Origin of the sequence: Streptoverticillium reticulum, from assembly GCF_047456005.1 — a bacterium.
GTDB classification, from domain to species: domain Bacteria; phylum Actinomycetota; class Actinomycetes; order Streptomycetales; family Streptomycetaceae; genus Streptomyces; species Streptomyces reticulum.
In genome coordinates this window covers 8,037,969-8,153,311 of the sequence record NZ_CP179755.1, presented here as the reverse complement: position 1 = coordinate 8,153,311, position 115,343 = coordinate 8,037,969, and the positions used below count along the sequence as shown (strand labels likewise).

The 115,343-nt window shown below is 73.0% G+C and carries 59 protein-coding genes and 2 pseudogenes (2 of these 61 cut by a window edge); 32 read left to right on the top strand and 29 right to left on the bottom strand.

Features of this window, described 5'->3' with window-relative positions; all coding sequences use genetic code 11:
* The 5 genes from ACMATS_RS36945 to ACMATS_RS36925 all read right to left on the bottom strand — a co-directional run.
* Window positions 1–5,070, bottom strand: the 5' portion of a protein-coding gene (locus ACMATS_RS36945) for a type I polyketide synthase (RefSeq protein WP_414170862.1). Its footprint begins 1,290 nt before the window's first position; 5,070 of the gene's 6,360 nt are visible here — the first part of the coding sequence; the start codon lies at window positions 5,068–5,070; the stop codon falls past the left edge of the window.
* Between the two features lie 44 nt (window positions 5,071–5,114).
* Entirely contained in the window at window positions 5,115–33,572 is a 28,458-nt protein-coding gene (locus tag ACMATS_RS36940; RefSeq protein WP_414170517.1) for a type I polyketide synthase, read from the bottom strand.
* 244 nt (window positions 33,573–33,816) lie between these two features.
* Window positions 33,817–34,860, bottom strand: a complete 1,044-nt coding sequence (locus ACMATS_RS36935; protein ID WP_390779370.1) for a GDP-mannose 4,6-dehydratase — start codon at window positions 34,858–34,860, stop codon at window positions 33,817–33,819.
* 129 nt (window positions 34,861–34,989) lie between these two features.
* Window positions 34,990–37,032, bottom strand: a complete 2,043-nt coding sequence (locus tag ACMATS_RS36930; RefSeq protein WP_414170516.1) for an alpha/beta hydrolase — start codon at window positions 37,030–37,032, stop codon at window positions 34,990–34,992.
* Window positions 37,033–37,238: 206 nt separating this feature from the next.
* Window positions 37,239–38,645, bottom strand: coding sequence for a cytochrome P450 (locus ACMATS_RS36925; RefSeq protein WP_414170515.1), 1,407 nt, complete (start codon window positions 38,643–38,645; stop codon window positions 37,239–37,241).
* Between the two features lie 328 nt (window positions 38,646–38,973).
* Here ACMATS_RS36925 and ACMATS_RS36920 point away from each other — a divergent pair, with 328 nt between their 5' ends.
* The 10 genes from ACMATS_RS36920 to ACMATS_RS36875 all read left to right on the top strand — a co-directional run bounded on the left by ACMATS_RS36920 (window position 38,974) and on the right by ACMATS_RS36875 (window position 51,737).
* Window positions 38,974–41,754, top strand: coding sequence for a phosphoenolpyruvate synthase (locus tag ACMATS_RS36920; protein WP_391153653.1), 2,781 nt, complete (start codon window positions 38,974–38,976; stop codon window positions 41,752–41,754).
* The gene (locus tag ACMATS_RS36915) at window positions 41,751–43,403 is read left to right on the top strand and encodes a hypothetical protein (RefSeq protein WP_414170514.1); all 1,653 of its coding nucleotides are present in this window, start codon (window positions 41,751–41,753) and stop codon (window positions 43,401–43,403) included. The genes ACMATS_RS36920 and ACMATS_RS36915 overlap by 4 nt, the downstream gene beginning before the upstream one ends.
* 96 nt (window positions 43,404–43,499) lie before the next feature.
* Window positions 43,500–44,636, top strand: coding sequence for an SDR family oxidoreductase (locus ACMATS_RS36910; RefSeq protein ID WP_414170513.1), 1,137 nt, complete (start codon window positions 43,500–43,502; stop codon window positions 44,634–44,636).
* On the top strand, window positions 44,633–45,628 hold the full coding sequence (locus tag ACMATS_RS36905; protein WP_414170512.1) for a nucleoside-diphosphate kinase: 996 nt from the start codon (window positions 44,633–44,635) through the stop codon (window positions 45,626–45,628). The genes ACMATS_RS36910 and ACMATS_RS36905 overlap by 4 nt, the downstream gene beginning before the upstream one ends.
* A 16-nt stretch (window positions 45,629–45,644) precedes the next feature.
* A complete protein-coding gene (locus tag ACMATS_RS36900; RefSeq protein WP_414170511.1) occupies window positions 45,645–46,628 on the top strand; it encodes a ScbA/BarX family gamma-butyrolactone biosynthesis protein in 984 nt (327 codons plus the stop codon).
* Window positions 46,625–47,263, top strand: a complete 639-nt coding sequence (locus tag ACMATS_RS36895) for a nitroreductase family protein (RefSeq protein ID WP_414170510.1) — start codon at window positions 46,625–46,627, stop codon at window positions 47,261–47,263. The genes ACMATS_RS36900 and ACMATS_RS36895 overlap by 4 nt, the downstream gene beginning before the upstream one ends.
* The gene (locus tag ACMATS_RS36890; protein WP_391153641.1) at window positions 47,260–48,168 is read left to right on the top strand and encodes a UbiA family prenyltransferase; all 909 of its coding nucleotides are present in this window, start codon (window positions 47,260–47,262) and stop codon (window positions 48,166–48,168) included. The genes ACMATS_RS36895 and ACMATS_RS36890 overlap by 4 nt, the downstream gene beginning before the upstream one ends.
* Window positions 48,162–49,475, top strand: coding sequence for an amidohydrolase family protein (locus ACMATS_RS36885; protein ID WP_414170509.1), 1,314 nt, complete (start codon window positions 48,162–48,164; stop codon window positions 49,473–49,475). Before ACMATS_RS36890 ends, ACMATS_RS36885 begins: the two co-directional genes overlap by 7 nt.
* On the top strand, window positions 49,472–50,335 hold the full coding sequence (locus ACMATS_RS36880) for an SAM-dependent methyltransferase (protein ID WP_414170508.1): 864 nt from the start codon (window positions 49,472–49,474) through the stop codon (window positions 50,333–50,335). The genes ACMATS_RS36885 and ACMATS_RS36880 overlap by 4 nt, the downstream gene beginning before the upstream one ends.
* A gap of 265 nt (window positions 50,336–50,600) precedes the next feature.
* Complete coding sequence (locus ACMATS_RS36875) at window positions 50,601–51,737, top strand: ABC transporter substrate-binding protein (protein WP_414170507.1); 1,137 nt, start codon at window positions 50,601–50,603, stop codon at window positions 51,735–51,737.
* A gap of 9 nt (window positions 51,738–51,746) precedes the next feature.
* On the opposite strand, the gene ACMATS_RS36870 is transcribed toward ACMATS_RS36875, so the two are convergent.
* A protein-coding gene (locus tag ACMATS_RS36870) for an IS5 family transposase (RefSeq protein ID WP_414170861.1) occupies window positions 51,747–52,543 on the bottom strand; the annotation gives its coding sequence in 2 pieces (ribosomal slippage) (window positions 51,747–52,201 and window positions 52,201–52,543; 798 coding nt in all).
* A gap of 355 nt (window positions 52,544–52,898) precedes the next feature.
* On the opposite strand from ACMATS_RS36870, the gene ACMATS_RS36865 reads away from it, so the two are divergent.
* Together ACMATS_RS36865 and ACMATS_RS36860 are read left to right on the top strand one after the other, a co-directional pair.
* Entirely contained in the window at window positions 52,899–53,963 is a 1,065-nt protein-coding gene (locus ACMATS_RS36865; RefSeq protein ID WP_414170506.1) for a VOC family protein, read from the top strand.
* Window positions 53,964–54,021: 58 nt separating this feature from the next.
* Complete coding sequence (locus ACMATS_RS36860) at window positions 54,022–54,813, top strand: SDR family oxidoreductase (RefSeq protein WP_414170505.1); 792 nt, start codon at window positions 54,022–54,024, stop codon at window positions 54,811–54,813.
* 87 nt (window positions 54,814–54,900) lie between these two features.
* Here the strand turns inward: ACMATS_RS36860 and mdlC are convergent, their stop codons facing one another.
* From mdlC to ACMATS_RS36825, 7 genes are read right to left on the bottom strand one after another with little or no spacing between them, the layout of a single operon-like run.
* Window positions 54,901–56,484, bottom strand: a complete 1,584-nt coding sequence (gene mdlC, locus ACMATS_RS36855) for a benzoylformate decarboxylase (RefSeq protein WP_414170504.1) — start codon at window positions 56,482–56,484, stop codon at window positions 54,901–54,903.
* Window positions 56,481–58,865, bottom strand: a complete 2,385-nt coding sequence (locus ACMATS_RS36850; RefSeq protein ID WP_414170502.1) for a xanthine dehydrogenase family protein molybdopterin-binding subunit — start codon at window positions 58,863–58,865, stop codon at window positions 56,481–56,483. Before ACMATS_RS36850 ends, mdlC begins: the two co-directional genes overlap by 4 nt.
* Window positions 58,862–59,323, bottom strand: a complete 462-nt coding sequence (locus ACMATS_RS36845) for a (2Fe-2S)-binding protein (RefSeq protein ID WP_390779387.1) — start codon at window positions 59,321–59,323, stop codon at window positions 58,862–58,864. Before ACMATS_RS36845 ends, ACMATS_RS36850 begins: the two co-directional genes overlap by 4 nt.
* A complete protein-coding gene (locus ACMATS_RS36840; RefSeq protein ID WP_414170501.1) occupies window positions 59,320–60,180 on the bottom strand; it encodes an FAD binding domain-containing protein in 861 nt (286 codons plus the stop codon). The genes ACMATS_RS36845 and ACMATS_RS36840 overlap by 4 nt, the downstream gene beginning before the upstream one ends.
* A complete protein-coding gene (locus tag ACMATS_RS36835) occupies window positions 60,177–60,431 on the bottom strand; it encodes a hypothetical protein (protein ID WP_390779389.1) in 255 nt (84 codons plus the stop codon). Before ACMATS_RS36835 ends, ACMATS_RS36840 begins: the two co-directional genes overlap by 4 nt.
* The gene (locus ACMATS_RS36830; protein WP_391153625.1) at window positions 60,406–60,993 is read right to left on the bottom strand and encodes an aromatic-ring-hydroxylating dioxygenase subunit beta; all 588 of its coding nucleotides are present in this window, start codon (window positions 60,991–60,993) and stop codon (window positions 60,406–60,408) included. Before ACMATS_RS36830 ends, ACMATS_RS36835 begins: the two co-directional genes overlap by 26 nt.
* The gene (locus tag ACMATS_RS36825) at window positions 60,990–62,333 is read right to left on the bottom strand and encodes an aromatic ring-hydroxylating oxygenase subunit alpha (RefSeq protein ID WP_390779391.1); all 1,344 of its coding nucleotides are present in this window, start codon (window positions 62,331–62,333) and stop codon (window positions 60,990–60,992) included. The genes ACMATS_RS36830 and ACMATS_RS36825 overlap by 4 nt, the downstream gene beginning before the upstream one ends.
* A 793-nt stretch (window positions 62,334–63,126) precedes the next feature.
* On the opposite strand from ACMATS_RS36825, the gene ACMATS_RS36820 reads away from it, so the two are divergent.
* The 3 genes from ACMATS_RS36820 (at window position 63,127) to ACMATS_RS36810 (ending at window position 67,361) form a co-directional block, all read left to right on the top strand.
* Window positions 63,127–64,377: a cytochrome P450 gene (locus ACMATS_RS36820; RefSeq protein ID WP_414170500.1), complete on the top strand. Its 1,251-nt coding sequence runs from the start codon at window positions 63,127–63,129 to the stop codon at window positions 64,375–64,377.
* Window positions 64,378–64,454: 77 nt separating this feature from the next.
* A complete protein-coding gene (locus tag ACMATS_RS36815) occupies window positions 64,455–65,876 on the top strand; it encodes an aldehyde dehydrogenase family protein (protein ID WP_414170498.1) in 1,422 nt (473 codons plus the stop codon).
* 108 nt (window positions 65,877–65,984) lie between these two features.
* Window positions 65,985–67,361, top strand: a complete 1,377-nt coding sequence (locus ACMATS_RS36810) for an MFS transporter (RefSeq protein ID WP_391153622.1) — start codon at window positions 65,985–65,987, stop codon at window positions 67,359–67,361.
* 43 nt (window positions 67,362–67,404) lie between these two features.
* Here the strand turns inward: ACMATS_RS36810 and ACMATS_RS36805 are convergent, their stop codons facing one another.
* Window positions 67,405–67,632, bottom strand: coding sequence for an ATP-binding cassette domain-containing protein (locus tag ACMATS_RS36805; RefSeq protein ID WP_414170497.1), 228 nt, complete (start codon window positions 67,630–67,632; stop codon window positions 67,405–67,407).
* Between the two features lie 55 nt (window positions 67,633–67,687).
* On the opposite strand from ACMATS_RS36805, the gene ACMATS_RS36800 reads away from it, so the two are divergent.
* Window positions 67,688–68,470, top strand: a complete 783-nt coding sequence (locus tag ACMATS_RS36800) for an SDR family NAD(P)-dependent oxidoreductase (protein ID WP_414170496.1) — start codon at window positions 67,688–67,690, stop codon at window positions 68,468–68,470.
* Window positions 68,471–68,508: 38 nt separating this feature from the next.
* Here the strand turns inward: ACMATS_RS36800 and ACMATS_RS36795 are convergent, their stop codons facing one another.
* The gene (locus ACMATS_RS36795) at window positions 68,509–69,702 is read right to left on the bottom strand and encodes an NAD(P)/FAD-dependent oxidoreductase (RefSeq protein WP_414170495.1); all 1,194 of its coding nucleotides are present in this window, start codon (window positions 69,700–69,702) and stop codon (window positions 68,509–68,511) included.
* A 286-nt stretch (window positions 69,703–69,988) separates the two neighbouring features.
* On the opposite strand from ACMATS_RS36795, the gene ACMATS_RS36790 reads away from it, so the two are divergent.
* The 5 genes from ACMATS_RS36790 to ACMATS_RS36770 all read left to right on the top strand — a co-directional run bounded on the left by ACMATS_RS36790 (window position 69,989) and on the right by ACMATS_RS36770 (window position 80,468).
* Window positions 69,989–70,849 (top strand): SCO6745 family protein, encoded by an 861-nt coding sequence (locus ACMATS_RS36790; RefSeq protein ID WP_390779398.1) that lies wholly within the window; start codon window positions 69,989–69,991, stop codon window positions 70,847–70,849.
* Between the two features lie 450 nt (window positions 70,850–71,299).
* Window positions 71,300–71,917 (top strand): cysteine dioxygenase, encoded by a 618-nt coding sequence (locus ACMATS_RS36785; RefSeq protein ID WP_390779399.1) that lies wholly within the window; start codon window positions 71,300–71,302, stop codon window positions 71,915–71,917.
* 6 nt (window positions 71,918–71,923) lie between these two features.
* Window positions 71,924–73,630, top strand: a complete 1,707-nt coding sequence (locus ACMATS_RS36780) for a non-ribosomal peptide synthetase (protein WP_414170494.1) — start codon at window positions 71,924–71,926, stop codon at window positions 73,628–73,630.
* Entirely contained in the window at window positions 73,627–79,734 is a 6,108-nt protein-coding gene (locus ACMATS_RS36775) for a condensation domain-containing protein (RefSeq protein WP_414170493.1), read from the top strand. The genes ACMATS_RS36780 and ACMATS_RS36775 overlap by 4 nt, the downstream gene beginning before the upstream one ends.
* A complete protein-coding gene (locus ACMATS_RS36770; protein ID WP_390779402.1) occupies window positions 79,731–80,468 on the top strand; it encodes a thioesterase II family protein in 738 nt (245 codons plus the stop codon). The genes ACMATS_RS36775 and ACMATS_RS36770 overlap by 4 nt, the downstream gene beginning before the upstream one ends.
* Window positions 80,469–80,490: 22 nt before the next feature.
* Here ACMATS_RS36770 and ACMATS_RS36765 read toward each other — a convergent pair whose 3' ends face one another.
* From ACMATS_RS36765 to ACMATS_RS36755, 3 genes and pseudogenes are all read right to left on the bottom strand, one after another.
* Complete coding sequence (locus tag ACMATS_RS36765; protein WP_414170492.1) at window positions 80,491–81,033, bottom strand: class I SAM-dependent DNA methyltransferase; 543 nt, start codon at window positions 81,031–81,033, stop codon at window positions 80,491–80,493.
* Between the two features lie 60 nt (window positions 81,034–81,093).
* A pseudogene (locus tag ACMATS_RS36760) lies at window positions 81,094–81,496 on the bottom strand (hypothetical protein).
* 211 nt (window positions 81,497–81,707) lie between these two features.
* Window positions 81,708–82,271, bottom strand: a pseudogene (locus tag ACMATS_RS36755) (phosphotransferase family protein); the annotation flags it as partial.
* 120 nt (window positions 82,272–82,391) lie between these two features.
* On the opposite strand from ACMATS_RS36755, the gene ACMATS_RS36750 reads away from it, so the two are divergent.
* From ACMATS_RS36750 to ACMATS_RS36740, 3 genes are read left to right on the top strand one after another with little or no spacing between them, the layout of a single operon-like run.
* The gene (locus ACMATS_RS36750; protein ID WP_414170491.1) at window positions 82,392–84,332 is read left to right on the top strand and encodes a hypothetical protein; all 1,941 of its coding nucleotides are present in this window, start codon (window positions 82,392–82,394) and stop codon (window positions 84,330–84,332) included.
* A complete protein-coding gene (locus ACMATS_RS36745; RefSeq protein WP_414170490.1) occupies window positions 84,329–86,329 on the top strand; it encodes a TOMM precursor leader peptide-binding protein in 2,001 nt (666 codons plus the stop codon). Before ACMATS_RS36750 ends, ACMATS_RS36745 begins: the two co-directional genes overlap by 4 nt.
* Before the next feature lie 46 nt (window positions 86,330–86,375).
* Window positions 86,376–87,941: a SagB/ThcOx family dehydrogenase gene (locus ACMATS_RS36740; protein WP_390779406.1), complete on the top strand. Its 1,566-nt coding sequence runs from the start codon at window positions 86,376–86,378 to the stop codon at window positions 87,939–87,941.
* A 62-nt stretch (window positions 87,942–88,003) separates the two neighbouring features.
* Here the strand turns inward: ACMATS_RS36740 and ACMATS_RS36735 are convergent, their stop codons facing one another.
* Complete coding sequence (locus ACMATS_RS36735) at window positions 88,004–88,132, bottom strand: hypothetical protein (RefSeq protein ID WP_390779407.1); 129 nt, start codon at window positions 88,130–88,132, stop codon at window positions 88,004–88,006.
* 211 nt (window positions 88,133–88,343) lie between these two features.
* Here ACMATS_RS36735 and ACMATS_RS36730 point away from each other — a divergent pair, with 211 nt between their 5' ends.
* The 4 genes from ACMATS_RS36730 to ACMATS_RS36715 all read left to right on the top strand — a co-directional run bounded on the left by ACMATS_RS36730 (window position 88,344) and on the right by ACMATS_RS36715 (window position 95,137).
* On the top strand, window positions 88,344–89,591 hold the full coding sequence (locus ACMATS_RS36730; RefSeq protein WP_414170489.1) for a hypothetical protein: 1,248 nt from the start codon (window positions 88,344–88,346) through the stop codon (window positions 89,589–89,591).
* 92 nt (window positions 89,592–89,683) lie between these two features.
* Window positions 89,684–90,223 (top strand): hypothetical protein, encoded by a 540-nt coding sequence (locus ACMATS_RS36725; RefSeq protein WP_414170488.1) that lies wholly within the window; start codon window positions 89,684–89,686, stop codon window positions 90,221–90,223.
* Between the two features lie 675 nt (window positions 90,224–90,898).
* Window positions 90,899–91,429, top strand: a complete 531-nt coding sequence (locus ACMATS_RS36720; protein ID WP_390779411.1) for a secondary thiamine-phosphate synthase enzyme YjbQ — start codon at window positions 90,899–90,901, stop codon at window positions 91,427–91,429.
* Window positions 91,430–91,615: 186 nt separating this feature from the next.
* Window positions 91,616–95,137, top strand: coding sequence for a S8 family serine peptidase (locus ACMATS_RS36715; RefSeq protein WP_414170487.1), 3,522 nt, complete (start codon window positions 91,616–91,618; stop codon window positions 95,135–95,137).
* A 181-nt stretch (window positions 95,138–95,318) separates the two neighbouring features.
* Here ACMATS_RS36715 and ACMATS_RS36710 read toward each other — a convergent pair whose 3' ends face one another.
* The 3 genes from ACMATS_RS36710 to ACMATS_RS36700 form a co-directional block, all read right to left on the bottom strand.
* Window positions 95,319–95,834 carry a MarR family winged helix-turn-helix transcriptional regulator gene (locus tag ACMATS_RS36710; RefSeq protein WP_414170486.1) on the bottom strand — a complete coding sequence of 172 codons (516 nt, stop codon included), beginning with the start codon at window positions 95,832–95,834 and terminating at the stop codon, window positions 95,319–95,321.
* A gap of 64 nt (window positions 95,835–95,898) precedes the next feature.
* Complete coding sequence (locus tag ACMATS_RS36705) at window positions 95,899–96,285, bottom strand: phenolic acid decarboxylase (protein WP_414170485.1); 387 nt, start codon at window positions 96,283–96,285, stop codon at window positions 95,899–95,901.
* 203 nt (window positions 96,286–96,488) lie between these two features.
* On the bottom strand, window positions 96,489–96,830 hold the full coding sequence (locus ACMATS_RS36700; protein WP_414170484.1) for a hypothetical protein: 342 nt from the start codon (window positions 96,828–96,830) through the stop codon (window positions 96,489–96,491).
* A gap of 162 nt (window positions 96,831–96,992) precedes the next feature.
* On the opposite strand from ACMATS_RS36700, the gene ACMATS_RS36695 reads away from it, so the two are divergent.
* Window positions 96,993–97,586: a DinB family protein gene (locus tag ACMATS_RS36695; RefSeq protein ID WP_390779415.1), complete on the top strand. Its 594-nt coding sequence runs from the start codon at window positions 96,993–96,995 to the stop codon at window positions 97,584–97,586.
* An 18-nt stretch (window positions 97,587–97,604) separates the two neighbouring features.
* Here ACMATS_RS36695 and ACMATS_RS36690 read toward each other — a convergent pair whose 3' ends face one another.
* From ACMATS_RS36690 to ACMATS_RS36660, 7 genes are all read right to left on the bottom strand, one after another.
* Window positions 97,605–98,156: a GNAT family N-acetyltransferase gene (locus ACMATS_RS36690; RefSeq protein ID WP_414170483.1), complete on the bottom strand. Its 552-nt coding sequence runs from the start codon at window positions 98,154–98,156 to the stop codon at window positions 97,605–97,607.
* 53 nt (window positions 98,157–98,209) lie between these two features.
* A complete protein-coding gene (locus ACMATS_RS36685) occupies window positions 98,210–100,165 on the bottom strand; it encodes a fructose-specific PTS transporter subunit EIIC (RefSeq protein ID WP_414170482.1) in 1,956 nt (651 codons plus the stop codon).
* Window positions 100,166–100,281: 116 nt separating this feature from the next.
* Window positions 100,282–101,229, bottom strand: a complete 948-nt coding sequence (gene pfkB, locus ACMATS_RS36680; RefSeq protein ID WP_390779418.1) for a 1-phosphofructokinase — start codon at window positions 101,227–101,229, stop codon at window positions 100,282–100,284.
* Complete coding sequence (locus tag ACMATS_RS36675) at window positions 101,226–101,990, bottom strand: DeoR/GlpR family DNA-binding transcription regulator (protein ID WP_390779419.1); 765 nt, start codon at window positions 101,988–101,990, stop codon at window positions 101,226–101,228. Before ACMATS_RS36675 ends, pfkB begins: the two co-directional genes overlap by 4 nt.
* A gap of 134 nt (window positions 101,991–102,124) precedes the next feature.
* Window positions 102,125–103,003, bottom strand: a complete 879-nt coding sequence (locus ACMATS_RS36670; protein ID WP_414170481.1) for an SGNH/GDSL hydrolase family protein — start codon at window positions 103,001–103,003, stop codon at window positions 102,125–102,127.
* 62 nt (window positions 103,004–103,065) lie between these two features.
* Complete coding sequence (locus ACMATS_RS36665) at window positions 103,066–104,718, bottom strand: CocE/NonD family hydrolase (protein ID WP_391153596.1); 1,653 nt, start codon at window positions 104,716–104,718, stop codon at window positions 103,066–103,068.
* Between the two features lie 66 nt (window positions 104,719–104,784).
* On the bottom strand, window positions 104,785–112,119 hold the full coding sequence (locus ACMATS_RS36660; RefSeq protein ID WP_414170480.1) for an SDR family NAD(P)-dependent oxidoreductase: 7,335 nt from the start codon (window positions 112,117–112,119) through the stop codon (window positions 104,785–104,787).
* A 295-nt stretch (window positions 112,120–112,414) separates the two neighbouring features.
* Between ACMATS_RS36660 and ACMATS_RS36655 the strand changes: the two genes are divergently transcribed.
* The 3 genes in view from ACMATS_RS36655 to ACMATS_RS36645 are tightly spaced (each overlapping or abutting the next) and all read left to right on the top strand, a layout consistent with a single transcriptional unit that may run on beyond the window.
* Window positions 112,415–114,559: an MMPL family transporter gene (locus ACMATS_RS36655; RefSeq protein WP_414170479.1), complete on the top strand. Its 2,145-nt coding sequence runs from the start codon at window positions 112,415–112,417 to the stop codon at window positions 114,557–114,559.
* Window positions 114,556–115,131: a hypothetical protein gene (locus ACMATS_RS36650; protein WP_414170478.1), complete on the top strand. Its 576-nt coding sequence runs from the start codon at window positions 114,556–114,558 to the stop codon at window positions 115,129–115,131. Before ACMATS_RS36655 ends, ACMATS_RS36650 begins: the two co-directional genes overlap by 4 nt.
* A protein-coding gene (locus tag ACMATS_RS36645; protein ID WP_414170477.1) for a 3-oxoacyl-ACP synthase III family protein crosses the window boundary here: on the top strand, window positions 115,128–115,343 show its start. It continues 924 nt past the right edge of the window; 216 of the gene's 1,140 nt are visible here — the first part of the coding sequence; the start codon lies at window positions 115,128–115,130; its stop codon lies off the right edge, out of view. Before ACMATS_RS36650 ends, ACMATS_RS36645 begins: the two co-directional genes overlap by 4 nt.

The window sequence follows — 115,343 nt, the reverse complement described above, 5'->3', positions numbered from 1 at the left end:
ACCGCCGGTACCACCGGTGATCAGAACGGTGCCCTCCGGGTCCCAGGCGCGCGGCAGGGTCAGCACGATCTTGCCGATGTGCTGGGCCCGGCTCATGTACCGGAACGCCTCCGGCGCCCGGCGCACGTCCCAGGTCGCCACCGGCAGCGTGTTCAACGCCCCTGCAGCGAAGAGGTCCAGGAGTTCGGTGAGCATCTCCTGCACCCGGTCCGGGCCCGCGTCGGCGAGGTCGAACGCGTGGTAGTGCACCGGGGCCGTGGACTCGGGGTCCCGGATGTCGGTCTTGCCCATCTCCAGGAAACGGCCGCCGGGGGCGGTCAGCCGCAGCGAGGCGTCGACGAACTCGCCGGCGAGGGCGTTGAGGACGACGTCCACGCCGCGGCCGTCCGTGACGGCGAGGAAGCGCTGCTCGAACTCGGTGGTGCGGGACGAGGCGATGTGATCGTCGGCGACGCCCAGTTCGCGCAGGGTGTCCCACTTGCCCTCACTGGCTGTGGCGAACACTTCGGCGCCCAGGTGCTTCGCCAGCTGGATCGCCGCCATGCCGACGCCACCGGCCCCGGCGTGGACGAGGATCGACTGGCCAGGGCGCAGGCCGGCGAGGTCCTTCAGTGCGTAGAGCGCGGTCAGGAAGACCAGCGGCACGGACGCCGCGCGGGCGGCCGACCAGTCCTCGGGCATACGGGCCAGGAGCCGCTGGTCGGTCACGGCCACCGGGCCGTAGCCGCCGAAGACCATGCCCATCACCCGGTCGCCCGGGCGGAGCCCGCTCACCCCGGGCCCGGTCCCGGTCACCACACCGGCCGCTTCGGCGCCCAGCAATCCGGCCTCGCCCGGGTACATGCCCAGGGCGTTGAGCACGTCGCGGAAGTTCACACCGGCGGCCTCGACCTGGATACGGACCTGCCCCGGCGTGAGGGGCTCCAGGATCTCCGGGCAGGGCGCGAGTTCCAGGTTGTCCAGGCTGCCCTTGGCGGAGCTGTCCAGGCGCCACGGCACGTCGGCGGGCGGGAGCAGGCCTGCGCTGCTGCCCAGTTGGGCGAGTCGCGCCATGCGCACCTCGCCGTCGCGTACGACGAACTGGGCGTCCCCGGTCGCCAGCAGACCCGGCAGGACCCCCAGCACCTCCGCGAAGTCAGCGGCCTCGTCCTGCAGGTCGACCAGTGCGAACCGGCCCGGGTTCTCCGTCTGCGCGGACCGCACCAGGCCCCACACCGTACCCGCAGCAACGTCCGCCACCGGCTCACCCTCGCGAGCCGACACGGCACCACGCGTCACGAACACCAGACGCGACCCGTCGGACTCCTCCCGACCGGTCCACTCCTGGACCAGGCCGAGTACCCGAGCCGTCAACTCATGGGCATCAGCGGGAACATCACCACCGACGCCGCCGGATACGGCGACCACCACCAGATCCTCGTCACCCGAGAGATCCGCCAGCGACCCGACCGACGCACCCACACCCAGCTCGTCGGCGCCCAACGCCACACACCGTGACCCGGTGGACGCCACCTCGGCAGCCGCCACCCAGTCCAGCGACAGCAACGCACCGTTCTCCGCGGCACGCTGCGCCGCCGACTGCCCGGCTGCGGGGGCCTGGTAGGCCCGCATCACCATGGCCTCGGCGGAGAGCACGGGGGCGCCTTCGACGTCGACGGCCGCGATGGACACCGAGTCGTCACCGGTCCTCATCACCCGGGCCCGCACCACCGCTGCGCCTCCGGCGTGCAGCGACACGCCTCGCCAGGCGAACGGCAGGAACTGGTCGCCCTCGGTGCCGACGCCGGCCATCCGGTGGGACTGGAGCACCGCATCGAGCAGCGCCGGGTGGATCCCGAAGGACTCGGCGTCCTCCGCGACCGGCTCCGGCAGCGCGACCTCGATGCAGGCACCGCCCTCGCACTGCCAGACCGAGCGCAGGCCCTGGAAGGCCGGGCCGTAACCGGTCCCGTCGTAGAAGCCCTCCAGGTCGACGGCCACCGCGTCCTGCGGCGGCCAGACCTGGGAGCCGAAGTCCCCGATCCGCTCCCCCGTGGACAGCGTGCCGTGGGCGTTCTGCACCCACGGCTGGTCGACGGCCCCGTCGGGGCGCGAGTACACCGAGAGGGAACGGGCGCCCGTCTCGTCGGCGGGCGCGATCAGCACCTGGACCTGGGCGGCGCCCTCCTCCGTGAGCACCAGCGGGGTGAGCAGGAGGAATTCCTCGACCCGGTCGCAGCCGACCTGGTCGCCGGCGCGCAGGGCCAGCTCCAGGAAACCGGTCGCCGGGAAGAGGATGCTGCCGCCCATGACGTGGTCGGCGAGCCACGGATGCGTCTGCAACGACAGCCTGCCCGTGAACACCACCTCGCCGGAGTCCGCGAGCGCGAGCGTCGCACCCAGCAACGGGTGCTCGGCGGGCCGGAGGCCCGCACCGGTGACGTCGCCCGACAGTGCGGCAGGCCGGGGCCAGTAACGCTCGTGCTGGAAGGGGTAGGTGGGCAGGTCGACGCGACGGGCACCGGTGCCGGCGAACCAGGCCTCCCAGTCCACGCCGACGCCGGCCACGTACAGCCGCGCGAGGGCGGTGAGCAGGGCCGTCTCCTCGGAGCGGTCCTTGCGCAGAGCGGACACGGCCATCGCGGCGTCGTCCAGGCTGTGCTGGGCCATCGCCGTCAGCACCCCGTCGGGTCCCAACTCCAGGAACACCGAGGCGCCTTCGGCCTCCAGAGCGCGGACCCCATCGGCGAACCGCACGGTCTCGCGCACGTGCCTCACCCAGTACTCCGCCGAGCACAGCAGCTCTGCGGGAGCGAGCTCACCCGTCACATTCGACACGACCGGAATCTGCGGAGCACCGAAGGACAGACCCTCGACGACCCGGCGGAAGTCCGCCAGCATCGGCTCCATCAGCGACGAATGGAACGCGTGACTCACCGAAAGGCGCTGCGTCTTACGCCCCTCGCCGGCCAGCTCCTCCGCAACGCGCAGCACTGCCGCCTCGTCACCGGCAATCACCACGGCCTGCGGGCCGTTGACCGCCGCGATCGACACACCGTCGACCAGCCGGCCGGACACCTCGTCCTCGGCAGCCTGGACCGCCACCATCGCACCACCCACGGGCAGGGCATTCATCAGCCGCGCACGCGCCGCCACCAGAGCACACGCATCCTCCAGCGAGAACACCCCGGCCACATGCGCCGCAGCAATCTCACCGATCGAATGCCCCGCCACGAAGTCCGGGCGAATCCCCCAGGATTCGGCCAGGCGGTACAGCGCCACCTCGACCGCGAACAGCGCAGGCTGGGTGAACCCGGTCTCGTTCAACCGCACTTCATCGGTGTCGGTGAACAGCACCTCACGCAGCTCACCGTCGAAGTGCTCCAGCACCGCATCCAGCGCCTCCGCGAACACCGGGAACCGGCCGTACAACTCACGGCCCATCCCCACCCGCTGCGCACCCTGACCCGAGAACAGCACCGCCAGTTGGCGGCCCGTCTCCGCACGGCCCCGGGCCGGCTCGGACAGTTCGCCGTCGGGGCCCTGCGCCAGCAGCACCGCCCGGTGTTCGAACGCCGAACGGCCCGCGGCGAGCGAGTACCCCACGTCCACCGGTGACGACGTGCCCCGCAGTGCGGAGATCTGCTCGATCTGTGCCGCCAGCGCCTCCTCGGACCTGGCCGAGACCGGCCACGGCACCAGGCCGGGCGCCCGCTCCGGGCCGGTCACCGGCTCCTCGGCCGGGTCCGCCTGTTCCAGGATCACGTGGGCGTTGGTGCCGCTGATGCCGAACGACGACACGCCCGCCCGCCACGGCCGGTCGGCCTTCGGCCATTCCCGGGGCTCCGTCAGCAGTTCCACCGCGCCGGCCGACCAGTCCACATGGGACGACGGCGCGTCGACGTGCAGGGTCTGCGGCAGGACGCCGTGCTGCATCGCCATGACGGTCTTGATGATCCCCGCCACGCCGGCCGCGGCCTGCGTGTGGCCGAGGTTGGACTTCACCGACCCGAGCAGCAGCGGCTGTTCACGGTCCTGGCCGTAGGTGGCCAGCAGGGCCTGGGCCTCGATCGGGTCGCCGAGCGGCGTTCCGGTGCCGTGGGCCTCGACGGCGTCCACGTCCGAGGCCGTCAGCCCGGCACTGGCCAGGGCCTGTTGGATCACCCGCCGCTGGGACGGGCCGTTGGGGGCGGTGAAGCCGTTGGACGCGCCGTCCTGGTTGACGGCCGAGCCGCGGACGACGGCCAGGACGGGGTGTCCGTTGCGGCGGGCGTCGCTCAGGCGCTCGACGAGGAGGACGCCCACGCCCTCGGACCATCCGGTGCCGTCGGCGTCGTCGGAGAACGCCTTGCACCGGCCGTTCGCCGCCAGTCCGCCCTGCCGGCTGAACTCCATCAGGGAGCCGGGGGACGACATGACGTTGACTCCGCCGACCAGGGCCAGCGAGCACTCGCCGGACCGGAGGGCCTGGGCCGCCGTGTGCAGGGCCACGAGCGAGGCCGAGCACGCGGTGTCGACGGTCACCGCCGGGCCTTCCAGGCCCAGGGTGTAGGACAGCCGTCCGGAGGTGGCGCTGGCGGCGATGCCGGTGCCGATGTCACCGGTGGCGTCCGCCAGGGACCGCACGAGCAGGTAGGCGTAGTCCTGTCCGTTCGTGCCGACGTACACGCCGGTGCGGCTGCCGCGCAGCGACACCGGGTCGATGCCGGCCCGCTCGATCGCCTCCCAGGAGGTCTCCAGCAGCAGGCGCTGCTGGGGGTCCATGGTGAGGGACTCGCGCGGGGAGATCCCGAAGAAGTCCGCGTCGAAGTCCGCCACGCCGTCGAGGAAGCCTCCTTCCTGGCTGACGGCGTTGCCGCGCTTGTCGACCCCGGCGTCCCGCAGGGCGTCCAGGTCCCAGCCGCGGTCCGTGGGGAACGGGCCGATCGCGTCCTTGCCGACGGCCAGGAGCTCCCACAGGTCCTCGGGCGAGTGCACGCCGCCGGGGTACCGGCAGCTCATCGCCACGATCGCGATCGGCTCCGTGGCCGCGGCGACGAGCTTGCGGTTCTGCCGGCGCAGGTGCTCGGTTTCCTTGAGCGAGGCTCGCAGGGCTGCGACGACGGTTTCGCTGGATGTGGTCATGGTCCGTTCTTTCAGCGCTCTTGGTGGGAATTGCCGTCGAGTGCCGCCTGCACCAGGCCGGCGACGTCCATCGCGTCGATCGACTCGTCGTAGGCGTCGGCCTCCGTCGTGGTGGTGGCTTCGGCGTCGGACTCCGCGGTCCGGGCGGCCGCGAGCTTGAGCAGGGGGTCCAGTACGCCGATCTCGCGCAGCTGGGCCATGGAGACGGAGGCGAGCAGGGCCCTGATGCGGGACTGGTCGAGGCCTTCGGCGTCCGTCTCCTCCGGTCCGGTCTCCGGGACGAGGAGGCCGAGGACGTGGCCTGCCAGGTCGGCGGGGCTGGGGTGGTCGAAGACGAGCGTGGCCGTGAGGTTCAGTCCCGTCGCGGCGTTGAGCTGGTTGCGCAGCTCGACCGCGCTGAGGGAGTCGAAGCCCAGGTCCCGGAACGCCCGGTCGGAGCCGACGGCGTCGGCCGTGGGGTGTCCCAGGACGGCGGCGGCCCGGGTGCGGACCAGGTCCAGTACGGCCGCGGAGCGCTGCGTGGGCGACAGGCCCGTCAGCCGCTCGCGCAGGGCGGTGCCGGAGGTCTCCTCGTCCGGCTGTCCGGACGGGCGGGATCCGGTGCCGCCGGCCTGCTCCGCGAGGAGCGCGCTGGGGCGCACCGCGGTGAAGTGCCGGGCGAACGCCTCGTGTTCGACGTCGACGACGACCTCGGTGGGCCGGCCGTCCATGACGGCCCGGCGCAGTGCGGTGACGGCGAGGTCGGGGTCGAGCGGCCGGAGTCCGGTGCGCCGGGCCGCCTCGGCGGCCCGTCCGCCGGCGGCCATGCCGCCGCCGTTCCAGGGGCCCCAGGCGATCGAGGTCGCCGCGAGGCCGTCGGCCCGGCGCTGTTCGGCGAGGGCGTCCAGGACGGCGTTGGCCGCGGCGTAGCCGGCCTGGCCGGGGTTGCCGACGGCGCCGGAGGTGGAGGAGAACAGGGCGAAGACGGCCAGGTCCAGCTCGCGGGTGAGGTCGTGCAGGGCCAGGGCCGAGGCGGCCTTGGCGTGGAAGACGGCCTGGAAGCGGTCCGGGGTGAGGCTGTCGAGCACGCCGTCGTCGAGCACGCCCGCGGTGTGGACGACACCGGTGAGGGGAGCCTCGGCCGGGATGTCCGCGAGGACTGCGGCGAGTGCTTCCCGGTCGGCCGCGTCGCACGCGGTGAGCGTGACCTGCGCGCCCAGCGCGGTGAGTTCGGCCTGCAGCCCGTCCGCTCCGGGCGCGTCCGCGCCGCGGCGGCTGAGGAGCAGCAGGTGCTGCGCGCCCGCGCGGGCCAGCTCGCGTGCCACGTGGGCGCCGAGTGCCCCGGTGCCGCCGGTGATCAGGACGGTGCCGGTGGGGTTCCACTCCTGTCCGCTCCGCCCGGCCGGTACGGGCACCAGCCTGCGGCCGAGGACGGACGAGGGCCGGATCGCGATCTGGTCCTCGCCGCCGGGGGCCGCGAGGAAGGCGGCGAGGCGGGCGGCGGTCCGCTCGTCGAGCGTGCCGGGCAGGTCGATCAGACCGCCCCAGCGCTGCGGGTGTTCCAGGGCGGCGACGCGCCCGAGTCCCCATACGGCGGCCTGGACGAGTCCGGGCAGCGGCTCGGCCGGTGTGGCCGCGACCGCGCCGCGGGTGACGCACCACAGGGGTGCGGCGATGTCCGCGTCGCCGAGGGCCTGGACCAGGGTGGCGGTGAGGGCCGGCCCGGCGGGGGCGGGTGCCTCCGCGAGGGCGAGCAGGGAGACCACCCCGGTGAACTCGTTTCCGTCGGCTGCCAGTTGACGCAGGAGTTCCGCCAACACGGCCCGGTCGGGGCCGGCCGTTTCCAGGCGCACGGTGTCCGGGCCCAGGGCGGCGACGGCGTCGGCGACCCAGGGGTCGTCGGCGTGTGCCGCGGGGATCACGGCGAGCCAGGTGCCCGCCGGGACCTTGGCGGACCCGAGGGTGAGCGGCTTCCAGGTGATCTGCTGCCGCCAACTGTCGACGGCGCCCGAGACGTTGCGGCGGCGGCGCCAGTCCGCGAGGGCGGGCAGGACCTTGGACAGTGCTTCGCCGTCGACGTTCAGCGTCGACTCCAGCGAGGCGAAGTCCTCGCCCTCCACCGCGGACCAGAAGCCGTCGTCCTGGCCGTCGGCCGTACCGGGGACGGCGGTCGGCTGCGACTCCGGCCAGAACCTCTGGCGCCGGAACGGGTAGGTGGGCAGGTCGGTGTGGCGGGAGGTGGTCCCGTCCGTGCCCAGCACGTTGTGCCAGTGCGGGGTCAGTCCGCCGACGTGCAGGCGGGCGAGCGCGGTGACCACGGAGGCCTCCTCGCCGCGGTCCTTGCGCAGGGCCGGTACGGTCACCGCCTGTGCGGACAGGGCGTCGAGGGTGTCCTGGGCCATGGCGCACAGCGAGCCGTCGGGGCCGAGTTCGAGGAAGACGGACACGCCGCGTTCGGCGAGGGTGCGGATGCCGTCGCCGAAGCGGACGGCTTCGCGGACGTGGCGCGCCCAGTAGTCCGGGGAGCACACCTGCTGCTCGGTGGCCGTCTCGCCGGTCAGGTTGGAGACGAGCGGGATCACCGGGGCGTCGTAGGCGATGCTCCGGGCGACCCGTCGGAAGTCCTCGAGCATGGCGTCCATGTGCAGAGAGTGAAATGCATGGCTGACCCGCAAACGCCTAGTCTTGCGTCCGTCGGCCGTGAACTTCTCCGCGAGGGCGAGGACGGCGGTCTCGTCACCGGAGAGGACCACCGACTCCGGGCCGTTGACCGCGGCGATCGACACGCCGTCGGTCAGGTGCGCCAGGGCCTCCTCCTCGGTGGCCCGGACGGCGACCATGGCGCCGCCTGCGGGCAGGGCGTTCATCAGCCGCGCCCGTGCGGCCACCAGTCGGCACGCGTCCTCCAGCGAGAACACTCCGGCCACGTGGGCCGCCGCGATCTCGCCGACGGAGTGTCCGGCGACGAAGTCCGGGCGGACGCCCCAGGATTCGGCGAGCCGGAACAGTGCCACCTCGAGGGCGAACAGGGCGGGCTGGGTGAAGCCGGTTTCGTTCAGCTGGTCCGCATCGCCGAACATGACGTCCCGCAGGGGGCGTTCCAGCTCGGTGTCCAGTTGTGCGGTCACGGCGTCGAGGGCCTCGGCGAACGCCGGGAAGCGTGCGGCGAGTTCCTGTCCCATCCCGACGCGCTGCGAGCCCTGGCCGGAGAACAGCACCGCCAGCTTGCCGCGGCGCGTCTCCGTGCTGCCCCGCACGACCTGCGGTGTGTCGAGGCCGTCGGCCAGTGCGGCCAGGCCTTCGAGCAGGTCGTCGCTGCCCTCGGCGAGAACCGCGGCCCGGTGGGTGAAGGCCGACCGGGTCGTGGCCGTGGAGAGTGCGAGTTCGGCGACGGTGAGGCCGGGGTGCCCGGCCACGTAGGCGTGCAGCTGCCGGGCCTGGTCCTGCAGCGCGTCCGGCGCGGCGGCCGAGACGGGCACGGGCAGCAGGCCGCGGGGCTCGTCCGCGGTACCGGTCGCCGCGTCCGCGGTGCCGGCCGGTGCGGGCTGCTCGATGATGACGTGGGAGTTGGTGCCGCTGGCGCCGAAGGCGGAGATGCCTGCGCGGCGCGGGCGGCCGGTCTCCGGCCATGCGGTCGCGTCGGCGAGGAGCTCGACCGCGCCCGCGGTCCAGTCGACGTGCGTGGAGGGCTCGTCGAGGTGCAGGGTCCTGGGCAGGACGCCGTGGCGCATCGCCATCACCATCTTGATCACACCGGCGACACCGGCGGCCGCCTGGGTGTGGCCGAGGTTGGACTTCAACGAGCCCAGCAGCAGCGGCGTTTCGCGGTCCTGGCCGTAGGTGGCCAGCAGCGCCTGGGCCTCGATGGGGTCGCCCAGGGTGGTGCCCGTGCCGTGGGCCTCCACGGCGTCCACGTCGGCCGGCGCCAGGCCGGCGTCGGCCAGGGCCTTCCGGATGACGCGGCGCTGCGAGGGGCCGTTGGGGGCGGTGATGCCGTTGCTGGCACCGTCCTGGTTGATCGCCGAGCCGCGCAGGACGGCGAGGACCTCGTGCCCGTTGCGGCGGGCGTCGGAAAGGCGTTCCAGGACGAGGACGCCCACGCCCTCGGACCAGCCGGTGCCGCCGGCCGAGGCCGAGAAGGCCCGGCAGCGGCCGTCGGGTGAGAGGGCTCCCATCTCCCCGAACTCGACGAAGTTCACCGGGGTGGACATCACCGTCACACCGCCGGTGAGCGCGACCGCGCACTCGCCGTTGCGCAGGGCCTGGGCGGCCAGGTGCAGTGCCACCAGCGAGGACGAGCAGGCCGTGTCGACGCTGACGGAGGGGCCTTCCAGGCCGAGGGAGTAGGACACGCGGCCGGAGAGCAGGCTTGCGGACTGTGCGGTCTGGGCGTGGCCGAACTGGCCCGCGTCGGGCCGGTAGTCGCCCGAGCCGCCGCCGATGAACACGCCGGTGTCACCGCCGCGCAGCCCGGCCGGGTCGATGCCGGTGCGCTCCAGGGCCTCCCAGGCGGCCTGCAGCAGGATGCGCTGCTGCGGGTCCATCACGGTCGCCTCGCGCGGCGAGATCCCGAAGAAGCCGGGGTCGAAGTCCGCCACGTCGTAGAGGAATCCGCCTTCGCGGGCGATGGTGCGGCCGCGGCCGTCCCGGTCGCCGTGGAGCAGCCGGTCCAGGTCCCAGCCGCGGTCGGTGGGGAAGCCTCCGATGGCGTCCCCGCCCGTGGCCACCAGCTCCCACAGGTCCTCGGGCGAGCGGACCCCGCCCGGGTAGCGGCAGCTCATGCCGACGATCACGATGGGGTCGTCGTCCGCGGCGGCGCCCCGCATCCGGGGAGCGCCCGTGCGGGACTGCTCGTCGCCGTCCTCGCCCAGGAGTTCGGCCTGGAGGTGGCCGGCCAGCGTCTCGGCCGTCGGGTAGTCGAAGACGAGGGTGGCGGGCAGGGACAGGCCCGTCGCGGTGGCGAGCTGGTTGCGGAGGTCGACGGCGGTGAGCGAGTCGAAGCCGAGGTCCCTGAAGGCCTGTCCGGTCGGGACGGCGTCGGCGTCGGCGAAGCCGAGCACCGAGGCCACCTCGCGGCGGACCATGGCCAGCAGCATCTCGGTCCGCTCCGCGGCCGGGCGGGCCGCGAGCCCGGCCCGGAGTGCGGACGCGGAGCCCGCCGTCTCCTGACCGGCGCCGCCGGAGCCCGCGAGGGTCTCGCGGACCTCGGGCAGGTCCGCGAAGAGGGCACTGCGGCGGGTGCGGGTGAAGGCGGGGGCGAACCGGTCCCACTGCACGTCGGCGACCGTCACCGAGGCGACGTCGTCACCGACGCAGCGGGCGAGCGCGGCCAGGGCCTGCCGGGAGTCCATCGCGGGCAGGCCGTTGGCCCGCAGGTGCGCGGCCAGCGAGTCGTCCGTGCCGCCCGTCCAGGCACCCCACGCGACCGTCAGGGCGCGCAGTCCGCGTGCACGGTACTGCAGGGCCAGGGCGTCCAGCAGGGCTCCGGCCGCGGCGTCCGCTCCCCTGCCGCTCGCACCCCAGGTGCCGGCGATCGAGGAGAAGAGGACGAACGCGTCCAGGGGCCGGTCGCCGGCTGCCGCTTCGGCCACGGCCGCCAGGCTCTCGGCGCCCGCGTGCAGCGCGGCCAGGGCCACGCCCGGCTCGTCGGAGTCGGATGCACCGTCCGCGCCGGCGTACACCACCGCGGTCAGCGGGTGCTGCGCCGGGATCGAGGCGAGCGCGCCCAGCAGCGCCTCACCGTCGGTCGGGGCGCAGGTGACGACGGTCAACCCGGCGCCCAGCGCGTCGAGTTCGGCGCCCAGTTCCGCCGCGTCCGGTGCGGCTGCACCGGCCAGCAGGACGTGCCCGGCGCCGTTCTCGGCGAGCCAGCGGGCGATGTGCCCGCCGGAGCCGGGTGCTCCGCCGGCGACCAGGACGGTGCCGGAGGGCTGCCACGACGCCGACCGGGCGTCCGCCGTGGCGTGCACCAGCCTGCGTCCGAAGGCGCCGGAGGGCCGCAGCGCCACCTGGTCCTCGTCCGTGCCGGACAGCACGGCGCGGAACCGGTCGGCCGAGCGCCGGTCGAGCACGTGCGCCACGTCGACGAGGCCGCCCCAGCGCCCCGGGTGCTCCAGGGCCGCCACCCGGCCGAGCCCCCAGACCGTGGCCTGGGCGGTGTCGACCTCGGTTTCCGAGCGGCCCACGGACACGGCGCCGCGGGTGACGCACCACAGCGGGGCGTCGACACCGGCATCCGCCAGCGCCTGCACCGTCTCGTCCAGCCGTGCCGGGCCTGCGACTGCGAGCAGCGAGACGACCCCGGCGAACCCGGTTCCCCCGGCGGCGAGTTCGGCAAGGCGTCCGGTCAGTGCGGCCCGGTCGGTGGCGGACACCTCGACGCGGACGGCGTCGTCGCCGAGAGCGGCGACCACGGCGGCCGTCCACTCGTCGTCGGCGGTTCCTGCCGGGACGAGCGCCAGCCACGGTCCGGTGAGGGTGCCCGACGCGGTCCCGGTGAGCGGCTTCCACGTCACGTGGTAGCGCCAGCCGTCGACGGTCGAGCGCTCGGCGCGCTTGCGGCGCCAGGTGGACAGGGCGGGCACGAGGGCCGACAACGCGGCGTCGTCCAGGTCGAGATCGGCCGACAGCGACTCGAGGTCCTCGCGCTCCACCGCGGCCCAGAACTCGGCGTCCACGGTGTCGTCCGAACCGGCCTGGCCGTGCCCTGCGGGCGCGGCCTCGGGCCAGAACCACTCCTGCTGGAAGGGGTAGGTGGGCAGGTCGGTACGGCGGGCGCCGGTGCCGGTGAAGAATCCGGCCCAGTCCACCTCGACTCCCGCGACGTGGAGCCGCGCGAGGGCGGTGAGCAGGGCGGTTTCCTCGGAACGGTCCTTGCGCAGGGCGGACACGGCCACGGCGGTGCCGTCCAGGCTGTGCTGGGCCATTGCCGTCAGCACACCATCCGGGCCCAACTCCAGGAAGACGGAGGCGCCTTCGGCCTCCAGGGCGCGGACCCCGTCGGCGAACCGCACGGTCTCCCGCACATGCCTCACCCAGTACTCCGCCGAGCACAGCAGCTCAGCGGGAGCGAGCTCACCCGTCACATTCGACACGACCGGGATCTGCGGAGCACCGAAGGACAGACCCTCGACGACCCGGCGGAAGTCCGCCAGCATCGGCTCCATCAGCGACGAATGGAACGCGTGACTCACCGACAGGCGCTGCGTCTTACACCCCCCGGCCGCCAGCTCCTCCGCAACGCGCAGCACTGCCGCCTCGTCACCGGCAATCACCACGGCCTGCGGGCCGTTGACCGCCGCGATCGACACACCGTCGACCAGCCGGCCGGACACCTCGTCCTCGGCAGCCTGGACCGCCACCATCGCACCACCCGCGGGCAGGGCGTTCATCAGCCGCGCACGCGCCGCCACCAGAGCACACGCATCCTCCAGCGAGAACACCCCGGCCACATGCGCCGCAGCAATCTCACCGATCGAATGCCCCGCAACGAAGTCCGGGCGAATCCCCCACGACTCCACCAGCCGGAACAGCGCCACCTCGACCGCGAACAGGGCGGGCTGGGTGAAGCCCGTCTCGTCCAGGCCGTCCGCGTCGCCGGACATCACGGCGTGCAGCGGGCGTTCCAGTTCGGCGTCGAAGTGGGCCGCCACCGCGTCGAGGGCCTCGGCGAACACCGGGAAGCGGCCGTACAGTTCCCGGCCCATCCCCACGCGCTGCGAACCCTGGCCCGAGAAGAGCACGGCGAGCTTGCCGGCGACCTCCGGGGCGGTGCCGCGGGCGAGTTCGGTCATCTGCTCGCCGTCGGCCAGCAGTACCGCACGGTGGGCGAACGCGGCCCTGCCGGTGGCCAGGGAGTACCCCACGTCGGCCGACGAGCGGCCGGACAGTGCGGAGAGCTGCTCCAGCTGTGCCGTCAGCGCGGCCTCGGACTTGCCCGACACCGGCCAGGGCGCCAGGCCCGGCACCGTGGCGGGCTCGTCCGCGACGGGCTCGGCCGCCGGTGCCTGCTCGAGGATGACGTGGGCGTTGGTGCCGCTGACGCCGAAGGCGGAGACGCCGGCCCGGCGGGCGTGCCCGGTCTCCGGCCACGCCTGCTGCTCCGTGATGAGCGAGACGGCGCCGTCCGACCAGTCGACGTGTGCGGTCGGGGCGTCCACGTGGAGGGTCTTGGGCAGTGCGCCGTGGCGCATCGCCAGGACCATCTTGATGATGCCGGCGACACCGGCGGCGGCCTGGGTGTGGCCCAGGTTCGACTTGACCGCTCCGAGGAGCAGCGGGAGTTGCCGCTCCTTGCCGTAGGCGGCGATGAGGGCCTGGGCCTCGATGGGGTCGCCGAGCCGGGTGCCGGTGCCGTGCGCCTCGACGACGTCGACGTCGGCGGGGCCGAGGTCGGCGTCGGTGAGGGCCCGGCGGATGACCCGCTGCTGCGCCCGCCCGTTGGGGGCGGTCAGGCCGTTCGAGGCGCCGTCCTGGTTGACGGCGGTGCCGCGGACGATGCCCCAGACGTCGTGGCCGTTGCGGCGGGCGTCGGAGAGGCGCTCCAGGACGAGCACGCCCACGCCCTCGGACCAGCTCGTGCCGTCGGCCGCGTCGGCGAAGGCCTTGCAGCGGCCGTCGGGGGCCAGCCCGCCCTGGACCGTGAACTCGGTGAAGGCGTCGGGGCTGGACATGACCGAGACGCCGCCGGCCAGGGCGAGGGTGCACTCGCCGCTGCGCAGGGACTGTGCGGCCATGTGCAGGGCGACGAGCGAGGACGAGCAGGCGGTGTCGACGGTGACGGCCGGGCCCTCGAAGCCGAAGGCGTAGGAGAGCCGGCCGGACATGACGCTGGCGGAGATTCCGGTGGCGACGTGGCCGCGGACGTCGGCGGTGCCCTGGCGCAGGAGGGTGACGTAGTCCTGGCCGTTGGTGCCGACGAAGACGCCGGTGCGGCTGCCGCGCAGGGTGGTCGCGTCGATTCCGGCGCGCTCGAAGACCTCCCAGGAGGTCTCCAGCAGCAGGCGCTGCTGGGGGTCCATGGCGAGGGCCTCGCGCGGCGAGATGCCGAAGAAGCCGGCGTCGAACAGGCCGACGCCTTCGAGGAATCCGCCCTCGACGGTGGCGGAGGCTCCTCGGGCGAGCCCGTCGAGGTCCCAGCCGCGGTCGGCGGGGAATCCGGAGATCGCGTCCTCGCCGCGGACCAGCAGCTGCCAGAGGTCCTCGGGCGACCGGATGCCGCCGGGGAAGCGGCAGTTCATGCCGACGATGGCGATCGGGTCGTCGTCCGCCGCCCGGCCGGCCGGGGCCGGGGCGGCCCGGTCGGCGTCGTCGGGCAGGGTGTCGAGGAGTTCGGCCAGCAGGAAGTCGGCGAGGGCGTGCGGGGTCGGGTAGTCGTAGACGAGCGTCGGGGGCAGCTTGAGCCCGGTCGTGGCCGTCAGGGCGTTGCGCAGTTCGACGATGGTCAGCGAGTCGAAGCCGAGGTTGCTGAAGGCCTGGTCGGCACCGATGGTCTCGGCGCCGGAGTGCCCGAGGACCGCGGCCACGTGTCCGCGCAGGAGGTCCAGGACGAACCGGGGGCGTGCGGAGGCGTTCAGCCCGGCGAGCTGCCGGCGCAGCGCCGGTTCCCGCAGGCCCGCGTCCGGTGCCCCGGCCTGCTCCGTGGAGCCGGTGCGGCGCAGTTCGGGCAGGTCGCCGACGGCGGGGTTGGGGCGCAGTGCGGTGAAGGCCTCCGCGTAGCGTGCCCAGTCGATGTCGGCGAGGGTCAGGACCGTGGCGTCGTGCTCGATGGCCCGTCCCATCGCGGCGAGGGCCCTGTCGGGCGCCATGGGGGCGAAGCCCCCGCGGCGGACGCGGCTTTCGACACCGGTGGCGTCGACGGCCATGCCGCTCTCGGCCCAGGGGCCCCAGGCGAGGGAGGTCGCGGGCAGGCCCGCCGCGCGGCGGTGCTCGGCGAAGGCGTCGAGGAATGCGTTGGCGGCGGCGTAGTTGCCCTGGCCGGGGGCGCCGAGGGTGCCCGCGACGGAGGAGAAGAGCACGAAGGCGGTCAGGTCGTGGCCGCGGGTCGCCTCGTGCAGGGCGCGCGTGGCGGTGACCTTGGCGTGCAGGACGGCGGTGAACTTCTCGGGGGTGAGGGTGTCGACGACGCCGTCGTCGACGGTGCCCGCGGTGTGGAACACCGCGGTGAGCGGGTGCTCCTCGGGGACCGCGGCCAGGACGGCGGCGAGCGCGTCGCGGTCGGCGGTGTCGCAGGCGGCGAGGGTCACGCGGGTGCCCGACTCCTCCAGTTCTGCGCGCAGTTCCGCGGCTCCCGGTGCGTCGGCGCCGCGCCGGCTGACCAGCAGCAGGTGCTCGGCGCCGCGTGCGGCGAGCCAGCGGGCGACGTGGCCGCCCAGGGCCCCGGTGCCGCCGGTGACGAGCACCGTGCCGGCGGGCCGGAACCCGTCGGGCGCGGGGGCCTCCCCGAGGGGGTGGTGCGCCAGGCGGCGGGCGAACGTCGCGGTGGCGCGCACGGCGAGCTGGTCCTCGCCGTCGCGTCCGGCGAGCGCGGTGGCCAGTCGGCGCAGGGTGGTGTCGGCGAGCTCGTCGGGGAGGTCGACGAGACCGCCCCAGCGCTCCGGGTGTTCCAGTGCGACGACCCTGCCCAGGCCCCAGACGGCGGCCTGGGCCGGCCGGGCGAGCTGCTCGGAGCGGCCGACGGCCACCGCGGTGCGGGTCACGCACCACAGGGGCGCCTCGATGCCGGCGTCGCCCAGGGCCTGCACGGCCGTTGCCGTCAGCAGCAGGCCGGCGGGGACGCCGGGCGTGCCGTCCCCGTCCTCGTCGTCCAGTGCGAGCAGGGACAGGACGCCGGTGAACCGGTGTCCTTCCTCGGCGAGTTCGCGCAGGCGGCCGGTGAGGGCCTCGCGCTCCGCGGCGGCGACCTCGATGCGGACGGTGTCGGTGGCGAGGGCGTCGGTGACGGTGTCGGACCATGCCCGGTCGGCGGCGCCGGCCGGTGCGAGCACCAGCCAGGTGCCGGTCGGGGTGGCCGGGCCGGAGGCGGCCGTGCCGGTCAGGGGCTTCCAGGCGACCCGGTAGCGCCAGCCGTCGACGGTGGAGTGTTCCCGGCGCTTGCGGCGCCAGGAGGCCAGGGCCGGCACGACGGTGGTGAGGGTGTCGTCGTCCAGCTCCAGGGAGTTGCCCAGGGTGGAGAGGTCCGCGCGCTCGACGGCCGACCAGAACTCGGCGTCCGCCTCGTCCGCGGGGCCCGCCACGGCAGGGGCCGCCTCGACGGCCTCCGGCCAGTAGCGCTCGCGCTGGAAGGGGTAGGTCGGCAGCTCGGTGCGGCGGGCGCCGGTACCGGCGAACACGGCGGTCCAGTCGACCCGTACGCCGTGCACGTGGAGCCGGGCGAGGGCGGTGGTGAGGGCCGGGTCCTCGGGGTGGTTGCGGCGCAGGGCCGGGATCGCGGCGGCGCCTCCGTCCTCGTCGACGGTCGCGCGGACGGCGCCGGAGAGCACGGCGTCCGGGCCGAGTTCGAAGAAGGTGCTCACGCCGGACTCGGTGAGCCGGCGCACGGCGTCGGCGAAGCGGACGGTGGCGCGGACCTGCCCGGTCCAGTACTCCGGCGAGCAGAGCACGTCGGCCGGGGCGAGTTCGCCGGTGACGGTGGACACCAGCGGCAGCGTGGGCGCGTGGTAGGTGACGCCGGCGGCGACGCGGGCGAAGTCCTCCAGCATCGCGTCCATGTGGGGCGAGTGGAAGGCGTGGCTGACGCGCAGTCGCCGGGTGCGCCGGCCCTGCTCCTCGAAGCGGGCCGCGACGGCGAGCACCGCGTCCTCGTCGCCCGCGACGACCAGGGACGTCGGGGTGTTGAGGGCGGCGACGGAGACGCGTCCGTCGTACTCGGCGAGCAGGGGCAGCACTTCGTCCTCGGCCGCCTCGACGGCGGCCATGGCGCCGCCTGCGGGCAGGGCGGCCATCAGGCGGCCGCGTGCCGCGACGAGGGTGCAGGCGTCGTCGAGGGAGAGGACTCCGGCCGCGTGCGCGGCGGCGAACTCGCCGATGGAGTGTCCGGCGACGTAGTCGGGGCGCAGGCCCCAGGACTCGGCGAGCCGGAACAGGGCCACTTCGAGGGCGAAGAGGGCCGGCTGGGTGTAGCCGGTGTCGTCGAGCAGTGCGGCCTCGGGGGTGTCCGGTGCGGCGAAGAGGATGTCGCGCAGCGGGCGGTCGAGTTCGCGGTCGAAGCGGGCGAGTACGGCGTCCAGTGCCTCGGCGTAGACGGGGTGGCGTTCGTAGAGTTCGCGTCCCATCCCGGGGCGCTGGCTGCCCTGGCCGGTGAAGAGGAAGGCCAGGCGGCCGCGGCCGCGGCGGCCGGTGAGCAGGCTGCCGTCGGGGGTTCCGTCGCGCAGGGCGGTCAGGGCGCGGGTGAGCGCTTCCTGATCGTCGGTGCCCTCGGTGACGACGGCCGCGCGGTGCTCCAGGGCCGCCCGGGAGGTGGCGAGGGAGAACGCGAGGTCGGTGAGCGGCAGTTCGGGGTGGCCGGCGAGGTGGGTCAGGAGCCGGCCGGCCTGGGCGCGCAGGCCTGCTTCGGTGTGGCCGGACAGGGTCAGGGCCACGGCTCCGGCCGGGCGGGCCGGGGCCTCGGCCGGGTCCGTCCCGTCCGTCACGGCCCGCTGTTCCGGGGCCTGTTCGAGGACGGTGTGGACGTTGGTGCCGCTGAGTCCGAAGGAGGAGACGGCCGCGCGGCGCGGGTGTCCGGTCTCCGGCCAGGCCGTCGGCTCGGTGAGCAGGCGGATGGCGCCGGAGCTCCAGTCGACGTGCGTGGAGGGCTGGTCGATGTGCAGACTCTGCGGGACGGCCTCGTGGCGCAGGGCCATGACCATCTTGATGATGCTGGCGACGCCGGACGCCATCTGGGTGTGGCCGATGTTGGACTTCACCGAGCCGAGCAGCAGCGGGTGTTCGGGGTCGCGGCCCTGGCCGTAGGTGGCCAGCAGGGCCTGCGCCTCGATCGGGTCGCCGAGGGCGGTGCCGGTGCCGTGTCCGTCGACGACGTCGACCTCGGCGCCGGTCACGCCGGCGTTGGCGAGGGCCTGGCGGATGACGCGCTGCTGGGACGGGCCGTTGGGGGCGGTCAGGCCGTTGGAGGCGCCGTCCTGGTTGACGGCGGAGCCGCGGATCACGGCCAGGACCTCGTGCCCGTTGCGCAGGGCGTCGGAGAGCCGCTCGACGAGGACGAGGCCGACGCCCTCGGCCAGGCTCATGCCGTCGGCGGCTTCGGAGTAGGCCTTGCAGCGGCCGTCGGCCGCCATCGCCCGCTGCTGGCTGAAGCCGATGAACGGGAACGGCGTGGACATGATGCTGACGCCGCCGGCGAGGGCGAGGGAGCTCTCGCCGTTGCGCAGGGACTGGCAGGCCAGGTGCAGGGCGACGAGGGAGGAGGAGCAGGCGGTGTCGAGCGAGACGGCCGGGCCCTCGAAGCCGTAGGTGTAGGACAGGCGGCCGGACAGGACGCTGGAGATGGTGCCGGTGATGGCGTGTCCCTCGCTGCCCGCCGGGGTCGCGGCGTTGGCGGCGTAGTCCTGGTAGCTGGCGCCGATGAAGGTGCCGGTGCTGCTGCCGCGCAGGGCGGCGGGGTCGATGCCGGCGCGCTCCATCGCCTCCCAGGAGGTCTCCAGCAGCAGGCGCTGCTGGGGGTCCATGGCCAGCGCCTCGCGGGGCGAGATGCCGAAGAAGGAGGCGTCGAAGTCGGCGGCGTCGTGGAGGAAGCCGCCCCGGGTCGAGTAGGTGCGGCCCGGCCGGTCGGGGTCGGGGTCGTAGAGGCCCTCGGTGTCCCAGCCGCGGTCGGTGGGCCACTCGCCGGTGACGTCGCCGCCCTCGGCGACGATCCGCCACAGGTCCTCCGGGGAGGCGATGCCGCCCGGGTAGCGGCAGCTCATGCCGATGATGGCGATGGGCTCGTCGTCGGCGGGGGCCGTGGCGGCGTGCACCGCGACGGCTGCCCCGGTGCCGGTGCCGGCGAGCGCGTCGCGCAGGTGGGCGACGAGCGCGAGCGGGTTGGGGTAGTCGAAGACCATGGTGCTCGGCAGGGCGAGCCCGGTGACGGCGGCGATCCGGTTGCGCAGGTCGACGGCGGTCAGCGAGTCGAAGCCCACGTCGCGGAAGGCCCGTTCCTCGGACAGCACGTCCGGGGAGGCGTGGCCGAGCGCGGTGGCCGCCTCGGTGCGCACCAGGTCCAGCAGGAGACGGTCCTGCTCGGCCGGGGCCAGTCCGAGGAGCCGGGAGGCGAACTCGCTTCCGGAGGTGTGGACTTCGGCGGTCTCCTCCTCCAGCTGCCGGACCTCGGGCAGGTCCGCGAAGAGGGGGGCGGGCCGTGCGGAGGTGAAGACCGGGTGGTAACGCTCCCAGTCCACGTCGGCGATGGCGAGCACCGTCTCGTCGGCGTCGAGGGCCTGCCGCAGCCCGGTGAGGGCCAGTTGGGGGTCCATGAAGACGAGTCCGCTGCGGCGGATCTGGCCGGGGTCGACGCGGCCGAGCTTCAGGTCGTCGGCCCAGATGCCCCAGGAGACGGCCGTGGCGCGGGCGCCCCGGGCACGGCGGTGCTCGGCGAGGGCGTTGAGGTAGGCGTTGCCGGCGACGTAGGCGGCGTGCGCCCCGCTGCCCCACATGCCCGCGGCGGAGGAGTACAGGACGAAGGCGTCGAGCTCGTCGTCGTCGAGGAGTTCGTCGAGGTGCCGGGCGCCGGTGACCTTGGCGTCGACGACGTTGGCGAAGCCGTCGAGGGTCGTCTCGGCGAGCGGGGCGAGCTCGATGGTGACGGCGGTGTGCACGACCGTACGGACGGTGCGGCCGTCGTCCTTGAGGGCCTGGAGCATGTCCGCGACCGCGTCGCGGTCGGTCAGGTCGCAGGCGACGTAGGTGGCTTCGCAGCCCAGCTCGGCGAGTTCCTGGACGAGTTCCGCCGCGCCCGGTGCCGCCGGGCCGCGGCGGCTGGTCAGCACGATGTGCTCGGCGCCCTGGCCGGCGAGCCAGCGGGCCAGGTGCGGGGCCAGGGTGCCGGTGCCGCCGGTGACGAGGGTGGTGCCGCGGGGCGACCAGGGGCGGGCCGGGGCGGCGTCCGCGGAGGCGGCGCGCACGATGCGGCGGATGTGGACGCCCGAGGCGCGGACGGCGATCTGGTCCTCGCCGGTGCGGCCGGTGAGGACGGCGGCCAGGCGCTCGGCGGCGCGCCGGTCGAGCGTTTCGGGCAGGTCGACGACGCCGCCCCAGCGCTGCGGGTGTTCGAGGGCTGCCGTCCAGCCGAGGCCGTGGATCTGGGCCTGGGCGGGCCGGGTCAGCTTGTCCGCGCGGCCGGTGGAGACCGCGCCGCGGGTCAGGCACCACAGGGGTGCGTCGATGCCGGTGTCGCCCAGTGCCTGGACGAGCGAGACGGTCAGGGCGAGCCCGGTGGTGAGCGCCGGGTGCTCCGCGTTCTGCTCCTCGGCCGCGGCCAGCAGGGACACCACTCCCGTGAGGTCCTCCAGGCCGTCGAGCGCGGTCAGCCGCGCGGCCAGTTCCGTGCGGTCCGTGCAGGCGTCGTCCAGGACGAGCGTGTGCGGGACGGCGCCGTGGGCGGCGAGGGCGTCCGTGACGTCGTCGGCGGCGATGCCCTCGGCGGTGACGACGAGCCAGGTGCCCGTCAGGGCCGCGGCGGGCAGGCCGGTCAGCGGCTTCCATGTGGCGTGGTAGCGCCAGGAGTCCACGGTCGACAGGTCGCGGCGGCGCTTGCGCCAGTGCGACAGCGCCGGGAGCACCGGGGCCAGGGAGGTGCGGTCCAGGTGCAGGCTGGAGGCGAGGGAGTCGACGTCCTCCTCCTCGACCGCGGTCCAGAACTCCGCGTCCGCGGGGTCCGTTTCATGGCGGTCCTGTGCCGCGGCGGGGATGGCCCACAGGTATTCGCGCTGGAAGGCGTAGGTGGGCAGCGGCACCCGGCGGGCGCCGGTGCCGGCGAAGACGCGGGACCAGTCGGCGTGCGCGCCCCGGACGAAGGCCTCGGCGAGCGAGGTCAGGAAGCGGTCGGTGCCGCCGGCGTCGCGCCGGAGCGTGCCGAGCACCGCGGCCCGGGCCTCCGCCGACTCGGCCGTCTCCTGGATGCCCACGGCGAGCACGGGGTGGGAGCTGACCTCGATGAAGAAGCGGTGGTTCTGCGCGAGGAGTTCGCGCACGGCGGGCTCGAAGCGGACGGTTCCGCGGAGGTTGGTGTACCAGTAGTCGGCGTCGAGGCCGGTGGTGTCCAGCCAGTCGCCGGTGACGGTGGAGAAGAAGGGCACCTGCGCGGGCCGCGGGCGGACCGGTGCGAGGACGCTGCGCAGTTCGTCGCGCAGCAGCTCCACCTGTGCGGAGTGCGAGGCGTAGTCGACGGCGATGCGCCGGACGCGGACCTCCTGGGCCGTCAGCTCGGCCAGGAGGGCCTCCAGCGGCTCGGTGGCGCCCGAGACGACCACGGAGCGGGGGCCGTTGACGGCGGCGACGGACAGGCCCTCGTACGCGGCGACGCGCTCCTCGACCTCGGCCACGGGCAGCGGGACCGACATCATGCCGCCGGATCCGGCCAGTACGCGGGCGATGGCCTGGCTGCGCAGCGCGACGACGCGGGCGGCGTCCTCCAGCGACAGGGCGCCGGAGACGGCGGCCGCGGCGATCTCGCCCTGCGAGTGGCCGACGACGGCGTCGGGCGTGATGCCGTGGGAGCGCCACAGTTCGGCCAGCGAGACCATGACGGCGAACGAGGCGGGCTGGACGACGTCGACGCGGTCCAGGGTGGGTGCACCCTCGACCTGGCGCAGGACGTCGAGCAGCGACCAGTCGGTGAACTCCGAGAGGGCGACCGCGCATTCGCGCAGGCGCTCGGCGAAGACCGGGGACTCCTCCAGCAGCCGCGCCCCCATGCCGGCCCACTGGGAGCCCTGGCCGGGGAAGACGAACACGGTCCTGCCGTCGGTGTCGGCGGCGCCCTGGACGATGCCCGGGGCCGACTGCCCCTCGCCGAGGGCCCGCAGCGCTGCCGCCTGCTCCTCGCCGCCGGTGCCGACGACGACGGCGCGGTGATCGAAGAGGGCGCGCGAGGTCACCAGGCTGTGGCCGGTGTCGAGGGCGCTCGGCGACTGCTCGCCGTCGAGGCGGGCCGCGAGGTTCGCGGCCTGGGCGCGCAGGGCGCCCGGGGTCCGTGCGGACAGCACCCAGGGGATGGCGCCGCCGGCCGGGGGCACCGGCTCGGTCTCCGGCGCGGGGGCCGCCTCCTGAGGCCGGGGGGCCTCTTCGAGGACGGTGTGGGCGTTGGTTCCGCTGATGCCGAAGGAGGAGACCGCGCAGCGGCGCAGGCGCTCGCCCTCGGGCCAGTCGGTGCGGTCGGTCAGCAGCGAGACCGCGCCGGAGCTCCAGTCCACGTGGCTGGAGGGGGTGTCGGCGTGCAGGGTGCGCGGCAGTTCGCCGTTGCGCAGCGCCATGACCATCTTGATGACGCTGGCGACGCCGGAGGCCGACTGGGCGTGGCCGATGTTGGACTTCACCGAGCCCAGCAGCAGCGGCCGTTCGGGGTCGCGGCCCTGGCCGTAGGTGGCCAGCAGGGCCTGGGCCTCGATGGGGTCGCCGAGGGCGGTGCCGGTGCCGTGCGCCTCGACGGCGTCGATGTCCGCCGGGGTCAGCCCGGAGTCGGCGAGGGCCTGGCGGATGACGCGCTGCTGGGACGGGCCGTTGGGTGCGGACAGGCCGTTGGAGGCGCCGTCCTGGTTGATGGCCGAGCCGCGCACGACGGCGAGGACCTCGTGCCCGTTGCGCTGCGCGTCGGAGAGCCGCTCCAGGACGAGGATGCCGACGCCCTCGGCGAGCGTCATGCCGTCGGCGCCCTCGGCGAACGCCTTGCAGCGGCCGTCGCCCGCGAGGGCCCGCTGGCGGCTGAAGGCGACGAAGGAGCTGGGGTTGGTCATCACGGTCGCGCCGCCGGCCAGGGCCAGCGAGCTCTCGCCGTTGCGCAGCGACTGGCAGGCCAGGTGCATGGCGACCAGGGACGAGGAGCAGGCGGTGTCGACGGTGACGGCCGGTCCTTCGAGGCCGAAGAGGTAGGCCAGGCGCCCGGAGAGCACGCTGGGGCTGGTGCCGGTCACCAGGTGGCCGGCGGAGGGGTCGTCGACGCCGAGCCCGTACTCCTGGTAGGTGGAGCCGATGAAGGTCCCGGTGGCGGTGGAGTGGACCGTTGCGGGGTCGATTCCGGCCTGCTCGAAGGCCTCCCAGGTGGTCTCCAGCAGCAGCCGCTGCTGGGGGTCCATCGAGAGGGCCTCGCGCGGCGAGATGCCGAAGAAGCCGGCGTCGAACTCGCCCGCGTCGTGCAGGAATCCACCCTGGGTGGAGTACGTGGTGCCGGGGTTGTCCGGGTCCGGGTGGTACAGGCCGTCGGTGGCCCAGCCGCGGTTGACGGGGAAGTCGGAGATGGCGTCGACGCCGTCGGAGACGAGCTCCCAGAGCTGCTCCGGGGAGCGGACGCCGCCGGGGTAGCGGCAGCTCATGCCGATGATGGCGATGGGCTCGTCGAAGCCGCCCGCCGAGGGTACGGCCACAGCCTGCGCCGACTCGGCGCCGCTGCCCAGGAGTTCGGCGCGCAGGTGGCGCGCGAGGGCGGCGGGGGTCGGGTAGTCGAAGACCAGCGTGGCGGGCAGGGCCAGGCCGGTGAGCGCGGCCAGCCGCTTGCGCAGTTCCACGGCGGTCAGCGAGTCGAAGCCGGCCTCGCGGAAGGCCCGCCGCTCGGCGATGCCGTCGGCGGAGGTGTGGCCGAGGACGACGGCCGCCTCGGCGCGCACCAGGTCGGCGAGCAGGCGCTCCTGCTCGTCCTCGCCGAGGCCCTGCAGGCGCGCGGCGAACTCCGGTACGGCGCTCTCGCCGCCGGCCTGCTCCAGGGCGCGTACGCCGGGCAGTTCGTCGAAGAGGACGCTGGGGCGCGAGGAGGTGAAGACGGGGTGGTAGCGGTCCCAGTCGATGTCGGCGACCGTGACGGTGACGTCCTGCTGGACGACCGCGCGGCGCAGTTCGGCGATGGCGGTGGCGGGGGCGAGGAAGCGCAGCCCCGTCCGCAGCAGCTGGTCGGCGACGGCCTCGTGGGTGGCCATGCCGAGCTCGCCCCAGGGGCCCCAGGCCACCGAGGTCGCGGTCAGGCCGCGGGCCCGCCGGTGTTCGGCGAGGGCGTCGAGGTAGGCGTTGGCGGCGCCGTAGGCGCTCTGTCCGGCGCTGCCCCACACGCCGGCGATCGAGGAGACCAGGACGAAGAAGTCGAGGTCGTGGCCGTCGAGGAGGGCGTCGAGGTGGGCCGCGCCGAGCATCTTCGCGGCCATGGCGTCCGCGGCGGCGTCCAGCGGGGTCTCGCTGAGAGCGGCCGCCTGGCCGACGCCTGCCGCGTGCACGACGCCGGTCAGCGGGTGCTCGTCCGGCACGGAGGCCAGCAGCGCGGCGAGCGCGTCGCGGTCGGCGGTGTCGCAGGCGGCGACGGTGACCTGGGCGCCCAGCTCCCGGAGTTCGGCGGCCAGTTCGGCGGCGCCGGGGGCGTCGGGGCCGCGGCGGCTGGTGAGGACGAGGTGCTCGGCGCCGCTGCGGGCGAGCCAGCGGGCGACCTCGGCGCCGAGGGCTCCGGTGCCGCCGGTGACGAGCACGGTGCCGCGCGCGGTGAAGGCGTCGGCCGTGGGCAGTTCGGCGAGCGGGTGGCCCACGAGGCGCCGGCCGAGTGCACCGCCCGCGCGGATCGCGACCTGGTCCTCGCCGCCGCGGGTGGCGAGGAGGCTGACGAGCTGCTGGGTGGCGGGCGCGTCGAGGACGGGCGGCAGGTCGATCAGGCCGCTCCACAGCTGCGGGTGTTCCAGGGCGGCGACGCGGCCCAGGCCCCAGACCGCTGCCTGGAGGGGGTTGGTGAGCGGGTCGGCGGCGCCGGTGGTGACCGCGCCGCGGGTCAGGGCCCATACGGGGGCGGCGAGATGGGTGTCGGCGAGCGCCTGGATCAGGACGATGCTCAGAGCGAGCCCGGCCGGCAGCTCGCCGTCCGGCCGGTGGCCGGGTTCGTCGGCGAGGGGCAGCAGGGACAGTACACCGGAGAAGGTCCGCTCCGGGTCGCTCACCGCTTCGAGGCGGGCGGCGAGTTGGGCGCGTTCGCGGCAGGAGGCGTCCAGTACGAGCGTCTCGAACTGGGCGCCGTGGCCGCGCAGCGCGTCCAGGATCTCGTCGGTGTCGGTCCCTTCGGCGGTCACGACCAGCCAGGTGCCGTCCAGGACGGGAGCGGCGGCTGCCCGGACCGGGCGCCAGGCGACGCGGTAGCGGGTGGAGTCCAGCAGCGCCTTCTCCTGGCGCAGCTGACGCCACGACGACAGGGCGGGCAACAGTGCGTAGAGGGAGGCGTGTTGCTCGTCGCGCAGACCGAGGAGCCCGGCGAGCCCAGCGGCGTCGCCGCGCTCGACGGCGCTCCACAGCTCGGCGTCCGCCGGGTCGGCGGCGGCCTGCGGGCCGGTGGCCGGGGTGGCCTCGGGCCAGTAGCGCTCGTGCTGGAAGGCGTACGTGGGCAGGTCCACGGTGCGCGCGCCGGTGCCGGCGAAGTACGCGGACCAGTCCACGGCCGTGCCGCGGACGTGCAGGCGGGCGAGGGCGGTGGCGACGGACTGCTCCTCGCCGCGGTCGGCGCGCAGCAGCGGGACGAAGTCCGCGTCCGTGCCGTCGCCCAGGGTGGCCTGGGCGGGGGCCGACAGGACGCTGTCGGGGCCGAGTTCGAGGAAGGTGCCGGCACCGTGTGCGTGAGCGGCACGTATGCCGTCGGCGAAGCGGACCGTGCCGCGCGCGTGCGCGACCCAGTAGTCCGCGGAGCGGAGCTCCTCGTCGGTGGCCGGAAGGCCGGTGAGGTCGGAGATGACGGTGACGGTCGGTGCGGCGTAGGTGATGCCGGCGGCGACCTCGCGGAACTCGTCGAGCATGGGGTCCATGAGCGGCGAGTGGAAGGCGTGGCTGACGCTCAGCCGCTTGGTCTTGCGGCCCAGGGCGGCGAAGTGGGCGGCGATCTCCTCGGCGGCGGCCTCGTCACCGGAGACGACGACGGCGGTGGGGCCGTTGACGGCGGCGAGGGAGACCTCCTGCTCACGTCCTGCGAGCAGCGGGGCCACTTCCTCCTCCGTGGCCTGGAGGGAGATCATCGCGCCGGCGGCGGGCAGGGCCTGCATCAGCCGCGCCCGCGCGGCGACCAGACGGGCCGCGTCCGGCAGCGAGAGGACGCCTGCGACGTGGGCGGCGGCGATCTCGCCGACGGAGTGGCCGAGCAGTACGTCGGGGCGGATCCCCCAGGTGCGCAGCAGGCGGTAGAGCGCGACCTCGACGGCGAAGAGGGCCGGCTGGGTCCACTCGGTGCGCTCCAGCAGCTCCGCCTCGGGGCTGCCGGCCGGTGCGAGGAGGACGTCCTTCAGGGGACGGTCCAGGTGCGGGTCGAAGGCGGCGGCCACCTCGTCGAAGGCGGCGGCGAACGCCGGGAAGCGCGCGTGGAGTTCACGGCCCGCTCCGGGGCGCTGGCTGCCCTGTCCGGCGAACAGCACGGCGAGCCTGCCCGCGCCGCCGGTCTCGCCCTCGGTGAGCGCGGGGTCCGGCCGGTCGGCGGCCAGCGCGGCGAGTGCGCGCAGCAGTTCGTCGCGGTCGCCGGTGACGACGGCCCGCTGGTCGAAGGCCGAGCGGGTGGTGGCGAGGGAGAGGCCGATGCCGGCCGGGTCGAAGCCGGGGCGCTCGTCGAGGAAGGAGCGCAGGCGGGCGGCCTGGTCCCGCAGCGCCGCCCGGCTCTTGCCGGACAGGGCCCACGGCACGACGGCCGGCACGAGCCGGGGCTGGTCGTTCTCGTCGCGCGGGCCGGGCTCGGCCGGGGCGGCTTCGAGGACGACGTGCGCGTTCGTGCCGCTGAAGCCGAAGGCGGAGACGCCGGCGCGGCGCGGCCGGTCGGCCTGCGGCCAGGAGGTCTCCTCGGCGAGCAGGCGCACCGCTCCGGCGTCCCACTCCACGTGCGAGGACGGCACGTCGGCGTGCAGCGTGCGGGGCAGCACGCCCTTGTCCATGGCCATGACCATCTTGATGACGCCGGCCACGCCGGCCGCCGCCTGGGTGTGGCCGATGTTGGACTTCACCGAGCCCAGCAGCAGCGGGTGTTCGGCGTCGCGGTCCTGGCCGTAGGTGGCCAGCAAGGCCTGGGCCTCGATCGGGTCGCCGAGCGTGGTGCCGGTGCCGTGCGCCTCGACGGCGTCGACGTCCGTGACGGACAGGCCGGCGCCGGCCAGGGCCTGCCGGATCACGCGCTGCTGGGACAGGCCGTTGGGGGCGGTCAGGCCGTTGGACGCGCCGTCCTGGTTGACGGCGGAGCCGCGGACGACGGCCAGGATGCGGTGCCCGTTGCGGCGGGCGTCGGAGAGCCGTTCGAGGACGAGGACGCCCACGCCCTCGGACCAGCCGACGCCGTCGGCGCTGTCGGAGAAGGCCTTGCAGCGGCCGTCCTGGGACAGTCCGCGCTGCCGGGAGAACTCGATGAGGGCGCCGGGCGTCGACATCACGGTGACACCGCCGGCCAGGGCCAGCGAGCACTCCCCCGTGCGCAGGGCCTGCATCGCCCAGTGCATGGCGACGAGCGAGGACGAGCACGCCGTGTCGACGGTGACGGCGGGGCCCTCCAGGCCGAGGGTGTAGGACACGCGCCCGGAGGCGATGCTCGGTGAGGTGCCGCTGCCCTGGTGGCCCTCGAACTGCCCGCCGGCGAGCGTCTGTGCGTAGTCGTTGTACATGACGCCGGCGAACACGCCGGTGCGGCTGCCGCGCAGGGACACCGGGTCGATGCCGGCCCGCTCGATGGCCTCCCAGGACGCCTCCAGCAGCAGGCGCTGCTGGGAGTCGGTGGCCAGGGCCTCGCGGGGGCTCATGCCGAAGAACGCGGGGTCGAACTCGGGTGCGTCGTGCAGGAATCCGCCGAAGCGGGAGTAGGAGGTGCCGAGGCGGTCCGGGTCCGGGTCGTAGAGCGCCTCCAGGTCCCAGCCGCGGTCGGTGGGCAGGCCGGAGATGGCGTCGGTGCCCTCGCTGACCAGGCGCCACAGGTCCTCGGGCGAGGCGACGCCGCCGGGGTAGCGGCAGCTCATGCCGACGATGACGACGGGGTCCTGGTCGGTGGCGGCGAGCGGGGCGGCCGCGGTGACGGCGGCCTCGGAGCCCATGAGTTCGCCGAGGACGTGCGCGGCGAGGGCGCTGACGGTCGGGTAGTCGAAGACGACCGTGGCGGCGGTGCGCAGGCCGGTGACCGCGCGGAGCCGGTTGCGCAGCTCCACGGCGGTCAGGGAGTCGAAGCCCAGGTCGCGGAACGGGCGTTGCGCGTCGATCTCGGCGGCACCGGAGTGGCCGAGCACGGCGGCCACCTGGCCGGCCACGAGGTCGCGCACGACCTCGGTGCGGTCGGCCTCCTCCAGCCGGGAGAGCTGCTGGACGAGGCTGACGGCCGTCTCCGAGCCGGCGACCACCGAGCGGCGGGCGGGGGTGCGGACGAGGCCGCGCATCAGCGCCGGCACCTCGCCCTGGACCCGCAGGACGGACAGGTCGAGGCGGACCGGCAGCAGGACGCCGGCCTCGGTGGCGATTGCGGCGTCGAAGAGGGCGACGCCCTGGTCCTCGGTGAGCGCGGGCGTGCCCATGCGCTCCAGGCGCTCGAGGTCTGCCCCGGTCAGCCCGCCGGTCATGCCGCCGGTGGGCGCCCACGGGCCCCAGCCCAGGGAGAGGCCCGGCAGCCCGGCGGCGCGGCGCAGTCGGGCGACGGCGTCGATGAAGGCGTTCGCGGCGGCGTAGTTGCCCTGGCCCGCGGCGCCGACGGTGCCGGAGAGGGAGGAGAAGACGACGAAGGCGGCCAGGTCCAGCCCGCGGGTGGCCTCGTGGAGGTGCCACACGGCGTCGGCCTTGGGCCGCAGCACCGTGCTGATCCGCTCGGGGGTGAGCGACTCGATCAGGCCGTCGTCGAGCGTGCCGGCGCTGTGCACGACAGCGGTGACGGGGTGCTCGGCGGGTACGGCGGCCAGCAGCCGCTCGACGGCGGAGCGGTCGGCGAGGTCGCAGGCCTCGACGGTCACCTGCGCGCCGTGCCCGGCCAGTTCGGCGACGAGTTCGTCGGCGCCCTCGGCGGCGGCGCCCCGGCGGCTGACGAGCAGCAGGTGCCGCACGCCGCGCTCGGCGACCAGGTGGCGGGCCAGCACGCGGCCCAGGCCGCCGGTGGCGCCGGTGAGCACCACGGTGCCCTCGGGGTTCCACTGTGCGTCGGCCTGCGGCGCCTGGGCGCGGGCGAGCCGGGCGGCGAGGACGGTGTCGCCGCGGAGGGCGGTCTGCGGCTCGTCCGCGGCCAGGGCCCGGGCGAGCTGCGGTGCGCCGGATCCGTCGGGGCCGAGGTCCACCAGGCCGAAGCGGCCGGGGTGTTCGGCCTGTGCGGCACGCACCAGGCCCCAGACGGCGGCGGCCGCCGGGTCCGGCGTCTCCCGCCCGTCGGCGGTGACCGCACCGCGGGTGACGAAGACCAGGCGGGAGGCGGCGTACCGCTCGTTCTCCAGCCAGGACTTGAGCTGCTCCAGGACGTCGGCGGTGCGGGCGTGCGCCGCGCCGACCGGATCGTCGTCGGTGGTGCCGGCGACGGGGGCGAGCACGACGTCGGGCACCTCGGCCGCGTCGGCGTCCAGACCGGGCAGGGCCGTGACCGCGAGGTCCGGCGTCCCGGCGAGGCCGAAGAGGTCGTGGCCGAGGACGGCCACGGACGAGGGCAGCGTCCCGGCGGAGTCGCCCAGCGGGGTCCAGCGCAGCTCGAACAGGGCCTCGCGGCCGAGGGAGGCGGCGGCGCCCAGCCGCTCGTCCGGCACCGCGCGCAGGACGAGCGAGCCGACGGAGGCCACGAGGGTGCCCTCGGTGTCGGCGACGGCGATCGCCACCGCGTCCTCGTCGGTACGGGTCAGCTTCACGCGGACCGTCGTCGCCCCGCTCGCGTGCAGGGACACGTCCTGCCACGAGAAGGGCAGGCCGCCGCGGGCCTCCTCGCCGAGTCCGGCGAAGGCCGAGGCGTGCAACGTGGCGTCCAGCAGGGCCGGGTGGATGCCGAAGGAACCGGTGTCGGAGGTGCCGGTCTCCGGCAGCGTCACCTCGGCGTAGACGTCGTCACCGGCGGTCCAGGCCGCGCGCAGGCCCTGGAACAGGGGGCCGTACCCGAAGCCGCCCTCGGCGATGCGGTCGTAGAAGCCGTCGAGGTCGACCGGCTGTGCACCGGCGGGGGGCCAGACGGCGGCATCGAAGGCGGCGCGGTGCTCACCGGCGACGAGCGTGCCGGCGGCGTGCTGCGCCCAGGGGAGCTCCTCGGGCCCGTCGGGGCGGGAGTGGATGCTCAGGGTGCGGCGGCCGGACTCGTCCGGGCTGCCGACCCACACCTGCACCTGCACTCCGCCCTCGGCGGGCAGGACCAGGGGCGCGGCGAGGGTGAGTTCCTCGATGCGGTCGCAGCCGGTCTCGTCCCCGGCGCGGACGGCCAGTTCCAGGAAGGCGGTGCCCGGGAGCAGGACCGTGCCGCGCACGGCGTGGTCGGCCAGCCAGGGGTGGGTGCGCAGCGACAGCCGGCCGGTCAGCAGCAGGCCGTCGGAGTTGGCGACCGACACGGCCGCGGCCAGCAGCGGGTGGCGGGCGGCGCCCAGGCCCATCGCGCGGGCGTCGCCGCCCTGTGCGGCCACGCCCTTGGCCCAGTAACGGCGGTGCTGGAAGGCGTAGGTGGGCAGGTCCGTGCGGCGGGCGCCGGTGCCGTCGAAGTAGGCCTTCCACTGGACGGCCACGCCGCGCAGGTGCAGGTCGGTCAGCGCGGTGGTGAGCGTCTCGGCCTCGGGGCGGCCCGGCCGCAGCACGGCGAGCGTGGCGGGGGCGGCTTCGGTGGTGTCGTCGAGGCAGGCCTGGGCCATGGCGGAGAGGACGCCATCGGGGCCCAGTTCGAGGAAGGTGCCCACGCCGTGGCCGCTCAGCCAGGACACGGTGTCGGCGAACCGGACGGCGTGGCGGGCGTGGTCGGCCCAGTAGTCCGCGGAGGTCAGCTGCTCGACGGTGGCGAGGGTGCCGGTCAGGCCGGAGACGACGGGGAGGACGGGTGCCTGCGGCGCGAGGCCGGAGACGACGGTGCGGAACTCCTCGAGCATGGGTTCCATGAGCGGGGAGTGGAAGGCGTGCGAGACCTGCAGCTGCCTGGTCTTGCGGCCCAGCTCGGTGAAGTGCCCGGCGACGGCGGCGACATCGTCCGCCGCACCGGCGACGACGACGGCGTCGGGTCCGTTGACCGCAGCGATGGAGACCCGGTCCTGCCGGTTCTCGAGCAGGGGCAGGACCTCGTCCTCGGCCGCCTGCAGCGCGACCATGACGCCGCCGGCGGGCAGCGCCTGCATGAGCCGGCCGCGTGCGAGCACCAGGGCCGCGGCGTCGGCGGCCGAGAAGACCCCGGCCACGTGCGCGGCCGCGATCTCGCCGATGGAGTGTCCGGTGACGAAGTCCGGCTTGATGCCGAGGGATTCGGCCAGCCGGTACAGCGCGACCTCGATCGCGAACAGGGCGGGCTGCGCGTAGCCGGTCTCGTTGAGCAGCTCGGCCTCGGGCGTGCCCTCGGCGGCGAACAGCACGTCCTTCAGGGGCCGTTCGAGGCCCTCGTCGAAGTGGGCGAGCAGCTCGTCGAGCGCGGCGGCGAAGACGGGGAAACGGGCGTGGAGTTCACGCCCCATGCCCGGCCGCTGGGAGCCCTGGCCCGCGAAGAGGAAGGCGAGCTTGGAGCGGCCCTGGACGGTGCCCTGGGTCACGCCCGGAGCCGCCTCGCCGGCGGCCAGCGCGGTCAGCGCGGCGAGGGCCTGGTCACGGTCGGCGGTGGTGAACGCGGCGCGGTGCTCGAAGCCGGAGCGGGCGGTGGCCAGGGAGTGGGCCACGTCCACGGGGGCGAGGTCGGGGCGGGTGGTGAGGAGGTCCAGCAGCCGGTCGGCCTGGGCGCGCAGGGCCTCCCGGGTCCGGCCGGAGACCAGCCACGGGACGGCCCCGGCGGCGATGGGCTCGGCGACGACGGCGGCCGTCTCGCCGGTGCCCTCGTCCGTGTTCTCGTCCGCGGCTTCGGGGGCCCGCTCGGCCGGGGCCTCCTCGATGATCGTGTGCGCGTTGGTGCCGCTGAGCCCGAAGGAGGAGATGCCCGCCCGGCGCGGCTCCGCGCCCTGCGGCCACGGGGTCTGCTCGGTCAGCAGGCGCACGGCGCCCGCCGTCCAGTCCACGTGCGAGGACGGCGCGTCGACGTGCAGCGTGCGGGGCAGGATGCCGTGCCGCATGGCCAGCACCATCTTGATGACGCCGGCCATGCCGGCCGCCGCCTGGGTGTGCCCGAGGTTGGACTTGACGGAGCCCAGCAGCAGCGGGTGGTCCTCGGCGCGGTTGCGGCCGTAGGTCGCGATCAGCGCCTGGGCCTCGACCGGGTCTCCCAGGGTGGTGGCCGTGCCGTGGGCCTCGACGACGTCGACCTCGTCGGCCGAGAGCCGCGCGTTGACCAGCGCCTGCTCGATCACCCGTTGCTGGGAGGGGCCGTTGGGGGCGGTCAGGCCGTTGGAGGCGCCGTCCTGGTTGACGGCGGAGCCGCGGATGACGGCCAGGACCTCGTGCCCGTTGCGGCGGGCCTCCGAGAGCCGTTCCAGGACCAGCACGCCCGCGCCCTCGGCCCAGCCGGTGCCGTCGGCGGAGTCGGCGAAGGAGCGGCAGCGCCCGTCGGCGGACAGCCCGCCCTGGCGGCTGAACTCCACGAAGGTCGTGGGTGCGGACATCACCGTGACGCCCGCGGCCAGCGCCAGGGAGCACTCGCCCTGGCGCAGGGAGTGGGCGGCCAGGTGCAGGGCCACCAGGGACGACGAGCAGGCGGTGTCGACCGTCACCGCCGGGCCCACGGCCCCGAAGAAGTAGGAGAGCCGGCCCGACAGGACGCTGGTGGCGGTGCCCGTCAGGGTGAAGCCCTGGGCGTCGTCGTCCGGGCCCACCCGGTACTCCTGGGGCATGGCCCCGACGAAGACGCCCGTCCGGGTGCCCCGGACCGCGGCCGGGTCGATACCGGCCCGCTCGAAGGCCTCCCAGGAGGACTCCAGCAGCACCCGCTGCTGGGGGTCCATCGCCAGGGCCTCGCGCGGGGAGATCCCGAAGAATCCGGCGTCGAACTCGGCCGCGTCGTGCAGGAATCCGCCGGAGAACCGGCCGGCGTCCTCCGCCAGCAGCTCCCAGCCGCGGTCGGCGGGGGTCCCCGTGATGCCGTCCTCGCCCGCGACGAGCATGGACCAGAGTTCCTCGGGGGTCGTCACACCCCCGGGGAAGCGGCAGCTCATGCCCACGATCGCAATGGGCTCGCGGGCTGCAGCCTCCAGTTCGCCCACCCGCTGCCGGGAACGCCGCAGATCGGCGCTCGCCCGCTTCAGGTAGTCGCGGAGCTTCTGTTCCTTGTCCATCTTCGCCACGTTCAACTCAACCCATCTCAAGACCGACGGACAGCAGAGGAATTCGATGTGGACATCCGGCACTCGGGATGGCTGTTCCACAGCGAATGAGTCATCAGGAGGCCCCGCACGGGGCACTGCTCGATTTCCCGCACGCCACACGCCCAGTGTGGTCGGGCATGGCCACGGAATTCCCTAGAGTCCGCCGACTCCAGGGGTCCGCAACGGGTGTGAGCAGGTGTTTCTCCGGCGAGCCCTACCAGCTCGCCGCGGCGAGCAGCTCGCCGTGGTCACGCACGCGGCCGGCCTGCTGGAGGTCGGACTCCACCATCATCCGCATCAGTTCCTCGAAGCCGACCTCCGGCTCCCAGTCCAGCTCCCGGCGGGCGTTGCCGGAGTCGGCGCACAGCGTCTCGACCTCGGCGGGCCGCACCAGCGCCGGGTCCACCACGACGTGCTCCTCCCAGTCCAGGCCGACGGCCTCGAAGGCGATGCGGGCCGCATCGCGCACCGAGTGCATCTGCCCGGTGCCCACCACGTAGTCCCCCGGCCGGTCCTGCTGCAGCATCAGGTGCATCGCGCGGACGTAGTCCCCCGCGAAGCCCCAGTCGCGCACCGCGTCGAGGTTGCCGAGCATGAGCTTGTCCTGCAGACCCAGCTTGATCTGTGCGACCGCGAGGGAGATCTTCCGGGTCACGAACTCCGCGCCGCGGCGGGGCGATTCGTGGTTGAAGAGGATCCCCGACACCCCGAACACCCCGTAGGACTCGCGGTAGTTCTGGGTGATGTAGTGGCCGTAGGCCTTGGCCACGCCGTAGGGGCTGCGCGGGTGGAAGGGGGTCCGCTCGCTCTGCGGCGACTCCACCACCTTTCCGAACATCTCCGAGGAGGATGCCTGGTAGAAGCGGATCTGGCCCTGGCCGTCGCCGCCGGCTCCGCTCCCGGACTTGCCCAGCCCGCTCACCATCCGGATCGCCTCCAGCATGCGCAGCACGCCGGTGCCGTTCACCTCGGTGACGAGCTCCGGCTGCTGCCACGACATGGGCACGAAGGAGACGGCCCCGAGGTTGTAGACCTCGTCCGGCTGCACGAGGTCTACGGCGGTGACCAGGCTCCCCTGGTCCATCAAGTCACCGTGGACGAAGGACAGGTCGGGTATCAGCTTGGCCACGCGGTCCTTCCGCGGGTTGGCCTGGCCCCGGTTCAGGCCCCACACCTCGTAGCCCTCGGCGAGCAGATGCTCGGCGAGGTACGAGCCGTCCTGCCCGGTGATCCCGGTGATCAGCGCACGCTTGGACATTCGGTCCCCTTTCACTGCCACGGACAAAGCCGGTCGAGGGCCAAAAGTCCCAGCGCTCGGCAGAGTCACGGAATCACGAGGTGACCTAAGGAATTTCCGAGACTTCGGGCGCGGAGGGGTGATGTGCCGTCAGGCGGGTGCGGGAAGAGTGGCACGCAACGGGGTGCCGCCGGCTGTTCCGGTCACCGAGGCCGGCACGTGCGGGGTGAGGGTGTTCCAGGTGGTGTCGAGGGTGGTGTCGGCGGCGCGGTCCGGGCCGGCATCAGGGGTGATGCGCAGGTGCGCGGTGACCACGCCCCGGCCCCGGTCCCAGGTGGCGGTGCCGCTGACGGCGGCGTCGCCGGTCCAGCGCACGTCGGTGAAGCCGAAGCACGCCCGGGTGTCCCCGGTGACGGTCCAGGTGCCGCCGCGCAGGCCGGTGTCGCGACCGCCGGTCAGATAGCCGCTGCGGACGATCGCGTCGCCCACCACGGCGACGCCGGAGGCGGCCGCCCGCAAGGCATCGGCATCAGCCCGGTTGCCGGGCGCCGGGGTGGCCGGAACGGTGCCGGCGAGCCGGGCGGGATAGGCGGCGAGGACGGGGACGGCCGGGGTGTGCCGGGTGCAGGAGGTGTCCAGACGCGCCAGGGCGGCGGGCGCGCGGAGGAACTGGCGGTACAGGGACTGCCCGCACGCCTCCGGGCCCGGCCGGGTCCGGAGGGTCATGGCGGTGATGTGGGTGAGGTTGGGCACGGTCACGAACCGGGCGGAGGGCCCCAGTTGGGCCGCGACATGCCGGCCGCCGACGGCGGGGGTGAGCGAGTCGAGGTCGCCGCCGAGGACGAGGACGGGCAACGCCGGGGGCACCCGGGGCGGCCGGGCGGCGACGGGGGTACGGGCGCGCTGCGGGGCGGGCCAGCCGAGGCAGCCGTCGTAGGTGTTGGTGTAGGCGTTGACGGTCGTCCACTCGGCGGCGGTGAAGGGAGCGAAGGTGGCGTCGGGCTGAGCGGCGACACGCCTCCGGAACTGGCGGGCGCGCTGGTCACCTGGGCCACTCATGAAAAACAGCTGCGGGTAGTCGGTGCAGGCCGCCGCGAAGTACAGGGTGTCGGAGAAGGCCGGTGGCGGCTGGTTGGTGCCGTCGTACGCGATGGTCTGCTGGGCCAGCCGGAGCAGCGGAACGGTGTCTCCGTGGCCGAGATAGGCCTCGGCGGCGGCCTGCAGGTTGCGGTAGACGGCCGGGTCGGACCCTGCATCGTTGACCAGGTCGACCAGGGTGGTCACGGTGACCGTGATGGTGGCGGGCTGTCCGTCCAGGCCCGTGGTGCTGCCGGTGAGCGGCGTCGCGCGCAGGCGCGCCGCGAGAGCGGAAAGGGTGCGCCAGGCGTCGGCGGATCCGTGCGCGGCACAGGCCGGGGAACGCCGGCAGGCGAGGGCGAAGGCCCTGCGGGCGGTGGTGACACCGCTGGTGTACCAGGGATCGAGGCCGAAGACTTCGTAGGTGGAATCCAGGGTGAGCGAACGGAGCAGGGACGGGTGACGGGTCGCGAAGACCTGGGCGAACCAGCTGCCGTAGGAGTCCCCGTACAAGTCGACACCGGTCAGGTGCAGTTGGGACAGGAGGTCGGCGAGGTCCTGCGCGGCGTCGGCGGTCCCGAACAACTCCGAGGCATGGATCCAGCCCCCGTCGGGGCGCTGCCAGGTGTGGTCGAGGCGCTCACCGCAGACGCCCACGGTGCGGGCGAAACCGGGGCCGGAGGGCTGGCCGTTGTAGTGCTCCAGCTCGGGACAGCTCAGGACCTGGGAATGACCGGTACCGCGCAGGTCGACCATGAGCAGGTTGCGATGCGCCCGGAGCGGCCCCAGCATCTGCAGATACGCCGTACGCGAGTACGTGGTCTCCCAGCCGGGGCCGCCGTCGACCACGACCACAGTGCCCCGGGACCGCCCGGTGGCCGGTACCCACTCGAAGCCGATGCCCAGGGCCGGGCTGCCGGGGGTACCGCGGTCCAGCGGCACCTGAGCCGTACCGCACCAACTGGCGGGCCGCCGGCCGCACGGGCCGAGATCGAGGGAACCGAGCCGGAGCGCAGGGCCCGGCGGGCACGCCTTGGCGGATATCGTCCCCATGACGACGAGGACCATCAGCACCAGGACGGCGGCGAGAGCGCTGCGGCGGAACGTGACGGTCATACCGCCCTCCTGAATGAGGCACGACGCGGTGCGGCTCCGGCTCGGTCCACCAACTCATGCGGTTCGATGGGCACTCATGCAGTTTTGTGCATGTACGGTGCCACTGCCAGTGCAGCAATCCGGACCATCAGGACCGGCCGCCCAGGGCGGGACAGGGCGGGCCACTGCGCCCGGCTGCCCCTGCACCTCGCTCTTCCTCCGTCCCCTCACCCTCCGTCGTGCGAACGGTCCGGATGTACGGGGCACTTCGGCTCCTGAACGACCGGCGGCCGCTCGCGCAGGGGCTGTCTGTGGGCCACCGCGACGGCGTGCTTGCCGGGGACGAGGGTGGCGTGCCACATGCGCTGGGCCTCCGGTGCGGGGTCGGCGGGGGTCAGCCGCACATGTCTGAGGACCTCGCGGGTGATGACCTTCATCTCCATGGTGGCCAACTGCGCTCCGACGCAGTAGCGGCGGCCGCCGCCGAACGGCAGGAACGACTTCTGCGCGGGTTTGGCGTCGTCGCCGAGGAAGCGCTCCGGCCGGAACTCCCCGGGGTCGGGGTACACCGCGCTGTCGTGGAGGATGAGCGAGAACATCGGGATGGCCACCCAGCCGGCCGGGACCAGGTATCCGCCGATCCGCAGCGGCCTGTCCAGCAGGCGTCCCATGCCGAAGATCACCGGGCGGGAGCGCAGGGCTTCCTTGACGACCGCGTCGAGGTAGGTGTCGTCCTCGCCCCGCTCGATCTCCTCCTGGAGACGTGCGAGCACCTCCGGGCTGCGCATCAGCCGCTCGAACGTCCACGACAGACCGGTCGCCGTGGTCTCCAGCCCGGCTTCCAGCAGGGTGAGCAGCTCGTCGCGGATCTCGTGGTCGCTGAGCGGGCGGCCCTCGTCGTCCCGGGCCTCGAGCAGCCGCCCCAGCACGTCCGTCGCGTCCTCGCCCTCCTCGGCCCGGCGCCTGGCGATCTCGGCGAACAGGACGGCGTCGACGGCCTTGGCGACGCGGTTGGCGCGGGTGGTCGGCAGGAACGGCAGACGTGCGGCCAGCGGTGAGGTCTCCGCCCAGGCGCGCACCCGGGCGGGTGTCAGGAACAGGGCCGGGGAGCCGCTGGCCTTGGACAGGGCCATCAGGCCGGCCCGCAGCCGGGCTCCCTGCTCGGTGTCGCGCACGCCGAAGACCAGCCGCAGGATGATCTCCAGCGTGATGGTCTGCATACGGCCGCGCAGGGCGAAGGGCTTGCCGATCGGCCACTTCCTGATGTCCTCGGCGGCGATCTCGGCGATCAGCTCGGGGTAGCTCGCGATGGACCGGCCGTGCAGGGCGGGGCTGAGCAGCTTGCGGTGGCGCCACCACCCCTCGCCGTCGTTCGTGAGCAGCGAGTGCTCGCCGAGCCAGGACACGTAGCCCGCGCGCAGCGCTCCGGCACGGTTGCCGTCACCGTCCGTGCGGTAGATCTCTGCAGCCAACTCCGCGTTGGCTACGACCACTTGGGGCGGAAAGCCGAGCAGTTTCATCCGGAACACCGGGCCGTGGCGTCGGCGCAGGGTCTCGAAGTAGCGGACCGGATCGCGCATCTGGAGGGTTTGCAGGAAGGCGGGCTGCCGCGAACCCGGGGGGAGGGAACCCATCGTGTTTCTCCGTTCTCCAGCGTCTGCCGAGTTCTAAGGCCATGGCGCGGGGGCGTGAGGGCGGAGGCCGACGGGGATTCTAGATGCCGGCCGGCGGGCCACGGTCCCGTGTTTTCCCGACTGCTAGGGGAACCCTTAGTCGCGGCACTAGGGAAATCCGTAGATGCGATGGCGGACCGGCGGGGGCCGTCCGGGGCGCTGCTACGCTCTGCAGAAATTTGCTGAATTCTCGCCCGGGACGGGGGCGGCGCCCGAGCGCCATGTGGATTGCAATTCAAGCCGGTTCATGTCGGATCGAGCCATTGCGTCTTGAAAATCTTGGGGTTTCATGCGAGCGATCACCATCGAAAGTCCTCCGGATGACGTCGCGCGAACAGCGGGCGGCAAGGGGAGGAATCTCTACGAACTCTCGGGGAAGGGGATCGACGTCCCACGGTGGGCGGTGGTGGGGCTCGGGGTGTTCCAGGAGTTCCTCGACGCGCTCGACGCGTCGGGACGCATCGAGGCGCTGCTCGCCGAGGTCACCCCGGACACCGCCGGACGCGTCGCCGGGCAGCTGGCCGAACTCATCGAGTCGGGAGAGCTCACCGGACAGGCCGCGTCCGTCGTCGAGGACGCCTACGCACAGGCGGGGTGCGGCCGGGTCGCGGTCCGCTCCTCCGGCGCCGAGGAGGACGGCGCGCAGCTGTCCTTCGCCGGGCAGTTCGCCACCTCGTTGAACGTCTGCGGAATCGACGAGGTCAAGGTACACGTCAAGAAGTGCTGGGCCTCGCTCTTCTGCGAGCGCTCGATGCTCTACCGGTTGCGCCACGGACTGCCGCTGCGCGGCGCAGGCATCGCCGTCGTCGTCCAGGAGATGGTGGCCGCCGAGCGCAGCGGTGTGCTGTTCACCGCCGACCCGGTGAGCGGCAACCGGCAGCGCTTCGTGGTGAGTTCGGTCTACGGGCTGGGCGAGGGCCTGGTCTCGGGGGCGATCGACGCCGACACCGTGACCCTCGACGCCGCCACGGGCGCGGTGGCCGACACCGTGCTGGGCGACAAGCACGAGCGCTACCACGCGGCCGCCGCGGGCTCCGGCTACGAGATCAGCGAAGTGCCGCAGGCCGAGCGGGAGAAGCTGTCGCTGACGCCGAAGGAGCTGGCACAGCTGCACGAGGCCGGGGCGCGGATCCAGGCGGTCTTCGGCTCTCCGCAGGACATCGAGTGGGCGTTCGCGGGCGAGTCCCTGTGGATACTCCAGGCCCGTCCCATCACCGCGCTGCCGGACCACGTCGAGCCGCCGGACGGCAGCGAGCCGTCGGACGGGGCGCGGGGCCCGGACGAGGGCGAGCTGCGGATCTGGGACAACGCCAACATCGTCGAGAGCTTCTCCGGCATCGTCTCTCCGCTGACCTTCAGCTTCGCCGCCCACGTCTACGGCAAGGTCTACGAGAACTACGCCCGGGCCCTGCGGGTCCCCCGGGCCGGGCTGCGCGAGATCGAGGAATGGGCTCCGAACATGCTCGGCTACTTCCACGGCCGGGTCTATTACAACTTGCTCAACTGGTACCGGATGGTGCGCATCGCGCCGCTGTACCAACTCAACAGAAAAGTCCTGGAAGTTGCCATCGGCGTCGAGGAGGAACTGGACGACACAATGGCGGAGGCGATCCATCCGTACACCGTTGCGTCCCTGCGCGACCGGCTGGCCCGGGCCCGGACCACCGCGGTGTTCGTCCACCGCTTTCTCACCATGAACCGCTCGGTCGAACGTTTCATGGCGTACTTCTACGCGGCGTACCAGGAATTCGACAACGTCGACTACGACGCACTGGACGGCCAGGACGTCTACCGGCGTTTTCGCAGCCTGGAAAAGGACCTGCTGGAGAAGTGGGGTCCGATGCAGACCCTGGACGCCGCGATCCTGTGGTCCATCGGCGGGCTCGCCCTGCTCAACAGGCGCTGGCTGCCCGAGGCCCCCGAGTGGCTCACCTGGAGCGCGGCGAGTCCGGGGCCGCAGGTGGAGTCCATCGAGCCCGCCCGGGCGCTGGCGCGCCTCGCCGCCACCGTCCGCGCCGACCCCGAACTGGACCGTCTCATCCGGGAGACCCCGGCCGAGGAGACCCACGAGGCGCTGCGGCAGAACGGGCGCACCGAGTTCCTCGCGGCCCTGGAGGAGTACGTCGCCGCGTACGGCTACCGCAGCCTCGACGAACTCAAACTCGAAGTACCGGATCTGCGGGAAGACCCCTCGACCCTGTTCGCCATGGTGCGCACCGCGCTGTCCGAGGTGGACGCCGACCCCGGTCAGAAGGCCGACGCCTATCTCGACGCCCATCTGCGCGGCCCGCGCCGGCTGGTCTACGACGTCGTCCGCCGCAAGGCACAGAGCTCGCTGTACAACCGGGAGCGGCTGAGGTTCTGCCGTACCCGCGCGTTCGGTTCGGCCAAGCGCATGCTGCGGGCCATGGGCCGCGACCTGGCCCGCACCAAGGCGCTGGACCACTGGAACGACGTCTTCTTCCTGCGGCTCGACGAGGTACGCGGCGCCTACGAGGGCACGACGGGACACACCGGTCTGCGGAGCCTGGTGGAGCTGCGCAAGCGGCAGCAGGCCGAGAGCGAGAAGCTGTCCGCGCCGTCGCGGTTCCGCACCCGCGGAGCGCCCTACGGGCGGGGCAACCTGGAGCGGGCCGGCTTCACCGACGGCCCCCTGGCGCGTACGGGCGTCCAGGAGCTGCGCGGCACGCCGTGCTGCCCCGGAATCGTGGAGGCCCGCGCCGTGGTCACGGACACGCCCGTGGACGTCGACGGCGGCGTGCTGGTGACCTACCGCACGGACCCGGGCTGGGTCGCCGCGCTGCCGTCCGCCTCGGCGCTGGTCATCGAGCGGGGCAGCCCGCTGACCCATGTGGCCATCGTCGCCCGGGAGCTCGGCATTCCGACGGTCGTCCAGGTCAAGGGCCTGATGCGGGAGTTGGAGACCGGGATGCGGGTGCGGGTGGACGGCGCGACGGGGTCGGTACGGATCCTGGCCGACGCCGATACCGGCACTGGTGGCGACACCGGTACCGATGCCGAAACCGGCGCTGCCGCCGCAACCGACAACACGACCGGGAGGCCCGTGTGATCCTCACCGAGGAATATCTGCAGAACCTGTTGGACAAGACACTGCCGCAGATCCGCTCCGTGGACGGCTGCGCGGTGGTGCTCGAAGGGTCGATCGCCGAAGGCTTCGGCAACTCCTCGTCCGACATCGACTTCCTGCTCGTCTCCGACGGCGAAGCCGACCTGCCGACCATGCCGTCGCTGCTGTTCGTGGACGGGCGGCGGGTCGAGGTCAGGACCCGTTCCGTACGGCAGATCGCGGAGCAGTTCTCCGCGGTCACCACGGCCGCCGCCGACCGCCCCGGCGCGGTCGCGGAGGATCTGCTGAACCGCTGTCAGCGGCTGCTGCGCAGCTTCCCGCTGCGCAATCCGGAGCTGGTGGCGAAGGTCAAGGGGATGATGTCCTTCGACGACTTCAGCGCCACGGCCCGCGACTGGTGGGCACACGCCGCACGCCAGTCGATCCGCCACGCGCTCGCCCTGCGCCTGCTCGGCGAGGAGCAGGAGGCCGCTTCCTGGACCGAAGCCGGGCTGCTGCAGGCCGTGAAGTCCTGGGCGGCGGACGAGGGCGAGACCTACCTGGAGCCGAAGTGGCTGCCCGAGCAGCTGAACAGGATCGGTGACCACCCGCTGTCCGCCCGGTATCTGACGCTCGCTTCGCTGGACACCTCCGGTCTCGACGCCGCCGAGTACGTCACCGCGGGCGCCCGGCTCGCGGCGGACCTGGGCGTCACGGGCGCCGAGCCCGGCCCCGGGCGGATCACCGTGACCAGGGCCGGGGTCACCACCTGGCAGACCGGTGACCGGGTGCACGTCGTACGCGACCGCCAGGACGTGTTCGTCCTCGGGGACCGGGCCGCCCGCGCCTGGCGCTCGCTCGTCTTCGGCCGGCCCCTGGAACAGACGCTGGCCGCCGCGGACGCGGCCGGTGCGCCGCAGGCGGGCCCGCTGCTCGCCCAGTTCCTGCGGTTCGGCCTGGTGCGGGCGGCGTGGCAGGGGGACGAGCGCATCGTTCCCGGCCTGCCGCTGGCCGCCCCCGCGGGCGATGTCACACCGCCGCCGAGCACCGCACGGCCCGTCGTCGGCATGGACGGCGCGACGGTCGCCGACGCGGAGGCGATCGACCTCGTGCCGGTGCCCGCCCGCCGGTTCGGCGCCGCCGCGATGACCCTGGTGTGGTCCAACGTCCTGGTGGAGAACGCCCGGGAGGACCTCGTCGGCGCCCTCGACCGCGAGCAGTGGAGCGTCGCCCAGCTCAGCGCCCGCAGGATGCTGCGGTTCGCCCTGCGCGGGGTGCTCAGCTCCTACGCCGTCAATCCTCTGCCGCCGGACTCCGAAGTCGTACGCCGGCTGTCGCTGCTTCCCGGCGGGGCCCGCCTCGACACGATCCGGGCGCAGGCCCCGCACCTCGAAACCCTCACGATCGCCTCCGGCGCCCAAGGGAGCGCCGCACTGGCGGAGTTGGACGGTTTCGTGGCGCTGGTCCGCGGTGCCACGGGCGCGGAACGCTTCCCGTCGTCCTTCGACTCCTCGGACGGATGGCGGCAGACCTTGGAGGTCGGCTACGACTGGCTGCGCCTGGGCGCGCACCTCAACGCGGACCTGCCACTCGACGAGGCGGGCGATCTGCTCTCCAGCGGAGGGGCCCAGCCCCACGCCGCCTCGGCCTGACGGAGGAAAAGTGACAGCACACAGGAAACCGCCCCGCTCCATCAGGAGCGGCGCACTCGGCACGGAGCCCGCGGTACAGCGGCAGGAGGCGGCCCGATGACACAACGACTGAAGGTTCTGGTGACCGGCGCGTCCGGGCTCGTCGGCTCGGAGGTCACCGCGCGGCTGGCGGCGGCGGGCCACGAGGTGACCGCCATGGTCCACCGCGCCCGGGAGCTGGTCCGCAACGACGGCACTCCCCTGGACCTCACCGGTGTCACCTGCCTGCCCGGCGATGTGACCCGTCCCCGGTTCGGTCTGTCCGAGGACGCGTACCGGGCGCTGGCCGGCAGCGGGCTCGACCGGATCGTGCACTGCGCCGCGATCACCGACTTCGGCCGCCCCGAGGAGGACTACCAGTCGGTCAACGTCGACGGCACCGCGCACACCGTCGAGCTGGCCCGCGACAGCGGCGCCGGTCTCGTCCACGTGGGCACCGCCTATGTATGCGGTGAGCGCGACGGAGTGATCCGCGAGCCGGAGCTGGACCAGGGCCAGCGGCTCGCCAACGCCTACGAGGCCAGCAAGCTGCGGGCCGAGACGCTGGTGCACAAGGCACAGGCCGACGGGATGCGCGCCGCGGTGGTGCGCCCCAGCATCGTCGTCGGCGACGAGCACACCGGCGTCGTGCGCGACTACAAGAACATCTACGTCATCCTCAAACTGACCACCGAGGGCAAGTCCCGTTCCCTCCCCGGCCTGTACGAGGCACGTCTGGACCTGGTGCCGGTCGACTACGTGGCGGATGTCATCACCCGCGTCACCGAGCGGTTCGACGAGGCGGAGGGCCGCACCTTCCACGCGGTGGGCGCGCCGCTGACCCTGCGGGACTTCTCGGACGTGATGGCCGAGTACCCCTCGTTCCACGTGCCGAGGTTCGTCCCCCCGACGAGCTTCGACGCCGAGCGGCTGCCCACCCGGGAACGCCGCTACTACGGACGGATCGTCACGCTCTACGAGAGCTACTTCCGGCGCCGGATGACGTTCGACGACTCCCACACCGCGGCGCTGGGCATCCGCAGCGCGCCGCAGAACGGGCCGGAGTTCCTGCGCAAGCTGATAGACCACTGTCTGCACTCCGGCTATCTGGGCGCACTGCCCGCCGCCGTCACCAAAACGCCGGCCGCGACGAACACCGCGGAAGCGGACGCCACCGGCCCGGCCGCGAACGGCACGGACGGAGGCGGCCGATGATCCCCGGCACCACGGACCCGCTCCCCTTCGGCGACCGCGTCTCCCCGGCCCTGAGCTGCGATCCGCGCAAGCTCGCCCTGTTCGCGGCGGACACCTACTTCCTGGAGAGCCTCGAACAGCTCGGCACTCTCACCGCCGACGCGGACGGCTTCCTGCACCGGCACGCCGCGCTGCTGCTCAAGCCGGACGCGGTGGTCAGCCGCCAGATACCGACGACGGTCGAATGGCTGGACCGGGCCGGTTTCCGGATCGTGGCAGCGGAGCGCACCCGGCTCACCCGGACGACCGTGCGGTCGCTGTGGTACTACCAGTGGAATCTGGCGACCCCGCAACGGCGCCGTCTCGCCGACATGTTCATGGACTCCTGCGACTCGGTGGTGCTCGTCATCCGCCCGGTGGCGGAGGAGCCCGGCGCCGCGCCCGCCTCGGTCGTGATGACCGAGCGCAAGGGCCCGACCGACCCCCTGGCCCGGGTCCCCGGCCAGCTGCGGTACGAGATCGGGCGCTACAGCTATCTGCTCAATCTCGTGCACACCCCCGATGAACCCGCGGACGTGGCACGGGAGTTGGGAATCCACTTCGACACCGCCACCCGCGAGCGCGTCTACCGCAGCGCGCTGGCGGGCGAGGACCGGTCGGGGCGGGCCCTCGACATCGCCGAGCAGCTGCACGCGGAGGTGCCGCGGCAGGACCTCACCTTCGAGCCGGCCGCCGAGCGGCTCAAGCGGGCCGTGGCACAGGCGGAGGAGTCGCCGCTGCCCGACGCGGTCCGCGAGGAACTGCGCACGGCCCGGCTCAACGCCGAGTCCCCCGAGGGATACCGGCTGCTGCTGGAGGCCGCCTGGCGGGCCGGGCTCCCGCTCGACACCTGGGACGTGGTGGTCGTCGGCACCCACGTCCTGCCGATGAAGCGCAAGGGGCTGGCCCCCGTGCTCGACGGGGTCGGAGTGCACGACTGGCAGCTCCACATGGCGCAGCTCGCCGCCACATGACACGGAGAGGAGAAGCATGGACACAGTGGAATTCAGCCGGACGGTCCCCCGGGAGCTCGTCCATCGGCTGAGCATCACGGAAGTGCTGGTCACCGGCGTACTCGCCCGGGACGAGGACACCCTCGACGTGGGGGTCCAGGTGCCCCGCTCCCACGCCTTCTACCGGGACACCGCGGGGTGCAGCCACCTGTACGACCCGATGGTGCTGGTGGAGGCGGCCCGGCAGACGCTCATCATGCTGGGGCACGAGCTGTTCGACATGCCGTTCGGCACCAAGTTCATCCTGCGCGAGATCGCCCTGCACGAGACGGACCCGGCCGCGCTCGCGGTGAGCGTCGTGCCCACCGAAGTGGTGCTGCGCTGCCACATCCTGCGCCGCTTCCGCGACCAGGACGGTGTGCGCGGCGCCCGGCTGCGCTACAGCGCGATGATCGGCGACCATGTCGCGGCGACGCTGGAGTGCAGCATGTCGTGGGTGCCGCCGGAGAACTGGCAGGAGATGCGCGAGAAGGGGCGGGTGGGACTGGGGCTGTCACCGCACCTGGCGATCGAGGCCCCCGAGCCGCTGCCGCGGATCCACAAGGGCCTGGTCGACCGCCGGGACGACTCGAACGTGGTCCTCTCCTCCTTACAGGTGCCGCCCGCCTCCGCCGGGACGGGCACCGCCCGCCTCGTCGTCGACACCCGCCACCCCGTGCTGTTCGACCACTACGTCGACCACGTCCCGGGGATGCTGACCCTGGAGGCGTTCCGGCAGCTGAGCATCGCCACCGCCGTCGCCACCGGCGCACTGCCCTCGGAAGCGGCCCTGCTCACCGGGATCAGCGCCCGCTTCACCGCCATCGGCGAACTGGACCTGCCGGTCACCTGCGAGAGCATGCTGGCCCAGAGCGACGGGACGAGCGCCCTCCTGCAGTGCGCGCTGCGACAGGAGGACCGCACCGTCGCCACCGGTCACGTGCGCCTGACCAGGTCCGGCACAGAGGCCGGGGCGCGATGAGCGCCGGCCCCGCCGCCCTCGACGTCGACGGACTGCTGACCCGCACTCCCACGGTGCGCCGCAGACTCGATCTGACCAGGCCGGTCCCCCGGCCGCTGCTCACCGAGTGCCTTCGGATCGCCCTGCACGCGCCCAACGGAGCAAACCGGCAGAACTGGCGGTTTCTGATCATCGACGATCCACGGACGAAGGCGGGAATCGCGCGGCACTACAAGGCCACCTCGGACGCCTACCTCGCCGCCACACCCCCGGGGGCGATGAGCGAGCGGGCCGTGGCCGGAGTGCGCTACCTGGCCGACCACCTGCACCGGGTGCCGGCGCTCGTACTGGCCGCGGTCCACGGGCGGCTGCCCCACGACGCGCCGCTCGCCCAGCAGTCCGGCTTCTTCGGGTCCGTCTATCCGGCGCTGTGGAGCTTCATGCTCGCTGCCCGCAGCCGCGGCCTGGGCAGCGCGCTGACCACGGTGCACCTCGCCCGCGAACGCGAGGTGGCGGAGCTGGTCGGCATCCCGGCCGACGAGGTGACCCAGATCGCCCTGCTCGCCGTCGGACACATCACAGGCGGACCGGACTTCCGCCCCACCCCGCGCCGGCCGCTCGACGAGGTCCTGTCCTGGAACAGGTGGCAGCATTGACCAGCACTTCCCTCGCCCGGCAAACACCGGCACGGCTGGGCCACTTCGTCCTGCGGATGTTCCGCCCGCAGATCTACGTCACCTACGGCGTGCTGTGGACCGTGACCCTGGAGGCCGCCTCCAGGGTGATCTCGCAGTCCGCGGCGCCGTGGACGCCCTCGTGGCCGACCGCAGCCCGCGCGGCGAGCGTGGTGCTGGCGCTGCTGTTCGCCCGCATGGTCGATGAGCAGAAGGACCTGGACTACGACCGGCGGCACAACCCGGACCGGCCACTGGTCACGGGCGCCATCACGGTCACGGAGCTGCGCGGCGCCATGGCGCTGATCGCCGCCCTCACCGTCGCGCTCAACCTCCTGGTCTCGGCACTGTCCGTACTGCTCATCCTCCTGGCCCTGGGATACACACTGCTCCTGGCCGCACTGGAACGCCGTTTTCCGCGCCTGGGCGAGAGCCTGGTGGTCAGCCTCCTCGTCAGCTATCCGGTGCAACTGCTGCTGTCGGTCTACCTCTACTTCTCGCTCGTGACCAACGGCGAGACCGGCGCCGACGCCCGGGCCGTGCCGCTGCTGGCGATGTTCGCCTGCGCCTTCCTCCAGTTCGAGTTCGCGCGCAAGACCGAGTGGCGCCAGGATCCCCAAGCACGCCTGTACTCGGAGGTGTTCGGCCCGCGCGGCAGCGCAGCCATCAGCCTCGTGCTCGCCGCGGCCGCCGTGGCGCTGGCCCCGGCCCTGCTGGGCCGGGCCGGGCTGCCCCCGGTGGCCGCCCTCGTCTTCCCCGCGCTCGGCGCCTGGCGCTTCCTGCTGCACAAGCGCCCGTCGGGGCTGATGCTCCCGGGGATGGGCTTTGTGCTCTTCTTCAACCTGCTGTGTTTCTACGGGTCCACAGCCTTCGTGAGCGGATGGTGAGACAGTTGCAGCCGGTGATCATCGACCGGGTACAGATCTTCGACGGCAAGTCGATCGCGGGCACCGGCTCGGTGGAGTTCGCCGACGGCGTCATCACCCACGTCAGCACGGACACCGCCACCCGCGCCGCCGCGGACCCGTCGGCCCAAGTGATCGATGCAGCGGGCCGCACGCTGCTGCCGGGGCTGATCGACGCGCATACGCACGTGTTCGGCGCCGAGCGCAATCTCGAACTGGCGCTGGCCTTCGGTGTGACGACCGAGCTGGACATGTTCATGGGGCCGCCGGAGGAGACCAGGGCCCTGTGCGAGCTTGCCGGGCGGCGCGACGACCTCGCTGATCTGCGCAGCGCGGGGCTGCTGGCGAGCGCGCCGGACGGGCACCCCGGTGTCACCATGCCGGGGCTGCCGACCGTCGCCGGGCCCGAGGACGCGGACGCCTTCGTGGCCGCGCGGCAGGAGGAGGGCGCGCACTTCATCAAGATCATGGTGGACGACGGGGTGAACCACGGGAGGTCCCTGCCCGCCCTGGATGCAGCAACCGTCACGGCGCTCGCCGACGCCGCCCGCCGCCGGGGCCTGCTCTCCATAGCCCATGTGTCCGCCGTATGGTCCGCCCAACTCGCCCTGGACAGCGGCGTGGACGTCCTCACGCACCTCCCGCTGGAAGCACCGCTGGACGATCACTTCGTCAGCCGAGCAGCACAGCACAAACGCGCCGTCATCCCCACCCTGGCGATGCTGGAGCTGTCCGCGCCCGCCCCCTCCCCCGCGACCGCCCTCGCCCGGTCCCTGGCCGGCGATCCGCGAATCGCCGCGTACCTGCCGGACGATGCCCGCACCGCGATCGCGACGGGCCGCGAGGGCCTGTGCGTGGCACACCCCGCCCCCGCCCACCACTTCCGCCACGCCCTGGCGAGCGTGTCCCGGCTGCACCGGGCAGGCGTCCCGGTGCTGGCGGGAACCGACGCCAACCACCTTCCGGGGCGCGACTGTCCGGTCGTGCACGGCGCCAGTCTGCACGCCGAGCTGGCCCTGCTCGTCGAGGCCGGTCTGACTCCGGCGCAGTCGCTCACCGCGGCGACCTCGGCTCCGGCCGCGTACTTCGGCCTGGACGACCGCGGAGTGATCGCCCCGGGCCGACGCGCGGACCTCGTACTCGTCACGGGCGACCCCCTGACGGACATCACCGCCACACGCTCGATCGAGGCGGTGTGGCGCGGCGGCGTCCCCCTGGACCGCACGGCCACGAGCAATACGAGCCCCACCAACGACAGTTACATGCAAACGAAGCGGAGAACGACATGACCGGCAGACCCGGACTCCTGGCCGGTGTCAGCAGCACCGCACTGGTCGTGGGGATGGCCCGAGCGGCTGAGAGCCGCCGCGCGGACCGGCTGTTCGAGGACCGCCAGGCCGGCCGATTCATCGACGCTGCGGGCCTTGAGCAGCAGGCGGTGTGGAGCCAGGGACAGGGCGAGCAGTTCGCCGCGGCCATGGGCGACTACTTCGCGCTGCGCACCCGGTACTTCGACGACTACTTCGCCCGGGCATACACGGCGGGCTGCCGCCAGGTGGTCGTGCTCGCGGCCGGACTGGACACCCGCGCCTTCCGCCTGGACTGGCCGGACGGCACCCGTCTGTTCGAGCTGGACCAGCCCGATGTACTCGCCTTCAAGGAACACGTCCTGCGGGACGAACCGCCGCGCTGCCGGCGCAAGGTGATCGCCGCGGACCTGCGCGAGGACTGGACCGTCCCGCTGGCCGAGCACGGCTTCCGCCCGGACGAGCCGACGGCCTGGCTCGTCGAAGGGGTGCTGGTGTATCTGACCGAGGACGCCGCTGACAGCCTCCTCGCCCGCGTCACGGCACTGTCGGCACCGGGCAGCCACCTCGCCATGGAGCATGTCACCCGGGCAATGGTCAACTCGGACCAGGCGCGACAGGCGGTGGCGGCCTCCCCCGAAGGCGTCGTGAATCTGCTCTCCACTCTCTGGAAGAACGAGATGACGCGCCCGCCCGGCGACTGGCTCGCCTCCCACGGCTGGACCTCGGCGGACGAACCACTCACCGACCTGGCCCGGCGCCACGCCCGCCCCGTCCCCCCGGCCTTCGACCCGGCCCTGCCCGGCACCGGCCGCGTCAGCCTCCTGTCGGCCGTCCGCTGACCCCAGCCCGGCCCGGTCGGCCCGCGACCGTAACCTGCTCCGCCGGTCGGATGAAGTTGGCTGTGGATGGGCTCGCCGCCGTACCGGTGCCGTCCCTCGTCGGCCACTGGCACGAACCGGTGACGAGTGGTGGGTCTGCCCGGTGGCAGGGGGGAGTGGCCGGCCAGGGTTTCTTGAATATTCAAGAAGACCGCCCTAGGGTGCACCTTGAGGAGATTCTTGAAGTTTCAAGAATCTCTGCTTACCCTCTCGTGAAGGAGTTGTCGTGAAGTCCACCCGGAAGGTCTGGGCCACAGCCGTCGCTCTCGGCGTGCTCGCCGCGAGCGGCGCCACCGTCGCCGCCGCCACCCCCACCGCTCACCGCGCGGCGCAGGGCGCGAACGAGGACGCGCAGCTGCAGAAGCTCTACAAGGACGCCGTGGCCGAGGGCGGCCGCCTGGTCGTCTATGCCGGCGGTGACAAGCCGGGGCAGGCCGACTACCTCAAGAACGCGTTCGTCAAGCAGTTCCCCAAGATGAAGGTCGACACCGTCGTCGACTTCAGCAAGAACCAGGACGCGCGCCTCGACAACCAGATAGCCGAGCACAAGGTCGTCGCGGACGTCGTCCACCTGCAGACCCTCGACGACTTCCCGCGCTGGAAGAAGGAAGGCGCGCTCGAGCAGTACAAGCCGGTCGGCTGGAACAAGGTCTACGACCAGATCAAGGACAAGGACGGCTACTACACCGGCCTGTTCTTCATCGGCTTCGCCAATGTCACCGCCACCACGCTCGGCGACAACGCGCCCGTCGAGGCGAAGGACTTCCTGAAGCCCGAGTACAAGAACAAGCTCGTCTTCACCTACCCCAACGACGACGACGCCGTCCTCTACTACTTCAAGCAGCTCACCGACACGTACGGCTTCGACTACCTGAAGAAGCTCAAGGCCCAGAACCCGAAGTTCGTCCGCGGCACCGCCGATGCCTCCGCCCAGGTCGGCAAGGACGGCTACGTGGCCAACTTCGCCAGCTCCGGCAGCTCCAGTGGTCTGTCGAAGACGAGCATCCCCGAGAAGTCGCCGTGGGTCGCGTGGCCGCAGACCGGCGCCATCCTCAAGGACGCGCCGCACAAGGCCGCGGCCAAGCTCTACATGAGCTGGATCCTGTCGAAGGGGTACCAGGCGACGTCGTACGGCTGGAGCGCCCGTACCGACGTACCGGCCCCGGCCGGCCGCAAGGGCATCTTCGACTATCAGAACATGAACCCGCTCGGCCTCGGCAAGTTCATGAGCGACCGCGCCGCCCTCGACCGCTACAAGGCCCGCATCAGCCTCTACGTCGGCGACGTCAAGGGCACCGACCCGGCCGACCCCGACGGCAGGCTCGGCCTGTACCCCGTCGACCAGAACGGCACGCAAGGCTAAGACGTTGTTTCACTTGGTGAGTCGGCGGTAGCCGATGAGGGCGGCGGCTATGCCGACGAAGGCGAGGAAGTGTTCCGCCTTGCGTTCGTAGCGGCGGCGCAGGTGTCGGCAGCCGGCGAGCCGGGAAACGGTCCGCTCAACCACCCAGCGGTGACGGCCCAGTCGCTTCGACGACTCGACGCCTTTGCGGGCGATGCGATGGGCAATGCCGCGTGACCGCAGCCATCGCCGCAGGTGGTCGTAGTCGTAACCCTTGTCCGCATGGAGCTTGGCCGGTCGTCGCCGACGCGGACCACGTCGTGAGCGGACGGGCGGGATGCCGCGAACGAGCGGTTCGAGGCCCTGACTGCCATGCAGGTTGGCAGCGGAGATGCCGAGCGACAGCGGGAGTCCGTTCCGGTCCGTGATGAGGTGGATCTTCGATCCACTCTTGCCGCGGTCGGTCGGATTCGGTCCGGTCAGAGGCCCCTTTTTGCCGCACGGACGCTGACGGAGTCGATCGCGCACCGGGACCAGTCCAACTCACCACGGGCGCCGAGTTCGTCGAGGACGACCCGGTGGAGCCGGGCCCAGACCCGGTCCCGGCTCCACCGGGCGAAGCGCCGGTAGACCGTCTGCCAGCAGGGGCCGAACACCGGAGGGAGCTGCCGCCAGGTACAGCCCGAGGTGGCCACGAACACGATCGCCGCCAGGACCTCGCGGTCGCCCGCCCGACGCCGGCCCCCACCCTGCGGACGCCTCACCTCAGTCGGAGGCACCACCCGCCGGAACAGAGCCCACAAATCGTCCGGCACCAGCCGCTCCATCAGATCGGTCACGGACCGTCCAACGACCCACCAAAGGAAACGATGTTTTAGGGCAGAGCACCCCCGCGTAGGCGGAACAGACTCGCACAGCCGGTGAAGCTGGGTGGCCGCACGTGGAGCACCCCGCGTGCACGGGAGTGTTGGCCCCTCCAAGTACAACTTCCTCGCTGAGGCCCGTGGTGCGGTGACACAGGCGGGTGTGCTGGATCCAGGTCGAGTCGGCTTTCGCCAACGCCCCGGACGGCGGCGCCCGGGCCGGCGTGACGATCCCGCTCGACACCGGGACCGCCGCCGACGCTTTCGTGCAACGAATCGCCGTCCCGCACCGACTCGTCGGCGGACGCCGGGCATTGGCATGCGCGAGGCGAGCGCACCGTCCGGAAAATTCCAGAACGACCGGCAAGTCTTCGGCGCCGAAAATGGCCGGATGAGGCGGTCCTTTTTTTCGGTGCAACGGTATTCTCGTGCCGAAACCGCCGAAGATCAGACTGGGGGCGAAGCCCTGATGATTACTCATGTCCGGAGTGTGGCGCTCGGCGTGCCGGATATCGGCGCCGCACGGGAATTCTTCGAGAAGCACTGGCAATTGGACCTCGTGGGCACCGACGCGGACCGAGTGTTCCTGGGAGCCGGGTGTCAGGACGACCACGTGTTGCGGTTGCGGGCCACCGCGGAGCCCCGGGTGGATCTGCTGTGCCTGGCCGCGGCCACCGGAGCGGATGTGGACGCGATCGCCGAGCGGGTGGCGGCACACCCGCGCGCGCGTCTCGTCAGCACACCTGCCACCTGCACCGATGCGGGTGGCGGGTACCGGTTCCGGTTTCTCGACTGCGAGGGTCGCACCGTCGAGGTGTCCTCCGGGGTGACGGCACGGGCGTTTCGGCCCGTCGAGCCGGGCGAGAGCAGGCCGACCGGCATCGGTCACGTGGTGCTCAATACGGTGGACCTGCCGGCCACATCGGCGTTTTACCGGTCGATATTCGACCTCGAAGTGAGCGACTGGGTGGAGGACGTCATGGTGTTCCTCCGCACCGGGACGGCCCATCACATGCTCGCGTTCACGCGTGCACCGCACACGTCCCTGAATCACGTCGCATTCGAATTACGGGGGATCGACGAATTCATGCGGGCGACCGGCGCGATGGTGCAGAAGGGGTACGCGCCGCTGTGGGGGCCCGGTCGGCACGGGGTCGGGGCGAACACCTTCACCTATTTCCAGGAACCGACATCGCGGTTCGTCGCCGAATACACCACGGGAATGCTGCGGATCGACCCCGACCACGAGTGGACTCCTCGTGTCTACCCGGCCAACGCGCAGACCAGCGACACCTGGGGGGTGGCGGCGGCACGCGACGAGGCGGTGTCGGCGACTCTGCGGGGCTTCCCCGACACGGGTCTGTGGCAGCCACCGCCGGCATGACCGGGAAGGCGGGAAGAGGAGCCGGCCGGTGGGGCAACGAGTGGAGGGAGACGGCAGGATGACGGCAGGCGGTGGGCAGCGGGCGGAACGGGAACCGGTGGCCGTGGTGACGGGCGGTGCCTCCGGGATAGGCCGCGCCGTCGTGGCGGATCTGGCGGCGCACGGTTACCGGGTGGCGGTGCTCGACCGCGACGTTCCCGGGCACGGCGACGGAGACCGCGAGGACGCCGGCCGGGTGCGGTGGGTGGCCGGCGACGTACGCGACCCCGATGCGCACGACCGGGTGGTGGACATCGCCCTGTCCCTCTTCGGCGGGCTGGACCTTTTCGTCGGCAACGCCGGGGTCCACGACGGCGGGATCGGGGTGCGCGACCTCGCCGGCGCCGAGCTGGCCGAGGTCGCCCGACATGTCCTCGACGTGGATGTCGTGGGCTACCTGCTCGGGGCGCGGGCCGCCGCCGGGGCACTCGCCGACAGCAGGGGGTCGATGGTCTTCACCCTGTCCGACGCGTCCTACCTCGTGCGCGGCAACGGCGCCGGCATCGCGTACGCCGCCGCCAAACACGCCGCGTTGGGGGTAGTGCGCCACCTGGCTGCGGACCTCGCCCCGTCGGTCCGGGTCAACGCCGTGGCTCCGGGCGGGGTCGTGACCGGGCTGCGCACCGTGGACGGTCACCGCGTTTTCGCCGGCGCCGAGGAGGTCACGGCGACCGTGCGGGGGTTCAACCCCCTGGGTGTGGTGCTGCAGGCCGAGCAGGTCGCCCCGCTCTACCGGTTCCTGGCGTCCTCTCTGGCGGAGGGCATGACCGGTGAGGTGCTGCGGCCCGACGGCGGTCTGGCCGTGCGGTGAGTGCTGCGCAGACGATCCGGTGCGGTCGTCCGCGGGTGCTCGGTGATGGGTCGCACCGGACTTCGTCAAGCCCGCTGAGGGCACAGCTCATCCCTCCACGACCACCTCGAGCACGTATGGGCATGCGGCCGTGAGCGCGGTGCGCACCGCGGGTGCGAGGGCGGCGGGGTCGTCGACCCGGCTGCTCTCGCATCCTTGGGCGGCGGCGAGCGCGGCGAAGTCCAGCCCGTCGAGCGCCGTGCCCACCGGCTTCGGCATGCCGAAGCGCTCGGCGAAGCCTTCCACCGTGGCATAGCGGCGGTTGTTCACCACGATGACGGTGAGCGGCAGGTGCAACTGGGCAGCCGTCCACAGTGCTTGGACGGCGTACATGGCGGATCCGTCGCCCACCACGGCGACCACGCGCGCGCCCGGCCTGCCCAGCGCGATGCCGACCGCCGCGGGAAGTCCGTGTCCCAGCGCGCCGCTGGCGGTGGTGTAGAAGGTCTCGGGCCCCAGGTTGGGCAGGTGCTCGCACATCACCGGCCGGGTTCCGGGGGCCTCTTCCACCAGGACGCACCCTGCGGGGCGTTCCTCGGCGAGGGTGTGCACCAGGTGTGCCTGGGTGATCCCGCTCGTGGAGAGTGTGGGCGGCAGGGCACGGGGGCGGGCGGGCGGCGGGGTACGCGGGATCCTGGGCGGATGGGTGCTCAGCATGCGCAGCGCCGACGCCAGGCCGGTGATGACGGCGGTTCCTACCGGGCACCAGGACGCCTGTTCGGGGTCGTCGGTGAGCAGGTAGAGGTCGGTTCCGGGTGGCAGGTGGGGGCCGGTGCCCGGGACGTGGTAGGTGAACGCCGGCGCGCCCACCGACAGCACCAGGTCGTTGCCCGTCAGCGCGCGGACGATGTCCTGCCGTACCGGCGGCAGGAAGCCGGCGAACAGCGGGTGGAGTTCGGGGAAGGCGCAGCGGTGCGACAGCGGCTCCGCCCACACCGGCGCGTTGTGCGCCTCGGCCAGCGCCACCAGTTCGGGCACGGCTCCCTCGCGGTCGACCCCGGAGCCCGCGATCAGTACGGGCGACTGTGCGCGGGCCAGCGCCTGGCCGGCGAGGGCGAGCAGGGCGGGGTCCGGGGCCACGGTGGTACTCGCCCGCCGGAGCGCGACGGGTTCGGCGCGGCGGTCCCAGTCGTCGCTCGGGACGGACACGAACACGGGCCCGGCGGGCGGGGCGGTCGCGAGGTGCCGGGCGCGGGCGATGGCCGCCGGCACGTCCTCGGCGCGGGCGGGCTCGCGGCTGAGTTTGACGTAGGGGCGGGGCAACGTGGTCGCGTCCTCCGACAGCAAGTACGGGTGGCCCTCCATCAGTGAGCGCGCCTGCTGGCCGGCGACGACGACCAGGGGCGTCCGGTTGCGGCGTGCGGTGAACAGCGCGCCCATCGCGTGCCCTACTCCGGCCGCCGAGTGCAGGTTGACCAGCACGGGGCGGTGGGTGGCCTGCGCGTAGCCGTCGGCCATCCCCACGACCACCGATTCCTGCAGTCCCAGCACGTAGCGGAAGTCGTCGGGGAAGTCGCGCAGCATGGGCAGTTCCAGCGATCCGGGGTTGCCGAAGACCGTGGTCATGCGCTCTGCACGGAGCAGGCCGAACACCGCCTCGCGCACCGTTGTCGCCTGGTTCGGCCGGGTCATCGGATACCGCCTTCCGCCGTGATGCCCGCTGCCCGCAGGGCCGCACGCACGCGCGGCGGGGTGAGCGGGAGCGAGGTGAGGGTGTGTGCGATCTCGGGAACCGCGGCGGCGAGCGCGCACGCGACCGCCGCGGGCGGCAAGATGGTGCCGCCCTCGCCGAGTCCTTTGAAGCCGCCGGGAATTGCGGTGCTGGGGGTGCAGGTGTGCTCGACGACGAGGTCCTGCGGGACGTCCTGGGCCGCGGGGATGGTGTATTCGCGGAACGAGCGGGTGACGGGGGTGCCCTCGGCGTCGACCCTGGCCTCCTCGGTGAGTGCCTGTCCCAGTCCCTGGGTGATGCCGCCGACGATCTGTCCGTGCGCGATCAAGGGGTTGACCAGCACACCGCTGTCGTGCACGGCCCAGTAGCCGGTCACGGTGACCCGGCCGGTCCCGAGGTCGACCGCGACTTCCGCGGCATGTGCGCCGTGGGCGAAGGTGAGTTGCGGTGGGTCGAAGTCCACCGATTCTTCCAGACGGACCGGGTCGGTTCGCTGTCGGCGTCCCCATCCCCGGTAGCCGCGGTGGGCGACCTCGCGCCAGGGGATCCGCGCGCCGTCGGCACCGTGGAAGGCCGCGTCCGGGGACGAGGGGTCCGCGGTGGCGTCGATCTGCCGGGTCACCCGCCCGGGGTCGGTGTCCAGGAAGGTGGCGGCGAGCGTTGTCATCCGGTCGGCGAGCCGCCGGGCGGCGATGACCAGCGCGCCGCCCGCGAGGGTCAGCGCCCGGCTGGCCTGGGCGGACAGGTCGGAGTGCGGGGCGGTGTCGGTGTCCCCGAGTTCGACCCGCACCCAGTCCAGGGGCACGCCCAGTCCTTCTGCCGCGATCTGCGCCAGGCTGGTCTCGATGCCCTGGCCGACCGCGATCACCCCGGAGTAGACGGTGACGGTGCCGTCGTGGTTGATCCGCAGCCGTACTCCCTCCCAGCCGCTCCACTCGATCCCGAATGCCTCCAGCAGGGCCGAGGGCGCAAACGCGCTGATCTCGACCGCGGACACGACGGCGGTTCCCCTGCGCACCCACGGCGGGTTCGGGGGGAGCGGGCGGTCGGCCAGGGCGGCGGCCCGGTGCAGTGCGGCGCCGTAGTCGCCGCTGTCGTAGGTGAGTCCTGTGTGCGTGGTGTGCGGGAGCTCGTCCGGGCGGATCAGGTTGCGCGACCGCAACTCCACGGGGGGCATACCGAGTTCGCGGGCGGCCTCGTCGATGAGCCGTTCTCGGATGAACGCCGCTTCCTGCATGCCGTATCCGCGGTAGGCGCCGGTGGGCACGCGGGTCGTGTACACCCCGGTGACGGTGGCCGCGGCGGCGCCCACGCGGTAGGGGCCCTGGAGGGTCAGGGCGGTCACCTGGTGCGGCCCGCTGCCCGCCTGGGTCGCGTAGGCGCCCAGGTCGGCGACGATGTGCGCGTCGAAGGCGAGGAAGCGGCCCTCGGCACCGACGGCGAGGCGGGCGGTGGTCCGCTGGCCCCGGCCCTGGTAGGCGCCGGTGAAGTTCTCAGCGCGGGACTCCACCCAGCGCACCGCGGCGCCCAGGGCGACCGCGGCGGCGCACACCATCGCCTCGTCCGGGTAGAGCAGGACCTTGCTCCCGAACGAACCGCCCACGTCGGGCGCGATGACGCGCACCCTGTCCGCGCGCAGTCCCAGCACGGCGCACAGGTCCTGTCGCATCGCGTGCGGGGACTGGCTGCCGGCGCGCACGGTCAGCAGGGCGGTGCCTGGGTCGTACTCGGCCAGCACGCCCCGCGGTTCCAGGGGGGCGTGGTTGACCCGCGGCAGGGTGAACTCGCGTTCCACGACCAGCGCCGCCCGGGAGAAGGCCGAGGCGATGTCCTGCTCGGGGGAGCCGAAGCGGATGCGGCCGGCCGCGTTGTCCGTGGTGCCCGGCACGACGGGCGGGGCGCCCTCGGCCAGCGCGTCGGCGAGCGTGGGGACCGGGGGCAGGGGGTCGAGGTCGAGGCGCACCGCCTCGGCCAGGTCCTCGGCCGCGGTGGGCGAGTCCGCCACGACGATGCCCAGTGGCTGCCCGGCGTAGCGAGCGGTGCGGGCGGCGAGGGGGATGCTGTCCTCCGGCTGGCCGGGCAGCCGCCAGACCGTGGGGATCGGCGCGGTGCGCTCGGCGAGTTCGTCGGGGCCCAGCACCAGCGCGCAGCGCGGGTCGTTCCTGGCGGCGGTGGTGTCGAAGCCGACGACTGCGGCGTGCGCGAGCGGGCTGCGTACGAGGGCCGCGTGCAGCACTCCCTCCGCGCGCAGGTCGGCGAGGAAGCGGCCGTGTCCGCGCACCAGCCGGTCGTGGTGGCGGGGTGGAACGGGCTTGCCGATGTGGCGGTTCTCCCCGGTCACCGGTCGGCTCCGAGGCCGCCGGCGGTCTTGCGCACCGCGGCGCGCATGCCGTCGTAGCCGGTGCATCGGCACAAGTGCCCGGCCAGCACGTCCGCTTCGCCGCCGTGGTCTACGGCGTGGGCCATCCGTACCAGCAGGCCGGGAGTACAGAATCCGCACTGCAGTCCGTGCTCCTCGACGAGGGCGCGTTGCACCCGCGTCAGGTCGCCGTGGCCCGCGATGCCCTCGACCGTGGTGACCTCCCGGCCGTCGGCCTGCGCCGCGAGCACGAGGCAGGAGCAGACCGGTTCACCGTCGAGCAGCACCACGCAGGCGCCGCAGTCGCCGGTGCCGCAGCCGACGTGTGTGCCGGTCAACCGCAGTGCGGTGCGCAGGTGTTCGGCCAGCGTGGTGTGGCAGGCGACGTCCTCGGTGCGCGCGGTCCCGTTGACCTGAATCTTGATCGTCCGGACGTTCATCGCCCCTCCTCGTCGGCTCGCGCCGCCAGGGCCCGCGTGAGCAGCACGCCGGCCACCTCGGCGCGGTATTCCTGGTCCTCGGGTCCGCGGCCCCCGGTCGTCTCCGCGATGACCGCGGCGATCAGGCCCGGGTGCGGTCCGGTGACGGCTCGGCCCACCAGTGCGGCTTCGACGCCGGGCAGACGGAGCGGGAGGGGACCGCACCCGGATGCCACGACGCGTGCGGCCCGGACGAGGCCGTCGCCGACCCGGAGTCCCAGGCATACTCCGGCAACGGGATAGCCGGTGCTGCCGCGCGTGCACAACTCGGTGAAGGTCCAGGCGAGTTCACCGGTGCGGGGGAAGACGACCTCGGTCACCACCTCGTCCGGTGCGCGGACGGTGGTCCCCGCGCCGGTGGCGAACCGGGCCGCGGGGACCGACCGCACACCGCGCGCCGAGCGCAGTACGACGTCCGCGCCGAGGGCGACTGCGACCGTGGGCATTTCGGCGGCCGGAGCCGCGTGACACAGCGAACCGCCCAGCGTGGAGCGCACGCGGATGTGCGGGTGGGCGACGCAGGCGGCGGCGGAGGCCAGTACGGGCAGGGCGGCGGCCAGTGCTCTGTGCCGCTCCACCTCGCGCAGTCTGGTCATCGCACCGATCCTGACCCGGTCGGGACCGATGTCGATTCCGGTGAGGCCGGCCACCGCGTTGAGGTCCACGACCGCATCCGGGCGTATCCGGCGGTGCGTCAGCAGCGGGACCAGACTCTGCCCGCCCGCCAGCGGTGTCACCGTCCGCCCGGGGGCGTCCAGCGCACGCAGGACGCCGTCGAGGGTCGTGGGCGCGGTGTAGTCGAAGGCGACAGCTGTCACGCGGGCGCGCCCTCCTGCACGGCGGCACGCACCAGGGCGGTGGCCGCCCGGGGGGTCAGGGCGCACAGCGCGTCCAGGACCGTGGCGTCGAGCAGCGCGCTGTGCCCCGTGCGCTCGGACACCAGCAGCAGCCGTCGGCCGTTGCCGGTGGGGTGCAGCAGGACGGCGACCGACGCCGACTCGCACGAGACCCTGCACAGCAGGACGTCCTCCCGGTACCCGGCTTCAGAAGATGACGGAGAGCTGTTCATGGGTGGCGACCTCCACGTCGAGCAGGACACGCCTGCGCAGCAGCAGCCAGCGCCCGTGGCGCCGGCGGAGCAGGTCCTGGCGCGCGGCGCTGACGAGCACGGTGTGCTCGACCCCGCGGTTGCCGGTGACCAGCACGTTGGCGTCGGCGCGCACCACGTCGGCGGCGGGCGCGTCGAACACCCGCACCGCGCCGAGGAAGTGCCGCGTCGTGGTGGCGGGACGGTCCGACCAGGCCTGGAGCAGTCCGGCACGGCCCAGCTTCAGCTCGAGGACCCGCTTGGTGGCTTCGAACAGCACGGCGGACCGGCTGTGCCGGGGCAGCGCGGGGTCCTCCCGCAGCAACGGCACCGGGATCTCGTAGCGGAAGGCGGGGTCGAGCATGTCCAGCCACAGCTGGTGCTCGCCCTCGTCCAGCGCGGCACCCTCCTCCGTGAGTACGGCGGCGATCTCCGGGTCGAGAGCCGGGAGCCGCGCGCCGCGGTCGGGAAAAGGGCCGTCGGCCAGGTCTTCCGGGCGGTCGGCGGTCCGCGCCGCGGGGCGCGGATCCGGGAAGGCGGTCACAGTTCACCCACCAGCTCGGCCCAACGCCGGTAGAAGGCACGCTGGTTGTGCTCGCTGAGGGTGGCGGCCTCGGCCTGCGCGGGGCCAGGGAAGTCCCGTGCCGGGGTCCCGCGGCCGGTGCCGAGCGTCAGGTCCACGGCCCCTCCACGTCCCGGTGCCGAGCGGGCCAGAGCGGCATCGATCCGGGCGAAGTTCTCGAAGTCGTCCATCTCGAAGAGGATTCCTCCCGCCGACTGGGTCCGGGCCTGGAAGCGGTAGGAGCGGCGGCGCCACTCCCGGTCCATCGCGGTGGGTACGAGCGTCCAGTACAGGCACTCGGTCTCGCGGGCGCTGACCGGCACGTGGGTGCGCACCACCAGGTAGCGGGTCAGTGGGTCGGTGTCCTCGCCCACCGCACGGTCGTGCGCGACGCTGAGGAACACGGTGTTGGGGAACACCACGCCGTGCGCGACCTCGCAGTGCGAGGTGAACCGCACCTGTTCCGGGGTCTGTGCCGAGGCCAGTTCGGCCCACCGCTCGGGCGGGTAGCCGGGGAACTGCGGGGCAGTGAGATCCCGCTCCTCGAGGGAGGATCCGCTCTCCACGACGTAGCCCGCGCGGAGGCTGTGCCCGTCCGGGGTGGCGATGTTGACCGCGACGAGGTCGGTGCCCGCGCGCCCCCGGGTGCCGTTGGCCAGGGTGTCTCCGTAGATCCCCTGATCGAGCGCGATCTGGTGGGTAGTGCGCATGTGGTACCCGTCGCCCGCGAAGTTGTCCGTGGGGATCTTCCAGTTCCCCTTGGCCCGTACCCGCTGCGGCGGTCCGCAGACCTCCCACTGCCCTCCTCCGCAGTCGAGGAGGGCGTCGAGGTACCAGGCGATCCCGCCGAGGTAGTCCTCCAGTTCTGGAGCCTGCGTGTCCCAGGTGGCGAAGAGGAATCCCCGCCGGCACACCACGCGCGCGGTGGGCAGGTCGTGCCCGCTGCGGTCGAAGTCCGGCGGGTAGGCCGACCGGAGCGCGGGCACTCCGACCAGCCGGCCGTCGTTGGCGAAGGTCCACCCGTGGTAACTGCACCGCAGGTGCGCGGCGTTGCCCAGGCTCGCGCTGCACAAGCGGGTGCCCCGGTGGGTGCACGAATTGTGCAGCGCGTGCACCTCGCCGTCCTCTGCGCGGACGACGACGACCTCGTCCCGGCCGAGTGTGCGCACGACGTAATCGCCCGGCTCGCGCACCTCGTCGGCGAAACCGAGAAGTTGCCAGGAAGGGCGGAAGACCCGATCGAGCTCGATATCGAGAACGCCGCTGTCAATAAATGCACGACGGTCGACCGCGCGCACCGAATCGTCGAATTCGAACGACACAGACCCCCTCCTCGAGGGAAAATCCACGACAGGGAAAAGGCACCGTGCACAACGGGTCCGTCATCACCCGGAAATCGTGGAGTACGAGCGCACCACAACGACGGAACAGAGGCCGTGGAGGACAAGGCGTACGCGCGGACCTCACCGGTTGGCCGCGCCGGAAAACCCACTGCCGGACGAGTGTGCAGGGTCCCGCCAGACCACGGAGCACTGCTCGTCGGTGAACCGGCCCGGACGATACGCGTGTCAGTGACACGTACCCGTCCTCACCAGCTGGTAGCAGAACCACGCTAAAAGCCAGTGGCCCCTGCACGCAAGAGGCCGGACCATCCGTCGCGGACGGCTCACACTGTCCCGCACCGCACACTGGCCCCGCACGTAACGGCCAGGCGCCCGGCCCGTTCCACCGCCTCGCGCCGGCGCCGCGCCAACGACGTGAACAGGGAAAACAGGTACCTCGCTCCCCCGATACAGGCTCTTCCGCCGCGCCTGCGACCGCGTCCCCGGCACCACGGCCGCACGCCCTCGCACCACCCGCACCCTGCGGGGCGGCGTCCGAAAACCAGCCGAACCTGGCCGAAAACTGGCCGCATCGGCACCCGTAATCCCGCGCGGAAGCCGAACCCGAATCTCGTCCGTAAGCCGGACCCGGAGGCCGGAAAGGAAATCCGGCTCGCCACCTTGAGAAGCCGTCGAAAACTGTCCTACGGTGATCCTGGGCGAGCCACGGCCGCCCACTCCGACAGGATCGGATGCCCAAGTATCTCCCACCGACTTCTCGGGAGTCCTTGCCTTGTCTCTTGACGTCATATCCGTCGACGACTTCTCCCACAACCAGCTCGACTACATCGAGGACCCGTTCTCCTTCTACACCCTGATGCGCGAACGCCGCCCGGCCCACCTGTCCGGGACGATCTTCGGTGGCACCTGGCTCATGTTCCGGTACGCCGACTGCGCACGCCTGATGAAGGACGAACGGCTGTCCAACGCACGCTCCGCGGTCCCCCTGCGCTTCCTCCCGGCCGAGCAGCGCGAGGAGTTCGCGGACATGCTCGACATCTACGGCCGCTGGCTGGCGTTCCACGACGGCGCGGAACACACCCGCAACCGCCGGCAGGCCAACAGGAGCTACGTCCCGTTCACCGACGAGCACCTCGAACCGCGCATCCAAAGGCTCGTCGACGGACTGCTCGACCAGGTCGACCCCAACGGCTTCGACCTCATCTCGCAGTTCGCCTTCCCGCTGCCGGCAATGGTGATCGCCGACGTGCTGGGCGTCCCGGTCGAGGCCCACGCCGACCTCAACCGCTGGACCGACGACATCGCGCACCTCTTCGGCTCGACCTCCGTCTCGGTGGAACACCTGCACCGGACCAGGGAAAGCACCCGGCAACTCGCCGACTTCCTGGCCTCCGAGGACAACGCGCGCCTCTCACGCGCCGAGGGCGGGCTGCTGCACCAGCTGCGGGAGATCAGCGTGCGCGGGCACCGCTTCTCCGAGCGCGATGTGGTCGCGCAGGCAGCACTGCTGCTGTTCGCGGGTGTGGCGTCCATCCGCTACCTCATCGGCAACTGCGTGCGCGCCCTCACCGACGTCCCCACCACCGAGCGGGACCTGCTGCTGCACCCCGGCACCGTCGCTCCCGCCGTCGAAGAGCTCCTGCGCATGTGTACACCGGTCTCGTTCGTCGGCCGGGTCGCGGGCGCGGACTTCGAATACACCGCGTCCGACGGGACCGTCCTCCCGCTGCGCAAGGGACAGCCCCTGCTGCTGTACGTGGCCTCGGCCAACCGCGACCCCGAAGTCTTCGACCGTCCGGACGAGCTGGTCCTGGACCGGCCGCTGCCCAACCGGCACCTCACCTTCGGCATCGGCAGGCACCTGTGCTTCGGCGACCCGCTCGTGCGCCAGACGACCCGGATCGCGCTGAGCAGCTTGTACCGCAGGTGGCCGCAGCTGCACGTGCCACCGCAGGAAGCCAACTGGAACAACAACCTCGGCTTCCACGGCTTCACTTCGCTCCGGGTCACCAGCGGCGGCTGAGCGCCGCACACGGCGGAACACCCCAGACGCCTGACCATCGACCAGCGGACCGGCCGAGCCACCAGGAGAACTCCACCGTGACAACACCCTCCGTTCGTAACGTCATCGACGGCAAGCGGGCCGAACCCGCCGCGGGCACCGAACACATCGAGCTGCTCGACCCGTGTACCGGACAAACCCACCTGCGCGCACCGTGTACCGGTGCCGAGGACGTCGACCACGCCATGCGCGCGGCGGCCTCGGCCTTCGGCGAGTGGTCGCGCACCACACCCGGCGAGCGCCAGTCCGCGCTGCTGGAACTGGCCGACGCGGTCGCCGGGCAGGCCGCGGCGTTCGGCGAGGCCGAACTCCGCGACACCGGCAGCCGGGACGCCGCCGGCGAGATCGACGGAATCATCGACGAACTGCGCTTCTTCGCCGGTGCCGCGCGGCTGCTCGACGGCGTGGCAGGCGGCGAGTACGCACGGGACCACACCTCCTACACCAGGCGCGAACCGGTGGGAGTCTGCGCGCAGCTCGCGCCGTGGAACTTCCCGCTCTTGATGGCCGTGCTGAAGTCGGCCCCGGCGATCGCCGCCGGCAACACCGTCGTGCTCAAGCCCGCCCAGACCACCCCTTCGTCGGCGCTCCTGCTGGCCGACCTCGCCGCCCGTATCCTGCCGCCCGGTGTGCTCAACGTGGTCTGCGGCGGCCCCGCGACGGGACGGCTCATGGTCGAACACCCGGTGCCCGCCGCGGTCTCGCTGACCGGGTCGGTCGCGGCCGGCGTGGACGTGGCCACCCGCGCCGCCGCCACGCTCAAGCGCACCCACCTCGAACTGGGCGGCAAGACCCCGGTCCTGGTCTGCGCCGACGCCGACATCGCCGACGCCGCGCGGACCATCGTCACCGGGGCACTCGCCAACGCGGGACAGGACTGCACGGCCGCCAGCCGGGTCCTGGTGGCCGACGCGGTGCACGACGTGCTGCTGGAGGCGCTCGTGACGGAGGCGTCGGCACGGCACCCCGGCCCGCCCTCAGAGCCCGGCACCGCGTACGGGCCGCTGAACAACGCCGAGCACCTGGCACGCGTGCAGGGATGCGTCGACGCCCTCCCGGCGCACGCACGGGTGGTCACCGGTGGCCACCGAGTGGGCGAGCAGGGGTTCTTCTACGCCCCCACCGTCGTCGCCGGAGTGCGCGAGGACGACGACATCACCCGTACCGAGATCTTCGGCCCCGTGATCACCGTCGAGCGGTGCGCCGACGAGGAGGACGCCCTGCAGCGGGCCAACTCCTCTCCCTACGGCCTGGCTTCCGCCGTGTGGACCGCCAACCACAGCCGGGCGATGCGGCTTTCGGCGGAGCTGGACTACGGAACGGTGTGGGTGAACACCCACCTGCAGTTCCCCTCGGAGCTGCCGCACGGCGGCTTCCGCCAGTCCGGCCACGGCAAGGACCTCTCACGGTACGGCTTCGAGGCGTACACCCGGATCAAGCAGGTGACGCACCGCTTGTAGTGTCTTGCTGCACAGCACACGCAAGGACGACCAAGGACGGCCGGTACGGCGTCGGGCCGGGTCTTTCGGACTCCCGTCCGGCCGCAGAGCTTCGTGGGTTAGGAAATCGTGGAACGTTCCCCCGGCGTCTTCGCGCCGCAATGGCGGCTGACCAGCATCGGCATAGCCCTCGCCATCAGTCTGTTCGCCTTCGAGGGCATCGCGGTCGCGACCGCGATGCCCTCGGCGGTGCGCGACCTGGACGGGCTCGCCTTCTTCGGCTGGCCCTACAGCGCCTTCCTGGTGATGAACCTGGTGGGACTCGGCGTGGCGGGCCAGTGGTGCGACCGCGTCGGCCCGCGCCGGCCGCTGCTCACCGGCATCGCCGTGTTCACCGCCGGACTGCTGCTGGCGGGAACCGCCGGGCACATGGCGGTGTTCGTCCTGGGCCGGGGCACGCAGGGAATCGGCGTCGGACTGGCATCGATCGCGGTGTTCCAGCTCGTGGCCACCGCCTACCCGCCCCGCCTGCGCCCCAGGGCACTGGCCATCATCTCCGCGGCCTACGTCCTGCCGGCCCTGGTCGGGCCGGTCATCTCGGGCACGATCACCGCGCACGCCGGGTGGCGTTGGGTGTTCCTCGGCCTGGTGCCGCTGGTGGTGGCCGGCGGACTGACGCTGCTCCCCGCCCTGCGCACGGCGCCGACACCGGATCGCGCGCCGGGCGACAGGTCCCGCAAGCCCCTGTTCGCGCTGCTCGCCGGGATCGGAGTGGTCGCCCTGCAGTCGGGAGGCAACGCCGTCGTCGCCGGGCGGACCGTACTGGCCGTGCCCCTGCTGGCGGCAGGACTGCTGGCGCTGGGGGCCGGACTGCGGGAGCTGCTGCCACGGGGATCGACCCGGCTGCGCCGGGGCGTTCCCGCCGTGGTCGCGGTACGCGGCCTGCTGGCCGGGGCGTTCTACGCCGTCGAGTCCGTCGTACCGCTGACCCTCGTCACGCTCCACGGCTACGGGACCGTGGCCTCGGGCCTGCCCCTGCTGGCGGGCGCCGTCGGCTGGTGGGCGGGGGCCCAGGCACAGGGCAGGATCACCACGGTCACGAGGTCGTCCCTGCTGCGCCACGGACTGATCGCCCTGGTGTGCTGCTTCGTGGGGATGGCGGCCCTGTGCCTGCCGGGTGCACCGGGGTGGCCGGTATACCTGCTGTGGATCGTGGGCGGTCTGGGCATGGGCGTGTGCGTGCCCACCACCGGCGTACTCGTTCTCGACCAGTCCGCCGAGAACGAGACGGGCACGAACTCGTCGGCGCTGCAGATCAGCGATGTCACCGCGGCCGGTCTCGGTACGAGCGGAGCCGGGGTGCTCGTGGGCGCCACCGCGGCCGGGGGCCTGGGATTCGGCGCCGCGATGACGGTACTGGGCATCATCGCCACAGCCGTCTGCGCCACCGCCGCGGCGGGCACCTCGCGCACGGCCCCCCTGAAGGAGCGTGCCGCCGTGGGCTGAACCGCCCGGCCCCGTACAGCACTTCGCCTCGTACGTCCCGCGGTCAGTCGCCGAACGCTCCGGCGGAGCCGCAAATCGCAACAGCCCGGCGCCCCTTCGGGGCGCCGCCGCACCGCACCGGATGTCGCCGAGCCCGTCCCCGGTCAGGCCGCAGTTCGCCCGCCAGGATGCGCAGCGGCGTGGTCCTGCCCGTGCCGTTGAGCCCGACGAGGGCGATCCAGCAATCCCGTCTCCCTGGCCTGATCCCACGCCGCGGCCCGAGCCGCGCCACAACCCACCGGCCTTACCCGGTCCTTGCGGGCCGGCCGCACTCTCAAGGGAGCACCATGCCCGACCTGAAAGGCCGCACAGCACTGGTCACCGGTTCCTCGCGCGGGATCGGCCGCGGCATCGCCGAACGGCTGGCAGCGGACGGCGCGCACGTGGCCGTTCACTACGGACACGACGGCCGGGCCGCCGAGGAGACCGTGGCGCACATACGCGAACGCGGCGGCCAGGCGTTCGTTGTCGGCGCCGACCTCTCGACGGTCGCCGGGGTGGACGCACTCCTGGCCGAGACGGGCTCCCGGTTCGCCGAGGGCGGCAGGGACCGGCTCGACGTACTGGTCAACAACGCAGGGTTCAGCACGACGTTCTTCGAGGCCACCACACCCGAGATCTTCGACGAGCTGTTCGCGGTGAACGCTCGGGCGCCCTTCTTCGTGGTGCAGCGCGCACTGCCGCTGCTCGCCGACGGCGGCAGGGTGGTGTCGGTGTCCTCCGCGGCGATCCGGGTCGCGGTGGCGGACGTGGCCTACACGATGGCCAAGGCCGCAGTGGTGGCGATGAACCGTACGCTCGCGCACCTGCTGGGTGAGCGCGGCATCACGGTGAACACCGTGGCCCCCGGCGCCGTGGACACCGATCTGACCGCGGCGGAGCGGCGGGAGCAGCCGGAGGCCCGGCAGATCGTCATCGACATGACCGCGCTCGGCCGGATCGGCACCCCCGCCGACGTCGCCGACGTGGTGGCCTTCCTCGCCTCGGACGACGCGAGGTGGGTCACCGGACAGCTCATCGAGGTCAGCGGTGGCCTGTTCCTGGGGATTCCCCCGGGTCTCACGCACTGACCACGTCCGTCGGCGACGAAGGGGAGGTGCCCGTGGCCCTAGTGGGACTCGCCGAGCCAGTCCGCGTCCGCCGCCGTCTCGCAGCCGACGAAGGTGTTCACGAACGCCTCGACGGCCTGCGCGTCGGCGGCGGTGCGGGCCAGGTCGTCGAGGAAACCGGCGCCGAAGGGGCGCAACTCGGCCTGCTCGCAGGTGTAGGCGAAGGCGTCGAGCCGCTGTGCGTCACGGGTCGCGGCGTAGCCGGCCAGCGCCTCGTCGAGCCCGGCCGAGCCCGAGAGCCCGGCGTCCAGGGCGTCGGCGAGCACGGCGGCGTCGGCGAAGGCGTCGGAGATGCCCTGCGCCGAGACGGGGTCCTTGGTGACGCCGGCGTCCCCGGCCAGGACCCATCCCGGGCCGTGGGCGTGCCTGCGGGCGTTGCGCACGGCCGCGGCCCGGGGCGGGGAGACCAAGTCGGCGCCCGTCAGGGCCTGTTCGACCTCGGGCACCTCCCGCAGCGCCGACGCGTAGAACTCCGCCAGTGCCGCACGTCCCGCGCCGGGGGCCTCCTCGGGCGGGTAGACCAGCGACACCACGGTGAGACCGTCGTGCGTGGGCCACAGGGAGATGCCGCGCCTGCCCCGGAAGACCACGCGCACTCCCCGTTCCGCGACACCCGACCAGTAGCCGTAGAGGCTGCGCGCGAGCACTCCCCTGTCCTCGACGACCGGGGACTGCACCAGGCGTGCGACCGTCGAGTTGCGGCCGTCGGCCCCGACGACCACCCGCGCGCGCAGGCCGGCGGGCCCGTCGGGGCCGCTCCCCCGCACCCCCGTGACCCTGCCGTCCGCGACGAGGAGACCGGTGACCGCGAAGCGCTCCCGCAGCCGTGCCCCCCTGGCGCGGGCCTCGGCCACCAGCAGCGCGTCCAGTTCGGTCCGGCGGGGTGCGTAGGTGGCGGCTTCCATCCCGCCCGCCCGCGGCCCGCCCTTCAGCACGTGGCCCTCGAAATCGAGCGACGCACTGACGATGGGCGGGCACCCCGTTTTCTCCAGCGCCGCGACGAGCCCCCATGAGCGCAGCTGCCGAACACCCGGCCACCTGATCCAGTGAGTGGAAACGGTGTCGGCCCCGACAGGGTCCCGATCCACCATTTCCACCGAATACCCCCGCTGTGCGAGCAGCATTCCCAACGGGGCTCCGGCGCACCGCGCTCCCACAATGACGACATCGCAAGCATCGTCTTCAGTGCCCATTTTAGTGGCAGTCACATCACCACATCCACTTCATCTCCGAAGAAAGCACACACCTGACGTTTACGCAGTTCAAGGGCCATACAGAGGCATTGGGCAAGAGCGTTGAAGATTACCCTCGACCGCACCGGACATGGGCCTGGAAAAGGCCTCGTCGCATGGCTTGATCGCGCCCGCAAAACGTTCCATGGCTCATGCATGGTTCCCCATCAGGTCCCACTTTAAGCACATCGCTTCGATTTCACGGAAGCCGTTGACACTCCTCGAAAAATCGTCCTAGCATCGGAACATGATCAGCGATTCGCACCGATTACTCGCGTCGCGGTTTCATCAGGCGGGGGAACCCGCACACCTACTCTGCTATTTCGCCCCCGAGGTCGACCAGGAATTCACGTCCGCGGGACTCGAGCCGGGGCACATGGGGTACTTCGCCGGCCGCGCCGCCCCGCTCGGCCGCGCGTCCGCCGCCGCGGTGGCAGCCGCGTTCTACAACTTCAACCCGGCGCTCGTCGCCCGCCATCTGCCCAGAGCGTGGGACCTGGCCTCGCCGGAGCGCGTGATCGAGGCCCGCCTGACCGCGGTGGACCGGGCGCTGCGCCGCATTCTCGGCGACGAGGTGGTGAAGAGCCCTGAGGTCGCCGAGGCGGCCGGACTCGCCAGGGCCGCCGCCGAGGCGTGCTCCCCCGAAGGACGGCCCCTGTTCGCCGCGCACGCCGAGCTGCCATGGCCCGAAGAAGCACACATGGCGCTGTGGCACGGCATCACGCTCCTGCGCGAGCACCGCGGCGACGGCCACGTCGCCGCACTGGTCAGCCACGGTGTCGGCGCCATCGCGGCACTGGTCACCGACACCGCCACCGGAAGAAGCCTCTTCGGCGCCCGACAGGCACGCGAGCACCGCGACTGGTCCGCACAAGCCTGGGACGCAGAGGTGGCCACGCTCACCGCATCGGGCGTCCTGGACTCTTCCGGACGGCTGACCGAGGCCGGCACACAGCTGCGCTCCCGCATCGAGGAGGCGACCGACAGCGCCGCGGCTCATCCCTACCGCTCCCTGGGAGCCGAACGCGCGGAACGGCTCATCGCGTTGTGCGCACCGCTCCGCGACACCGTCATCGCCTCCGGGGAACTGCCCCGCAACGGCGCCTAGGTCCCGCCCGACCACGGGCGGGACCCCAACCGCCGCCGTCCCCACGCACCGGCGGTGTCCGCCGGCCTCCGGTGCGGGCGAGAAAGGAGGGACCCCGCGCGCCGCCCGCCAGGCGCACCCCACTCCACCGATTCCGGTTCGTCCCCGTCCCGCCCGCGGGGCGCCGCCTCCGGACCGCCATCCGGACACGCGCGTTCCCCCGTGCGGGACGGGTGTCACCGGCACCCGGTCCCACCCCGCCGTTCACGCCCCGAAGGCCGCGGCAGGCCATCCGCTCCGCGAAGCACCGCGGCACACGGGCCCTTCCATCTGCCGGGCGCGCGTCACCGTGAACGCCCGTGCGGCGGTTCGCCGCATCCAGCCGCCGTGCGGTGTGTGCCGGCCATGGCCGGCACACACCCCCTGCGCTCCCGCACCTCGCCATACGACGACCCCCAGGGGAAGTGACTCATGGACGTCACCGCACTCATCGATGCGGTCTCGAGGACCAAGAGCCAGGCCGACGAGCTCACCCACCAGGAGGTGATCGACCAACTCTCCGCCGCACTCGCGAAGTTCACCACCTCGGCGGAGAACCAGCGCTTCGCCGAGGAGTACCGGCCGAGCGGGAACTACACACGACTGCTGCTGAACTCCCTGCAGGACCCCTACCAGATCGTCCTCGTCTTCTGGGGTCCGGGAAAGGGGAGCCCGATCCACGACCACGACGACACGACCGGCGTGGTCAGCGCGCTCACCGGCGCGACGAAGGAGATCAAGTACGCCGTCACCCGCCACGTGGGAGCGTGCGTCGAGCTCGCCGAGGCGAGCGAGTTCACCATCGCGCCCGGCCGGATCACGCCGATCCTGCCCGAGGACGACAAGCGACTGCACCTGATGGTCAACGAGGGGACGTGCTGGGCGGCCACCGTCCACGTCTACCTCACCGCGATCGACCGCTACCGGCAGTACGAGGCCACGCCGGGCGGCGCTTTCCGCACGGCCGAGACGCGGCTGTGGTTCGACGAGTGGGGAGTCGGGCGCAGGATGCCCACGGGTGCCGTGCGTGCCCGCTCCCGAAAGGGGTAGCGATCGATGGACCTGCTGGACGCTGTGGCCCGGCACGTGCGCCGGGCTCCGGACGCCGTGGCACTGACCGACCACCGGGGCACCCGGCTGACCTACGCCGAACTCGACTCCCGCGCCCGTGCGGCGGCGGGCGCCCTGGCCGCTCACGGCGTGAGCCCCGGGGACCGGGTCGGGCTGGTGCTGCCCCGCACCGCCGATCTGTTCGTTCTCGAACTCGCCGTCCTGCTCGCGGGCGCCTGCTTCACGCCGCTGGACCAGGCCCAGCCACCGGACCGGCTGCGCCTGCTGCTCGACCGCGCCGCGGTGGCCCTGCTGATCACCGACGACGAGGAACTGGCCAAAGCCGTCGGCGGCCCCGCCGTCCGGCCCGACGCCCTGCCGGCCCGGGGAGGCCCCGCTCCGCGCGGTCCCGGCGCCCGGCCGCAGGACCCCGCCTACTGCCTGTTCACCTCGGGATCGACGGGAACACCGGTGGGCACCCTGATCAGCCGTGCCGCGATGGACGTCTACGTCGCCGCGTACGCCCGGATGGTCGGCGCCTCGCCGGGCGAGCGCGGAGCCCAGATCGGCTCGCCCGGGTTCGACGTCACCATCGACGAGCTCTGGCCCTTCCTGAGCACGGGCGCATCCGTGCACATCGCGTCCGACACCGACCGCTCGTCGCCCCGCGCACTCGTCGACTGGCTGCGCGCCAACCGGATCACCCAGACCTACATCCCTCCGCTGCTGCTGGAGTCGATATTCCGCCTCGACGGTGCGGACCTGAGCGACGTACGGCTCATCCGCACCGGCGGCGAGCGCCTCGCCGCCTACCCGCCGCCGGGGTTCCCCAGCCGCGTCCTCAACGAGTACGGGCCGACCGAGACCGTCGCCGGCGCGATGTTCTGCGACGTCTCCGCGTGGTCCGACCGCACCGTCCTGCCGCCGATCGGGACACCGCTGCCGCACATCAGGGCCGACATCCGCGACCCCGAGGGGCGACCGGTGCCCCCCGGCACACCGGGTGAGCTGTACCTGGGCGGTCCGACGGTCGGGATCGGCTACCTCGGCGACGACGAACGCACCGCACGCAGGTTCGTCGAGGTGGACGGCGAACGCTGCTTCCGCACCGGCGACCTGGTCCGCGAACTCCCTTCCGGCGACCTCGAATTCCTGCACCGCATCGACGACCAGGTACAACTCCTCGGCAAACGCGTCGAGTTGGGGGAGGTGCAGAGCGCGGTCACGAGCCACCCCGCGGTCCGGCGGGCGGCGGTGGCCGCTCCGACGGACGGCTCGGGCCGCGCGGAGCGGCTGGTGTGCTTCGTCGAATGGCAGCCGGGACACGGCGAGGCCGACGCAGCCCGCCTCCGCGCCCATGTGAAAGGACTGCTGCCCGACTACATGGTGCCCACCGAGGTACACACGGTCGACCGGCTTCCCACGACTCCCTCGGGCAAGGTCGACCGGGCGGCACTGCTGCGCCGGCGATCCGGCCTCTCCCGCCCGGCGCCGACCCCACAGGCGCTGGTGCAGGTGTGGGAGCGGGTGCTGGGCATCACCGGCCTCGGCGTCCATTCCGACTTCTTCCTGCACGGTGGCGACTCGGCTCGCGCAGTGACCGCCGTCACCGAGATCGGCCTGCAACTGGGCCTGCAGGTCACCGCGCGCGACGTGTTCATCCACCCCACCCCTGCTGAGCTGGCCGAGCGGCTGGCGGAGGAGACCCGGTGAGCGCAAGCCCCGTGCTCGACATGCTCGCGACCACGGCGACCGCCCATCCCACAGTGACGGCCATCGTCCAGGGCGAGCAGTCGCTGACCTACCGCGAACTGGCCACAGCCGTACCCCGGTTCGCCGGGGCACTGGCCGACGCAGGCGCCTCCCCCGGTGCACACGTGCTGCTCGTGCTGGACAACCGGCCCGAGTTCGCGGTCGCCTACTTCGCCACCGCTGCGGCGGGCTGCACGGTGGAGGCCGTCGATCCGGACCAGCCGGACGCGGTGCTGCGGCGCAGACTGGCCGAGAGCCGCCCGGCCATTGTGGTCACCACGGCAGGACACCCCGTGACCGCGCTCACCGACGGCCCCGTCCTCACCGTCGACGGTCCGCTCCCCCTGCCCCCGGCGGGCACACGGCACCGGCCGTCACAGATGAACGGGCCGTGGGTGACCGCGCTCTCTTCCGGCAGCACCGGCGAACCCAAACGCATCATCCGCACCCAGGCCCACCAGGTCGCCGAGGCGAGCAACACCACCGCGACGGCGCACATCACCGCCGACGACGTCCTGCTCTGCCCGGTGCCGCTGTTCCACGCGCTCGGGCAGTTCTGCTGCCTGCTGGCGGCCGTGCGCTCCGGTGCCACGCTGGTGCTGCCGGACCGCAGCTCGGGCGCGTCCTCCGTGGACGCCGTGGTACAGGCGCTGGCCCGGCATCGCGTCACGCTGCTGATCGCCGTACCCCAGCTCTTCGACGCCCTGGCCGACCTGCCCCCGGACACACCGGTGGAACTGGGCTCCGTGCGCCTGTGCCTGTCCGGGAGCAACTTCCTCGACCCGGCCGTGGCCCGGCGCTTCGAGGCACGCTTCGACCTCCCCGTACGCCAGACCTACGGGAGCACGGAAGCAGGCAGCGTCTGCTGGGACGTCGGTGAAGAACCCTCCCCCGGCACCGTGGGCACACCGTTGGAGGGCACGCGGGTCCAGGTCGTCGACGCGCACGGCACCCCCCTGCCGTCGGGCGCGACGGGCGAGATCGTGGTGTCCGGCCGCGCCGTGGTCGACGACCCGGGAAGCGGCCACCACCGGACGGGCGACCTGGGCAGCCTGGACGCGCACGGCAGACTGACCGTCGTGGGACGCTCCCGTGTTCTGATCGACACCGGCGGGCACAAGGTGAACCCGGTCGAGGTCGAACGCGTGCTGGCGGAACACCCGCTCGTCGCCGATGCCGGAGTGGCCGGCGTTTCCCTGCCCGGCAGGGGAGCACTGCTGGTCGCGGCGGTGCAACTGCGCGACGGCGCACGGGCGGAGCCCGCCGACGTGCTCGCGCACTGCGCACGGCACCTGCCCTCCCACGCGGTACCCCGGCGGGTGTACATGGTGGCCGAGGTGCCGCGCACCCCGTTGGGCAAGGTGCGCCGCCCGTCCCTCGCCGCCCTGTTCGCCGACGAGCGGAACGAGGCGGAGGCCGGGGTACGGGAGCGGCTGGCGGCGCTCCCGCCGCACGAGCGGCGCGCCGAGGTCGGCCACCACCTGCACCTCAAGGTGGCCGAGATGGTGGGAGCAGCACCCGCGACGGTGAACCCCGCCGCCCCGGCCCGGGCGGCCGGCGTGGACTCGCTGTCCGCGCTGCGGCTGCGCATGACCGTGCACAGGGAGTTGGGGGTGAAGCTGCCGCTGCCCGACATTCTGGGCCCCCGCACGCTGGTGGAGCTGGCCGACGAGCTCGCCGAACGGCTCGACGATCCCGAGGACGACACCGACCCGGTTCCGTACGGGCCGGCCGAGGGCCTGTTCCCGCTCGCTCCGAACCAGATGTCGCTGTGGCACGCCGAGCATCTCGATCTGGGCGGGTCGGCGTACGTGGTGGCCGTCGCCGCGCGCTTCGTCGACGGCTGCGACGCGCAGGCCCTGCGGCGGGCCTGGACGACCCTGGCCCACCGGCATCCGGTACTGCGCACCACCTTCCCCCTGCACGGCGGTAACCCCGTCCAACAAGTGGCCGCCGAAGCCCGGTTGGACTTCTCGACCGTACCGGTTCCACCGGACTGGGACCGCACGCACCGCGAGGAGCTGGTCCGTTCGGCATTCGAGCCCTTCGACCTGACCACGCATCCACCGCTGCGCGTCCGGCTCTACACCGGGCTGTCCAAGGGCCCGGTGATGGTGGCGTCCCAGCACCATCTGATCACCGACTACTGGTCCATGACCACCATGCTGCGGGAGCTGGCGGTGCTCTACGCCGCGGAGAGCACCGGCACCGAGGCGTACCTGCCCGCGCCCGCGCACGGCTACTCCGACTTCGCGACGTGGTCGATCGCGCGGGGCCGCACGCCTCTCGGCGCCCACGAGCTCGGGCATTGGGTGCAGCGAATGACGCCCCCGCCCCCGCCCGCCGACCTGCCCACCGACCGGCCCCGGCCGGTGGTACGCGGGCAACGCGGCTCGACGCTGCGCAGGGACCTGTCGCCGTCACGGGTCGCCGCCGTACGCACGTACGCCCGTGCCGCCGGGACGACCCCGTTCGCCGTCCTGCTCACGGTGTTCCACGTGCTGCTGCACGCCTGCACCGGACGCGCGGACAGCGCTGTCGCAGTGATCACCGCCAACCGCGAGCGGCCCGAATTCGCCGACGTGCTCGGCTACTTCGCCAACCCCGTGGTGCACCGGGTCCGGATGTCGCCGGACCAGTCGTTCACGGCCCTGCTCGGCCACGTCGGCCGGGCGCTTCTGGAGGGGCTCGAGCACAGCGGCGTCACCCTCGAGAACCTGCTGGGACGGCTGGACGTGCCCCGCGACCGCGGCCGCGCCCCGCTGGTGGAGGTCTGCTTCGGACAACAGGCCGCGCACGACCCCGCGCTGAGCGCGGCGGGTACGCTGCTGTCCGCCGACCGCGACGGGGAGCGCGTACCGCTGGGCGCGCTGACCCTGGAAACCGTGGCGCTGCGCCGCACGGGGGCCGTCTACGACCTGGCCGGTGCGGTCCACGAGGGAGACGACTCGATCGCGATCACCTGGGAGTACGACACGGACCTGTTCACCGGGGCCACGGCGGACCGGCTGGCGGACCGGTTCGAGGCCCTGGTGGACGCCCTGCTCGCCGCGCCCGACGCCGAGTTGGGCGCCCTGACCGCACTGGCCCCGCACGCAGCCGGACTCCCGGAAGAGAGCCCTGGCGACCCGGTCACGGACCGCGTGCGGCAGTGGGCCACAGCGGACCCCGGGGCTCCGGCGGTCCTCGACGGCCCGGACACCGCGACCTACGGCGAGGTCGACCGCGCCGCGGACCTGGTGACGGCCGCACTCGATGCGCGCACGGGCCTCGGCCCCTCCGCCGTGGTGGCCGTACAGGCTGCACGGGCTGCCGACCTGGCCGCCGCGTGCCTGGGGGTGCTGCGCGCGGGCCTGCTCTGCGCCCCCCTCACCACGGAGGGCGGCTCCGCCCCTGCCGAGCTGTCCGAGGTGGGAGCGTCGGCCCTGGTGGACATGACGGGATCCGCGGACGTCCCCGGCACTCCTGTGGTGCGCGTCGACGTTGCGTCGGCGCCCCCGGCAGAGCACCCCGTCGGCCTCGGGGCACCCGCGTTGGTGGTGCGTACCAGCGGCACCACCGGGGACCGGCGTCCGATGGTGCTCACACACCGGGCGCTCGCGCGCGCGGTACGCGACAACGGGCCGGGGGAGGTACTGATCGCCTGCGGCACGGCCGACCGGCTCGCGGTCGACCTGCTCACCACCCTTGCGGCGGGGAACGCCGCGGTGCCCCTGGCTCCGGCCGCGCGGCTGGAGGAGCTGGCGCGCGGGCGGGAAGCCGCCTCGGCCACGGTCACCTCCACCGAACTGGCCGCTCTCGTCTCCCGCTTGGACGCCGACGGCGGCACCCCCGCGGTGCGTACGCTGGTGGTCGGCGGCGAGACACTCGGCACGGACCTGGTACACCGGTGGCGGTCCCATGCCCCGGGCGTTCGTCTCGTCCACGTGTACGGCGGCGCCGAGTGGGGACTGGCACTGTCCGAGGCGGAGGTGCCCGTCGATCACGCTGCACAGGCCGCACCGCCGGTCACCGGCATCGTGCCGGTGGGCAGGCCCCCGGCCGGTTCGCCCCTGTGCGTGGTGGATGCGTGGGGCCGCGCGTGCCCGACGGGAGTGCCCGGGGAGATCTGCGTCGGCGTGCAGGAGGCATCGGTACCGCTCGGTGCGGAGCACGAGAACCCCGCCCTCCGGCACCCTCTGATCCCGCACGCCCGCGTGCAACGGACGGGAGATGCGGGCGTGTTCCTCCCGGACGGCAGACTGGTCGTCCTCGGCCGAGTCGCGGAGATCCGCTCCGAGCACGACTACCACCACGACCCGGCGCGGGTCGAACGGGTGCTGCGCACGCACCCCGCCGTACGGGCGGCCACGGCTCCGGGAGGCGGGGCGGAGGGATCCGCAGCGGTGGTGGAGACGGACGGTACCGTCTCCGTGAGTGCACTGATGGACCTGTTGCGCCGCGAGACACCCGCTCATCTGCTGCCCCAACGGCTGCTGTGCGAGGAGCAGTTGCCCAGGACACCGGACGGCAAGGCATCACGTGATCTTCCGGGGCCGACGGCCGCCGGCCCCGAGGCGCCCGGGCCCGTCGAGGACATGACCGAGACCGAGGCGGTGCTGGCGAGCGTCTGGTGCGAGGTCCTCGGCGTCGAGCACGTGGGTCTGGACGACGACTACTACTCCCTGGGCGGCGACTCGGTGCAGGCCGTGCGGATCGCCACGAAAGCCGCCGACCGGGGGCTTCAGGTCACCCGACGGCACCTGTTCACGCACCCGACCGTCCGCTCGCTGGCCCGGGTCACCACGTCGGCCGCCAAGGCGGTCACGGTGAGCAAGAGCTTCGCCCGGCGCAGGTCCATCCCCCTGGCCCCGGTCCAACGCTGGTTCTTCGGGCTGGGGTTGCCCGATGCGGGCCACTGGAACCAGTCGGTCGCACTGCGGATACCGCAATCGCTGTCCTCCGAGGCGCTGCTGGCCGCCGTCCAGGCGGTGGCCGACCATCACGGTGCGCTGCGTCACCGCTTCCGCAAGCAGGGAACAGACTGGGAGCAGGTGAGCGACCCGACGGCATACACCGTGGCGGTCGAGGAGGTGTCGGCCGCCGATGACGAGGCCGTGCCGGCCGCGATCGAGCGGGCCAGGCGCGGCCTCGACATCGCCGCCGGCCCACTGCTGCGCGCCACGCTGATCCGGGACGCGGCGGGTCGCCGCCTGCTGGTCCTGACCGCACATCACCTCGTGGTGGACGTGCTGTCGTGGGGCGTGCTGCTGGACGACCTGCGCACGGCCTGCGCCCACCGGGCCGCGGGGGACACCGTCCGGCTGCCCCCCGTGCCCGTCTCCTACGACCAGTGGGCACGGTCCCTGCCGGGGCACGCCGCCGGCCTCGCTGGGCGGGGCGACGCACCCGATGCGGTCCCCGGCCCGCCGCCCACGACATACGAGGGCAGCACCCGGGTCGTCGAGCGCACGCTCGGCTTCGAGCAGACCGGCTCGCTGCTCGACACACTGGCGGGGCGGGGCGCGCACCCGGCGGACGCCGTACTGGCGGCGGCGGCCGCCGCGACCGCCGCGACCCTCGGATGCCACGCGGTCCGCGCCGTGATGGAACTTCACGGCCGCGACGAGGAGACGGTCGACGACGCGGACCTGTCACGGACGGTGGGCTGGTTCACCGCGTTGACCCCCGTACTGGTCGACGCCGCACCGGACGCCGATCCGCGCGAGGTGCTCGACAGCGCCCGGGCGGCCCGTTCATGCGACGCCCGGCTCACGGCACCCGACCGCCCGTGGGTGAGCGTGAACTACCTGGGCCGGCTCGGATCGGTGTTCACGGGCACGGCGGGAAGCGGAAAGGACGACCTCGTGGAAGTCCCGCTGCCGGACCGGGGCGACCGGGGCCCGGACAATCCCAGGCCGTTCCACTGGGAGTTCAGCGCGTTCACGAAGGGGAACGAGTTGACGCTGCGACTGGCGCACGCGGGGGACGGAGGCCAGGCGGAACGCCTTCTGGACACCGCCTGCGGCTACCTCCGCGCCCTCGCCGCCGACCTGGACACAGCACAGCGGAAGGAGTCGCGGTGAGCAGGAAATGGCTGGTGGACCTCGTGCCCGCCGAGCAGCCGGAGCGGATGGCGTACCTGTTCCCGCACGCGGGTGCGGGCGTGAGCGCGGTGCTGGCACTGGGCCGGGCCCTGGCCCCGGACCCGCACCCGGTGGCGATCCGCCTGCCCGGGAGGGAGGCACTGCTCGACGAGCCTCCGCTCTGCGATCTCCCCTGCCTGGCCCAGCAGTTGGCGGTCGCCATCCGCGCCCATGCGGGCGGAGCACAGATCGTCCTGTACGGCCATTCGTCGGGATCGGTGCTGGCGTACGAGACAGCCCGCGCGCTGGAGCCGGAGACCGCGGTCCTGCTCGCGTCCTCGGCACAACAGGCGCCGGGGACAGCCGTCCGCACGGCCGCCGGCTGCTGGGACCGCCCGGACGACGAGTTCTTCGCCCAAGTCGTCGCGGACGGCTACCTGCCCGCCGAGCTGCTCGATGCCCCGGACGTCCTGGAGATGGTGGCCCCGGCCCTGCGCGCGGACTACCGGGCCACCCACGAACACCTCACCGGAGCCGCCCGGTGGACACCTGTGGCGTCGCCGATCCTCACCATCCGCGGCACGGAGGACCGGACCGTCACCGAGGAGGACGTCGCGGCGTGGTCGGCGCTGACGACGAGCCATCATGCGACCGCGCTGATCGCCGCGGGGCACAACCTGCTGCGCGACCGCCCGGCGGAACTGGCGGAGGCCCTGCGGCACGCACTGCCGTGAACTCCGGCCCGGCGGCAGGCAGTCAGGACTTGCGGTGCACGGAAACGGCGTACTCCCCGTCGGTGAACGGTTCCCGGGACCAGGTCGAGTACCTGGATTCCAGGGTGAGTCCCGCCGCCCGGCAGTGCGCGTCGTAGTCGTCCAGCGTGTACCCGCGGTCCAGGGAGAAACCCGCAACAAGGCGGCCGCCCGGACACACATGGGCGGCCGCCCCGGCCACCAGGGCCGGTTCCGTTCCCGGCGGGGTGAACAGCGGGACGTTTCCCGCTGCCACCACGACGTCGAACGACTGCCCCAGATCGAGGCCGGCCAGGTCCTGCCGGCACCAGCGGATCTGCGGAGCCAGCCGCCGGGCAGTGGCGAGCATCGACTCGTCGATGTCCACACCCGTCACGGCGATGCCGTGACGGGCGAGCTCGATGGCCACCCGGCCCGTGCCGCAGCCCGCGTCAAGGACCGTGCCGGGCTCGAAGGAGCGGACCAGCGTGGCTTCGCCATGGACGTCTCCCCCGTCGGCAGCAATGCGGTCGAACCGGGCCTGGTACTCGTCACCGTTCCACGTCATGTGGCCAGAGTGACACATGCGTCACTCTGGCCACATGACCGATAGGCCGATTTCAGACCCTCACAGCGCTGCGGCATGGGCTCCTGTCGCACGTGGTGCCGCTGCCCACTGCAGGAGGAAGCGCAGACCGTCCTCGGCGGGAGTGCCAGGGGGTGCGGTGCAGGCGACGAGCTGTTGGTCGGGCTGGGTGTCGACGGCGAACTGCTGGACGTCGAGGGCGAGCGGGCCGGCCAGAGGGTGGAGGCAGGTCTTGGTGAGCTGCCGGGACCACAGACCCGGTGGTCGGCCCACCAGGCCCGGAAGTCCGGATCGCGGTCGCTCAGCTCACCCATCAGGGCAGCGAGTTCACGGCCCTCGGGATGGCGGCCGGCCTCCATCCGCAACACGGCGACGCACTCACGTGCCGCCCGGACCAGTCGGCATACAGCGCACGGTAAGCATCGTCGAGGAAAGTGAGGCGGATCAGGTTGCGCTCGTCGCCGGCGAGCAGGTCGAAGTCGGAAGTGAACGAGTTCGCCGATTCCTGGGCAGGCGAACGCGCGAACGCGTACGTCGAGCCGCGTCAGCTTGTTCCTTGACCTCCTCATCGCGCTGTGTGATGAGGAGGTCAAGGAACAAGCAAAGTGTGTTCTGCAGGCAGGTTCTGGGATGAGTAGAGTGATTTGACGGCCCTTCAGGACGTTGCCCGGATGGAAGTCCCGGTGCAGGAAGCAGGGTTCGCAGGCGGGAGGAGCCTGCCGGATGACGTCGACAGCCCGCTGCCACAGCTCCGGCCGCGCCGTGGACTCCGGCAGCGTCACCCGCTCCGGGGAGGTCCAGGGCTGCCACGTCCGCGGCCTCGTGTCCGCAGTCACCTCGACCCGGTGGATGCGCAGCAGTCGGGCGGCCAGCAGATCGGCACGCTGCCCGGCACCCTGATCGTCCACGCGGACGGTCCCGGGGAGCAGCGACATCAGCAAGGACGGGTGGTTGCAGCAGGCCGCCGTCGCGTCCACATCCACGAGTGCGGCTGCGGGCACGTCCGTCCCACCGAGCAGGCGCAGGACCGCGGCCTCACGTGTCAACAGGCCCTCGGCGTGCCGGACATAGAAGGGCTTGACGAAGGACCGCAGCACCAGGGAACGCCGCCACCCGTCCGGTCCCGAAATGCTCAGGCGGCGCATTTCCGAGGTCCAGCCGCCGCGCAGGCGCGCGACATCCTCTGTCCGCTCCCCGGCAGCACCCGAAGCCCGTGCCACGGCGGCCTGCCGGCCGACCGGTGGCGTTTTTGGCCCGATCCGTCCCCCGGCTCGGTGCGTTCCGCCGACGGCCAGGGGTAGGAGTGCCCTCAGTCGTCACACGGGCGGAGGTGAGCGGAGGTGCGTCCGAAGCTGCGGGGAACCGTACGCTACGTGCGCTGCCCGCAAGGGATCTATCTCCACGGCGACACCGGGAGCTGCACCCTCACCGGCCGCAGTCTGTACGACTGGATGACGCGGCTCGAACCGTTCCTGACCGGCCGGCACACCCTCGACGAACTCACCGCGGCGTTGCCCCCGGCCCACCGTGACATGGTGCGCAATCTGGTGGGCCTGCTCCAGCAGCACGGGTTCGTCACCGATGCGAGTCCGGAGCGCGGGCACGGGCTCACCGGTGCCGAATGCGAGGAGTACGCGGAGGAGATCGCCTTCGTGCGGCATGCCGCGGACTCCGCGGAGCACCGGTTCGAGCGGTTCCGCAGGGCTCGGCTGCTGCTGGCCGGTGGCGGCCCGGTGGCGTGGGCCGTGGTGGAGGCGGCACTGGCCGCCGGGTGCCGTGACCTGCGGGTTGCGGTGCCTCATGACGAAGTGACGTCCGCGCGGGAGGCCGCCGTACGCGGCCGCCGGGACGCCGCGCAGCACGCCGACATCGTCACCGGTGACGCCGCTGCGCTGCTGGACGGCATCGACGCGGTGCTCCACGTGTGCGCCACCGGGTGGCATCAGGATGCAGGCGAACTCGCCCGCATCTGCGACCGGGCCGGGCTGCCCCTGGGGCAGGTTCTCGTCACCGGCGGCGAAGCATGGCTGAGCCCCTTCGGTCTGCCGTCCGGGACTCAAGTCGACGGCGGCTGGCGGCGGCTGGGCGCTGCGCGCACGACCGGCACGGAGCCGGCCGATCCCTGGCTGACCGGCCCGGTGCCCGCTCTCGTGGCCTCCCACAGCGTCCTCGGCGCCTTCCGTCACTTCACCGGGCTGGACACACCGGCCACGGACCGGGATCCCGGCCCCCGGTTCACGTTGATCGACCTGTGCACGTTGCAGACCACCGACCACCCCTGCCTCCCCCATCCCGCTGCCTCACCAACCCCTTCCGGCACCCGCACCGACACCTCCGGCCCCGTCGACGCGCAAGACCTCCTGAACCGCATCAGCACCCTTGTGGACAGCCGCACCGGGGTGTTCACCTCCTTCTCCGAGGAGGACTTCCCGCAACTCCCCTTGTGGGCATGCCGCATTCAGGTCACCGACCCGCACGGGATCCTGCCCCGCGCCGTCACCCCGCCGGCCCCCGTGGGATGTGGCGACAGTCGCGAATCGTCCCGCACCCAGGCGCTGTTGAAGGGACTCACGGCCTACAGCTGGCTTGCAGGAGCAGTCACTCAGGGGCCCGCACCACTACCGGGCACCGACCTCCTCACGGGGGCTGCCGCACCGGTGCCGGCGCAGCAGGTGTACGCGCGCGGGGCACCCGACGAGCCCGGAACTGCCGTTCCGCCGGGGATGGCCTCCGCACTGGACTGGGACGCAGCCGTGGCCGCCGCGACGGGCGCACTCTGCGAAGCGCTCCTGGCCGACGCCCTCGCCCGCGGCGAGCCGGTCGGATGCATACCGGTGCCGCCCGACGACGAGGCTCTCACCGCTCAAGCCCGGCGCTGGTGGCGGCTGCTGAACACCTGCACCGGGCCGCTGTACGCCCGTCATGTGTACACGGTGCACTGGGCAGGTCTGCCGGGCCTGCCGTCCTGCGCCGTCACCACTGGCGACGGCCACCTGGTCCTGGCCTCCGGCGGCACCCGCGCCCAGGCCGTCTCCGGCGCCTTGCGCGACGCCCTGCTCGACTGGCAGGCGCACACGGCGGGACGGCCCGAGTGGGGGCCACCGCGCATCGCCGTACCCCCCGGACTGCTCGATTCCGCACCGGCCGCTCCCCCGTACCCCGACCGCACGCCCGTCGAGGCGCTCGCCGCGGCGGGACACCGGCCCGTCGCGGTCCGGCTCGACGCCGATCCCCTCACCGCCCGGCTCCTGCCGCACGTCGCCCGGGTCGTCCTGCAATGAACCGCAAACACAAACCCGAACACGGCACGGCACACCCGGTGGTGGCTCTCCTCGACGACAGCACGCGACTGGCCGCCCTCCTCCGGGAACTCGCCTCCCGGGTCCCGTCCGGCACGTCGATCACCGGCCGATCACCCGCAACGGACCTGCCGGCACCGCACCCCGGGCTGGTCGTCACCCTCACCGACACCCCCGCCGCCCTCGCCCGGGCAACGGCACAGCGGCACACGGCCGCACGCGGCCTTCCCTGGCTGCCCGTTCATGCCGAACAGGGGGCCGTCCTCATAGGACCCGTGTCCCTGCCGGGAGTTCCCGGGTGCTCCGAGTGCGCCGCTCACCGCCGCACGGCGAACCGGGAGAGCGGCGCGACTGTGGCGGCCCTGCGCGAAGCCCACGGCGAGACGCTCGACGACCTGCCCAGCGCCCCGATCGTCCCGCCGGCCGCCCGCGCCGCAGGCGCACTCGCCGCCGACGAGGTGTCGCGCATCGTCCACGGCACCGGCGAACCCCGCACGCTGCACGCCCTCCTGCGCCTCGACGGGCGGCTCGCCACCGTCACCCGTCACCCGGTCCTGCCGGATCCCCGGTGCAGCGCGTGCACACCCGGCGCGCGGCACGATGGGCGCGCGCTGCTACCACTCCCGGGCGCGGCAGTGCGGACGGTCAAACCCGCCGCGTCCGCCTACCGTCTTCAGCCGCTCGACGCCGAGTTGACGCAACGGCATACGGATCCCCTCACCGGGCGGGCCACCCGTGTCACCGCCGGGGTCCAGGGCGGCTGCGTCGTCGCCACCGCCACCCGCGCCCCGTCGGAAGGTGCGGCCAACGGCAACCACGGCTTCGGCCGCGCCCTGGATTTCACCACCGCCCGCCTCACTGCCGTCGCCGAGGCCCTCGAACGTGCCGCCGGCGAACGGCCGGAGGCCGGCGGCGAGGTGGTGCGGGCGCCCTACACATCCGTCGCCGGGCATGCGCTCGACCCCGCCGCCCTCGGCCTGTATCCCGACCGCCGCCACGACCTGCCGGACTTCCCCTTCCGCCGCTACCGGCCGAATGCCCCGATGGCATGGGTGCGGGGCCACTCCCTCGCCTCCGGCGCACCCGTGCTCGTCCCCCTTGCCTACGCGTACTACGGCTCGGGCGAGGACGAGTTCGTCTACGAGTGCTCCAACGGCTGCGCCATGGGCAGTGGTCCGACCGAGGCGGCCCTGCACGGTCTGCTGGAGGTCGCCGAGCGCGACGCGTTCCTGCTGACCTGGTACGCGCGGCTCCCCGGCCGCCGTGTCGACCTCGACGCCTGCCTGGACCAGCGCATCCCGCTGCTCGTCGAACGCGTGCAGCACGAGACGGGCTACCGGCTGTCCGCGTACTTCGTGCCGACGGAGCAGCGCATTCCCGCATTCTGGATGATGGCCTGCGACACCCGCCCCTCCCCGCACCGGCCCCGCACCCTCAACGGTGCCGCCGCACACATCGACCCCGAACAAGCCCTGCTGGGCGGCCTGTTGGAGGTCGGCTCCGCAGTGGACGGCCTGGCGGACCGCTACGACCCGCAGCGCGCCGCCCGGATGGCGGCTTCCCCGGACGAAGTGCGGGAGATGGGCGACCATGCGCAGTTGTACGGGCACCCCGACGCCGCCGCCCGGCTGTCCTTCCTGACCGTGTCGGGTCCGCTCATCACGCCCTGGGAGGTGGCGGACCTCTGCGCGTGGCCCGCCTCCGCGGACCTGGCCGGCGACCTCGCCGAGGCGGCCGGCCGCTACCTCGCCCACGGCATGGACGTCGTCGCGGTCGACCAGACCACTGCGGAGCAGGCCGCGAGCGGGCTGACGTCCGTCAAGGTGATCGTGCCGGGCACGTTGCCGATGACCTTCGGCCACCGCTACCGCAGAGTCGACGGCCTGCCCCGGCTGCAGACGCTCCCGCGTCTCCTCGGACACCGCGACCACGACCTCAAGCCTTCGGAGCTCAACCCGCACCCCCATCCGTTCCCGTGACAGCAGACAAGACAAGACCAGACCAGATCCACCGGAGGGACCCCGCATGCCGAGCCTGCCGGCGCCATCGCAGCGCGGTCACGCTTTGGCCGCCTACCTGCCGTACTCCAGGGCCCCGGCGGCGACCGGCGGCTCCCCCGGCACGCAGGACGTGCCGCCCTCCTACAAGCGGTACGCCCGGGCGCCGCGCACCGTCCTGCCGTGGCACGCACCCGACCCCGGCACCCCGCAGGGAAGGTTGTCGCTGCTGCTCCGCGAGACGCACGGCCTGGTGCGCGAGCGCTGGCTGCACCCCCTCACCCTGGCCACCCGTCCGCTGGGAACCCCGCCGGTCGCAACCGTCGGCCGCCCGGCACCCTCCGGCGGGGCGCGGTACCCCACGGAGGTCTACGTTTCACCCCCGGGCAGCGAGCAGCAGGCGCAGGGGCTTTACCACTACGACCCCGTCCATCACGCCCTGGAGCAGGTCCGCGGCGGCGACCACCGCGCCGCGCTCACCGCCGCCCTCGGTGAGCCACCGGCCGCACCGGCCACGACCGTGCTGGTCATCACCACCGTGTTCTGGCGCACCGGCGTGAAATACGGGGAGTTCGGGTACCGGCTGCAGACGCAGGAAGCGGGGGTTCTGGCGGCCCAGGCCCTCGCGGCCGGCTCCGCGGTCGGGGCGCGGGGAGCGCTGCACCTGTCGTTCGACGACCTCCGTGTCAACGCGCTGCTCGGGCTGCCCGACGGGGGCGAGGAAGCCGCGCTGGCCGTGGTGACGTTCACGCACGACGAGGACGCGCCACCGGCACCGCGCCAGACCGGGGAGGCGCCCGGGGTGCCGGTCGTGGAGCGGCCTTCTCAACCGGTCCTTGCGCACCGGCTGCCGGTCGGCACCGCGCTGCACTGGGCCACCATGCGAGCACCCACGGGAGCCGGCCGTGCACCGCGGCCGTCCGTTACCCCGCCCTCGCCCTCGTCCGGTACGGACGTCCGCCTGCCGCCCGTGGCTGCGGAACCGGACCGCCAGGTGCACCGACTGCCGTCACCGCTGCGGGGTTTCCTCCCGCACCCGGCCCCCCTCGCGGCGCTCGCCACCGTCCTCGCGGCCGCGTCCGCGCCCTGTCCCGGTGACCTGGACGGCTTGCTGGGCTCCGAGGAGGTCCGGCTGCACTGCCTGGCGTCCCGGGTCGAGGGAGTGGCCCCGGGCCTGTATGCGTATGGGGGCGCGGAGCACGTGTTGCGGCCGACCGGGGGCCAGCGGGCACTGGAGGAGCTGTGCTGGTCCGTGACGGCGGGTGCCACGCGGCTGGCCTGGGCGGAGAGCGCGTTCACCCTGTTCGCCACCGGTGATCCGCAACAGGTCCACAAGGTGGCCGAGTTGGGTGACCGCTGGTACCGCGTCCTGCAGGCCCGCACCGGTGCGGCCCTGCACCGGGCGGCGCTGGCCGCCGCGGGCTGGGGCCTGGCGGCACGCATCTTCTCGGACACGAGCACCGACGCCGTGGCGGCGTTCCTGGGGTGCGCCGACGGTTCGCAGGTCCTGGCCGCGCTGCCGGTCGGCCGGACCAGGCCGGGCCCGGCCGTGGACCGCCGTGCGGTCACCGGACCGGGGCCGACCCGCTCGTGACGGGCCGCGGGCAGAGCCGGCAGCCCGGGACGGGCTGCCGGTCGTGGTCCGCTGTGCGTGCGTTACTTACCGCACCATGCACACAGCCCGCCACAGAACTTCTGGTCGGCGGCTTCCGCCTCGGCGGGGGCCGCGACCGCTATCTCCTCGACGGGCAGGTCGGAGAGGTCGAAGGCAATCTGCTCGGACACGTTCATAGCGGTCCCTCCTTATGGATAGATAGCGCTATTTCGGCCTTCGATGGTAGGTGGCGATGCCACGCGTCTGACAGCGGTTATCAGGCCGCAATGTCCCGGAACCGCCGATCACTCAACCAACCGTGACAAAGTGAGGGGTTCTGTACTTATGCCGACGAATTCCGCACGCCAGTCCGCCCCTTCTCCGGCCGCGGACCGACTCCCCTTGGTGCACGAAGACCTGCCGCTGCCACTGGAGCACACTCCCGACACATGGCGCGATCACATCGGTTTCCCGTTGTGGCCGCAGGCCGCACTCCTCGACCCGGCTGCACAGGCACTCCTGGAGGAACGGCTGTTGCTCGCCGTGACGTGCCTGGAACGCGTGACGGTACGCTGCCGCGACGACAAGGACCTGCTGTCCTTCCTCGGGCTCCCACCGCTCCTGCAGCAGTGGGCCCTGCAGGAACCACCGCTGCCCCGGGGCGGATTGGACTACTGCCGGCTCGACCTGGCGGGCCGGCGCACCGGCGACGTACGGATTCTGGAGTTCAACGGCGGCTGCCCGCTGGGGCTCATCAGCGCGGGCCTGCTCGTACGCCACTGGCGCAGGCACCATCCCGGGCTCGCCGAGGCCCTGCGCGGCCGCGACACCGTGCCGTTCCCCCTCGAGGGGGAGACCTGGTTCGTCGACGCCCTGACCCGGCTGGCCGCCGAGCGCGAACCGACCGCGACGGAGCCGCCCGGCACCCTGACGATCGTCTGCGACCCCGGCGCCGAGCGATTCATCGAGACCGCCGAGCTCCTGGCCCAGGCCCACCGCCGGGGCATCGACGCGAAGCTGACGGCGGGAGAACACCTCACCACCGCCTCCTCCGGCCCGGCATCGCTCGGCTTCCTGCTGCACGACCTGCCCTCGTTCATCGACCGGCTCCCGGGCCGGCAGGGCCTGTGCGAGGCCATGGCCGACGGACGCATGACCGTGCCCAACGGGCTGCTGGGCCGCGCCGTCGGGGACAACAAGCTCGGCATGGCCGTCCTGTCCGACCCGCGCTTCGCCGGCCTCTTCAGCGAACACGAGCGGCGGATCCTGGCCTCGGTCGTCCCCTGGAGCCGCAAGCTCGGGGACGGGGTGACGACCCGGGAAGTGCTCGACGCACGCGAATCACTGGTCCTCAAACCGCCGTTCGGCGCCCGCAGCGAGGGGATCCTGGTCGGCCGGTTCTGCACGGAGGAGCAATGGCGGGAGGCGGCCTCCTCCCCCGCGTGCGCGGGGTGGCTGGTACAGGAGTACGTGGCACCGGAGGAACTGGCGGACCCCGGAGGCAGCACCCCGCTGCACCGCATCATGGCGGCCGGCTTCCTCGGCGGCCGCCCCGTCGGCTGGGTGAGCCGCGTCAGCACCACGATCGTCTCCAACTCCGGGCCGGGCTGGGGGATGCAGGTGGTGCTCGCCGCCGGCGGGAGGCGCTGACGGTCTCCGCCATCACTTCTGCAATGATCATGACAGTTGAAAATCGATCACTGATCGACAGATCGATTGCACCACCCAACGGGAGAACCCTCGTGTCACTGCGCAAGACCTCGGCCATCGCCCTGCTGGCCTGCACCGCCGCCCTTTCCCTGACGGCCTGCGGCCCCAACAGCTCGTCCGACGACAAGGCGTCGTCCAAGGCATCGTCCAAGCCGTCGGCCGCGCCCGGCTCCGCCGCACCCGCTCAGGACGGCACGTCCGACAAGCACTGCGGCAACCCGAAGCCGGGCCACAAGGAGGTGATCGTCGACTCCGAGAGCGCCGAGAGCGGGGAGATCGACTACCACGAGGTCAAAGGGGTCTCCTGCAAGGCCGACGGGACGCACAAGTGGCAGAGCACCGGCAAGACGGGCACGTCCCACCTGGCGCACGGTGACACCAAGGTCCAGCTGATCGACGACAAGGGGCAGCTCACCAGCTCCTCCACCTCCGCCGCGAAGGACAAGCTCCTGGAGTGCTGGCACCACCCGAAGACCACGCCGCACGGGCCCTGCCTCGACAATTCGTATGACATCGTCGACCAGGGCCGGAACGTCGGCATCACCGAACTGATGCAGCTCAAGGGCGAGTGAAGCGGCGGGGCGGGCGGCCAGGCGCGGGCCTGCGACGAACGACGACTCGACGTCACCGGGCGAAGTCACCGCCGGCGGCGGCCTCGACGCCCCGAACGACACCAAGGCCGCGGCGCTGGACAAGACGCTCCAGACGCGGATCAACAGCTCGGCGGGCGCCCGGAAGGCACTGGCCGCGGCGCAGTCGGACCAGGTCCTCGCCACGATCTACGCGGACAAGGACTTCGGCGGCGATTCCCTCAACCTCATAGGCAGTAGCTGCGGCACCCGCTTCTTCAGCCGCTTCGGGGCCGACTGGAACGACCGCGTCAGCTCCGTCAACACCGGCGCCTGCAGGACCATCACCCTCTACCAGCACGCCGACTTCCTCGGCTTCAGCCAGTCCTACAGCGGTGCCGTCCCCTACGTGGGCGACACGATGAACGACCAGGCCAGCTCGGCCACCTTCTCCTACTGAGCGGCCGGACGCACTCATGCGGGGCGACGCGGGGCACGGTCCCGTACGCCCCGCATCGACCGGTACCCCCTCTGCCGTTCCGCCGGAAGGGCGCCTCCGCAAACCGGACCACCGCGGATGCGCTGCCTTCCAGGCCGGAACTGCCGTTGGCGGGGCACGGCCGGCACGGGCATGGTGCGGATGTCCGTCCGAGAAACCGCCACCGCCATGGAGGTGCCATGACCACCGTCTCGCGTACCGGCATCGACATCGTCTCCCGTCGAGTCATGCCGCCCGGCAGCCACCTCGTGCTCACGGTCCTCCTCCGGGTGACCACCCACCACCCCGAGGAGGACGTGGACCTGACCGGACAGTTGCACCGGCTGGTGGCCGAAGCCGGTATCGCCGAGGGAAGCGTGCACCTGTACTGCGGGCACACCACCTGCGGTCTCCTCGTCAACGAGCCCGAAGCCGGCCTGGAGGACGACACCAGCCGGGCTCTCGAACGTCTCCTGCCGCACAGCGACCACCACCCCTACGCGCATGGCAGGCACCGCGGTCCCGAAGAACGGTCCCATCACGGCGAACGGGACAACGGCCACTCCCACCTGCGCACCATGCTCGCCACCCACCCCGAGCTGCACATCCCCATCACCAACGGCGCGCTCCACCTCGGCCGTTGGCAGGCGGTCGTGCTGGCCGAGCACGACGGCCCCCGCACCCGCGAACTCCTCCTCCGCGTCCACGACGACCTGGCGCGCCCCGCCTGACCGCACTCCACTGCACTGCATTTCCGGGGAACATCTGCACGTTCGCCCCCTTGCCGGGACCTCAACGATGCGCTGAAATGCGTGAGCTTGTCGGGACGAGTGTTCCAGAAGCACGCACGTGTCCGGCAACGGAACACGTGGGCTCTGGCATGCCTCCTGGCGTCTCATCCAGACGAAAGGATGTCGATGTTCAGCTGGCGGAAACCGCAGCTGGCAGGCGTCACCCTGGCTGCCGCATCCATGGCCCTGACCTTCGGGACCACCGCGAACGGCGCCGAGTTGACTCCTGCACCGACTGCCCAGGCGCTCTCGGACAACGGAGCGCCGCAACCTGTGATCGTGGTCCTCAAGGACCAGATATCCAACGCCCCGGCCGATGCAGGCCACTTGGCGGCGCGGAAACGGGAGGCCACGTCCGCACAGGCCCCGCTGCTGGCGAAGGTCAAGGCCGGCGGTGGTACGCACGTCAAGAGTTTCGTGGTCGGCAACGCCTTCTCCGCCACGGTCGGTCCGGCGCTGCGCGCTGCCCTGGCGGCCGACCCCGCCGTCGCCTCGGTCGTCCCGGACGAGACCGTGAAGGTGAGCCCGCCGAGCACCACCGCACCGGGTGCACCGGGCGCACCAGGCGCTCCGGGAGGCCCCAAGGGGCCGAAAGCCGTCGCGCCCCACGCCGAGGGCGACGGCAATGGCAACAGCAACGACACCGGCAAGGACAACGGCAAGAACCCGTACGCGATTTGCCCCAGCGACCCGTCCAAGCCGCTGCTGGAGCCCGAGGCGCTGTACTCGACGCACGTCGAGGACACCCCCGGCACCCCCGGAGCCCACCAGATCGCCACCGGCAAGGGCGTCAAGGTCGCCTACATAGCCGACGGCCTGGACCCGGACAACCCGGACTTCATACGCCCCGACGGCACGCACGCGGTCGTCGACCACCAGGACTTCACGGGCGACGGCTGGGACGCGCCGAGCGGTGCCGCGGAGGCCTTCGGCGACGCCTCGGCGATGGTCGCGCAGGGCCGGGAGAGCTACGATCTGTCGAAGTTCGTCAATCCCACCCACCCGCTGCCCGCCGGATGCACCATCCGCATCAAGGGTTTCGCGCCCGATGCCTCGTTGGTGGCGCTCAAGGCCGGTGGCCTGACCTCGCTCCCCAACTCGGCGATTCTGCAGTCCATCGACTACGCCGTGTCGGTCGCCCACGTCGATGTGCTCAACGAGTCGTTCGGCAGCAACGTCACTCCGGACAGCGGTGCGCACGACACCATCTCGCTGTTCAACGACGCGGCGGTCGCGGCCGGTGTGACGGTGACCGTCTCCAGCGGTGACGCCGGCATCAACGGCACCATCGGCGCTCCGGCCACCGACCCGCATGTGATCTCCACGGGCGCTTCGACGGACAACCGGAGCTATCTGCAGACCGGTTACGCGGCCTCGCAGTTCTCCAACGGCACCTGGTCGAACAACCGGATATCCGCGCTGTCCTCCGGCGGTTTCACCCAGGCCGGCCGCACCGTGGACCTGGTCGCACCCGGTGAGGCGGACTGGGCGCTGTGCTCGCCCAAGATCAGCGTGTTCACCGAGTGCACCAACTACAACGGCACCGGCAGCGCGATCCAGCCGTTCGGCGGCACCAGCCAGTCCGCCCCGCTGACCGCCGGAGCGGCGGCCCTGGTGATCCAGGCCTACCGGGACGGCCACCACGGCCAGTCGCCGGCTCCCGCGCTGGTCAAGGCGCTCCTGACCGGTACCGCCCAGGACCTCGGCCTGCCCGCCCAGGAGCAGGGCGCCGGTCTGCTGAACGCACGGGCCGCCGTGGAGGCCGCCCGTGGCTACCACAGCTCCTCGGGCGCCGAGCAGAGCAGCACCGTTGCCGTCACCACCGGCCAGCTGGACATCTCCGGCAAGCCGGGCTCCGGCCACACCGCCGACGTCACCGTGGTCAACACCGGGCACACCACCCAGACGGTGACCGGTGCCACCCGTACCTTCGCGCCGCTGGCCAACTCCCGGCAGACGGTGCAGCTTGACTCCTCCGCCGACCCGAAGTTCGCCTATGCGACGAACGGTGCGACGTGGGTGCACCACGAGGTGACGTTCACCGTGCCGCAGGGCGCCGACCGGCTCGCCGCGTCGATCGCCTGGCAGGGCAAGCCGCAGCAGTCCGGCGCCAACATCGTGACCCCGGTGGTCCGGATGACGCTGCTGGACCCGTCGGGCAAGCTGGAGACCAACACCCGTCCGCAAGGCGGCCCGGTCTCCCCCGACTTCGGCATCGTGGACGTACCGCACCCGGTCGCGGGCACGTGGACGGCGGTCCTCTACACCCCCGAGGGCAGCAACGGCTTCACCGGTCCGGTGCTGCTGGACACCGCCACCCAGCGCGCGGTGCCGGACGGTCCGGTCAGCCCGAAGGCGACCGAACTGGCGCCGGGACGCAGCACCACGCTGCACGTGCACCTCACCACGCCGAAGACCGGTGGCGACAGCGCCGAGTCGATCACCGTGGCCAGTTCGAACGGCCGCACCACCAGCGTTCCCGTGATCCTGCGCAGCCTGGTCCCGCTCTCCGGCGAGGGCGGCAGCTTCACCGGCACGATCACCGGCGGCAACGCCCGTGACGTCTCGCCCGCGCAGTCCTTCACCTACGCCTTCGACGTGCCCAGGGGCCACCGCGACATCCGCGCCGGAGTGACGCTCAGCGACCCGAACGTGCTGGTGCAGGGCGCGCTGATCAGCCCCAACGGCACACCCGTCGACATCGAGAGCAACGCGCTGCTCAACGCCTCCGGTGCCGTCACGGGCACCACGAAGGGCGTGTCGGCCACCGCGATCCATCCGGTGGCAGGGCGCTGGCGGTTCGTGCTGAACGTCCTCAACCCGGTCAGCGGCGCCGAGTTGGACCAGCCGTTCCGGGGCACCGTCGGCCTCGACCAGGACCGGGCGACCGTCACCGGCCTGCCCCACAACACCAAAACCAGGCTGGCGGCCGACAAGCCCACCACGCTGCAGGTGGCGTACACCAACAACACCGCGGCCACCCAGATGATCCACGCCGACGGCCGTCTCACCGACAAGATGGTGGACGTCCCGCTGGTGCCGCAGGGCACCTCGGCCACCGTCGCACTGCCGCTGCACCCGAACTCGATCACCCCGAGCTTCCTGGTGCCGCCGGGCACCGACCGGTTGACCGCGGTCGCGGCCTCCTCGACGCCCGTGCAGCTGGAGTTGAGCGGCACAGCCGGTTCGCCGGACGTGTTCGGCGACCTCAAGGAGGCGCAGGACGGTTCGGCCGTCTCGGTCGTCAAGGACTTCGGCAGCACCCGGCAGCCGGTGGTTCCGGGCTTCTGGAGCAGCTACGTGCAGCAGATCGGCCCGTTCCCGGCCGCCGGCGCTCCCGAGGGCACGTCGACCATCACCGCCGACGCCCACACCCTGGCGTTCGACCCGGCGCTGGCCTCCAGCACCAACGACCCGTTCGCGGCCGCGGTGAACGCCTCGGCCCCGACGCTCGCCCCGGTCACCGTCCAGCCGGGCGCCACCGGTGCGCTCCAGGTCACCATCACCCCGCACGGCCAGAAGGGCAGCACCGTGCACGGTGTGCTGTACCTGGTGACCGCGCCGAGCGCGATCACCACCGCCAACAACCAGCTGGGCACCACCGGTTCGGTGCTCGCGGCGGTCCCGTACAGCTACACCATCGCCTGACGCCCGCCCGATGCACGCCTGACCGCTGTCGTCGAACAGGCCGAGGCCGCCCCGGAGTTGGGGCGGCCTCGGCTGCTTTGCTGCCGCACCGAAGCCCGAGTGAGGCTAGCCATACTGAGCGGGCGGAGCTGCAGCCGGACCACGGCAACGGTGACCGTACTGCCGCCGGGCCGTTCGTCCGCTACCCCGCGGCCCCCGGCGGCGCCTCGGGCCGGCTGTCGGCCCGCAGGTCGGGAGGCAGCGGTGCCGGGCTCAGGTGCGGCAGGACGCTGAGGGCGATGTCGACCAGGCTGGCCTGCTGCTGCGGTGTGAGGTGGTCCAGCAGATAGCGGCGGACGCCATTCACGTGGACGGGAGCAGCGGCACGCAGCGCCGCAGCCCCTGTGTCGGTGAGGATGGCGTGGGCGCGGCGGGGGTCGTCCGCGTCGTCCGCCCGCACCACCAGGCCGCGCTCCTGCATGCGGCGGATCTGATGGGAGACCCGGCTCTTGGACCACTGGGCCTCGGCGCCCAGTTCGCTCAGGCCCAGCCGCCGGCCGGGGGCCTCGGAGAGCAGGACGAGCACGGTGTAGTCGGCGCTCGACAGGCCCACCTTGCGCAGGTCCTGACTCAGCCGCGCCTCCAGCATCTCGCTCATCGCGACGTAGCCGCGCCAGGCGCGGGCCTCGTCCCGGTCCAGCCAGTTCGGTTCATTCACGTCGGCCAACCTTAGTGAGTGGGCCGGGCCGGACCGGGACGCGGGTAGGGGCGCGTACGACCCCTCAGCACGCGACGCGGAAGGTGCCCTCGAGGTCCAGGCGCTGCTTGGCACCGTCCTGCTCGAACTCGATGACGGCCGTCACCGTCTTCTTGTTCCAGTTCTGCACCTGCTCGACGGTCGTGCCGTCGGCCTCGGTCCACTTCAGCCGGTAGACGCCCGGGGACTTCTCATGGTGCTCGACCTTCACCGTGCCCTCGGCCGGGTCCTGGCCGGCGAGCACCTTCCAGTGGGCGGTGTCCGCGCCCTCGAAGCGCAGCTCGAACTTGTAGCCGTTGTCGTAGGAGATCCGCAGGGTCTCATCGGCGAAGTCCGGCGCGGCGGTCCGGGCCTCGGCAGCGGCGCGGACGGGTGCACGTCCCGCGTCTGCCGGGGCGTCCGCCTGGGCCACGACCGGGGTGAGCGTCAGCAGCGCGGTGGACAGTGCGGCGATCGCCCCGAGGCCGAGGGCCGTGCGGCGGTGGGTCGTCCGCTGTTCGAGTCGGTGGCGGTTCTGGGACGCGAGCGCACTCTCGCTCGGATCGATGCGGCGGTGGAGCAGTTGCCCGAGGTGGCCTGAGCGCTCGCAGCCCGGCCTGCTGCTGAAGGTTGCGCCTACGGCAGGGCCTCGAGGAAGCCCGTGACGCTGTACTCGCCGTCTGCGGTGTCGGTACCGGCCCCGGAGCCCCCGGCTGCGTCGAACTGCAGGACGGCGGGGCCGTCCACATAGAGACGTACCGCGTGGCTGAAGCCGAAGAACCGGCGAATATTGCTGGGTGGTGTGCCGCATTCGACCCACGGAAACGCGTACCGGATCGTGCCGACGGTGATGAAGGCCGCACCGAGGATGCCGCCGCCGTCTGCGGAGTAGAAGCCCGTCACGGTCTCGATGGTCAGGCGCTTGCCCGCGGGGACTTGGTCGGGCAGGACGCATCGCCCGGCGCTCGTGTGGTCCATGGCGCCTCCGGAGCGGAACACTTCCATCTACTGCCTCCCGGCGACACAACCATGCGTAGCAATATGGGCACGCAAGGTTATCGGCCTCGTTGACTCCCGGGCAACATCGGCGAGCCGGCGGCGTCCCGGCTCACACGCTCGCACGAGCGGCAGACTGTCCTCATGACCACATCTGATCCCAAAGCCGACCTTCACTCCTACCTGCAGTCCGCCCGCGATGCCCTGCTGTGGAAGCTCGAAGGGCTTTCGGAGTACGACGTCCGCCGCCCGCTGACGCCGACCGGAACCAACCTCCTGGGCCTGGTGAAACATGTGGCCGGCGTGGAACTGGGCTACCTCGGCGACACTTTCGGACGGCCGTCCGCCGAGCCGTTGCCCTGGCTCGAGGACGGCGCCGAGCCCAACGCGGACCTGTGGGTCACCGCCGACGAGTCGCGCGAGCACATCGTGGAGCTCTACCGCCGCGCCTGGGCGCACGCGGACGCGACGATCGACGCGCTCGCGCTGGACACGATCGGCAAAGTGCCATGGTGGCCCGACGGCAAGAACGAGGTGACGCTGCATCATGCCGTGGTGCGCGTGATCGCCGATACGCACCGGCACGCGGGGCACGCCGATATCGTCCGGGAACTCATAGACGGTGCCGTCGGGATGAGCAAGGGCAACGACAGCATGGCGCCGGGCGACTCGGCATGGTGGGAAAACCATCGCAACCGGCTGGAGCGTACGGCCCGGGAAGCCGGCCGGGACGCGTAGCGGTATGACGTAGCGGTATCAAGCGGTCGTCTCGGCGGAGTCCCGCTTCCACTCCTGGGCGAGGAGCCCGAGCAGTACCTCGTCCAGGAACTCGCCCAACACCCAGGCCGCGGAGCGCCGTACGCCTTCGCGGACGAAGCCGTTGCGCTCGGCGGAGCGCAACATCGCGGCGTTGTCCGACAGCGTCTCGACCTGCAGCCGCTGCAGGCCGCGCACGACGAAACCATAGTGGCACAACACCGCAACCGCGTCGGTGCCGTAGCCCTTGCCGCGGGCGGACGGCAGCAGCCCCAGCCCGAGGTGCGCGGACCGGTTGTGGGTGTCTATGCCCCACAGTGTCGCGTCGCCGAGCAGCATGCCGCCTTCCAGCTCCACCACGGAGAACCGGACGGTCCGTTGATCCGTCTCGTCCACCACGAGCCGCGGATCCTTCGAGCCGGGCACGACCGGCCGCCACGGCCCGCCCTCGGCCCGCGAGGAGTTGACTACGTCGTCGTAGAGCCCGGCCCGCAGGATCGGGACGTCGTCCTCGTACCGGGCCCTGAGCCCGACCTTGCTGCCTCGTAACATGCGAGCTTCCTACCCGGCCGGGCCGGCCGGCGGCAAACCGATTTGCGGTCGCCTCAGTTGGCCGCGACGGTCGCCTTCGCTTCGCCGGGCCGGGCGGCAGAGGTCGCGTGCGTCGCGCGGAAGCCCTTCAGGAGGATCACCAGGGCCGCCGTGACGGCCGTGCCGGACGCGACGGCCAGCAGGTAGAGCAGCGGCTGGCCGATCAGCGGGACCACGAAGATGCCGCCGTGCGGGGCACGCAGGCTGCAGCCGAAGGCCATGGACAGAGCGCCGGTGACCGCACCGCCCGCCATGGCGGAGGGGATGACCCGCAGGGGGTCGGCGGCGGCGAAGGGGATCGCGCCCTCGGTGATGAAGGAGGCGCCGAGCACCGAGGCCGCCTTGCCGTTCTCCCGCTCGGTCCTGGTGAAGAGCCGGCCGCGCACGGTCGTGGCCAGCGCCATCGCCAGCGGCGGGACCATGCCGGCCGCCATCACCGCGGCCATCACCTTCAGGCTGCCCTCGTTGGGGTGGGCGAGGCCGCCGACGGCGAAGGCGTAGGCGACCTTGTTCAGCGGGCCGCCGAGGTCGAAGCACATCATCAGGCCGAGGACGACGCCCAGGATGACCGCGTTGGCGCCGGAGAGGCCGGACAGCCAGTCGGTCAGGGCCTTCTGGAGTGCGGCGACCGGCTTGCCGACCACCAGGAACATCAGGAAGCCGACGACGGCCGAGGAGACCAGCGGGATCACGACAACGGGCATGATGCCGCGCAGCACCGGGGGAATGCCGGCCCGCTGGATCGCCATCACCACCGCGCCCGCCAGGAGACCGGCGATCAGGCCGCCGAGGAAGCCCGCGTTGATGGTGAGCGCGACGGCGCCCCCGACGAAGCCCGGGACCAGGCCGGGCCGGTCGGCCATGCCGTACGCGATGAACCCGGCCAGGACCGGGACGAGGAAGCCGAACGCGACGCCGCCGACCTGGAAGAAGAGGGCCGCCCAGCTCGTGGACTCGGTCCAGACGAAGTGCTCGGCGACGGACGGCGCCTTGTCGATCGTGTAGCCGCCGATGGCGAAGGCGAGGGCGATGAGCAGACCGCCGGCGGCGACGAACGGCACCATGTAACTGACGCCGGTCATCAGCCACTTGCGCAGCCGGGCGCCGAAGCCGTCGGCCTCGTCACGGTCTTTGTCCATACTGTGCCTGTCCATCGGCGCGGTGCTGCGCGCCGGGGCGCTCGCGTCGCCGCGCCCGGCCTTCTCGCGTACCTCGGCGATGAGTTCGGCGGGGCGGTTGATGCCCGCCTTCACCCCGACGTCGACGATCGGCTTGCCGGCGAACCGTTCTTTCTCCCGTACCTCGACGTCGTGCGCGAGGATCACGCCGTCCGCGTCCGCGACGACCTGCGGGTCGAGCCGCTCGAACCCGGCCGAGCCCTGTGTCTCGACGCTGACCACGACGCCGGCGGCCTTGCCCGCCTTCTCCAGCGACTCGGCGGCCATGTAGGTGTGCGCGATGCCGGTGGGGCAGGAGGTGACGGCGACGATGCGGAAGGGGGCGGCGGGGGCCGGTGCCGGTGCCGCCGGTTCGCCGCCGCGGATCAGGGCGGCGGCCCGCTCCGGCTCGGTCGCCGAGCGCAGCGCGCCGGTGAACGCCTCGTCCATGAGGTGACGGGCGAGTGACGACAGGATCGTCAGGTGGTCCGCGTCGCCTCCCGTGGGGGCCGCGATCAGGAAGATCAGGTCGGCCGGGCCGTCCGGCGCCCCGAAGTCGACGCCGGAGGCGCTGCGCCCGAAGGCCAGCGTCGGCTCCGTGACGTGCGCGCTGCGGCAGTGCGGGATGCCGATACCGCCGTCCAGGCCGGTCGGCATCTGGGCCTCGCGCGCGGCCACGTCCGCGAGGAAGCCGTCCAGGTCGGTGACGCGGCCGAGCGCGACCATGCGCTCGGCCAGCGACCGGGCGGCGGCTTCCTTCGTTTCTGCGGACAGGCCGAGGTCGACCAGTTCCGCGGTGATCAACTCACTCATCGCGGGCTCCCTTGCACGCGGTACCGCCGCGGGGGCGGTGAAGGGTGGGACAGAGGGTGGCAGGGGATCAGGGGGCCGGTCAGGTCAACCGGGCCCGGTGTGCGGGAAGGTGGCGGTCACGGGACCGGCTCCGTCAGCGGACGGGCGAGGGGGACGTCGTCGGTCGTGGTGACCGCCGTCGGCACCAGATCCGCCGGTGCCGGCATCAGGCTGCCCGGCAGCTGAACGGCGGCCGCGCCGTAGGCGACCGCCGTGGCCAGCGCCCGTACGCCCGTACCCCCGGCTACGAGGAAACCGGCCAGCGAGGCGTCGCCCGCACCGACGTTGCTGCGGACGGCGGCGACGGGGGCGCTGCCGAAGTACGCGCCGTCGCCGTCGACCAGCAACTGCCCGTCGGCGCCCAGCGAGGCCAGCACGGCCCGGGCGCCCGACGCGCGCAGCTCCTCCGCGGCCTTGACCGCGTCGCCGAGGGTCACGAGCGGGCGTCCGACCGCCTGCGCCAGTTCCTCGGCGTTCGGCTTGACGACGTCGGGGCGTTCGCGCAGCGCCGCGGTCAGCGACGGGCCGGAGGTGTCCAGGGCGATACGGGCGCCTGCCCGGTGCGCCCGTGCGACGAGTTCGGCGTACCACTCGGGCGGCAGGCCGCGCGGCAGACTGCCGCAGCAGGCGACCCAGTCGGCGCCTTCGGAGTACTCGCCGACCGCCGTCAGCAGCGCTTCCGACTCGGCGGCGGTCAGCTCCGGCCCGGTCGCGTTGATCTTCGTGAGGGTGCCGTCGGGTTCGACGGCCGAGATGTTGGAACGGGTCTGTCCGGCCACCGGCACGCCCGCCACCTCGATGCCCTCGGCGCCCAGCAGCCCGGCCAGTGCGGCGCCCGCGGGGCCGCCCAGCGGCATCACCGCGAGGGTACGGTGTCCGGCCGCGGCAGCAGCCCGCGAGACGTTGACGCCCTTGCCGCCCGGGTCGATCCGGTCGGCGGTGGCCCGGAGCACGGCCCCGCGGTCCAGCGCCGGGATCTCGTACGTACGGTCCAGGCTCGGGTTCGGGGTGACGGTGAGGATCATGCGCGCACTACTTCCGTGCCCGCGCGCTCGATGGCGAGGGCGTCGTCGGGGCTCAGCCCGGTGTCGGTGATGAGCAGGTCCACGTCCGACAGCTCGCCGAAGCGGGCGAAGTGCTGCTGCCCGGCCTTGGCGGAGTCGGCGAGGAGGACGACCCGGCGGGCGGCGGCGACCATCGCCCGCTTGACCGCGGCCTCCGCGAGGTCCGGGGTGGTCAGGCCGCCTTCGAGGGAGAAGCCGTTGGTGGCGAGGAACAGCACGTCGGCGTTGATCTCCCGGTAGGCGCGCAGGGCCCAGTCGTCGACGGCGGCGCGCGTACGGTGCCGGATCCGGCCGCCGACGAGGTGCAGGGTGAGCCCCGGGCAGTCGGCCAGCCGGGCGGCGACCGGCAGGCCGTGCGTGACGACGGTCAGCTCGGCCTCCGGCGGAAACTCGGCGGCCAGCCGGGCACACGTCGTACCGGCGTCCAGGATCACGCTGCCCCTGTCGCCGGGCAGTTCGGCCAGCGCGGCGCGGGCGATGCGCTGTTTCTCGTCGGCGGCGACGGCGTCCCGCTCGGCGAGGTCCGGCTCGAAGTCCAGCCGCCCGGCCGGGATGGCACCGCCGTGCACCCTGCGCACCAGACCGGCACGGTCCAGGGCCTTCAGATCGCGCCGCACCGTCTCGGCGGTGACCTGGAACACGTCCGCGAGGGACAGCACGTCCACCCGCCCGCTCTCACGGGCGAGCCGCAGGATCTCCTGCTGGCGCTCCGGTGCATACATCTGCGTTGGTGTCCGTTCCGTGCCCGAACCTGTGGTTTCACGGCCACGCTACGCCCGACCGTCCACAAAGTAAACACAAACGGATTTCAGACAGACTCAACCGGGCATCCGGAGTGGGCGCCGCCGACCCCGCGCTACAGGTGGCCGAGTACCTCGCGTGCCATGGCGCGCTCCCCCTCCAGGTTGGGATGGAAGGGCAGCGTGGCCCGGGAGGGCAGGAGTCCCTCGCTCCAGCGGACGCCGTCCGGGGCACACACGTCGTGCCCGGTGCTGGCCGGGTGCATGTCGACGAAGACGGCTCCCGCGGACCGGGCTGCACGGGCCAGAACCACGTTCAACCGGTCCTCGGCGTGCGCGACGTAGCGCCGGTCCCCCTCGGTGAACATCTCGCCCGGCCTGCACGTCCGCCTGCCCCGGGGGATCACCTTCAGATAGCCCACGAGGAGAACACGGGCGTGCGGGGCCCGTCGGCGGATCGCGCGCAGGACGGCGGCGGTCTTCGGCCCGGTGGCATCGATCTCCTCCTGGAAGGTGTCCCGACCCATCCGCTGGTAGCTGGTCCGGCACGGCGCCCCTTGCCGGGTGACGGCCCCGACGATGGTGCAGCGCTCCAGGCCGAGCGAGAACGCGTCGTTGTACCCGACGGTGAGGGTGACCAGGGTGGTGCCCCGGGAGAGGCTCGCGAGCTGGGACTCCATGCGGTCGGCCCTGGCGGCGCTGCAGGTCGCGTCGGTGAAGGCGGCGGGACGCAGGACGCGGGCGATGACGTGCGGGTAGTTGTTGGCCGAGCGCATGCACCAGAGGTCGTCGACGGGAGGCACGCCGGCCCCGGAGGCGACCGAGTCGCCCAACGCCACGTAGTGCACCGGCCGTTGGGCGGCGAGCGACGGCGTCGGCGGCACGCTGTTGTTGAGGAGGACGAGCGCTCCGGCCACGGCGGCGGCCCGCCGCGAAAGGCGCAGCCTGCTGGTGAAGCGCGGTTGGTGGTCGAACGGGCGGTGCGGGTCCGGCACGGCAGCTCCCGGGTTGTCGGAGGGGTATGGAGGCAGATGGGGCCGCGGAGCCCGCCGCGCGGTCACCACAGTTCCGTGGCCGGGCCGGCGGCGGTCGGCAAGGTGAAGTCGGCCGCCCACTGCGGGAGCTCGTCCGCGTGGTCCGGGGCTCGGGCCGTCTCCACGTGTTCGTGGCCGACGGCGTGCAGGGGAAGGTGGATCGCGGTGGGCCGCCCGACGTCGTGAAAGATCTCCTGCTCGGCAGGGAGCAGCACTCCCCCGCCGTCCCGCAGGTCCGCGCCGCCGCTGTGCCGTGCGATGCGCGGGTGGCCGCCGCTGCACAGGTGCACGCGCAGCCGGTGGCCGGCCGCGAAACGGTGCGCGACGGGCCACAGTTCCACGGACACCCGGCGCACCCCGTCACCGTCGGCGGGGGTCAGCCGGCGGACGCCCTCGCAGACGTTGACCGAGGCGCCGTCGAGGTGCACGTCGCACAGCCGGACCGCGCAGTCGGTGTGCTCGCGCGACGAGCGCAGGAACACCTCCGCCGTGACCGGGCCGACGACCTCCAGGGGGGCGGGCAACGGGTCGCTGGTGAAGACGAGGATGTCGGGACGGCCCTCCAGCGGGCGGCAGTCCTCGGGCCGGGAGTCACCGAAGACGACCGGCCCCCGCGGCACGGGGGTGGGGTCGGCCGGGTCGTAGCGGTAGCGGGACGGCGGCTCGGGGCCCCGGGGCGGGAGCGGGCCGAGGCCGCCGCCGGGCAGCAGGTACCAGGCCCGGGGCCGCACCGCGGGCGGCGGCGGCCAGTCGGGGTACGTACGCCACTGCCCGGCCCCGGTGACGTACAGCCGCACCGGCGACGGGCGCAGCGGGTCCGTGCCCGGCGTCAGGTGCGAGCGGAAGAACGCGGCGGCCTCGCGCAGCGCCGTGGGCAGCATCCGCCGGTCGCAGTGGGACCACGGGCCGATGGTCAGGTACGGGCGGTGCCCGGCGGCGCGCAGCGCCCCGTAGTCCCGCAGTTGCCCCGGCAGGAAGACGTCGTGCCAGCCCGCCACCATGTGGACGGGCACGGTGGCGGCGTCGACGAGGTGGCGGGCGTCGATCCGGGTGCGCAAGGCACTGCCGGGGTCCTGACTGTCCAGCAGCTCCTGGTAGGCGGGGACGGGCTTGCCGCCGGCAACGGTGTCGAGTTCGTCGAGCGGACGTCCCGAGGCCAGGGCGCGCCGCACCCGGTGGGGCAGCGTGGCCAGCCGTGTGTGGTCGCGGCTGACGCACCAGAAGAGGGCGGACTCCAGAGCGAAGGCCCCGCCGGGGAAGACGGCCTGGGACAGGTCGGCCGCGCAGATCTGCACCGACATCGCCCGGCACTCGGGCACGCCGTGGGCCAGCGTCCACTGCGTGTGGCCCTGGGCGCTGGACCCGTACATCACGAACGTGCCGTCGAACCACGGCTGTTGCCACATCCAGTCCACGGTGGCCAGGCCGTCCTCGCGTTCGCCTTCGGGGCCCTGCCAGGAGCCGGTGGCGTGGAGGGCGTCCCGGGTCTCCTGGACGACCACGTGGAAGCCGTGCCGGGTGAAGTACTGCCCGTAGAGCAGACCCATGGGGATGCGGCCGACGGGGGACCGCACGAGCACCGTCGGCCCCGGCCCGCCGCCGGAGGGGCGGTAGTGGTCCGTGGGCAGGGTGGTGCCGTCCGCCATGGGGACGGGAATGCCGCGGCGACTGCGCATGGGAACCGCTCCGAGGATGGGGGTGCGGGCCGCCGCCGGCCGGTTTCTCCGGCGGCAACCGACGTGTCATGTCAGCCAGTTCAGGCACCGGCGGGCCAGGTCGCTGATGGACGTGCTGTTGACGATCTCCAGCACGGGCAGGTTGCAGCCCAGCCGTTGCTGCAGGACGCCCATGAGCTCGGCCCCCATGAGGGAGTCCACGCCCAGGTCCGGCAGGGGGCGGTCCAGCGGCAGCCGGTCCGGGGTCGTCTGCAGGACGTCCGCGAGCGACCGGGTGAGGAGGTCGGTGACGAGCGCGAGCGCGGACTCGGGGGTGGCCGCGGCCAGTTGCCGTGCGAGGTCGTCGTCCTGCGCGCGGGTGTCGCGGTCCTTCGGCAGGACGGTGGAGAACCGGGCGGCGGCGGGGACCAGTTGCCAGGCGCGGTGCCAGTCGATCTCGGCGAGGACGGCCACGTCGTCGCCGGGCGGCAGTCCGTCCAGCAGGCGCAGGAGCTCGTCGGCCGGTACGGGCGGCAGGCCGAGCGCCGTCAGGTAGCCGTTCATGTCGTGACGCGCGGCGTGGCCGGTGTCGGCGACCGGGCCCCAGCCCACGGCGAGCGCGGGCAGGCCCGCGCGGCGCCGGGACCGGGCCAGGGCTTCGAGATGGACGTTGGCGGCGACGTAGTGGCTCTGGTGGAGGTTGCCGGTCAGCCCGGTGACCGAGGACGTGAGCCAGAACAGGTCCAGGTCCCGGTCACGGGTCAGCTCGTCCAGCACGGCCGCGCCGGCCGCCTTGGGGGCCAGTACGCGCCGCAGCCGCCCGTCGTCGAGGTCCATCAGGGGGCCGTCGTCGAACACCGCTGCCGCATGCACGACCCCGCGCAGCGGGTGCTCGCGGGTGTCGACGGCGTCGAGGACGGCGCGCATCGCCGCGGGGTCGGCGACGTCCGCGGCGTGCGCGGTGACGTGCACGCCCTGGGCGCGCAACTCCTCGATCAGCGCCGGGGCTTCGGGGCCGTCCGCGCCGCGTCTGCCGGTCAGGGCCAGTCGGCGGGCACCGTACCGGACCAGGAGCCGGGCGGTGGCCGCGCCGAAGCCGCCCAGGCCCCCGGTGACGAGGTAGGTGGCCTCGGGCCGGAGCACGGGCGGCGTGGGGCGGCATGCCAGGCGGGGCGGGGCGTCGAGGCAGATGACGACCTTGCCGATGTGGCGGGAGTGCTGCAGGGCCCGGAAGGCGTCGGCGATCCGCTCGGCCGGGTAGACGTGGTGCAGGATCGGCCCGTAGACGCCCTCGTGCACCCGCCGGGCGATCTCCGGCCCTTCCTCCCCGGCGATGTCCGGGTGGTGGGTGAGGAGTTCGTGGATGTCGCCGACCGCCGAGAGCGTGAGGTTGTTCAGGAACGGGCGCAGGGACAGCCGACTGCCCTGGAACAGGTCGCGCTTGCCCAGCTCGATGAAGCGGCCCCCGCTGCGCAGCGCCTCCAGTCCGCGGCCGATCGCCTCGCCCGCCAGCGAGTTGAGGACGACGTCCACGCCTTGGCCGTCGGTGAGTTCCTTCACCTGGTGGGCGAAGTCCAGGGAGCGGGAGTCCAGGACGTGTTCGACGCCCAGCAGGCGCAGCAGGTCGCGTTTGGCGGGGGTGCCGGCGGTGGCGATGACGCGGGCCCCGGCGTGTGCGACGTACTGCAGAGTGGCCAGGCCGACGCCGCCCGCAGCCCCGTGCACCAGGACGGTCTCGCCGGGGGCGAGCCGGGCAAGCCGGTGCAGGGCGTGGTGGACGGTGAGGTAGACGCCCGGCAGCGTGGTCGCCGCCCGGAAGTCCATGTTGTCGGGGATGTGGCCGGCCAGCGACTGCTGGACGGTCGCGTGCGAGCCGAGCATGTCGGCGCCGAATCCGAAGACGCGGTCGCCGGCCGCGAAGCCGGTCACGCGGGAACCGACGGCGGTCACGACTCCGGCGCACTCCAGGCCCAGGCCGTGCCCCGTGCCGGGGGCGGTGCCGGTCTTCGCGGTACCCAGCGGGATCATGTCGAGGGCCTGCAGCACGTCCCGGTAGTTCAGGGCGGCGGCCCGGACGGAGACGAGCACCTCCTCCGGTCCCGGCTGCGGCAGGACGGCGGGTTCCCAGGCCACCCGGTAGGAGCGGCCCGGATCGTGCAGGCGCAGCGCGTAGCAGGCGTCGCGGGGCGCCGGCACACCGGAGGCACCGGCGGGCCGGGCGTGGACGCGCGGGACGAAGCGCCCGGCGGGGGTGAGCAGGATCTCGTCCTCTGCGGTGGGGTCGGCCAGCTCCGCCGTGAGCCGGGCTGCGTCGGCCCCGGCGCGGTCACTGCGCTCCATGGCGATGCGGCGGACGGGCAGTTGCGGGTGTTCGGCGCCCAGGCAGCGCGCCACGCCCCACACGGTCGCGGCCTCCGGAGCCAGTGGCCGCTCGGGGGCGGGCAGCGCGCCGGTCGGCGGGGTGACGAGCCACAGGGTCACGTCGCCGCGCAGTGCGGCGGCGGTGACCACGGCGCGCAGGACGGACAGGCGGCGCACCGCACGGTCGGTGTCCAGGTGCCGGGAGCGGTGCTCCTCCTCCTGTCCGAGGAACAGGACCAGCCCGCGCTCGCCGGGGTGTTCGTCGAGCAGGGCCGACCAGGCGTCGGTGTCGGTGCCGAGCGGGGTCCGGTGAGCGCCGAGCCGTCGCGCCAGGGCCTCGGCCAGGTCGTCCTCCGGGGATTCCGAGGCGACGATCCATGTTCCCTGCTGTGGCCGGGAGTTGTCCGCCGGTGCGGGTTCGTCGCGCGGGGGGCGCTGCGCGAGCAGCAGCGACGATGCGCCGTCCGCGACGGTGACGGGGCCGGTGAATCCGGCTTCCGCGAGGAGTGCGGTCCACGTTTCGGCCGGCAGCAGCGGGCCGGCGGGGCGCAGCCCGGTGTCGTCCTGTTCCCAGTAGCCCGGCAGCAGACCGGACAGCAGGGCCCAGACGGCAGGGTCGTGGGACTCGGCGGCGAGGAGGTGGCCGCCGTCCGCGAGCAGGGAGTGGGTCCGGGTCAGGGTGCTGCGCAGGTCCTTCGCGGTGTGCAGCGCGTGCCCGGCGACGACGAGGTCGAAGCCGGCTTCGGGCAGCCCCTGTTCCGCCGGGTCGCGGTCGGGGTCCAGTACCCGGCAGGTGACGAAGTCGTGGTCGCGGAAGCGGCGTTGCAGGCGCAGGACGTGTTCGTCGCTGCGGTCGGTGCACAGGTACTGGGTGCGTTCGGCGGGCAGGAGCGGCAGGAGGGCGGCGGTGGTCCCGCCGCTGCCTGCGGCGATCTCCAGGACGCGCAGGACGCGGTCTGCCGGCCAGTCGGCGACGGCGGCTTGCAGGGCCGTCCGGACGGCCCGGGTGCCGGAGCGGGTCAGGGTGCCCCCGGCGTGAAGTTCCTCCAGCAGCGGCCGGTTGGTCGCCGCCAGGACGACGTCCGCCGGGTCGGTGCGGCCGCGCAGGATGTCGGGCAGGTGCGTGCCGCAGGTGCCCAGCAGGGTGAGTTCCACGGCGAGATCCGGGTGGCGGCGGGCGAGCCGGCGCAGTTGCTCCGCCGGTGCCGGGTCGTCCACGATGCGCCATCCGCTGCCGTCGGCCGCGACGAGCCCGTGGTCGTGCGCCGCCGCGAACAGGACGTCCAGGAGCTTCGTGTACGGCGCCGCCGCGCCGGTGTCGGCCAGGGCCGCGGTGGTGAAGGGGGCGGCTCCGCCGTCGGGCAGCAGCTGTGCCACGGCGGACACCGCGAAGCGGGCGCCCAACTCCCGTGCCACGGCGGGCGCGTGGGCGGTTCCGTCCGGTTCGTCCGCCGGGCGCCGACAGGCGCGTGCGAGCCCGGCCGGGGCGGGCAGCGGGCCGGGGCCGAGGTCCTCCCCCGGGCGCGTAGCGGCCCGCAGCACGGTGATGTGACGTACCGGGCCGGTGGCGGCGTCCTTGGTGAACTGCCGCAGGCGCACGCCTTCCAGGGTCAGGCAGACCGCGCCGTCGGTGTCGAGGACGGCCAGGTCCAGCAGTGACTCGCGTGCCGAGCGGGCCTTCAGCCGGGCGTGGAAGTGGCCCTGTGCGGGCAGCCGTCGCCAGGCCCGGACGCGGTCGACGGAGGCGGGCAGGCAGGGCCTGCCGTGGACGGCCAGTTCCTCGAGGAGGACGAGGCCGGTCTGCACGGCGCCGTCCAGCAGCGCGGGGTGTGCTTCGTACGGGGAGAGGTCGGCGTCGGTGGTGTAACGGGTCAGGGACTGGCGGCCGTCGGTGTGCAGGTCCTCGGTGAGGACCAGGAAGTCGGGCCCGTAGCGGACCCCGACCTTCTCCATCAGCCGGTAGAACTCCTGCGCGCTCCAGCGGTCGGGCAGCCCGGCGGCGAGGCCCTCGACGTCCACCTTCCCGGGCCGGGGTTCCAGCAGCCGGCGGACCCGGCCCCGGGCGTGCTCCTGCCAGGCGTCGCCGCTCTCGCCTCGGCCGGCGATCCGTACGAGGCCGTCGTCCGCGGCCAGCGTCGTCTGCACCTGTACCTGCCGGTCGCCGTCGAACGGCAGCACCAGGGCGCGGGGAATGGCCAGATCGGTGATCTCCACGGCGTGGTCCCAGGCCCGCCGGCCGGCCGCCAGCATCATCTCGGTGAAGCCGGTGGCGGGCATGAGGACCGAGTCGGCGATGCGGTGGCCCTCCAGCCAGGGGGCACGCGCGGGGTCGAAGGGGCCGTGCCAGGACGGATCGGCCAGGGCCGCCCGCTCGCCCAGGAGCGGGTGGTCGGCCGTGCCGTCGCCGCAGCGGCGCGCCCAGGCCGCGGGGCCGCCGTTCCAGTGGCGTTCGCGCTCCCACGGGTAGGCGGGCAGGTCCACCACCTTGCCCTGGTGCGGGAAGAAGGAGGCGTCCGCGCCGGCGGCGGCCACCAGGCGGCCGGCGGCCCTGCGCACCGCGGCCGGTCCGGCGGCGTCCCGGCCGAGGGTGGGCACCACGGACGTCGCGCCGCCGGGGGCCAGGCGCCGCAGATAGCCGCACAGCACCGGGTGCGGGCCGACCTCGACGAAGAGGTCGCAGCCCCGCTCCCGCAGTTGTGCCACGGCCGGGGCGAACAGCACCGGGTCGCGCAGGTTCCGCCACCAGTAGGCGGCGCCCATTTCGGTGCCGTTGAGCACCGTGCCCGTGGTGGCCGAGGCGTACGGGGTGCGGGCCCGCTCCGGCTTGAGGCCGATGAGGTCCGAGGTGAGCTGTTCCCGCAGGCCGTCCATGGCGTGGCTGTGGAAGGCGTAGCGCAGGCCCAAATCCTGGAAGAAGACGCCCCGTTCGGCCAGGTCCCGCCCGAGCCCGTCCAGTGCGGTCCGCTCTCCGCTGACCGTCACGTCCCGCCGCGTGTTGATCCCCGCGAGTTCCAGACGTCCCGCGTACGGCTCCAGCAGTCGGTGGGCCTGTCGTTCGTCGGTGCCGACCGCCGCCATGCCCCAGTCGCCGGCCGTCGACTCCTGGGCCCGGGAGCGTGCCACCACCACGCGTGCCGCCGACTCCAGGTCGAGCACGCCCGCGGCCCACGCCGCGGCCATCTCGCCGGAGCTGTGCCCGACCACGCCGGCCGGACGCACCCCGAGCGCCCGGAGCGCGCCGACCAGGCCCACCTGGACGGCGAACAGCAGCGGCTGGGCCACATCGGTGCCCTCGCCGCGGCAGGGCGCGGCCAGTTCCTCGCGGACGGACCAGCCGAGGAGCGGGTGCAGCACCTCGTCCGCCTCGGCGACCGCCTCCCGGAACACGGCGTCGCCCGCCAGCAGTTCCGCGCCCATCCCGGCCCACTGGGAGCCGTTGCCGGAGAACGCCAGGGCCACGCTGCCCCGTTCGGCCGCCGCGGCCAGGGCGGCGGTGCCGTTCCGCTCGCCGTCGGCCAGTCGCCGCAGCGCGGCGGCCGCCTCGGCGGGGGTGTCGGCGAGGACGGCGGCCCGGTGCGGGTGGTGGCCGCGCCGTCGGCAGGAGGTGTGCGCGAGGTCGTAGAAGTCCTCCTGCGCACAGCCGTCGAGCCGCTGCGCCATGCGCCGGGCCGCCGTCGTGGCCGCCTCGGGGGTACGGGCCGACACCATGACCGGCAGCGGGCCCGCCGGCCGCTCCGGATGCGTACGACCGGGTTCGGGCCCGGTGGTGAGGGCGACATGGGCGTTGGCGCCGCCGAAGCCGAAGGAGTTCACCCCTGCCACGGCCCGTCCGCCGGCGGCACGCGGCAGGGGTACGGGGGCGGTCGCGGGGGCGAGTCCCAGTCCTGCGAAGTCGATGGCGGGGTTCAGCGGCAGGGCGTGCAGGTTGGCCGGTACGTGGCCGTGGCGCAGCACCAGCATGGTCTTGAACAGGCCCGCCATGCCCGACGCCGGTTCCAGGTGGCCCAGTTGGCTCTTGACAGACCCGACGGCCAGGGCCCGGCCCGGGGTGCGCAGGGTGCCGAGGGCCCGGCCGACGGCACGGCACTCGACGGGGTCGCCGATGGGGGTGCCGGTACCGTGCAGCTCCAAGTAGGCCAGCTCGTCGGCCTCGACGCCCGCCCCGCCGTAGACCTCGCGCAGCAGTGCCTCCTGTGCTTCGGGACTGGGCTGGGCCAGGCCCGGGGTGCGGCCGTCGGTGTTGACGCCGCTGCCGAGGATCACGGCGTGCACCCGGTCGCCGTCCGCCACGGCCCGCGCCAGCGGTTTGAGGACCACCACGCCGCCGCCCTCCGCCCGTACGTAGCCGTCGGCCGCCTCCGAGAAGGTGCGGCAGCGGCCCGTCGGGGAGAGCATCGACGCCTTGGCGAACCCGACGAACTCGAAGGGGCTGAGCAGTACGTGCACCCCGCCCGCGAGCGCGACCGTGCTGCGGCCCGTGCGCAGCGCCTCGCAGGCGTGGTGCAGGGCGACGAGGGCGGAGGAGCAGGCGGTGTCCACGGCGAGGCTGGGCCCGTGCAGGTCCAGGAAGTACGAGACCCGGTTGGCGACGTTCGAGGTGGCGCCGCCGGTCATGGTGTACGCGTCGGTGGACCGTTCCTCCAGCCCTTGCAGGACGGCGAACGACGGGCTGGCGACGCCCGCGTAGACGGCCGTGTCGGAACCCGCGAGGGACGCGGCCGCGATGCCGGCGTCGTCGAGCGCCTCCACCGACATCTCCAGGAAGAGGCGTTGCTGCGGGTCGGTGCGCCCCGCCTCGCGCGGTGACATGCCGAAGTAGCCGGCGTCGAAGCCGTGGATGTCGTCGAGAAAACCGCCCGCACGCGTGTAGCTCTTGCCCGGGCGCGACGGTACGGGGTCGAACCACCGGTCCGGGTCGAAGCGGTCCGGGGGCAGTTCGCCGATCAGGTCGCGGCCTTCGGCGAGCGCGGACCACAGCCCGTCCAGATCGGTGATCCCGCCCGGCAGCCGGCAGGCTGCCCCCACCACGGCGATGGCACCGGAGGCGTCGGCGTGCGTCATGGGCATTCCTTCGGTTTCTTCGCGGAAGAGCTCCGTGTGTACGGGCGACCAACGAGCCGACGGCGTCAACGTTTCGGGCCGGTTAGCCCAAAGAAGTGAGTTGACTTTCGCCGATTGGACGGTCCGGGGCCGCGCCGCCCCGCCGGGGCGGCTTTCAAGCAACTATGTTCCGTCTCGGCCGAATTCTTTTCTTTTTGAGTGCGACTGTTTCTCTTCTTGCCGTTTATCCATACCAGCGGATCAACGCCGATGGGCGACCCCGTCATTGGCGGGGATCGCAGAGGGGACGGATCTCGTGGCATGGCTGCGAGCCCGCAAGAGCCGATGGTGCCTGCCGACATGGGCGGCCCTCGCACTGGCCGCATGCCTCGCCGTGCCGGCCGGCCTCGGCCGGCTGGGCGGCACCGCCCTTGAGCTGCCGGGAAGTTCCTCCGCCCGGGCCGCCGCGCTCGTCGCGCGCGGCATGCCGCAGCTCGGCACCGAACAACTGGTCCTCGCCTTCAACTCCCCTTCCCTGCACAGCGATGAGGAGCCGTACCGGGATGCCGTGGCTGCCACCGCCCGCGCCGTGGCGGCCACGCCCGGGGTCGGCCGGGTGCTCACCGTCCCGGACGTCCCGCAGCTCGACCCGCACCACACGTACCTGCTCTTCGGGGCCCGGGGCGACGCCGCTGCCCGGCAACGGCTGCTGCCCGTCTGGCGGACCGCGGCCGACCGCGCGGCCGGCACCGCCTCCGACGGCCGTGTCACGGTCGCGCTGACCGGCGCAACTCCCCTGCTCGCCGCGCTGCGTGACGCGGATCTGCGGGACCTGCGGTACGTGGAGGCCCTCACCGTACCGGCTGCCTTGCTGCTGCTCGTCGTGGGCCTGGGCTCGGTGGGATCCGCCCTGGTGCCGGTGCTGGCGGCCGGGCTGGGCGTCCTCGTGAGCGCCGCATCGCTCATCGCTCTCACCCTGCTGATCCCGGTCGACAGCATGGCGCTGACCGTGGCCACCACGGTCGGTTTCGGCCTCGGACTCGACTACACCCTCCTGCTCCTGCTCCACTACCGCCGTCACCGCGAGCAGGGCCTCGCCCCTTGCGCGGCCGGCGACCACGCGGCCGCGACGGCCGGGCGGGCGGTGCTGTGGTGCGCGGCAGCGGTGGGCGTCACCAGCGCGGCCCTGCTGACCGTGCCCCTGGGCATCGTGCGCACGATGGGGCTGGCCGCAGGGATCTCGACCGTGGTCGCCACGGCCGTGGCGACCACGGCCCTGCCCGCCGCCCTGCCCCGCCTGGACCGGTGGCTGGCGTGGGGCCGTGTACGGCGCGAACGCCCCCGGCACGGACGCTGGGAACGCTGGGCGGACCGTCTGATGCGCCGCCCCTGGCCGTACCTCCTCGGTGCCGTCGCCGTCCTCGCCCTCGCCGCCATGCCTGCCGGTCAACTCCGCCCGGGGCTGCGGGTGGACCGCACGGCGATCGCCCGCACCGCAGCAGGAGCCGGCTTCACCCGGCTGGAACGGGACGGGCTGGCCGACGTCACCGTGTTCGCCCTGCCCCACCCCGCCGGAGCGGACCCCGTGGACACCACCGCCCTGGTCGACGCGCTGCGGGCCGATCCACGCATCAGCACCGTCGGCGCCCTGGACAACGGGCGCGACCTGACGGTGGTCACCGTCGCCGACCGCCTCCCCGTGGACAGCCCCGCGTCCCGCCGACTGGTCCGCGGCATGCGCTCACTCGCCCCACGCACCCTGCCCCCGGGCCAACCGGTGTTCACCGGCGGTCCCGCCGCCACCCTCGCCGACTTCCTCGGCGCAGTGCGAGCCCTCCTGTGGCAGGTCGGCGCACTCGCCCTCGCGGGCTCGCTCCTGGTGATGCTGGTGGCCTTCCGCAGCCTGCTGGTCCCGCTCAAGGCCCTCGTCATGAACGCCCTGTCGACGGCAGCGGCCTTCGGGCTCCTCGCCTGGGTCACCCGGCACACGGCGGACACCGTCAACCTCGGAGTCCCGCTGCTGGCCCTGACGATCGTCTTCGGACTGTCCCTGGACTACGAGATCTTCCTCGTCCACCGCATCACCGACCACTACCGGGCGGACGGCGACTGCCGCCGGGCCGTCGCGAGCGGCCTGGGCGAGACCGCCCGCCCCATCACGCTCGCGGCAGCCACGATGGCCGTCGTCTTCGCCGGACTCATGGCCACCCACCGCCAGGACTTCCGCCAGGCCGGCTTCCTGGTCGCCACCGCCGTACTGCTGGACGTCACACTGATCCGCCTGGTGGTCGTCCCCACGCTCATGCGCCTGCTCGGCCACCGCAACTGGTGGCTGCCACGGCCGCTGCACCGGTTGTTGCCACCGCTCACCACCGCCACCGGGCTGCCCCCGCAACGGCCGGCCCCGCCCGTGCCCACCGCCGCCACCTCGTCGGTCCACCCCCAAGGAGACCCCGCGTGATCCCGCCATCCCTCCACCACCCGCTCAGAACCGCCGCCGCGGCCCTGCTCACGGTGACGGCCCTCGCCACCGCCCCGGCCCCGGCGACCGCGGCCCCCGCCGAGATGCGCACGGTCCTGCGCTGCCGCATCGCGACGTCCGGCGAACGTCCGATCACGTTCTCCCCCGAACTCACCACCCAGCCCCGTCTCATCCATGTCACCGGCACCTTCCGCGTGACCGGCTGCACCTCGCCGGACGGCTCCGAACGACGCCTGCACGACGGCGTCGCGACGATCCGGGGCAGCGGCCTGGCCAGTTGCAGCGGAGCCACGAGGATCACCGGCTCCGGCAAGGTCGTCTGGTACGACACCGCAGGACGCCGCGCAGGCCTCTCCACCCTCCGGCCCACGCTGAACGCGGTGAGCAGCTACAACCCCGCGGACGCCCTCCTCGTCGGCACCGTCACCCGCGGACCGCTCACCGGAACGTCCGTGTCGGGCAGCGCCACCCCCACCAGCGACCTGAGCCGGTGCGCGAGTTCGGGCCTGAGCACGGTCCGCGGCAAGGGCACGGTCAGGTTCCTCCGGTGAGCCGCGACGACACCGTCCCGCCGGCCCCGGGTCGGCCCCGCTGCAGCACGATCGCCCAAGTCGCCGTCCACGTGCCGCCCGACCGCCAGACCGGCGAGGAGATCGAGGACGACGTCCGCGCCCGCAACCCCGGCATCCGCCTGCTGCCCGGGCTGCTGCGGCAGATGTACGGCTTCGAGGAGCGCCGTGTGGCACCCGCCGGCACCTGGCCC

Excerpts from the sequence above, each read along its gene's own strand:
- ACMATS_RS36865 (WP_414170506.1), top strand. The coding sequence starts at position 52,899 with ATGCGCGAGGCGAGCGCACCGTCCGGAAAATTCCAGAACGACCGGCAA.
- ACMATS_RS36940 (WP_414170517.1), bottom strand. The coding sequence starts at position 33,572 with ATGGACAAGGAACAGAAGCTCCGCGACTACCTGAAGCGGGCGAGCGCC.
- ACMATS_RS36720 (WP_390779411.1), top strand. The coding sequence starts at position 90,899 with ATGACCACCGTCTCGCGTACCGGCATCGACATCGTCTCCCGTCGAGTC.
- ACMATS_RS36665 (WP_391153596.1), bottom strand. The coding sequence starts at position 104,718 with ATGCGCAGTCGCCGCGGCATTCCCGTCCCCATGGCGGACGGCACCACC.
- ACMATS_RS36685 (WP_414170482.1), bottom strand. The coding sequence starts at position 100,165 with ATGAGTGAGTTGATCACCGCGGAACTGGTCGACCTCGGCCTGTCCGCA.
- ACMATS_RS36860 (WP_414170505.1), top strand. The coding sequence starts at position 54,022 with ATGACGGCAGGCGGTGGGCAGCGGGCGGAACGGGAACCGGTGGCCGTG.
- ACMATS_RS36765 (WP_414170492.1), bottom strand. The coding sequence starts at position 81,033 with ATGACGTGGAACGGTGACGAGTACCAGGCCCGGTTCGACCGCATTGCT.
- ACMATS_RS36690 (WP_414170483.1), bottom strand. The coding sequence starts at position 98,156 with ATGTTACGAGGCAGCAAGGTCGGGCTCAGGGCCCGGTACGAGGACGAC.
- ACMATS_RS36935 (WP_390779370.1), bottom strand. The coding sequence starts at position 34,860 with ATGTCCAAGCGTGCGCTGATCACCGGGATCACCGGGCAGGACGGCTCG.
- ACMATS_RS36745 (WP_414170490.1), top strand. The coding sequence starts at position 84,329 with ATGAACCGCAAACACAAACCCGAACACGGCACGGCACACCCGGTGGTG.
- ACMATS_RS36740 (WP_390779406.1), top strand. The coding sequence starts at position 86,376 with ATGCCGAGCCTGCCGGCGCCATCGCAGCGCGGTCACGCTTTGGCCGCC.
- ACMATS_RS36675 (WP_390779419.1), bottom strand. The coding sequence starts at position 101,990 with ATGTATGCACCGGAGCGCCAGCAGGAGATCCTGCGGCTCGCCCGTGAG.
- ACMATS_RS36695 (WP_390779415.1), top strand. The coding sequence starts at position 96,993 with ATGACCACATCTGATCCCAAAGCCGACCTTCACTCCTACCTGCAGTCC.
- ACMATS_RS36795 (WP_414170495.1), bottom strand. The coding sequence starts at position 69,702 with ATGGGCACTGAAGACGATGCTTGCGATGTCGTCATTGTGGGAGCGCGG.
- ACMATS_RS36785 (WP_390779399.1), top strand. The coding sequence starts at position 71,300 with ATGGACGTCACCGCACTCATCGATGCGGTCTCGAGGACCAAGAGCCAG.
- ACMATS_RS36660 (WP_414170480.1), bottom strand. The coding sequence starts at position 112,119 with ATGACGCACGCCGACGCCTCCGGTGCCATCGCCGTGGTGGGGGCAGCC.
- ACMATS_RS36910 (WP_414170513.1), top strand. The coding sequence starts at position 43,500 with ATGACACAACGACTGAAGGTTCTGGTGACCGGCGCGTCCGGGCTCGTC.
- ACMATS_RS36925 (WP_414170515.1), bottom strand. The coding sequence starts at position 38,645 with ATGGGTTCCCTCCCCCCGGGTTCGCGGCAGCCCGCCTTCCTGCAAACC.
- ACMATS_RS36835 (WP_390779389.1), bottom strand. The coding sequence starts at position 60,431 with ATGAACAGCTCTCCGTCATCTTCTGAAGCCGGGTACCGGGAGGACGTC.
- ACMATS_RS36920 (WP_391153653.1), top strand. The coding sequence starts at position 38,974 with ATGCGAGCGATCACCATCGAAAGTCCTCCGGATGACGTCGCGCGAACA.
- ACMATS_RS36845 (WP_390779387.1), bottom strand. The coding sequence starts at position 59,323 with ATGAACGTCCGGACGATCAAGATTCAGGTCAACGGGACCGCGCGCACC.
- ACMATS_RS36880 (WP_414170508.1), top strand. The coding sequence starts at position 49,472 with ATGACCGGCAGACCCGGACTCCTGGCCGGTGTCAGCAGCACCGCACTG.
- ACMATS_RS36900 (WP_414170511.1), top strand. The coding sequence starts at position 45,645 with ATGGACACAGTGGAATTCAGCCGGACGGTCCCCCGGGAGCTCGTCCAT.
- ACMATS_RS36905 (WP_414170512.1), top strand. The coding sequence starts at position 44,633 with ATGATCCCCGGCACCACGGACCCGCTCCCCTTCGGCGACCGCGTCTCC.
- ACMATS_RS36715 (WP_414170487.1), top strand. The coding sequence starts at position 91,616 with ATGTTCAGCTGGCGGAAACCGCAGCTGGCAGGCGTCACCCTGGCTGCC.
- ACMATS_RS36790 (WP_390779398.1), top strand. The coding sequence starts at position 69,989 with ATGATCAGCGATTCGCACCGATTACTCGCGTCGCGGTTTCATCAGGCG.
- ACMATS_RS36780 (WP_414170494.1), top strand. The coding sequence starts at position 71,924 with ATGGACCTGCTGGACGCTGTGGCCCGGCACGTGCGCCGGGCTCCGGAC.
- mdlC (WP_414170504.1), bottom strand. The coding sequence starts at position 56,484 with ATGACCCGGCCGAACCAGGCGACAACGGTGCGCGAGGCGGTGTTCGGC.
- pfkB (WP_390779418.1), bottom strand. The coding sequence starts at position 101,229 with ATGATCCTCACCGTCACCCCGAACCCGAGCCTGGACCGTACGTACGAG.
- ACMATS_RS36885 (WP_414170509.1), top strand. The coding sequence starts at position 48,162 with ATGGTGAGACAGTTGCAGCCGGTGATCATCGACCGGGTACAGATCTTC.
- ACMATS_RS36930 (WP_414170516.1), bottom strand. The coding sequence starts at position 37,032 with ATGACCGTCACGTTCCGCCGCAGCGCTCTCGCCGCCGTCCTGGTGCTG.
- ACMATS_RS36700 (WP_414170484.1), bottom strand. The coding sequence starts at position 96,830 with ATGGACCACACGAGCGCCGGGCGATGCGTCCTGCCCGACCAAGTCCCC.
- ACMATS_RS36800 (WP_414170496.1), top strand. The coding sequence starts at position 67,688 with ATGCCCGACCTGAAAGGCCGCACAGCACTGGTCACCGGTTCCTCGCGC.
- ACMATS_RS36895 (WP_414170510.1), top strand. The coding sequence starts at position 46,625 with ATGAGCGCCGGCCCCGCCGCCCTCGACGTCGACGGACTGCTGACCCGC.